Origin of the sequence: Streptomyces sp. NPDC014882 (assembly GCF_043081325.1) — a bacterium.
In the GTDB taxonomy this organism is placed as follows: Bacteria; Actinomycetota; Actinomycetes; order Streptomycetales; family Streptomycetaceae; genus Streptomyces.
On the sequence record NZ_JBIBWL010000013.1, the window covers coordinates 171,026 to 279,157 of the forward strand.

Sequence of the window (108,132 nt, forward strand, 5' to 3'; positions counted from 1 at the left end):
CCAGTCCGGGTTCACCCGCACCGACGTCGTGGTGGGCGTCGGCGGCGGCGCGACCACCGACCTCGCCGGGTTCGTGGCCGCCACCTGGCTGCGCGGGGTGCGCTGGATCGCCGTCCCGACCACCGTGCTCGCCATGGTGGACGCGGCCGTCGGCGGCAAGACCGGCATCAACACCGCCGAGGGCAAGAACCTCGTCGGCGCCTTCCACCCGCCGGCCGGTGTGCTCTGCGACCTGGCCGCGCTGGACTCCCTCCCGGTCCACGACTACGTCTCCGGGCTCGCCGAGATCATCAAGGCCGGCTTCATCGCCGACCCGGTCATCCTCGACCTCATCGAGGCCGACCCCGAGGCCGCCCGCACCCCGGCCGGCCCGCACACCGCCGAGCTGATCGAGCGCTCCATCCGGGTCAAGGCGGACGTCGTCTCCTCCGACCTCAAGGAGTCGGGCCTGCGGGAGATCCTCAACTACGGCCACACGCTCGCCCACGCCATCGAGAAGAACGAGCGCTACAAGTGGCGGCACGGCGCCGCCGTCTCGGTCGGCCTGCACTTCGCCGCCGAGCTGGGCCGCCTGGCCGGCCGGCTGGACGACGCCACGGCCGACCGCCACCGCACCGTGCTGGAGTCGGTGGGGCTGCCGCTGCACTACCGCCACGACCAGTGGCCCAAGCTGCTGGAGAACATGAAGGTCGACAAGAAGTCCCGCGGCGACCGCCTGCGCTTCATCGTCCTCGACGGCCTGGCCAAGCCCACCGTCCTGGAAAGCCCCGACCCGGCCGTGCTGCTCGCCGCGTACGGCGAGGTGGGCGAGTAGGTCCGCAGGATCCCCGTCCGTCCGATCCGCTTGGCGCACCGGGCACTTCACGCCGCCCCCGGCCGTTCACCAAAGGACGGCCGGGGGCGGTACCGTTCGGGGGGAAGTGAGGGCCCGCACCCTCGCGGCCAGGGTCAATCGCCTGTACGAGACGGAGTGGCACCGGATGCAGCACGCAGTGGGTTCTCCGCTGCCGCCGCCCCATCAGCCGGGGCACGGACCGGCCGTCGGCTGGTCGCCGGCCGCGCAACACCCGGGTCCGCACCAGCCCGCCGGCATCCCCGGACGGCCCGTGCCCCCGCCGCCCCCGGGCTTCACCGCCCCGCCGCCGGGCCCGCACCGGCCCGCGCCGCCGGCCCCGCCCGCCGCGCACCCGCCGGCCCCGCAGCACGCTCCTCCTCCGCGGCACGCCCCGCCCCCGCGGCACGCCCCGCCGGCCGGCGAAACCACCGGGCACGTGCCGCTGCCCCCCGGTGGCCCCGTCGGCATGCCCAGCGCGCCGCCGGCCCCGGCGGCCCCCGATCCGGCGGCCACGACGCTCGCGGTGCTGCTCATCGGACCGGCCGGCGCCGGGAAGACCAGCGTCGCCAAGTTCTGGGCCGGCCACCGCCGGGTGCCCACCGCCCACATCAGCCTCGACGACGTCCGCGAATGGGTCCGCTCCGGCTTCGCCGACCCCCAGTCGGGCTGGAACGACCACTCCGAGGCGCAGTACCGCCTGGCCCGCCGCACCTGCGGCTTCGCCGCGCGCAACTTCCTGGCCAATGGCATCTCGTGCATCCTCGACGACGCGATCTTCCCCGACCGTCCGGCCGTCGGGCTCGGCGGCTGGAAGCGGCACGTGGGGCCCGGCCTGCTCCCGGTCGTCCTGCTCCCCGGCCTCGAAGTCGTCCTGGAACGCAACGCGGAGCGCTCCGGCAACCGCCGTCTCGCGGACGAGGAGGTCGCCCGCATCCACGGCCGCATGGCCGGCTGGTACGGCTCCGGACTCCCGATCATCGACAACTCCCAGCTGGACGTCCCCGCGACGGCGAGGATCCTGGACGACGTGCTGGCGCGGGCGATAGCCAGCCCGCCGAGCTGGTGAGCACACGGTGACCGCCACCGTGCGGTAGCCGCGGCACGGGGGCCCGTCTCGCGGCCGACCCCACTCGGCGCAGCCCAACCGGCACAATCCGGACAATCCTCCTACGCTCGACACATGTCAGAGGTGTACGCGGCTCGCCGCAAACGGCTCAGGGAACGGTGCAGTGCCGGCGGCAGCGCGAGCGCACTGATCTCCCGTCCCGCCAATGTGAGATACCTCGCGGGTGCGGCCCCCCGGGGCGCCGTCCTGCTGCTGAGTGCGCACGAGGAGCTCCTCGTGTGCACGGACCCGCCCGACGAGCGGCCCCACGAGGGCAGGCCCGACGAGGCCCTGAAGGTCCAGGTGCTGTCCCGCTCCGGAGGTGATCCCGCGGTGACCGCCGCGGGCATCCTCACGGACCGAGGCGCCGAGTCCCTGGCGGTCGAGGAACACCACCTCACGGTGGCCCGGCACCGGGCCCTGCGGTCGGTCGCGCCCCGGCTGCGCCTCGCCGACCTCGGCGGCGCCGTCGAGCAGTTGAGGGTCGTCAAGGACGAGGAGGAGATCTCCTGCCTCCGCATCGGCGCCGAGATCGCCGACCAGGCCCTCGGAGAGCTGCTGGAGTCCATCCTCGTCGGCCGTACCGAACGCCACCTCGCCCTGGAGCTGGAGCGGCGCCTCGTCGACCACGGAGCCGACGGCCCCGCCTTCACCCCGTCCGTGGGAACCGGCCCGAACTCGGGGCGGCGGGGCCACCGGCCCACCGACCGGCGGGTGGAGGAGGGCGATTTCCTGTCGGTCTGCCTCGGGGCGACCTACCGCGGCTACCGCTGCGAGATCGGGCGCACGTTCGTCATCGGCACCTCTCCCGCGGAGTGGCAGATCGAGCTGTACGACCTCGTCTTCGCCGCTCAGCGGGCCGGACGCGAAAGCCTGGTGCCCGGTGCCGCGTACCGCGACGTGGACCGCGCGGCACGGCAGGTGCTGGACTCCGCGGGGTACGCCGAGGGCCTCACGGCACTCACCGGACACGGTGTGGGACTCGAAATCGAGGAGGACCCGCAGTTGGCCCCCGCGGCCATGGGTAAACTGGACGCTTGCGTGCCGGTCACCGTCGAACCGGGGGTCCACCTCCCGGGCCGGGGCGGTGTCCGGATCGATGACACGCTCGTCGTGCGCCCCGAGGCGGACGGCGGACCCGAGCTACTCACCATCACGACCAAGGAGCTGCTCGCACTATAGCTACAGGCAGGTGCGTGCCCCCGGGGTCGTCCACGTCAGTCCAGGAGATTCCGCAACCGTGGCTTCCACGAACGACCTCAAGAACGGCCTGGTGCTCAAGCTCGAAGGCGGCCAGCTCTGGTCCGTCGTCGAGTTCCAGCACGTCAAGCCCGGCAAGGGCCCGGCCTTCGTGCGCACCAAGCTCAAGAACGTGCTGTCCGGCAAGGTGGTCGACAAGACCTTCAACGCCGGCGTCAAGGTCGAGACGGCCACTGTCGACAAGCGCGACATGCAGTTCTCCTACATGGACGGCGAGTACTTCGTCTTCATGGACATGGAGACCTACGACCAGCTCATGGTCGACCGCAAGGCCGTCGGCGACGCCGCCAACTTCCTGATCGAGGGCTTCACGGCCACCGTCGCGCAGCACGAGGGCGAGGTGCTCTTCGTCGAGCTGCCGGCCGCCGTCGAGCTCGTCGTCCAGGAGACCGAGCCCGGCCTGCAGGGCGACCGCTCCACCGGTGGCACCAAGCCCGCCACCCTGGAGACCGGTCACCAGATCCAGGTCCCGCTCTTCATCACCACCGGTGAGAAGATCAAGGTCGACACCCGTACGAGCGACTACCTCGGCCGGGTGAACAGCTAACCGTGGCTGCCCGCAACACGGCCCGCAAGCGCGCCTTCCAGATCCTCTTCGAGAGCGACCAGCGCGGCGCCGACGTCCTGACGGTCCTCGCGGACTGGATCCGGCTCTCCCGGGCCGACACCCGGCAGCCGCCGGTGAGCGAGTACACGATGCAGCTGGTCGAGGGCTTCGCGGAGCACGCGCGGCGCATCGACGAGCTGATCTCCCAGTACTCGGTCGGCTGGACGCTCGACCGGATGCCGGTCGTCGACCGCAACATCCTGCGGCTCGGGGCGTACGAGCTGATCTGGGTCGACGAGACCCCGGACGCCGTCGTCCTCGACGAGATGGTGCAGATCGCGAAGGAGTTCTCCACGGACGAGTCGCCCTCGTTCGTGAACGGCCTGCTCGGCCGGCTGAAGGAGCTCAAGCCGTCGCTGCGCCGGGAGGCGTGAGCGGTACCGGCGACGCCGGAGGGCCCGCGGACGTGCTGTCCGCGGGCCCTCCGGCATGCTCCGGCCCGTGGGTGTTCCCCCGGCGTGTGGCTGCCGGGGCTGCAGGGGCCTCCTGAGGCTCCTGAGGGCATCCTGGGACCGGGCTCCACCGGCCACCGGCTCCACGGGCCGGACAACGGCGCCGGGGCGGCCGGAACCTTTCGGTCCGGCCGCCCCGGCGGCACGTTTCTGCTGGTCGCCGCGGCGGCTCAGCCCTCCTCGTGGGAAACGGCGCGACGCGCGTCCGCGTCCAGCACGCCCCAGCTGATCAGCTGCTCGGTCAGCACCGAGGGCGACTGGTCGTAGATGACGGCGAGCGTGCGCAGGTCGTCCTGGCGGATCGACAGCACCTTGCCGTTGTAGTCGCCGCGCTGCGACTGGATCGTGGCCGCGTACCGCTGGAGGGGACCGGCCTTCTCGACCGGCACGTGGGCCAGTCGCTCCAGGTCCAGGACCAGCTTCGGCGGCGGCTCGGCGGCACCGCCCGGCGTGGTGCCCGGGAGCAGCTCCTGTACGGGGACACCGTAGAAATCGGCCAGCTCCGCAAGGCGCTGCACGGTCACGGCGCGGTCGCCGCGCTCGTACGAACCGACCACGACCGCCTTCCACCGTCCCTGGGACTTCTCCTCGACACCGTGGAGGGAAAGGCCCTGCTGGGTGCGGATGGCCCGGAGCTTGGCCCCGAGCTGTTTGGCGTATTCGCTGGACATATAGCTCCCCGGCACTGGGTCGACGCGACTGGGTGAGGTTCCATGCCGCGCGGCTGGTAACTCACTGTGAGGTTACGCAGCGTGATTCTTCTGCGTCAAGCCGAATGGTCCACACCGACTCTTCCGTGGTATCCGCTGACCACTGGGCCGATGGGGTGAACGGAGGCGCCCCTGCGGCCTGCTACCGTGGATGGCGCAAATCCGACGTCCTTTAAGGTCCGTCCCGTGAGGCGGAGAAGGAGGTCCGTTTCCCATGGACACGTACGACCGTCACGACCACCAGGACGGGCACGACCACCAGGACGGGCGAGACCCGCAGGTCCCGCACGCCGGCCAGGACGCGCGGCAGGAACCGCGCTCCGAGGCGCGGCCCGTCCTCGAAGGCCCCGACATCGCACGGGTGCTGACACGCATCGCCCACGAGATCGTCGAGCGCGCCAAGGGCGCCGACGACGTGGTCCTCCTCGGCATCCCGACCCGGGGCGTCTTCCTCGGCCGCCGGCTCGCCGCCAAGCTCGAGCAGATCACCGACCGCGCGATCCCGGTCGGCTCCCTCGACATCACCATGTACCGCGACGACCTGCGCATGCACCCGCCGCGGGCGCTCGCCCGCACGGAGATCCCCGGCGACGGGATCGACGGCAAGCTGGTCGTCCTCGTCGACGACGTGCTCTTCTCCGGCCGTACCATCCGCGCCGCCCTCGACGCCCTGAACGACATCGGGCGCCCCCGCGCGGTGCAGCTCGCGGTCCTCGTCGACCGCGGTCACCGCGAACTGCCCATCCGCGCCGACTACGTCGGCAAGAACCTCCCCACGTCGCTGCGGGAGACGGTCAAGGTCCAGCTGGCCGAGGAGGACGGTCGCGACACCGTGCTGCTCGGCGTCAAGCGGACCGCCCCGGGCGCACAGCACTAGCACTCCGGCGTACGCCCCCGAGTGCGTGCCTCCACGCGCCCGCATGCCCGAAAACTCCCCATGCCTTACGGAGCCTGACAGATGCAGCGTCATCTCATCTCGGCCGCCGACCTCACCCGCGACGACGCCGTCCATGTCCTCGACACCGCCGAGGAGATGGCCCGGGTGGCGGACCGGCCCATCAAGAAGCTGCCGACCCTGCGCGGCCGCACGATCGTCAACCTCTTCTTCGAGGACTCCACCCGGACCCGGATCTCCTTCGAGGCCGCCGAGAAGCGCCTGTCCGCGGACGTCATCAACTTCTCCGCCAAGGGCTCCAGCGTCTCCAAGGGCGAGTCGCTCAAGGACACCGCCCAGACCCTGGAGGCCATGGGCGTCGACGCCGTCGTCATCCGGCACGGCGCCTCCGGAGCCCCGTACCGCCTCGCGACCTCCGGATGGATCGACGCCGTCGTCGTCAACGCCGGCGACGGGACCCACCAGCACCCCACCCAGGCGCTGCTGGACGCCTTCACCATGCGCCGCAGGCTCGTCGGCCGCGACGCCGGACTCGGCCGGGACCTGTCCGGCAGGCGCATCACCATCGTCGGGGACGTCCTGCACAGCCGGGTCGCCCGCTCCAACGTCGACCTGCTGCACACCCTCGGCGCCGAGGTCACCCTCGTCGCCCCGCCCACCCTGGTGCCGGTCGGCGTCGAGACCTGGCCCTGCGAGGTGTCGTACGACCTCGACAGCACGCTGCCCAAGTCCGACGCCGTGATGATGCTGCGCGTCCAGCGCGAGCGGATGAACGCCGCGTTCTTCCCGACCGAGCGCGAGTACTCGCGGCGCTACGGCCTCGACGGCGACCGGATGGCGCGGATGCCCGGGCACGCCATCGTGATGCACCCCGGCCCGATGGTCCGCGGCATGGAGATCACCGCCGAGGTCGCCGACTCCGACCGCTGCACCGTCGTCGAACAGGTCGCCAACGGGGTGTCCATCCGGATGGCCGTGCTCTACCTGCTCCTGGGCGGGAACGAACCCGCCGTCAGCCACACCCGTACCACCGAGGAGAAGTAAGAACCATGAGCAAGATCCTTATCCGTGGTGCGCGGGTCCTCGGCGGCGAGCCGCAGGACGTCCTGATCGACGGCGAGGCCGTCGAGGCCGTCGGCAGCGGGCTGTCCGCCGAGGGCGCCGAGGTCGTCGAGGCCGACGGCAAGGTGCTGCTGCCGGGCCTCGTCGACCTGCACACCCACCTGCGCGAGCCGGGCCGCGAGGACTCCGAGACCGTCCTGACCGGCACCCGCGCCGCCGCGAGCGGCGGTTTCACGGCCGTCTTCGCCATGGCCAACACCTTCCCCGTCGCGGACACCGCCGGCGTCGTCGAGCAGGTCTGGCGACTGGGCCGGGAGCACGGCTACTGCGACGTGCAGCCCATCGGCGCCGTCACCGTCGGCCTGGAGGGCAGGAAGCTCGCCGAGCTGGGCGCGATGCACGAGTCCGCCGCCGGCGTCACCGTCTTCTCCGACGACGGCAAGTGCGTCGACGACGCCGTGATCATGCGCCGCGCGCTGGAGTACGTGAAGGCCTTCGGCGGCGTCGTCGCCCAGCACGCGCAGGAGCCGCGGCTGACCGAGGGCGCCCAGATGAACGAGGGCGTCGTCTCCGCCGAGCTGGGGCTCGGGGGCTGGCCGGCCGTCGCCGAGGAGTCGGTCATCGCGCGGGACGTGCTGCTCGCCGAGCACGTCGGCTCCCGCGTCCACATCTGCCACCTGTCCACCGCCGGCTCCGTCGAGATCGTCCGCTGGGCCAAGTCCCGCGGCATCGACGTCACCGCCGAGGTCACCCCGCACCACCTCCTCCTCACCGACGAGCTGGTGCGCTCCTACAACCCGGTCTACAAGGTGAACCCGCCGCTGCGCACCGAGCGTGACGTGCACGCCCTGCGCGAGGCGCTCGCCGACGGCACCATCGACATCGTCGCCACCGACCACGCCCCGCACCCGCACGAGGACAAGGACTGCGAGTGGGCCGCGGCCGCCATGGGCATGGTCGGCCTGGAGACCGCGCTGTCGGTGGTCCAGGAGACGATGGTGGAGACGGGCCTGCTGGACTGGGCCGGCGTCGCGGACCGCATGTCCTTCACGCCGGCCCGCATCGGGCGGGCCCGGGGACACGGCCGTCCCGTCTCGGCTGGTGAGCCCGCCAACCTCACGCTCGTCGACACGGCATACCGTGGTCAGGTGGACCCCGCGGGCTTCGCCTCGCGCAGCCGGAACACCCCGTACGAGGGGCGTGAGCTGCCGGGCCGTGTGACGCACACCTGGCTCCGGGGCAAGGCCACGCTCGTCGACGGGAAGCTCACGTGACATCTGCAGCACTACTGCTCGCGGCCGAGAAGGAATCGGCCCAAGTGACCGACTGGGCCGCCCGGATCGGCTGGGTGGTCGGCCTCGGCCTCTTCGTCGCGCTCGTCTACTGGCTGATGCGCGAGGGCTGGAAGTGGCGCGGCACGCTCCAGGGCGACCTGCCGGAGCTGCCCACCGCGCCCGACGAGGCGAAACCGGCCGTGCTGTCGATGAGCGGCCGCTACCACGGCTCCACCACCGCCGGACAGTGGCTCGACCGCATCGTGGCGCACGGACTGGGCACCCGCAGCCGGGCCGAGCTCACCCTGACGGACGCGGGACTGGACGTCGTACGCCCCGGAGCGGACGACTTCTTCATCCCGGCCGGCGCGCTGCGCGAGGCGGTGCTCGGCAAGGGCATCGCCGGCAAGGTCCTCACCGAGGGCGGACTGCTCCTGGTGACCTGGGAACACGGCGGCACACTGATCGACTCCGGTTTCCGCTCGGACCACGCGGCCGAGCACACCGCGTGGGTCGAGGCCATCAACTCCATGATCGACAAGAGGGAAACGGAAGGCGCACGATGACGACCTCCAGCCAGGGGATCGCCTCGCAGAGGCACAAGGCGGCTCCCGCCGTACTCGTCCTGGAGGACGGCCGCACCTTCCGCGGCCGTGCCTACGGTGCCGTGGGGGAGACCTTCGGCGAAGCGGTGTTCTCCACCGGCATGACCGGCTACCAGGAGACCCTGACCGACCCGTCCTACGACCGCCAGATCGTCGTGGCGACCGCGCCGCAGATCGGCAACACCGGATGGAACGACGAGGACGACGAGTCGGGCCGCATCTGGGTCTCCGGCTACGTCGTCCGCGACCCCGCGCGCGTGCCGTCCAACTGGCGCTCCCGGCGCTCCCTGGACGACGAGCTGGTCGCGCAGGGCGTCGTCGGCATCTCCGGCATCGACACCCGCGCCCTCACCCGCCACCTGCGCGAGCGCGGCTCCATGCGCGCCGGCGTCTTCTCCGGCGACGCGATCGGCCCGGACGACGAGCTCCTCGCACGCGTGCAGGCCCAGCCGCACATGAAGGGCGCGAGCCTCTACGAGGAGGTCGCCACCAAGGAGGCGTACGTCGTCCCCGCGGTCGGCGAGAAGCGGTTCACCGTCGCCGCGATCGACCTCGGCATCAAGGGCATGACCCCGCACCGCATGGCCGAGCGCGGCATCGAGGTGCACGTGCTGCCCGCGACGGCCACGGCCGACGAGGTGTACGCCGTCGACCCCGACGGCGTGTTCTTCTCCAACGGCCCGGGCGACCCGGCCACCGCCGACGGCCCCGTGGAACTGATGACCGAGGTGCTCCGGCGCCGCACGCCCCTGTTCGGCATCTGCTTCGGCAACCAGATCCTCGGCCGCGCCCTCGGCTTCGGCACCTACAAGCTGAAGTACGGCCACCGCGGCATCAACCAGCCGGTCCAGGACCGTACGACCGGCAAGGTCGAGGTCACCGCGCACAACCACGGATTCGCCGTGGACGCGCCGCTCGACAAGGTCAGCGAGACCAGGTTCGGGCGCGTCGAGGTCTCGCACGTCTGCCTGAACGACAACGTCGTGGAGGGGCTCCGGCTGCTCGACCAGCCGGCCTTCTCCGTCCAGTACCACCCCGAAGCGGCAGCCGGACCGCACGACGCCGCCTACCTGTTCGACCGCTTCACGTCGTTGATGAACACCGTCCTGATGGAGGGCCAGCGTGCCTAAGCGCACCGATATCCAGTCCGTCCTGGTCATCGGCTCCGGCCCGATCGTCATCGGACAGGCAGCCGAGTTCGACTACTCCGGCACCCAGGCGTGCCGCGTCCTGCGCGCCGAGGGCCTGCGCGTGATCCTCGTCAACTCCAACCCGGCGACGATCATGACCGACCCGGAGATCGCCGACGCCACCTACGTCGAGCCGATCACCCCGGAGTTCGTCGAGAAGATCATCGCCAAGGAGCGGCCCGACGCCCTGCTGCCCACCCTGGGCGGCCAGACGGCCCTCAACACCGCCATCGCGCTCTCCGAGAACGGCGTCCTGGACGAGTACGGCGTCGAGCTGATCGGCGCCAACGTGGCGGCCATCCACAAGGGCGAGGACCGCGACCAGTTCAAGGACGTCGTGGAGGAGGTCCGCCGCAAGATCGGCCACGGCGAGTCCGCCCGCTCCGTCATCTGCCACACGATGGACGAGGTCCTCGCCGGCGTCGACGAACTGGGCGGCTACCCCGTCGTCGTCCGCCCCTCCTTCACCATGGGCGGCGCCGGCTCCGGCTTCGCCCACGACGAGGAGGAGCTGCGCCGCATCGCCGGCCAGGGCCTCACGCTCTCGCCGACCACCGAGGTGCTCCTGGAGGAGTCCATCCTCGGCTGGAAGGAGTACGAGCTGGAGCTGATGCGCGACAAGCACGACAACGTCGTGGTCGTCTGCTCCATCGAGAACTTCGACCCCATGGGCGTGCACACCGGCGACTCGATCACCGTCGCGCCCGCCATGACGCTGACCGACCGCGAGTACCAGATCCTGCGCGACGTCGGCATCGCCGTGATCCGCGAGGTCGGCGTGGACACCGGCGGCTGCAACATCCAGTTCGCGGTGAACCCCGAGGACGGCCGGGTCATCGTCATCGAGATGAACCCGCGCGTGTCCCGCTCCTCGGCGCTGGCCTCCAAGGCGACCGGCTTCCCGATCGCCAAGATCGCGGCCAAGCTCGCCGTCGGCTACACCCTCGACGAGATCCCGAACGACATCACCCGGGAGACCCCGGCCTCCTTCGAGCCCACGCTCGACTACGTGGTCGTCAAGGCCCCCCGCTTCGCCTTCGAGAAGTTCCCGAGCGCGGACTCGACGCTGACGACCACCATGAAGTCCGTCGGCGAGGCCATGGCCATCGGCCGCAACTTCACCGAGGCCTTCCAGAAGGCGCTGCGCTCGCTGGAGAAGAAGGGCAGCCAGTTCACGTTCGTCGGCGACCCCGGCGACAAGCAGCAGCTTTTGACGGAGGCCGTCCGTCCCACCGACGGCCGGATCAACACCGTCATGCAGGCCATCCGCGCGGGCGCCACCCCGGAGGAGGTCTTCGCCTTCACGAAGATCGACCCCTGGTTCGTCGACCAGCTGTTCCTGATCAAGGAGGTCGCGGACGAGCTGGCCGCCGCCGAACGCCTCGACGGCGACCTGCTCGCCGAGGCCAAGCGGCACGGCTTCTCCGACCAGCAGATCGCCGAGATCCGCGGCCTGCGCGAGGACGTCGTCCGCGAGGTCCGGCACGCGCTGGGCGTCCGCCCCGTCTACAAGACGGTCGACACCTGCGCCGCCGAGTTCGCGGCGAAGACGCCGTACTTCTACTCCTCCTACGACGAGGAGAGCGAGGTCGCGACCCGCGAGAAGCCGGCCGTCATCATCCTGGGCTCCGGCCCGAACCGCATCGGCCAGGGCATCGAGTTCGACTACTCCTGCGTGCACGCCTCCTTCGCGCTGTCCGACGCCGGGTACGAGACCGTCATGGTCAACTGCAACCCGGAGACCGTCTCCACCGACTACGACACCTCCGACCGCCTGTACTTCGAGCCGCTGACGCTCGAGGACGTGCTGGAGGTCGTCCACGCGGAGGCGCAGGCCGGCCCGATCGCCGGGGTCGTCGTCCAGCTCGGCGGCCAGACCCCGCTGGGTCTGGCGCAGGCGCTCAAGGACAACGGCGTGCCGATCGTCGGCACCCCTCCCGAGGCGATCCACGCGGCCGAGGACCGGGGCGCCTTCGGACGCGTCCTCGCCGAGGCCGGCCTGCCGGCCCCGAAGCACGGCACCGCCACCACCTTCGCCGGCGCCAAGGCCATCGCCGACGAGATCGGCTACCCGGTCCTCGTCCGCCCCTCGTACGTCCTCGGCGGCCGCGGCATGGAGATCGTCTACGACGAGACCCGGCTGTCCTCCTACATCGCGGAGTCGACCGAGATCAGCCCCACCCGGCCGGTCCTCGTCGACCGCTTCCTCGACGACGCCATCGAGATCGACGTCGACGCGCTCTACGACGGCGAGGAGCTGTACCTCGGCGGCGTCATGGAGCACATCGAGGAGGCCGGCATCCACTCCGGCGACTCGGCGTGCGCCCTGCCCCCGATCACCCTCGGCGGCTTCGACATCAAGCGCCTGCGGGCCTCCACGGAGGCCATCGCGCGCGGGGTGGGCGTCCGCGGCCTGATCAACATCCAGTTCGCGATGGCCGGGGACATCCTCTACGTCCTGGAGGCCAACCCGCGCGCGTCCCGCACCGTCCCCTTCACCTCGAAGGCGACCGCGGTGCCGCTGGCCAAGGCCGCCGCCCGGATCTCCCTGGGCGCGACCATCGCCGAACTGCGCGCCGAGGGGCTGCTCCCGGCGACCGGCGACGGCGGCGAGCTGCCGCTGGACGCGCCGATCTCCGTCAAGGAGGCGGTGATGCCGTGGACCCGCTTCCGCGACACCTCCGGCCGCGGCGTCGACACCATCCTGGGCCCGGAGATGCGCTCCACCGGCGAGGTCATGGGCATCGACTCCGTCTTCGGCACGGCGTACGCCAAGTCGCAGGCGGGCGCCTACGGCCCGCTGCCCACCAAGGGCCGCGCGTTCATCTCGGTCGCCAACCGCGACAAGCGGTCGATGATCTTCCCGGCGCGTGAGCTGGTCGCCCACGGCTTCGAGCTGCTCGCCACCTCCGGCACCGCCGAGGTCCTCAGGCGCAACGGCCTCAACGCCACGGTCGTGCGCAAGCAGTCCGAGGGCGTGGGCCCGAACGGCGAGAAGACCATCGTCCAGCTCATCCACGACGGCCAGGTCGACCTCATCGTCAACACCCCGTACGGCACCGGCGGCCGTCTCGACGGCTACGACATCCGTACGGCGGCGGTGGCGCGCTCGGTGCCCTGCCTGACGACGGTTCAGGCGCTCGCCGCCGCCGTCCAGGGCATCGACGCCCTCAACCACGGGGACGTGGGCGTCCGCTCGCTCCAGGAACACGCCGAACAACTGACCGCGGCCCGCGACTAGCAGCCCTGAGGGGGACACCGGAAACGGTGTCCCCCTCTTCATGAGGGAACCATGTACAAGATCTTCTTCAAGCTCGTCTTCACCCGGATGGACCCCGAGCAGGCCCACTACCTGGCCTTCCGCTGGATCCGCCTCGCCGTGCGCGTCCCCGTGCTGCGCACCTTCGTGGCCGCGGCGCTCGCGCCCCGCCACAAGGAGCTGCGCACGGAGGCCTTCGGGCTGCGCATGCACGGCCCCTTCGGACTCGCGGCCGGCTTCGACAAGAACGCGATCGCGATCGACGGCATGGCGATGCTGGGCTTCGACCACGTCGAGATCGGTACGGTCACCGGGGAGGCGCAGCCCGGCAACCCCAGGAAGCGGCTGTTCCGCCTGGTCGCCGACCGGGCGCTGATCAACCGCATGGGCTTCAACAACGACGGCTCGCTGGCCGTCGCCGCGCGCCTGGCCTCCCGCGAGCCGGTCTTCAGGACCGTCGTCGGCGTCAACATCGGCAAGACCAAGGTCGTCCCCGAGGAGGAGGCGGTCGCCGACTACGTGAAGTCGGCCGAGCGGCTCGCCCCGTACGCCGACTACCTGGTCGTCAACGTCTCCTCCCCGAACACCCCGGGGCTGCGCGACCTCCAGGCCACCGAGGCGCTGCGGCCGCTGCTGGGCGCCGTGCGGGAGGCCGCCGACCGCACGGTCGCCCACCGCCGGGTGCCGCTGCTGGTGAAGATCGCCCCCGACCTCGCCGACGAGGACGTGGACGCCGTCGCCGACCTCGCCGTGGAACTGGGCCTGGACGGGATCATCGCCACGAACACCACCATCGCGCGCGAGGGCCTCGGCCTGACCTCCCCGCCCGCCGTGGTGCAGGAGACCGGTGGTCTGTCGGGGGCGCCGCTCAAGGCGCGCTCCCTGGAGGTGCTGCGGCGCCTCTACGCGCGCGTGGGGGACCGCGTCACCCTCGTGGGCGTCGGCGGCGTGGAGACCGCAGAGGACGCCTGGGAGCGCATCCTGGCGGGCGCCACCCTCGTCCAGGGCTACAGCGCCTTCGTCTACGAGGGGCCCTTCTGGGCCCGCGCGATCCACAAGGGACTCGCCGCACGCCTGCGCACCAGCCCGTACGCCACCCTCGCCGACGCCGTCGGCGCCGACGTGAGGAAGACGGCATGACCCTGGAACCCTTCGGCGCCCGCCTGCGCCGCGCCATGGACGAGCGCGGCCCGCTGTGCGTCGGCATCGACCCGCACGCCTCGCTGCTCGCCGAGTGGGGCCTGGACGACACCGTCGCGGGCCTGGAGCGGTTCAGCCGGACGGTCGTCGAGGCCACGGCCGACCGCGTCGCCGTCCTGAAGCCGCAGAGCGCCTTCTTCGAACGGTTCGGCTCGCGCGGGGTCGCCGTCCTGGAGCGGTCGGTCGAGGAGGCGCGGGCGGCCGGCGCCCTGGTCGTGATGGACGCCAAGCGCGGCGACATCGGTTCGACCATGGCGGCCTACGCGGAGTCCTTCCTGCGCAAGGACGCCCCGCTCTTCTCGGACGCCCTGACCGTGTCGCCGTACCTCGGCTACGGGTCGCTCTCGCCGGCCGTGGCCCTCGCGCGCGAGAGCGGCGCCGGACTCTTCGTGCTGGCGCTCACCTCCAACCCGGAGGGCGGCGAGGTCCAGCACGCGGTGCGCGCGGACGGCCGTACCGTCGGCGCGACCATGCTGGCGCACCTGGCGGCCGAGAACGCCGGGGAGGAGCCGCTGGGCTCCTTCGGGGCGGTCGTCGGCGCGACGCTCGGTGACCTGTCGACGTACGACCTCGACATCAACGGCCCGATCCTCGCGCCCGGCATCGGCGCCCAGGGGGCCACTCCGGCGGACCTGCCGCACGTCTTCGGGGCCGCGGTGCGCAACGTCGTGCCGAACGTCAGCCGCGCCGTGCTGCGCCACGGCCCCGACGTGGTCGCGCTGCGTGACGCGGCGGAGCGGTTCGCGCAACAGGTCAGGGCCGCGGTCGAGGCCGCCTGACCGCCCGCGGCCGTCCGGCCGGGACCCCCGCCGGACGGCCGCGGGCCCGCGTGAGCCCGAATACATCCTCAAATCCAGGGCAATTTGTCTTAAATGTCCCTCCCCGTAGAGGCTGACCAGGACTTTTCCGCTGTTCTCGCTGACTCAGGCGGCGTTGGCCGCTAGTCTCCGAGCGGAGGGTCGACGGGCGAGCGTGTTGCCCGCGGCTCTCCAGGTGAGGAACGACCAGGTTCCTCACCGGTCCGTATCCGACAGTTCGACATCCGAGGTGACGTAGGCGTGGCTCTTCCGCCCCTTACCCCCGAACAGCGCGCAGCCGCGCTCGAAAAGGCCGCCGCGGCTCGCCGGGAGCGGGCCGAGGTCAAGAATCGACTCAAGCACTCCGGCGCCTCCCTTCACGAGGTCATCAAGCAGGGCCAGGAGAACGACGTCGTCGGCAAGATGAAGGTCTCCGCGCTCCTGGAGTCCCTGCCGGGCGTGGGTAAGGTCCGCGCCAAGCAGATCATGGAGCGGCTCGGCATCTCCGAGAGCCGCCGGGTGCGCGGTCTCGGCTCCAACCAGATCGCCTCCCTGGAGCGTGAGTTCGGCGACACGGCCAAGTGAGTCCGACGTGCTCCGGGCGCAGCGTCCCGGGCACGGCGAGACAACTGGAATAATCGCCGCATGGCTGTAACACCCCGGGGGACGACCCCCGCACCCCCGGACGCACGTCCGCGGCTGACCGTGCTCTCCGGCCCCTCCGGGGTCGGCAAGAGCACGGTCGTCGCTCATATGCGCAAAGAACACCCCGAGGTCTGGCTCTCGGTCTCGGCGACGACCCGCAGGCCCCGGCCCGGCGAGAAGCACGGTGTCCACTACTTCTTCGTCACCGACGACGAGATGGACAAGCTGATCGCCAACGGCGAGCTGCTGGAGTGGGCCGAGTTCGCCGGCAACCGCTACGGCACGCCGCGGGCGGCCGTGCTGGAGCGGCTGGAGGCGGGCGAGCCCGTCCTCCTCGAGATCGACCTCCAGGGCGCGCGCCAGGTCCGCGGCTCCATGGCCGAGGCCCAGCTGGTGTTCCTGGCTCCGCCCTCCTGGGAGGAGCTGGTGCGCAGGCTCACCGGCCGCGGCACCGAGTCGCCCGAGGTCGTCGCCCGCCGCCTGGACGCGGCCAAGGTCGAACTCGCGGCCGAGCCGGAGTTCGACGAGACCCTGGTCAACACCTCCGTCGAGGACGTGGCGCGTGAGCTGCTAGCCTTGATGGGTGTTGTGTGATCACGACTGTGTGATCATGCCTCCTTTTTTCCCACCTATCGGAAGGTAGAGCGTGTCCTCTTCCATCTCCGCTCCCGAGGGCATCATCAACCCGCCGATCGACGAGCTCCTCGAGGCCACCGACTCGAAGTACAGCCTCGTGATCTACGCGGCCAAGCGGGCCCGCCAGATCAACGCGTACTACTCGCAGCTCGGCGAGGGCCTCCTCGAGTACGTCGGTCCGCTCGTCGACACCCACGTCCACGAGAAGCCGCTCTCGATCGCGCTCCGCGAGATCAACGCGGGCCTGCTGACGTCCGAGGCCATCGAGGGTCCGGTTCAGTAGTATTTTCAGCTCGCAGTAGGTTTTTCCACAGGCCCGGCGGCGCGACCGCCGGGCCTGTGGTGTGTGATGGACTCACGCGCCGGGAGTCGCGGCGCACGGTTTCCGAGGTCCGGGGAGAGACGGTGGACAAACCCAAGGTCGTGCTCGGGGTCAGCGGTGGCATCGCCGCCTACAAGGCCTGCGAGCTGCTGCGCAGGCTCACCGAGTCGGGGCACGACGTGCGCGTCGTCCCCACCGCCTCCGCCCTGCACTTCGTCGGCGCGGCCACCTGGTCCGCCCTCTCCGGCCACCCGGTCTCCACCGAGGTCTGGGACGACGTCCACGAGGTCCCGCACGTCCGCATCGGCCAGCACGCCGACCTCGTGGTCGTCGCCCCCGCCACGGCCGACATGCTCGCCAAGGCCGCCCACGGACTGGCCGACGACCTGCTCACCAACACCCTGCTCACCGCCCGGTGCCCGGTCGTCCTCGCCCCGGCGATGCACACCGAGATGTGGGAGCACCCGGCCACCCAGGAGAACGTGGCGACGCTGCGCCGCCGCGGTGCCGTCGTCGTCGAACCGGCCGTCGGCCGGCTCACCGGCGCCGACACCGGCAAGGGCCGGCTGCCCGACCCCGCCGAGATCTTCGAGGTCTGCCGACGCGTCCTGGCCCGCGGGTCGCGGGAGCCCGACCTGGCCGGGCGGCACGTCGTCGTCAGCGCGGGCGGCACCCGCGAACCCCTCGACCCCGTCCGCTTCCTCGGCAACCGCTCCTCCGGCAAACAGGGTTACGCCCTCGCCCGTACGGCCGCCGCCCGCGGCGCCCGCGTCACGCTCGTCGCGGCCAACACCGAGCTGCCCGACCCCGCCGGCGTCGACGTCGTCCGGGTCGGCACCGCCGTACAGCTGCGCGAGGCGGTGCTGAAGGCGGCGGCCGACGCCGACGCGGTGGTCATGGCGGCCGCGGTCGCCGATTTCCGGCCCGCCGCCTACGCGTCCGGCAAGATCAAGAAGAAGGACGGGCAAGAACCGGACCCCATCGTCCTGCTGCGGAATCCGGACATCCTCGCGGAGATCTCCGCCGAGCGCGCCCGTCCCGGCCAGGTGGTCGTCGGCTTCGCCGCCGAGACCGACGACGTGCTGGCCAACGGCCGGACGAAACTGCGCCGCAAGGGGTGCGATCTGCTGGTCGTCAACGAGGTGGGGGAGCGCAGGACCTTCGGCTCGGAGGAGAACGAGGCGGTCGTCCTGGGCGCCGACGGCAGCGAGACCCCCGTCCCGCACGGCCCCAAGGAAGCGCTGGCCGAAATCGTGTGGGACCTGGTGACGCGGCGGCTGGGGTGATTGTTTGATGCGCACGGTCCCCCGGCCCTCGCCCGTTCGGCGTGGCACCTCTGGCCAACAGCGGTCGGCATTCGGCAGAATGCCTGTGCCGCAGGTCACAGGGCTCCCGAGAGGCGAGACAGGTGGGCCGGTGGTGAAGCGCGACCGATAAACTGTTGTCGGACGACGCCGGGCGCAGCTCCCGTCGCGTCCGCCCATGATCAGCCAGCAGCCGCTGCAACCCCAGGGAGCGTTGTGTCCCGTCGCCTGTTCACCTCGGAGTCCGTGACCGAGGGTCACCCCGACAAGATCGCTGACCAGATCAGCGACACCATTCTCGACGCGCTCCTGCGCGAGGACCCGGCGTCCCGGGTCGCCGTAGAGACCCTGATCACGACCGGCCTGGTGCACGTGGCCGGTGAGGTCACCACCAAGGCGTACGCGCCGATCCCGCAGCTGGTCCGGGACAAGATCCTGGAGATCGGCTACGACTCCTCGAAGAAGGGCTTCGACGGCGCCTCCTGCGGCGTCTCGGTGTCCATCGGCGCGCAGTCCCCCGACATCGCCCAGGGTGTCGACACGGCGTACGAGACGCGGGTCGAGGGCGACGACGACGAGCTGGACCGGCAGGGCGCGGGCGACCAGGGCCTGATGTTCGGCTACGCCTCCGACGAGACGCCGACGCTGATGCCGCTCCCGATCTTCCTGGCCCACCGCCTGTCGAAGCGCCTCTCGGACGTCCGCAAGAACGGCACCATCCCCTACCTGCGCCCCGACGGCAAGACCCAGGTCACCATCGAGTACGACGGCGACAAGGCGGTCCGTCTGGACACCGTCGTCGTCTCCTCGCAGCACGCCTCCGACATCGACCTGGAGTCGCTGCTCGCCCCCGACATCCGCGAGTTCGTCGTGGAGCCGGAGCTGAAGGCCCTGCTGGACGAGGGCATCAAGATCGACACCGAGAACTACCGCCTGCTGGTCAACCCCACCGGCCGCTTCGAGATCGGCGGCCCCATGGGCGACGCCGGCCTGACCGGCCGCAAGATCATCATCGACACCTACGGCGGCTTCGCCCGTCACGGCGGCGGTGCCTTCTCCGGCAAGGACCCGTCCAAGGTCGACCGCTCCGCCGCCTACGCGATGCGCTGGGTCGCCAAGAACGTCGTCGCCGCCGGCCTGGCCGCGCGCTGCGAGGTCCAGGTCGCGTACGCCATCGGCAAGGCCGAGCCGGTCGGTCTCTTCGTCGAGACCTTCGGCACGCACAAGATCGACCCCGAGAAGATCGAGAAGGCCATCGACGAGGTCTTCGACCTCCGCCCGGCCGCGATCATCCGCGACCTCGACCTGCTGCGCCCGATCTACGCCCAGACCGCCGCGTACGGCCACTTCGGCCGCGAGCTGCCCGACTTCACGTGGGAGCGCACGGACCGCGTGGACGCGCTGAAGGAGGCGGCGGGCCTCTGAGGCCACCGCCACCGCGACGCACCGGGCCCGGCTTCCCCAGGGAGGCCGGGCCTCGGCGTTGTGCGGCGCCGCCCCGCGGCCGGCGGGCCCGGGGCGCGGGCGCGTGGGGGCGGGGGCGCGGGCGCTCGGGGGGCGGCCGTTGTCAGCGGCGTTTGGTATGAATGCAGGCGTGAGCAGCGACGACGGGCAGCGGGAGGGCGGTGGCGGCGGGGACGGGGCGCCGCCGGAACAGCTCGCGCTTCTCCGCGAGAGCGTGCGGCAGGCCAAGGCGCCGCGGGCGAAGCCGCGGACCTGGCGGGGGGCGGCGCTCGCCGAGAGGCTGCCGGTCGCGCGGGTCCTCGTCGACAAGGGCGTCCTGCACCTCGACCGGTACTTCGACTACGCGGTGCCGGCCGAGCTGGACGCGGACGCCCAGCCGGGCGTGCGGGTGCGGGTGCGGTTCGGGGCCGGTCGCGGGCGGGTGCGCGAGGGGCGCCGGGAGGGGGGCGGGCTGATCGACGGGTTCCTCGTCGAGCGGCTCGCCGAGTCGGACTACGCCGGGCCGCTGGCCGCTCTCGCCCAGGTCGTGTCGCCCGAGCCCGTGCTGAGTCCGGAGCTGCTGGGGCTGGCGCGCTCCGTCGCCGACCGGTATGCGGGGAGTCTGGCGGACGTGCTCCAGCTGGCCGTGCCGCCGCGCAGCGCCCGGGCCGAGCAGCGGCCCTCGCCCGCGCCCCTCGCCCCGCCGCAGGCGCCGCCGCCGGGCTCGTGGGGGCGGTACGAGCACGGGGCCGCGTTCCTCGACGCGCTGGCCAGGGGAGGATCCCCGAGGGCGGTGTGGAACGCGCTGCCCGGTCCCGAGTGGAGCGAGGAGCTGGCGCGGGCCGTCGCCGCGACGCTGGCCTCGGGGCGCGGCGCCCTCGTCGTCGTACCGGACGGGCGGGCCGCCGCGCGCGTGGACGGCGCCCTGACGGCCCTGCTGGGGGAGGGGCGGCACGCCCTGCTCACCGCCGACGCCGGGCCGGAGAAGCGGTACCGGGAGTGGCTCGCGGTGCGGCGTGCGAGCGTGCGGGCGGTCGTCGGGACGCGGGCCGCCATGTTCGCGCCGGTGCGCGACCTGGGACTGGTCGCCGTGTGGGACGACGGCGACGACAGCCACAGCGAGCAGCACGCCCCGCAGCCGCACGCGCGCGATGTGCTGCTGCTGCGCGCGGCGCAGGACGGGTGCGGCTTCCTGATGGGGGGGTGGAGCTCCACCGTCGAGGGGGCGCAGCTCGTCGGGAGCGGGTGGGCGCGGCCCCTGGCCGCGGGCCGGGAGCAGGTGCGCCGGGCCGCGCCGCTGGTGCGGACCGTGGGGGACCAGGATCTCGCCCGGGACGAGGCCGCCCGGGCCGCCCGGCTGCCCAGCCTCGCCTGGCAGGCCGTCCGTGAGGGCCTGCGGCACGGGCCCGTGCTCGTGCAGGTGCCGCGGCGCGGCTACGTGCCGCGCATGGCGTGCGCCGCCTGCCGGGCCCCCGCCCGGTGCCGGCACTGTTCCGGGCCCCTGGAGGCGCGGGACGGCGGGGCGCTGTGGTGCGGCTGGTGCGGGCGCGAGGAAGGGGCCTGGCACTGCCCGGAGTGCGGTGGCTTCCGGCTGCGCGCGCAGGTCGTGGGGGCGCGGCGGACCGCCGAGGAACTGGGCCGGGCGTTCCCGGCCGTACCCGTGCGCACCTCCGGGCGGGAGCAGGTGCTGGACACCGTGCCCGGCACGCCCGCGCTCGTCGTGAGCACACCGGGTGCCGAGCCCGTCGCCGAGGGCGGGTACGCGGCGGCCCTGCTGCTGGACGGCTGGGCCATGGTCGGGCGGCCCGACCTGCGGGCCGGGGAGGACGCGCTGCGCCGCTGGATCGCGGCCGCCTCCCTGGTACGGCCCCAGGGCGACGGGGGGACCGTGGTCGTGGTCGCCGAGCCGACCCTGCGTCCGGTGCAGGCGCTGGTGCGGTGGGACCCCGTCGGACACGCCGTGCGCGAACTGTCGGAACGGGCCGAGCTGGGCTTCCCCCCGGTGTCGCGGATGGCGGCCGTCACCGGGACGGGGGAGGCGGTGGCCGCTTTCCTCGGCTCCGTGGAGCTGCCCCCGGAGGCCGAGGTGCTGGGACCCGTCCCGCTGCCGGTCACTCCCGCGGGGCGGCCCCGACGGCCGGGGGCGCCGCCGCCCGGCGAGCAGTGGGAGCGGGCACTGGTCCGGGTGCCGCCGGGGAGGGGGGCCGCCCTGGCCGCCGCGCTCAAGGCGGCGCAGGCCGCGCGGATGGCGCGGGGCGGTGCGGCCTCGCGGGGCGGTGCGACTTCGCGGGGTGAGGGGGCCTCGGGGGCGGTGTGGGTGCGGATGGATCCGCTGGACATCGGGTGACGAGCGGCCGGGGCGGGGAGTGGGCCGCGGCGGTGGGCGATCCGCGATCTGCGGTTGATGGCCGGCTTCCGCCGTGCCGGTCCCGACATGCGTCCGCCCCCTCGGGGTGCCGAGGGGGCGGGGGAGGGGTCAGCCGTTCCGCGGGCCGTGGAAGACCGTGGGCCTGACGTCCTCGCGCAGGGACGAGCTGCCCGCCGTCGGCTGGGTCGGCATCGAGCGGGCCGCGGGCACCGTGGGGACCGCGGAGATGCCGGTGCCCACGGTGACCGTGCGGGGAGCCGCCGTCTCGGCCGTCGTCCGGTCGGCCTCCGCGGCCGTCTGGGCGGCGGCACGGCGGGCGCCGTAGCGGCGGTGGACCGCCTGCTTGGTCACGCCGAGCGCGGAGCCCACCGCGTCCCACGAGAAGCCGAGCGAACGGTCGAAGTCCACCGCGGCGGTGACCAGGGTCTCGACACTGTCCCGCAGTTCCTGGGCGAGGCGGACCGTCGGGGCGGGGGCCCGCCCGTAGACGACGAAGCCCGTGGACGGGCCGGAGCGGCGCGGACGGTAGACGTTGCCCAGCTGGGCCGTCAGGGTGCGCAGCGCGTCCACCTGCCGGCGGACCCGCTCGATGTCCCGTACCAGCAATTGCAGGCTGGCGCGGGCCTGGGCGTCGTGGGTTGCGTGGTCGGCCATGAACAAGCCTCTCGAACCGGCGTTGAAGAGATAAGGGGCGGTCCGCGGTGAGGCGCGGTCCGGTGTGGTCAACTCTGTCTTGACCAACGCGGATGCGCTCCGCTGGTCACGGTGTGGGGGCGTATGGGCATATGCGTACGCCCCCGGCGAGGGGCGCCGGCCCGCCGCGGGCGTTCCGTGCCGTCGGCGGCTTCTCCCGGTGGCGCAATAAACTGGTGCGTCGCCCGTCGTCCGTTCCCTCCGAGAGGCCCGTGCCCACTCATGAAGCTCGTCTTCGCCGGTACCCCCGAGGTCGCCGTTCCCGCTCTGGACGCCCTGCTCGCCTCCGGGCGGCACGAGGTGGCCGCCGTCGTCACGCGGCCCGACGCGCAGGCGGGACGGGGGCGCAGGCTGGTCGCCTCCCCCGTGGCACAGCGGGCCGAGGAGGCCGGGATCGAGGTGCTGAAGCCGGCCCGGCCGCGCGAGCCGGAGTTCCTGGCGCGGCTCGCGGAGATCGCCCCGGACTGCTGTCCCGTCGTCGCCTACGGCGCCCTGCTGCCCAAGGCGGCCCTCGACATCCCGGCCCGCGGCTGGGTCAACCTGCACTTCTCGCTGCTGCCCGCCTGGCGCGGGGCCGCGCCCGTGCAGCACGCCGTCATGGCGGGGGACGAGATCACCGGCGCCTCCACCTTCCTCATCGAGGAGGGGCTCGACTCCGGGCCCGTCTACGGCACGGTGACGGAGGAGGTCCGGCCCACCGACACCAGCGGCGACCTGCTCACCCGGCTGGCGTTCGCCGGCGCCGGACTGCTCGCCGCCACCATGGACGGGATCGAGGACGGTTCGCTCCAGGCCGTACCGCAGCCGCAGGACGGCATCACCCTCGCGCCGAAGATCACCGTCGAGGACGCGCGGGTCGACTGGGCCGCTCCGGCGCTGCGCGTCGACCGGGTCGTGCGCGGCTGCACTCCCGCGCCGGGCGCCTGGACGACGTTCCGCGGGGAGCGGCTCAAGCTCGTCCAGGTGCGGACCGCGCCGGAGCGTGACGACCTCGCGCCGGGCGCCCTGGCCGTCGGCAAGAACAGCGTGCACGTCGGCACCGGATCGCACGCCGTCGAGCTGCTGTGGGTGCAGGCGCAGGGCAAGAAGCCGATGCGGGCGGCCGACTGGGCCCGCGGGGTGCGCATCACGGACGGCGAGCGGGTCGGGGAGCCCGCCGGGGAGCGGGCGGGCGAGTAGCCGACGCCGCGGCCGGGGCGGCGGCCGCGGGGAGCGGGCGGAGGAGCGGGCGGGACGGAGGCCGGCCCGCCCGTCGTAGGCTGGGCGTACCGTCGTCCTGCAATCCGGAGCACCTTTTTCGTGAGCGAGCAGCCCCCCCGTCCCCGCACCACCGGCAAGCCCCACCGTCGGCCCAAGAAGGACCCCGTCCGCTTCCTCGCGTTCGAGGTGCTGCGGGCCGTGGACGAGCGGGACGCCTACGCCAACCTCGTGCTGCCGCCGCTGCTGCGCAAGGCGCGGGCGAGCGGGGACTTCGACGGACGGGACGCCGCCCTCGCCACCGAGCTGGTGTACGGCACGCTGCGCCGGCAGGGGACGTACGACGCGATCGTCGCCGCGTGCGTCGACCGGCCGCTGCGGGAGGTCGACCCGCCCGTGCTCGACGTGCTCGGCCTCGGTGTGCACCAGCTGCTCGGGACCCGGATCCCGACGCACGCCGCCGTGTCCGCCTCCGTCGAGCTGGCGCGGGTGGTGCTCGGCGACGGGCGGGCCAAGTTCGTCAACGCGGTCCTGCGCAAGGTCGCCCGGCACGACCTCGACACCTGGATCGAGAAGGTCGCGCCGCCCTACGACGACGACCCCGAGGACCACCTGGCCGTCGTCCACTCCCACCCGCGCTGGGTCGTCTCCGCGCTGTGGGACTCCCTCGGCGGCGGCCGGGCCGGCATCGAGGAACTCCTGGCGGCCGACAACGAGCGGCCCGAGGTGACCCTGGTCGCCCGGCCCGGACGGGCCACGACGGACGAGCTGCTGCGCGAGGAGGCCGCCGTCCCCGGACGCTGGTCGCCCTACGCCGTGCGGCTCACCGAGGGCGGCGAACCCGGCGCGATCGAGGCCGTGCGGTCCGGGCGCGCGGGCGTGCAGGACGAGGGGAGCCAGCTGGTGGCGCTCGCGCTCGCCCACGCGCCGCTGGAGGGGTCCGACACGCGCTGGCTCGACGGCTGCGCCGGGCCCGGCGGCAAGGCCGCGCTGCTGGCGGCGCTCGCCGCCGAGCGCGGCGCCGTGCTGCTCGCCTCGGAGAAGCAGCCGCACCGGGCCGGGCTCGTGGCCAAGGCGCTCGCCGGGAACCCCGGGCCGTACCAGGTCCTCGCCGCCGACGGGACGCGGCCGCCGTGGCGGCCCGGTTCCTTCGACCGGGTGCTGATGGACGTCCCCTGCACCGGACTCGGCGCCCTGCGGCGCCGGCCCGAGGCGCGCTGGCGGCGCCGGCCCGAGGACCTGGACGGCTTCGCCCCCCTCCAGCGCGGCCTGCTGCGGACCGCGCTGGAATCCGTACGGGTCGGGGGCGTCGTCGGGTATGCCACCTGCTCCCCGCACCTCGCGGAGACCCGGGCCGTCGTCGCCGACCTGCTCAAGCAGTTCCCGGAGGCCGAACTCCTCGACGCGCGGCCCCTGCTCCCGGGCGTGCCCGACCTCGGCGACGGGCCCGACGTCCAGCTGTGGCCGCACGTGCACGGGACCGACGCGATGTACCTGGCGCTCATTCGGAGGACCGGCTGACCGGCGCTCCCGGCCGGGGCGCCCGCGCCGCCGCGTCGTCCCGGCGGGCCAGCGGGTGCGGCCACCACACCTTCTCGCCCACGTCCAGGAAGAGCGCGGTGACCAGGACGGACCGGACGACGAAGGTGTCCAGCAGGACGCCCAGCGCGACCGCGAAGCCGATCTCGGCGAAGCCCAGGACGGGAAGCGTGCCGAGCACGGCGAAGGTGCCGGCCAGGACCAGGCCGGCCGAGGTGATCACCGCCCCGGTCGTGGCCAGACCCGTGACCACGCCGGGCCGGGTGCCCTGCCGGACCGCCTCCTCGCGGATGCGTGTCGTCAGGAAGATGTTGTAGTCGATGCCCAGCGCCACCAGGAACACGAACACGAACAGCGGGAAGGCCACGTCCTCGCCCGCGTAGTCGAAGACGTGCCGGAAGGCGAGGGCGCTCAGCCCGAGCGCGGTGGCCAGGGACAGCACCACCGTCCCGACCAGCAGCAGCGGCGCCACCAGGGCGCGCAGCAGCACACCGAGCACGAGCAGCACCACGACCAGGACGAGGGGGATGACCAGGTAGTTGTCGCGGGTCTGGGCCTCGTCCATGTCCAGCAGGGCCGCGGTGCCGCCGCCCACCCGCGCGTCGGCGCCGGGCACGGCGTGCACCGCGTCGCGCACGCGCTCCACGGTCGCCTTCGCCCCGGAACTGTCGGCGGGGGCGCGCATCGTCGCCTCCAGCAGCACCTTCCCGTCGTGCTCGGGCGCGGTCCCGGGCGGTACGCCGACGCTCGCCGGGACGACCCCCGGGTCCGCGGCGACCGCGCGGCCCACCCGCTCCGCCCGGTCCGTGTTCGCCACGATCACCAGCGGATCGCCGGCGCCGGCCGGGAAGTAGCGCGCCGACACCTTCTGCCCGGCGATCGAGTCCGGTTCGCCGGTGAGGGCGTCCGCGTTGGCGATGCCCGCCGCGCGCAGCTGCAGCAGGCCGAGCGACAGGGCCGCCAGCACCGCGGCCGTGACGCCCCACACCAGGCGGGGGCGGCGGGCGATACGGCGGCCGGTACGGGCCCACACGCCGCCCGTGGTGGGATCGGCGGACCCCTCGTGCGGAACGGCCGGCCAGAAGATCCAGCGGCCGAAGACGAGCAGCAGGGCCGGGAAGAGCGTGAGCATCGCCAGCAGGGCGACCGCGACCCCGATGGCGGCGACCGGGCCCAGGCCCCGGGTCGAGTTCATCTCGGCGACCAGCAGCACCAGCATGCTCAGCACGACCGTGGCGCCGGAGGCGACGACCGCCGGACCGGCCCGGTTGAGGGCCAGCTCCATCGCCTCGTGCCGGTCGTGGTGGCGACGCAGTTCCTCCCGGTAACGGGCGACCAGCAGCAGCGCGTAGTCGGTGCCCGCGCCGAAGACGAGCACCGTCAGGATGCCCGCGCTCTGGCCGTTGACCGTCAGGCCGGCGTGCGTGGCGAGGACGTAGATCAGCGCCTGGGCCGTGAACAGCGCGGCCACCACCCCGAGCAGCGGCACGAACAGCAGGACCGGGCTGCGGAAGGTGACCAGGAGCATCACGACCACGACGGCCATCGCGGAGAACAGCAGTGTCGTGTCGATGCCCTCGAAGGCCTTGGAGAAGTCGGCCGACGTGCCGCCGGGGCCCGTGATGTGCACGGTGAGCCCGTCCCCGCCCCGGCCCACGTCGTCGCGGATGGAGTCGACCGCGGGGGCGATGCGCTGCCAGCCCTGCGCGTTCATGGTGACGGGCACGTAGATCTGGGCGGCCCGCGGCGCGGTCGGCCGGTCGAAGACGGGACCCTTGACCTCCGCGCCGCGGATGCCGTGCGCGCGCAGCACGCTCACCTCGCGGACGTCCTCGGCGATCCGCTGCAGGTCCTGACCGGTCAGCCCGCCGGCGCGCGCGTAGACGACGACCGCGGGGATCTGCTCCGGCCGGAACTCCTCGGAGAGGCTGAGGACCCGGGTGGACTCGGCGGAGCCCGGCAGCCAGGACTGGGCGTCGTTGTCCTGCGCGTCGTTCAGCTTCGCGCCGAAGGGCGCCGCGATCACCAGGACGACCAGCCAGAGGACCAGGACCAGCCACTTGGACCGCCGTCCGCAGACGAGCCGGACGGCGCCCCTCTTCCAGACGTCGAGCCGCCTCACACCTGCCCCCGTTCCCGGATCCGGTAACGGGGGGGAGTCCAAAACGGCACGTCCGGCCCCCGCGGAACACCCGGCGGACGTCCCGGATACGGACCGGGGCGAACGAACGTGCCCGGACATGGCAGTCTTGGGTCATGGCCGCGCAGATCAACCCCAGCATCCTGTCCGCCGACTTCGCCCGCCTCGCGGACGAGGCGAAGGCGGTCGAGGGAGCCGACTGGCTTCACGTCGACGTCATGGACAACCATTTCGTCCCGAACCTCACGCTCGGTGTGCCGGTCGTGGAGTCCCTGGCCCGTGCGACGGACACGCCGCTGGACTGCCATCTGATGATCCAGGCCCCCGATCGCTGGGCGCCCCAGTACGTCGAGGCGGGGGCCGGTTCCGTCACCTTCCACGTCGAGGCGGCCGCCGCGCCGGTCCGGCTCGCCCGCGAGATCCGCGCCAAGGGTGCGCGCGCGTCCATGGCGCTGAAGCCGGCGACGCCCGTCGAACCGTACGAGGATCTGCTCCCCGAACTCGACATGTTGCTGATCATGACGGTCGAGCCGGGCTTCGGGGGCCAGGCGTTCCTCGACATCATGCTGCCCAAGATTCGCCGCACCCGCGAGTTGATCAGCAAGCACGGCCTCGAGCTCTGGCTCCAGGTGGACGGCGGGGTCTCGGCCACCACCATCGAGCGGTGCGCCGAGGCGGGCGCCGACGTCTTCGTCGCCGGCTCCGCGGTCTACGGGGCGTCGGACCCGGTCGAGGCGGTACGGGCACTGCGCGCGCAGGCGGAGGGGGCGACCGCCGGGGCGTCCTGGGCGTGCTCCCACTGACGGACCGGTGGGCGACGGCGGGACCAAGGGAAGGTGAACGGCCGCGATCAGGGCCGATCGAGTGCGCCGCATCTGCAAGGATGAACGGCGAATCCAGAGTGTGAACAGCAGTGAGGAGATCGCCGTGTCGGGTATGTCGGCGGGCCGGTCAGCCATGCGGATGGGACCCGCTGAGCTGGTGCAGGCGGCGGCCATGGCCCGCCGCTTCTACCTCGAGGGCAAATCCAAGATCCAGATCGCCGAGGAGTTCGGCGTCAGCCGCTTCAAGGTGGCCCGGGTCCTGGAGACCGCTCTCGAACGGGATCTCGTACGGATCGAGATCCGCGTCCCGGCCGAACTGGACGCCGAGCGCTCCGACGCGCTCCGCGCCAGGTACGGCCTCAGGCACGCCGTGGTGGTCGAGTCCCCGGCCGACGCCGAGGAGTCGCCCGACCCCGAGAACCTCGGGGAGGTGGCCGCCGACCTGCTCGGCGAACTGGTCGACGAGGGGGACGTCCTGGGCCTGGCCTGGGGCCGGTCCACCATCCACATGGCGGCGGCGCTGGACCGGCTGCCGCCCTGCACGGTGGTGCAGCTGACGGGCGTGTACGACGCCGGGACCGCCGAGCGCGGTTCGGTCGAGGCCGTCCGCCGCGCCGCCCAGGTGTCCGGCGGCGACGCCCACCCCATCTACGCGCCGATGCTGCTGCCGGACGCGGCCACCGCGATCGCGCTGCGCCACCAGACCGGGATCGCCCGGGCCTTCGAGTACTTCGACAAGGTCACGGTCGCCTGCGTCTCCATCGGTTCCTGGGAGCCGGGCATCTCGACGGTGCACGACATGCTCAGCGACGAGGAGCGGGCGCACTACGCCTCGCTCGGGGTCGCCGCCGAGATGTCCGCGCACCTCTTCGACTCCGAGGGGCGCCGGGTCGGCCGGGACCTCGGCGAGCGGTGCATCACCGTCAAGGCGGACCAGCTCCGCAGCATCCCCGAGGTCGTCGCGATCGCGGGCGGGCAGCGCAAGGCGGCCGCGATCGACGCGGTGCTGCGCTCGGGGCTCGTCACCAGCCTGGTGACCGACACCTCGGCCGCGGACTACCTGATGACGGCGGGCCCGCCGCCCAGGCCCGCCCTGAACCGGGCGGACCCCGACGGGGCCTGACGGTTCCCGACGACAGGTCACGAGGGGACGCACCGCGACGGCGTCGACGCACGCCGGCGCGGCGCGTCCCCTCGTGTGCTTCCCCGCCCGCCCGTCTCCCCCCTCGCGGCACCGACGATCACTACTCCGCACCGCCGGTCACCCGACCCGTTCAGGACGGTACCGAGACGACGCAGCACGTGGTCACGCCGGACCTCGACGGGATCACGGACAAGGCGGGTCTGATGGACCGCGCCGCCCGTGCCCTGGACCTCCGGAGCGGTTCGGGCGCAACGGGGACGCGCTCGCCGACTCCCTCGCCGACCCCGGCGTCCGGCCCGCCGGGTGCGCCGGCCGGGGGCTGCTGGTCCTCGTACGGGGCCGGCCGCCGTACGCGCGCGAGAACGCGCGCGAGTGGGCGATCGCCGAGGAGGTGTTCGCCCAGGCCGCGGACCGGACGCCGGAGCTGTCCGTGGCGCTCGCCCTCGGGGGCGCCCCGGGCGCTTGACCGGCGGGCCCCGGGGTGTCCCTCGGACGATCCTCCCAACCCCCTCCCGACCGGCCTGGACGATTCTCCCGGGCCGGGCATCGCGGCTCCCATGGGACAATGAAGTACGTGCTCTTCCCCCTGGCCGGCCGGTCCGGGGGTCACCTCTGATCGACTGGGATGTGCGGCACGTGCGTTTCCTCAACGACATCCAGCCCGCGTACGACCTCACGTACGACGACGTCTTCATGGTCCCGAGCCGCAGCGCGGTCGGGTCGCGTCTGGGCGTGGACCTCAGCTCCCCGGACGGGACGGGGACCACGATCCCGCTGGTCGTGGCCAACATGACCGCCGTCGCCGGGCGCCGGATGGCCGAGACCGTGGCGCGGCGCGGCGGCCTCGTCGTGATCCCCCAGGACATCCCGATCGACGTCGTCACCGACGTCATCTCCTGGGTCAAGAGCCGCCACCTCGTGCTGGACACCCCGATCGTGCTCGCCCCGCACCAGACCGTCGCCGACGCGCTGGCCCTGCTGCCCAAGCGCGCGCACAACGCGGGCGTCGTCGTCGACGGGGACGCCCGCCCCGTCGGCGTCGTCACGGACGCGGACCTCAGCGGCGTCGACCGCTTCACCCAGCTCGCCGAGGTGATGTCCAAGGACCTGCTGCTCCTGGACGCGGACATCGACCCCCGCGAGGCCTTCAACACCCTCGACGCGGCCAACCGGCGCTACGCCCCCGCGGTCGACGCGGACGGCAGGCTGGCCGGCATCCTCACCCGCAAGGGCGCCCTGCGCGCCACCCTGTACACGCCCGCCACCGACGCGCGGGGCAGGCTGCGGATCGCCGCCGCCGTCGGCATCAACGGCGACTTCGCCGAGAAGGCCAAGCTGCTGCTGGACGCGGGCGTCGACACCCTCGTCATCGACACGGCCCACGGCCACCAGGAGTCGATGATCAACGCGATCCGGCTGGTGCGCGACCTCGACCCGCAGGTCCCGATCGTCGCCGGCAACATCGTCTCCGCCGAGGGCGTCAAGGACCTGGTCGAGGCGGGCGCCGACATCATCAAGGTCGGCGTCGGACCCGGCGCCATGTGCACCACCCGCATGATGACCGGCGTGGGCCGGCCGCAGTTCTCCGCGGTCCTGGAGTGCGCGGCCGAGGCGAGGAAGTACGGCAAGCACGTGTGGGCCGACGGCGGCGTCCGCCACCCGCGCGACGTGGCGATGGCCCTCGCGGCCGGCGCGTCCAACGTGATGATCGGCTCCTGGTTCGCGGGCACCTACGAGTCCCCGGGCGACCTCCAGCAGGACGCCGGCGGACGGCTCTACAAGGAGTCGTTCGGCATGGCCTCCGCGCGCGCCGTGCGCAACCGCACCTCCGAGGAGTCGGCGTACGACCGGGCCCGCAAGGCGCTGTTCGAGGAGGGCATCTCCACCTCGCGCATGTTCCTCGACCCGGGCCGTCCGGGCGTCGAGGACCTGATCGACTCGGTCGTCGCGGGCGTCCGCTCCTCCTGCACCTACGCCGGTGCCGCCTCCCTGGAGGAGTTCGCCGAGAAGGCCGTCGTCGGCCTCCAGAGCGCGGCCGGCTACGCGGAGGGCCAGCCCTTGCACGCCAGCTGGAACTGAGCGCCCCGCGGGGCGCCGCCGTGCGGACACCGCGGGTCCGGCCGTCGCCGGGCCCGCGTCCTTCCGCCTCTCCCCGTTGCCTCCGCCCGTTCCCTCCCCCTGTTCTCTTCGCCTGTTCCCTCCGCGCCGCCGACGGGCTCCGCTTCCGCCTCCGGGCGATGCGCGGTCTCTCCGCCGTCACCCGGGTGGTCTCCGGTGTCCGGACGGCGGTCGGGCTCGTGTTCTACTTCCTCTACGGCCACCGCCGCTCCCGCCTCGCGTCATCCGAAGTGAAGTGAACGACCCGCAGTGCTGAACGATCTCGACGAACGCATCGTGCACGCCCTCGCCGAGGACGCCCGCCGCTCCTACGCGGACATCGGGCAGCTCGTCGGGCTCTCCGCGCCCGCCGTGAAACGGCGCGTGGACCGGCTGCGCGCCACCGGGGCCATCACCGGGTTCACGGTGCGCGTCGATCCGGCGGCCCTGGGCTGGAAGACCGAGGGGTACGTCGAGATCCACTGCCGGCGCAACACCTCGCCGGAGACCATCCAGCGGGGCCTGGAGCGCTACCAGGAAGTCGTGGCCGCCTCCACCGTCACCGGGGAGGCGGACGCGATCGCCCAGGTCTTCGCCGCCGACATGCGCCACTTCGAGCGGGTCCTGGAGCGGATCGCGGGGGAGCCCTTCGTGGAGCGCACGAAGTCGGTGCTGGTGCTCTCCCCGCTGCTGCGCCGCTTCTCCTCCGGCTCGCCGACCTGAGAGCCGCCTGCCGGAGAGCCGCCTGCCCGGGAGCCGCCGATCCGGAAGCCGCCGATCCGGGAGCCGCCTGCCCGGGAGCCGCCGGTTCCGAGGCCGGCGGCTCCGCAAAGTGCTGGTGAGCCGCCCGGGCCCGGGTCTACCCTCGGTCCCATGACCTGGCGACATTGATCCGGCAGCCGTGCCTCCCGAGGGCCGCCTCGGACGCCGTACCCCCGGTGTCCGAAACGTCCCTGCGGGAAGGCCCCATGACTCACTCACCTGTCCGTGCGCCCGTCGGCGCACCGGGCGTACGGCGGCTCACCACCACGCTGTACGGCTACGCGTTCCTGGACGAGTTCGTCCTGCTCTACCCGGTGTACGCGCTGCTGTTCGCCGACACCGGGCTGTCCGTCGGACAGACGTCCTCGCTGTTCGTCATCTGGTCGGCGACCGGCGTCCTGCTGGAGGTCCCCTCCGGTGCCTGGGCGGACGCCGTCTCGCGCCGGCTGCCGCTGTGGCTGGGCCCGCTGCTGGGTGCGGCCGGCTTCGCGCTGTGGGTGCTGTTCCCGTCGTACGGGGCCTTCGCCGCCGGCTTCGTGCTGTGGGGCGCGCGCGGGGCGCTCGGCTCGGGCGCCCTGGAGGCCCTGGTCTACGAGGAGCTGGAGCGGCTCGGCGCGGCGGACCGGTACGCCCGCCTCATGGGCCGGGCCCACGCGGCCGGACAGGCCGCCGCGATGACGGCGATGGCCCTGGCCGGTCCGGTGTTCGCGGCGTACGGCTACCCGGCGGTCGGCGCGGCCAGCGTGCTGGCCTGCCTGCTGTGCGCCGCGACGGCGACCCGCTTCCCCGAACACCGCGCCCCCGCTCCCGCCGGCGCAGGCGCAGGCGCAGGCGCAGACAGCGACGGGGGAGGGGAAGGGGACGGTGACGGTGACGGCGGTGAGGGCTGGGCGGCGACCCTGCGGGCCGGCCTCGCCGAGGCCCGCCGCGACCGCTCCGTGCGCGGCGCCCTCCTGCTCGTCCCGGCCGTCGCCGCCGTCTGGGGCGCCCTCGACGAGTACACCCCGCTGCTGGCGCGGGACACCGGCGCCCCCGACGCGGCGATCCCCCACCTGCTGATGGTGATCTGGGCCGGCGTCACCGCCGGAAGCCTGCTGGCCGGACCCGCCGAGCGTCTGGGCCGCAGGGGGTTCGCCGCGCTGCTCGCGGCCTCCGCGCTCGCCCTCGCCGCCGGGGCGGGCGCCGGCACACCGGCCGGCCTGGCCCTGGTGGCCCTGGCCTTCGGCGGCTTCCAGCTGGCGACCGTACTGGCCGACGCCCGCCTCCAGCGGCGCATCGAGGGCACCGGCCGGGCCACTCTCACCTCCGTAGCGGGCCTGGGCACCGAACTCGCCACGATCGCGGTGTACCTCACCTACGCCCCGCTCGCCTCGGCGAGCGCGCACGGCACCGCCTTCGCGCTGCTCGCGGTGCCCTGTCTGGTGACCGCGCTGCTGGTGGCGGTGCGACGGCGGCCTCGCGCCGGTGATTCCGTGGCGGCGGTCTCGCGGCGGTGATTCCACGATGGTGATTCCGTGGGGGCGGTCTCGCGGCGGTGATCCCACGGCGGTGGCTCCGCGGCCGTGATCCCACGGCGGTGTTCCCGGGCGCGGGGCCGCGCAACGAATCGCCGCCCCGCGCCCCCCGCACGCAACGAACAGCTCACCAGCGCGCAACGGCTCCTCCTTGTCCGCCCTGGTCAGCGGACCGTACCGTCTAGACGTCCCCCACACCTTCCGCCTCCGGTGAGGAACACGCATGCGCATCGCCCTGCTCCAGAGCTCCGGCCGCCCCGGCCGCGTCGCCGAGAACCTCGAGGTCCTCGACGAGGCCGCCGGCCGCGCCGCCGCCGCGGGAGCCGGACTGCTGGTCGCGCCGGAGCTGTTCCTGACCGGGTACGCGATCGGCGACGACGTCGCCCGTCTCGCCGAGCCCGCCGACGGCGACTCCGCGGACGCGGTCGCCGGACTCGCCGGGCGGCACGGTCTCGCGGTCGCCTACGGATACCCCGAGCGCGACGGCGAGAGGGTGTACAACGCCGCGCAGCTGATCTCCGCCGACGGCGTCCGCCTCGCGAACTACCGCAAGACCCACCTCTTCGGCTGCTTCGAGCGCGACCACTTCACGCCCGGCGACCAGCCCGTCGTCCAGGCCGGACTGGGCGGCCTGACCGTCGGCCTCATGATCTGCTACGACGTCGAGTTCCCGGAGAACGTCCGCGCCCACGCGCTGGCCGGCACCGGCCTGCTGGTGGTGCCGACGGCGCAGATGCACCCCTTCCAGTTCGTCGCCGAGTCGATGATCCCGGTGCGCGCCTTCGAGAACCAGATGTACGTCGCCTACGTCAACCGGGTCGGCAGGGAAGGGGAGTTCGAGTTCGTCGGACTCTCCACCCTGGCCGGCCCCGACGGCGTCGCCCGCGCCCGCGCCGGACGCGGGGAGGAACTCGTGTTCGCCGACGCCGACCCCGCCTTCGTGGCCGCCTCCCGCGAGGCCAACCCGTACCTGCGGGACCGCCGGCCCGGCCTCTACGGGTCCCTGGTCTGAGCCCCCTGCCCCGCCCCCGCCCCCGTCCTCCCTTCCTCGTTGCCGCAAGGAGTCCGCACCCCATGACGTCCACCGTGCCCAACGCCGTCGAGCACGCAGACGAGCAGCAGCCGCCGATCACGATGTTCGGCCCGGACTTCCCGTACGCCTACGACGACTTCCTCGCCCACCCGGCGGGCCTCGGCCAGATACCGGCCACCGAGCACGGCACCGAGGTCGCCGTGATCGGCGGCGGGCTGTCCGGGATCGTCGCCGCCTACGAGCTGATGAAGATGGGCCTCAAGCCCGTCGTGTACGAGGCCGACCGGATCGGCGGGCGGCTGCGCACGGTGGGCTTCGACGGCTGCGACCCCTCGCTGACCGCCGAGATGGGCGCGATGCGCTTCCCGCCGTCCTCCACGGCCCTGCAGCACTACATCGACCTGGTGGGCCTCGAGACCCGCCCGTTCCCCAACCCGCTCGCCGAGGCCACGCCCTCGACCGTCGTCGACCTCAAGGGCGAGTCCCACTACGCCGAGACGATCGACGACCTGCCGCAGGTCTACCGGGACGTCGCCGCCGCCTGGAACAAGTGCCTGGAGGAGGGCGCCGACTTCTCCGACATGAACCGGGCCATGCGCGAGCGCGACGTGCCGCGCATCCGCGAGATCTGGGCGAAGCTCGTCGAGAAGCTCGACAACCAGACCTTCTACGGCTTCCTCTGCGACTCCGAGGCCTTCCGGTCCTTCCGGCACCGCGAGATCTTCGGCCAGGTCGGCTTCGGCACCGGCGGCTGGGACACCGACTTCCCCAACTCCATCCTGGAGATCCTGCGGGTCGTCTACACCGAGGCCGACGACCACCACCGCGGCATCGTCGGCGGCTCCCAGCAGCTGCCGCTGCGGCTGTGGGAGCGCGAGCCGGAGAAGATCGTCCACTGGCCCTACGGCACCTCGCTCGCGGGCCTGCACGAGGGCGGTGAGCCCCGCCCGGCGGTGACCCGCCTCCACCGCACGGCGGGCAACCGCATCACCGTCACCGACGCGAACGGGGACATCCGCACCTACCGGGCCGCCGTCTTCACCGCGCAGTCCTGGATGCTGCTGTCGAAGATCGCCTGCGACGACTCGCTCTTCCCGATCGACCACTGGACGGCGATCGAGCGCACCCACTACATGGAGAGCTCCAAACTCTTCGTCCCCGTCGACCGCCCCTTCTGGCTGGACAAGGCCGTCGACGACAGGGGGAACCCGACGGGCCGGGACGTCATGTCGATGACGCTCACCGACCGCATGACCCGCGGCACCTACCTCCTCGACGACGGCCCGGACAAGCCCGCCGTGATCTGCCTGTCCTACACCTGGTGCGACGACAGCCTGAAGTGGCTGCCGCTGTCCGCGAACGAGCGGATGGAGGTCATGCTCAAGTCGCTCGGCGAGATCTACCCGAACGTCGACATCAGGAAGCACGTCATCGGCAACCCGGTCACCGTCTCCTGGGAGAACGAGCCCTACTTCATGGGCGCGTTCAAGGCCAACCTGCCCGGCCACTACCGCTACCAGCGGCGCCTGTTCACCCACTTCGTGCAGGACCGGCTGCCCGAGGACAAGCGGGGCATCTTCCTCGCCGGCGACGACATCTCCTGGACCGCGGGCTGGGCCGAGGGCGCCGTCCAGACCGCCCTCAACGCGGTGTGGGGCGTGATGCACCACCTCGGCGGGGCGACGGACGCGACCAATCCGGGCCCGGGCGATGTGTACGACGAGATCGCCCCCGTCGAACTGCCGGAGGACTAGGCGGACTTGAGGGAGCGGTGCCGTCCGCCCGACGGGCGGCCGGGACTTTCGCGGTCCGCCCCGGGCCGGCCGGACCCCGCCTTCAGGGCCGGGGCGGGCCGGCGTCGTCCTGCCGGTCCGGCAGGGGGGTCAGGAGCATGCGGCCCGCGAAGCCGACCGCCGCGTCGAGGCGGTCGGTGAACTCCCCCGCGAGGTCCGGGAGACGGCGCAGGGCCCACAGGGCGCGGGCCGCGGACCAGGTGGCCTCGCGGGCCCGCTCCAGGCTCCAGGAGCCGAGCAGGTGGGTGAGCGGATCGGTGATCCGGAGCAGGTCGGGGCCGGGCACCAGGTCCTCGCGCACCCGCTCCTCCAGCGCCGCGAGGAGATCGCCCACCCGGTCGAACTCGTCCTCCAGATCGGCGGGTTCGCAGCCGAGGCTTCGGCAGGCGTCCACGACGGCGAGCGCCAGGTCGTGCCCGACGTGGGCGTTGACGCCCGCGAGCGCGAACTGCAGCGGCCGTACGCCCGGATGGCGGCGGAGCTGGAACAGCGGGCGCCAGCAGGCGGGTGGGCGACGGTCGGCCGTGGCGGCGTCGACGGCCGAGAGGTAGCGCTCCGCGAACCGCACGTCCAGCGTGAGCGCGGCTCGCCGGTCGCTGAACCGGCCCGTGCCGAGGTGACGGTCCGCCTCCTCCGCCACGGCGAGATAGACGCGGTTGAAGACGGCGATCCCGTCCCCCGGCGGGAGGGCCGCGTCGAGGGCGCGCATGCGGGAGAGCACCCCGCCGACGGACGCGCCGGGAGGAGGGACGAACTGTTCCGGGTGCGGCATGCAGGAAGAATCGCAGTCCGGGCCGCGCCCGCGGGCCCGTAGGACCGGTGCTTCCCCGGAACGGGCGAACGGGTCCGTCCGGGGAAGTGGGGACAGGACGAGTGAGCCCCCCCGTGAGCGGTGGGGCGTACGGCAGGGCGTCGCGCCCGCCGTCGCCCGGCCGCTGCCCCCGTCGCCCGGCTGCCGCCGCCCGGCCGCGGGTGCGACCGGGCGGCATCCGCCGTACGCCTACGAGCCGGCGTCGTCGTAGGAACTGGTGCCCTCGTCGAGGAGCGGGGGCTGGGTCTTGAGGTGGGCGGGGGCGAAGGCGCGCAGGGCGTGGTAGCCGGTGATGACGACCAGGGTGCCGAGGGCGATGCCGCTGAGCGAGAAGGTGTCGGTGAACTCCATGGTGACGTTGCCGACGCCGATGATGATGCCCGCGGCGGCCGGGACCAGGTTCAGCGGGTTGCGCAGGTCGACCCCGGCGTTCAGCCAGATCTGGGCGCCGAGCAGGCCGATCATGCCGTACAGGATGACGGTGATGCCGCCGAGGACGCCGCCCGGGATCGCGGCCACCACCGCGCCGAACTTGGGGCACAGGCCGAACAGGAGCGCGAAGCCCGCCGCGGCCCAGTAGGCGGCCGTGGAGTAGACGCGGGTCGCGGCCATCACGCCGATGTTCTCGGAGTACGTGGTGTTGGGCGGGCCGCCGACCGCCGTGGACAGCACGGAGCCGATGCCGTCGGCCGAGATCGCCGTGCCCAGCTTGTCGTCCAGCGGGTCGCCGGTCATCTCGCCGACCGCCTTGACGTGCCCGGCGTTCTCCGCGACCAGTGCGATGACGACGGGCAGGGCCACCAGGATCGCCGACCACTCGAAGCTCGGGCCGTGGAAGGACGGCAGGCCGATCCAGTCGGCCCGGCCCACGGCGGACAGGTCCAGCCGCCAGTGGTCGACGACCTTGCCGCTCGCGTCCGCCGAGTGGATCCGGCCGAAGATCCGGTCGAACGCCCAGGAGATCCCGTAGCCGAAGACCAGGCCGAGGAAGATCGCGATGCGGGACCAGAAGCCGCGCAGGCAGACCACGGCCAGACCGGTGAACAGCATGACCAGCAGGGCCGTCCACTGGTCCTGCGGCCAGTAGGTGGAGGCGGTGACGGGGGCGAGGTTGAAGCCGATCAGCATCACGACCGCGCCCGTCACGACCGGCGGCATCGCGGCGTGGATGATCCGGGCGCCGAACCGCTGCACGGCGACGCCCACCAGGAAGAGCGCGACCCCCACGACGAGGACCGCGCCGGTGACGGTGGCGCTCGTGCCGCCCTGGGCGCGGATGACCGCCGCGACGCCCACGAACGACAGCGAGCAGCCGAGGTAGCTGGGCACCCGGCCGCGGGTCGCGAGCAGGAAGATCACGGTCGCGACGCCCGACATCATGATGGCCAGGTTGGGGTCCAGGCCCATCAGGACGGGGGCCACGAAGGACGCCCCGAACATGGCCACCACGTGCTGGGCGCCGAGGCCGGCCGTGCGGGGCCAGGAGAGCCGCTCGTCGGGGCGGACCACCGCTCCCGGCTCCGGCGTGCGCCCGTCGCCGTGCAGTTTCCAGCGGACGCCAAGATCCATGGTGGGTTTCGCTTTCGTTCGTGCGGCGCGGAAGCCGTTCCGGCGCGGTGCGGAAGCCGTTCGGCGCGGTGCGGTTGTCCGGCCCATTCTCCCGCGGATCCGGAGGGTGAGCGACCGCTTAGGATAGGGGTGATTGTCTCGTACATCTTCCTCGTACGTCCCCTTCGCCTCCAGGAGCCCCGCCCGTGACCGCCGAAGCCCCGGCCGCCCCCGCCCTGTCCCACGGCCGGCTGATGCCCGTCACCGTCCACTTCGACGACCTCGACGCGCTCGGACTGCTGCACAACGCCCGCTATCCGCTGATGGTCGAGCGGGCCTGGACCGAGCTGTGGCAGGAGCACGGCGTGCGCTTCGAGGGCGACTGGACCGCGGCCGGCGACGCCTGCAACGCCGTGAAGGAACTGCGCATCGGCTACGAGGCGCCCGTCACCAGGCCGGGTGCCTACGCCGTCCACCTGTGGCTGGAGCGGCTCGGCAACACCGGCCTGACCTACGGCTTCCGGTTCTGCTCGGCCGACGGGGCGTTCACCTACGCGCACGGCACCCGCGTCCTGGTCCGCCTCGATCCCGCGACCATGCGCCCGGCGCCGTGGAGCGAGACGTTCAGGAGCGCGGGCCGGGCACTGCTGCGTCCCGAGGGCTGACCTTCACGGACGTGCGCTCGCCGCCGCGCAGCACGCCCGCGAACACCACGAGCCCGAACGCCAGCACCGTCACCACGCCGAACGACACCATCAGGCTGGTCGCCTGCGCCACCCCGCCGATCAGGCTCGGCGCGATCAGCCCCGAGGTGTAGGTGATGGTCGCGACGCCCGCGATGGCCTGACTGGGGTTCGGCCCGCTGTGCCCGGCCGCCGCGAAGCACAGCGGGACGACGACGGCGATGCCGAGTCCCATCATCCCGAACCCGCCGATGGCCGTCGCCGGACGGTCCGCCACCACGATCAGCAGTCCGCCCGCGGCGGCCAGCACCCCGCCCGCACGGACCGTGCGGACCGCGCCGAACCGGTTCACCACCGCGTCCCCCACGATCCGGGCCACCGCCATGGTCAGCATGAAACCGGTCGTGCAGGCCGCCGCGAGACCGGCCGAGGCGCCGAGGTGGTCGTCCAGGTAGACCGCCGACCAGTCCAGGCTCGCGCCCTCCGCGAACACCGCGCAGAACCCGACCGCGCCGATCAGCAGCGCCGAGCGGGGCGGCAGGGTGAAGCGCGGCGGGGGCTCCTCGTCCTCGGCGGGCCGCAGGTCGAGCACCCACCGGCAGGCCAGCAGGCCGAGCGCGGTGAGCACGGCCGCCGCCAGGGCGTGGTGCAGGCGCGCGTCCGTGCCCAGGTGCGCGGCGAGGGTGCCGGCCGCCGAGCCGAGCAGCGCGCCCGCGCTCCACATGCCGTGCAGCCCCGACATGATCGACTTGCCGAGCCGCTGCTCGACCTCGACGCCGAGGGCGTTCATCGCCACGTCGGCCATGCCCGCGGTGGCGCCGTAGACGAACATCGCCAGGCACAGGGCGACCATGTCCGGCGCGAGGGAGGGCAGGACCAGCGCCAGCGTCCACAGCGCGAGCAGTCCGCGCAGGGCGGCCCGGCTGCCGAGGCGGTGGGTGATCCGGCCGGCCAGCGGCATGGCGCAGGCCGCGCCGAACGCGGTGAAGGCCAGGGCGAAGCCGAGCTGCCCGGCGCCCACGGACGCGTGGTCCTGGATCCACGGCACCCGCGTGGCGAAGGAGCCGGTGACCGCGCCGTGCACGGTGAACACGGCGGCCACCGCGTACCGGGCCCGCCGCGCCTCCGACGGTGCACAGGTCGCTTCGCTCATCTCCGGGGCCCCTCCTCGCCAGTCCGCCGCCCGGCGCGGTGCCGTGCGCGGGCCGCATCCGTGCGGCGCCCGCGTAAACTATCAGGAACCCTGCCTGATAAATAGAGGCCGGTCCGGGGTGACGCTCCGGCGCCCATGGGAGGATTCCGCGCATGCCCGCATCCCCGAGCACCGCCCGGGCCATCAACGACCGGCTCGCCCTACGGCTCCTGCAGGACGAAGGCCCGCTGACGGCCGGGCAGTTGAAACAGCTCACCGGCCTGTCCCGGCCCACCGTCGCCGACCTCGTCGAACGTCTCACCGCCTCCGGCCTGATCGAGGTCGTGGGGGAGGCGGGGGAGCAGCGGCGCGGCCCGAACGCCCGGCTCCACGGCATCGTCGCGGACCGGGCCCACCTGGCGGCCCTGGACGTCCGCACCGAGGGCGTCGCCGTGCTGGTCTCCGACCTGGTGGGGCGGGTGCTCGCCGAGGCGTCCGTGCCCATCGGCGGCGACCTCGGCACGGGGCCCGCCGTGGAACAGGCGGTGACCCTGGTCGAACGGGCCGTGAAGGAGGCCGGGGCCGGCCGGCTGCACACCGTCGGCATCGGCGCGCCCGGCCTGATCGACCCCGCCAGCGGCGAACTGCGCGACTCCTCCGGCCTGCCCGCCTGGCACCGCCGCCTGGTGGCCGCCCTCCAGGAACGGCTGCCCGCGGCCCGCGTCACCGTCGAGAACGAGACCAACCTCGCCGCCCTGGCCGAACAGCGCGAGGGCGTGGCGCGGGACCGCGACACCTTCGTACTGCTGTGGCTCGGTCACGGCACGGGCGCGGCCGTCGTCCTGGACGGCGCCCTGCGCCGGGGGGCCTCCGGCGGCACCGGCGAGATCGGCTTCCTCCCGGTCCCCGGCACCACCGGCCTGCCCTCGGCCACGGACTGCGCGGGCGGCTTCCACTCCCTGGCCGGCTCGGCGGCGGTCGCGGCGCTGGCGCGCGAGCACGGGCTGGGCCCGGCCCCGGACCCGGTGCCCGGCGAACCGGAGGCGGCCGGCCTGGTGCGGACGGCGGTGGCACGGGTGACCCGGACGGGGGCGGACGCCGGCGCGGGCGACGGCCCCGACACCGCCGGCAGCGCCCCGGGCAGTGGCTCGGGCGGCGACCCCGGTGACGACCTCGGCAGTGGCTCCGGCGGCGCGTCCGCGCGCTTCCTCGACGCCCTCGCCGACCGGCTGGCCATCGGCGCCGCCTCCGTCGTCGCCGTCCTCGACCCCGGATGCGTGGTCCTCGGCGGGGAGGTCGGCCTGGCCGGCGGCGAGACCCTCGCGGCCCGGGTGGCGCAGCGGCTGCGTCGGATGGCGCCGCTCCCCACCCAGGTGCGCCCGAGCCCCCTGGGCGGTGCGGCGGTACTGCGCGGCGCCCTGCTGACGGCACGGGAGTCCGCCCAGGAGGAGTTGTTCGGGGGCCGCGACAGCTGACTTCCGCGGCAGTCGGGTCGCGGGCCCCGCTGACCGGGTCGTGGAGAGACCCGGCGGGTCGCAGGGCCGTCGTCGCCGTCACCGCCCCCGCCGCAGCGGCGAGCGGCGCGGGGCTCGCCCGGTGTCGCGAGGGGGACGGCACGGCCGGTCCCTCTGCGCGGAAGCCGCGCGGCTCCGAAGGAGACCGGAGCGTTGCGTCAGCGGGTATGGACCGAACCCGGAGGGGGGTGTGCCCAGGCCCCGGGCCGGGGCGCCGGACGGCCCGACCGGGATGTCCCGCGCGTCCCCTGTGAGCCACCCCACAGACGTCACCCGCATGGACGCTTACCGGGCGTGGCACACTGGCCCTGTACCTAAAGCAGCGCACTCCGGGGTCGGTGAAATTCCGAACCGGCGGTTACAGTCCGCGACCCGGCCGCCTCCAGCGGCCGGTTGACCAGGTGAAATTCCTGGACCGACGGTTAAAGTCCGGATGGGAGGCAGTGCGCGGCGGGCGGGCATTCGTGCGCGCCGCCGTATCCGTACCCGTCCGCGGACGGGTCTGTCCGGCGTCGCCCCCCGGTGTCCTCACCCGTTTCACTCTGTCGTCATCGACAGGCCCCGGAGTCCGTGCCCCACGAGGCAGGAGGACCCGGGAAGTGTTCACCGGAATCGTCGAAGAACTGGGCGAGATCACCGCCGTCGAGAACCTCGACGACGCCTGTCGCTTCCGCGTCCGCGGCCCCGTCGTCACCGACGGCGCCAAGCACGGTGACTCCATCGCCGTCAACGGCGTCTGCCTCACCGTCGTCGAGCACGAGGGTGACGAGTTCACCGCCGACGTCATGGCCGAGACCCTGAAGCGGTCCAGCCTCGGCGCCCTCGCCGTCGGCTCCCGCGTCAACCTCGAACGCCCCACCGCCGTCGGCGCGCGCCTCGGCGGCCACATCGTGCAGGGCCACGTCGACGGCACCGGACAGGTCCTGGAGCGCACGCCCTCCGCGCACTGGGAGATCGTCAGGATCTCCCTCCCCGCCGACCTCGCCCGGTACGTCGTGGAGAAGGGGTCCATCACCGTCGACGGCATCAGCCTCACGGTCGTGGAGGCCGGCTCCGACCACTTCACCGTCAGCCTCATCCCCACCACCCTCGCCCTGACCACCCTCGGTCTCAAGCAGCCCGGCGACCCGGTCAACCTCGAGGTGGACATCGTCGCCAAGTACGTGGAGCGGCTGATGGCCACCACCGGTGGGGCGGCGAAGTGAACACCCTGAACTCCGAGGCCTTCGTCCTCCTCGACCAGCACATCCTCTGGTCGGACATGATCGGCAACATCTTCGGACTGGCCGCACTCGCACTCGGCTGGCGCCGGTCCCTGTGGAGCTGGCCGGTGCAGTTCCTCTCCGGCCTCATCCTCTTCGGCGCCTTCTTCGGCCACCTCACCGGCAGCGCCGGCAAGCAGGCCGTCGTCATGGCCGTCGCCCTCTACGGCTGGTGGCGGTGGAACCGCGACCGGAGCGGATCCGCCGACGGCCACATCGCCCCGCGCTTCGCCACCTGGCGCGAGCGCGCCGCCATGACCGGCGCCGCCGCCGCCGGCACGGTCGCCGTGGCGCTCCTGTTCACGGCCTACCCCACCCTGTCCTGGGACCCCTGGCCCGACGCCTACATCTTCGTCGGAACCGTCGTCGCCATGTACGCCCAGGCCAAGGGAATGGTCGAGTTCTGGTTCGCCTGGCTCCTCGTCGACATCGTCGGCGTCCCCCTGAACTTCGCCAACGGCTACGCCTTCTCCGGCTTCGTCTACGTCATCTACGGCGCGCTCGTCCTGTGGGGCATGCGCGACTGGTGGCTGCGCTCCCGCAGGGGTACCCGGCCCGCTCTGGAAGGAGCGCCCGCATGAGCACGGCACCCGTCCTCCACACCCCCGACGACATCGAGGAGTTCGCCCTCGACCCCGTCGAGCGGGCCGTCGCCGACATCGCCGCCGGTCGCCCGGTCGTGGTCGTCGACGACGAGAACCGCGAGAACGAGGGCGACCTCGTCATCGCCGCCGAGAAGGCCACCCCCGAGATCGTCGCCTTCATGATGAGCGAGTGCCGCGGGCTGATCTGCGCCCCCATGGAGGGCGACGAACTCGACCGGCTCGAGCTCCCGCAGATGGTCGCGGACAACACCGAGTCGATGAAGACCGCGTTCACCGTCTCCGTCGACGCCTCCGCCGCGCACGGCGTGACCACCGGCATCTCCGCCGCCGACCGCGCCACCACCCTGCGGCTCCTGGCCGACGGCACCGCCGGACCCGCCGACCTCGTCCGCCCCGGCCACGTCTTCCCGCTGCGCGCCAGGCCCGGCGGCGTCCTCGTGCGCAACGGGCACACCGAGGCCGCCGTCGACCTCGCCCGGCTCGCGGGACTGCGGTCGGCCGGCGCCATCGTCGAGATCGCCGGCGAGGACGGCCGCATGCTCCGCCTGCCCGAGCTGATCCCCTTCGCCCGCAAGCACGGCCTGACGATCATCTCCATCGAGGACCTGATCGCCTACCGCCGCACCGCCGAGCCCACCGTCCGCCGCGAGGCCGAGACCCGCCTGCCCACCGTCCACGGCACCTTCACCGCGTACGGCTACCGCTCCACCGTCGACGGCGTCGAGCACGTCGCCCTCGTGCACGGCGAGATCGGCGACGGCAGGGACGTCCTCGTCCGCGTCCACTCCGAGTGCCTCACCGGGGACGTCTTCGGCTCCGCGCGCTGCGACTGCGGCCCCCAGCTCGACGCCTCCCTGGAGCGCATCCAGACCGAGGGCCGGGGCGTCGTGGTCTACCTGCGCGGACACGAGGGCCGCGGCATCGGCCTGCTGTCCAAGCTCCGGGCGTACGAGCTCCAGGAGCGCGGCCGCGACACCCTCGACGCCAACCTGGAACTGGGCCTGCCCGCCGACGCCCGGGACTACGCGGCCGGCGCGCGGATCCTCGACGACCTGGGCGTGCGCAGCGTACGGCTGATGACCAACAACCCCGAGAAGACCGACGCGCTCACCCGGCACGGCATCGAGGTCGCCGCCCGCGAACCGATGCCCGTCCAGGCGGGCGAGCACAACATCCGCTACCTGCGCACCAAGCGGGACCGGATGGGACACGACCTGCCCTGGCTGGACGCGGCTCCCGTGTCCCCCTGCGGCAACCAGTAAGCACAAGTACGTAAGCACGGCACGAGGGAGAGACGTGAGCGGCAAGGGCGCACCGGAGTTGTCCGTACGCAATGTGGGTGACCTCAGGGTCGCCGTCATCGCGGCGCAGTGGCACGAGAAGGTGATGGACGGTCTGGTCGACGGCGCCCTGCGCGCCCTGCACGACCTCGGCATCGACGAGCCGACCCTGCTCCGGGTCCCCGGCAGCTGGGAACTGCCGGTGGTCGCCAAGGTCCTCGCGGGCCGCGGCTACGACGCGATCGTCGCCCTCGGCGTCGTCATCCGCGGCGGGACCCCGCACTTCGAATACGTGTGCCAGGGCGTCGCCCAGGGCCTGACCCAGGTCTCGGTCGACACCGGCGTGCCCGTCGGCTTCGGGGTCCTCACCTGCGACACCGAGGAGCAGGCCCTGGACCGGGCTGGCATCGAGGGCTCCACCGAGGACAAGGGCCACGAGGCGGTGACGGCGGCGGTGGCGACCGCGGCCACCCTGCGCTCAGTATCCGAACCCTGGCGGTAGGCGGCCCCGGACAACGGCTAGGGTGGGACCACCATGTCCAAGAAGACGTTCGAGGAGCTGTTCACCGAGCTCCAGCAGAAGGCCGCCGACGGCGACCCCGCCACTTCCCGCACCGCAGAACTGGTCGGGAAGGGGGTCCACGCCATCGGCAAGAAGGTCGTCGAAGAGGCCGCCGAGGTCTGGATGGCCGCCGAGTACGAGGGCAAGGAAGCCGCAGCCGAGGAGATCTCGCAGCTGCTCTACCACGTCCAGGTGATGATGGTCGCCCGCGGCATCTCGCTGGACGACGTCTACGCCCACCTGTAAGCCCGCCCGCCCCCTCCCGAACAACACCACGCGAAGGAAGCCGACCTCATGCTGCGCATCGCCATCCCCAACAAGGGTTCCCTGTCCGGACCTGCGGGGGAGATGCTGCATGAGGCCGGCTACCAGCAGCGCCGCGAGGCCAAGGAACTGCGGATCGTCGACCCGGAGAACGAGGTCGAGTTCTTCTACCTCCGCCCCCGCGACATCGCGATCTACGTCTCCTCCGGCCGCCTCGACATCGGCATCACCGGCCGCGACCTGCTCGTCGACTCCGGCGCCGACGCCGAGGAGATCCTCCCGCTCGGCTTCGCCCGCTCCACCTTCCGCTTCGCCACCAAGCCCGGCACCGCCGGCGGCGTCGAGGACCTCAAGGGCATGACGGTCGCCACCTCCTACGAGGGGATCGTGGCCAAGCACCTCGCCGACCACGGCATCGACGCCTCCGTCGTCCACCTGGACGGCGCCGTCGAGACCGCCATCGAGCTGGGCGTCGCCGAGGTCATCGCCGACGTCGTCGAGACCGGCACCTCCCTGCGCAACGCGGGCCTGGAGGTCATCGGCGAGCCCATCATGAAGTCCGAGGCCGTCGTCATCCGCCGCACCGGCGCGGACGGCGAGGAGCCCAAGGTCCAGCAGTTCCTGCGCCGCCTCCAGGGCGTCCTGGTCGCCCGCACGTACGTGATGATGGACTACGACTGCCGCGTCGAGCAGCTCGAGAAGGCCGTCGCGCTCACCCCCGGCCTGGAGTCGCCGACCGTCTCCCCGCTGCACAACGAGGGCTGGGTCGCCGTCCGTGCCATGGTCCCCGCCAAGGAGGCGCAGCGGATCATGGACGACCTGTACGACATCGGCGCCCGCGCCATCCTCACCACGGCCATCCACGCCTGCCGACTCTGAGAACCCCGGGAAGATGTCCGACCAGCCCACGCTCCCCGTCACCTTCCGGCCGAGCCGCACCCGCGCGGTGCTCCTCTCGGCCGGAGCGGTGCTCTTCCTCGTCATCTCCGCCGTCGCCCTGCTGCTGGACCTCGGGCCGGGGGAGCGGCTCAGCTTCGTCCTCACCGGCGCCCTCTGCTTCTGGGTCCCGGCCCAGCTGGCCCGGGTCAGGGTCGTCGCCGACGACACCGGTGTCACCGTGGTCAACATCGCGAGCAGGCGGCACCTGGAGTGGGCCGAGATCCTCCAGGTGAACCTCCGGCAGGGCGACCCCTGGGTGTTCCTCGACCTCAGCGACGGCACCAGCCTGCCCGCGCTCGGCATCCAGCCGGGCATCGACAAGCAGCAGGCCATCGCCCACGCACGCGCCCTGCGCGGCCTCGTGGAGGCCCGCTCCGTGCACCGCTCCGACCGGGACCAGGGCTGACGCGGAGCAGGATCAGGGCTGACTCGGGGGCGGCCACCCTGCCGCTGGAGCCCCTGTCTTGATTAATCTGGTGACGGAGGCGTCCCCTTTGCGCCTCCGCCCCCGTCGCGCCCTGCCCGGCGCGCGGGGGGCCCTGCTACCCGAGGAGTGACCCTCTCCGGCGATGGACGGTTCGTCCTGTAGTACCTGCGCCGCCCCCTCCGAAACGGAGGCGGCGGTTTCATGACCATCCCCCTGCTGCTCCTGGCAGCCGCGTTCCTGCTCATCCTCGCCAACGGCTTCTTCGTGGCCGCCGAGTTCGGGCTCGTCACCGTCGAGCGCCAGGAGGCCGAGAAGGCCGCCGCCGAGGGCGACCGACGGGCCCGTACGGTCGTCGAGTCGCTCAAGGAGCTGTCCTTCCAGCTCTCCGGCACCCAGCTCGGCATCACCATCACCTCCCTCGTCGTCGGCATGCTGGCCGAACCGGCACTCGCCGAGCTGCTCGGCGGCCCCCTCACCGCGATCCGCGTCCCCGAGGGCGCCGTCTCCGGGGCGGCCGTCGTCATCGGCATGCTGCTGGCCTCCGCCGTGCAGATGGTGATCGGTGAACTCGTACCGAAGAACTGGGCGGTCTCCAAGCCCCTCCAGGTCGCGCGCTTCGTCGCCGGCCCGCAGCACGCGTTCGCCCGCCTGTTCCGGCCGGTCATCGCCGGCCTCAATGCCGTCGCCAACCGGCTCGTGCGCGCCCTGGGCGTCGAGCCCACCGAGGAGCTGGCCTCCGCCCGCACCCCCGGCGAACTGGTCTCCCTGGCCCGGCACTCCGCCCGGGCCGGCACGCTCGAACAGGACACGGCCGACCTCTTCGTACGGACCCTGTCCCTGGCCGGGCTGACCGCCCAGCACGTGATGACCCCGCGGGTGAAGGTCAGCGCCCTGCAGGCGTCGGCCACCGCCGAGGACGTGGTCAACCTGACCCGCGCCACCGGCCTGTCCCGCTTCCCCGTCTACCGCGAGAAGATCGACGAGATCGTCGGCATGGTCCACCTCAAGGACGCCCTGGCCGTCCCCGTCCACGACCGGCTGCGCACCCCGCTCGGCCGGATCGCCCGCCCGGCCCTGCTGGTCCCCGAGACCCTGCCCGTGCGGCCCCTGCTGGCCCGGCTGCGCAGCGAGCAGCCCATCGCCGTCGTCGTGGACGAGTACGGCGGCACGGCCGGCGTGGTGACCCTGGAGGACATCGTCGAGGAGATCGTCGGCGAGGTCCGCGACGAGCACGACGGCCTGGACACCCCCGAACTGGCCGCCGCCCCGCCCGAGGACGGCAGGCCCGCCTGGGACGTCGACGGCAGCTGCCGGGTCGACACGCTCCGGCGCATCGGCCTCGACGCGCCCGAGGGGCCGTACGAGACGGTCGCCGGGCTCGTCGCCGACCTGCTCGGCCGCATCCCGGCCGTCGGCGACCGGGCCGAGCTGCCCGGCTGGCGGCTGTCGGTCCGCCGCGTCGGCCACTACCGGGCCGAGCGGGTCCGCGTCGTCCGCACCGCCGTGGTCGCGGAGGTCGCCCGATGAGCGTGCTCCAACTCGTCTTCGCGGGCCTGCTCGTGCTCGCGAACGGCTTCTTCGTCGGCGCCGAGTTCGCCCTCGTCTCCGTCCGCCGCAGCCAGATCGAGCCGCTGGGCACCACGCGGGCCCGCCAGGTCCTCCACGGCCTGGAGCACCTGCCGCAGATGATGGCAGCCGCCCAGTTCGGCATCACCGTGTGCTCGCTGACCCTGGGCGCCGTCGCCGAGCCGACGGTGGCCCACCTGCTGGAGCCGGTCTTCGAGGGCATCCACCTGCCGCACGGCATGATCCACCCGCTCGGTTACGTCATCGCCCTGGCGGCCGTGGTCTTCTTCCACCTCGTCGTCGGCGAGATGGTCCCGAAGAACCTCGCCATGGCGGCCCCGGAGAAGGCCGCACTGTGGCTCAGCCCCGGCCTGGTCGCCTTCGCCCGCCTGTGCCGGCCGATCACCGTCGCCCTCGGCGCCTGCGCCCAGGGCATCCTGCGCCTCTTCAGCGTCGAGCCCAAGGACGAGGTCGAGGCCGTCTTCACGAGCGAGCAGCTCAACCGGCTGGTGGAGGACTCCGGCCAGGCCGGCCTGCTCGATCCCGAGGAGCAGGAGCGGCTGGAGGACGCGCTGGAACTGGGCTCCCGCCCGGTCACCGACGTCCTGCTCAAGCGCGAGTCGCTGGTGACGGTCCCGCCGTCGGTCACGCCCGGGCAGATCGTCGCCCTCACCGCCCGCACCGGCTACTCCCGCTTCCCCGTCGCCGCGGAGAACGGCGCCTTCATGGGCTACCTCCACGTGAAGGACGTCCTCGACCTCGAGGAGTCCGACCGGGCGGTCCCCCAGCAGGTGTGGCGTCCGATGACCAAGCTCCGTTCCGAACTGCCGCTCGACGACGCGCTGACGGTGATGCGCCGGGCGGCGACGCACCTGGCGCAGGTCGCGGACGCCTCGGGCAGGGTGCTCGGGCTGGTCGCCCTGGAGGACGTCCTGGAGCTGCTGGTGGGCGAGGTGACGGACCCCGCCCACCGGGGCTATCCCGAGGTGGTGATGGCGACCTAGGGTCCGGCCGGCCGGGTCGCCGGGGCGGGGCGGTCGCACGGGCCCGCCCCGCCCGCGGGAACCGGGGGAGGGCCCGGACGGCTCCGGCCGGGAGCCCGATCGATCCCGTGTGCACCCCGTCGGGGGAACACGCTGGATCGTCGGGCTCCTCCCCTCCTACGGTGGCGCCATGAGCGATCATCCGGAAGCGCCGGTCACGCCCGTCGAGGCCTACGAACCCCCCTACTACGTGGCGGTGTTCACCACCGTGCGAACCCAGGAGCAGAGCGGCTACAGCGAGACCGTCGCACGTATGGAGGACCTGGTGAAGGAGATCCCCGGATACCTGGGGATGGACCACGCGCAGACTCCCGGCGGCCTGGGCATCACCGTCGGGTACTTCCGCGACGGCGACGCCCTCACGAAGTGGCGGGGCGACACCGAGCACCGCGCGGCGCAAAGGCGCGGGCGAGCGGAGTGGTACCGGAGCTACACGCTGCACGTGGCGAAGGTGGAACGCAGCCACGCGTTCACGCGGGGACGGAGCCCGGCAACAGACTGACCGGCACCGCCCCGCGACCGCCCCGCCACCGGCGCACCCCGCACGTCCACGTCCAGCCGCCCCCCTCGGCCCGGCGCACCCGGGCGGCACGCACCCGACGCCCCGGTGCCCGGGCCCGTCCCCCGGGCGGACGACGGTAAGGCGACGACGGATCTAGGCCGGGTCCTGCGGCCCGCGTCCCGACAGCACCTCTCCGTACGCCTGCATCAGGTCCGGCAGCCGCAGGGTCGACAGGTCGTCGCGGGTCAGGGTCCCCGGGTACGTCGACAGCCGCAGGTCCCGGTAGGCGCAGCTCTTCTCGTACAGGGTCCGCAGGAACCGTCCGTTGCCCAGTTCGTCGATCCACCCCTGGTCCACCACGTGCCCGGCGATCGACCGCAGCTCGTCCAGCGTCTCCTCGTCCCACACGTCCCCGTTGTCCGCCGCGAGCACCTCGCCGATCGAGGTGAGCTCGAGGGGCCGGTACGACGGGAAGTCGACGCGGGTCGTGAAGCGGGACGACAGGCCGGGGTTCGCCGCGAGCAGCCGGTCCATGCCCTCGGGATAGCCGGCCAGGATCACCACCAGGTGGTCCCGGTTGTCCTCGGCCCGCTTCAGGAGCACCTGCAGGGCCTCGTCCCCGTACGCGTCCCCCTTGCCGTAGCCGGAGTTGGACAGGGAGTACGCCTCGTCCACGAAGAGGACGCCGCCCAGCGCGGAGTCGATCAGCTCGTTGGCCTTCACGGCGGTCTGGCCCAGGTACTCGCCGACGAGGTCGGCCCGCTGGGCCTCCACGAGGTGGTCGCCGCCGAGCAGCCCGAGGGCGTAGAAGACGCGGCCGAGGATGCGGGCCACCGTGGTCTTGCCGGTTCCGGAGGGGCCGGAGAAGACGAAGTGCCGCTTCGGCGGCTGGACCGGCAGCCCCTGCCCGGCCCGCAGCCGGGCCATGTTCAGCTGCGCGGACAGGGCCTTGACCTGCCGTTTCACCGGCTCCAGACCCACCATGCGCTCCAGTTCGGTGAGCGCCTCCTCCAGTAACGCCGGGTCGGTGGGGCCGGGCGGCAGGACCGGGGGAACGACGGTCTTCTCCCGCACGGCCGGGTCGGCCACCGTAGGGAGGGGACCGGCGGGCGGCAGGTCGGAGGGGTCGCCGAGCCTCAGGTCCCGGCCCTCGGTGCCGAACAGCGGGTCCAGGACGTCCGCCCCGTCCCCGACGTCCTGACCGACTCCGGCCAGGGTGACGGAGGCCAGGTCGCCCGTGTCGTCGTAGCCGTCGCCCTCGGCGATCGCGGCGAGCCGGGCCGAGGTGTCCATGAAGGCGGGATCGACCCGGTGCACGGCCCGGTACAGGGGGAGCGCGGCGGCGGAACGGCCGGTGCCCTCGTGCGCGCGGGCCAGCCAGTACCGCAACTCCTTGCGCTGCGGCTGTTCGCTGCGGCAGCGCATGAGCGCCGTCGACAGCAGCGGCTCGGCCTGTCCGTACATCTCCAGCCGGACCCGGGCCATGCCGCCGAAGAGGCCGGCCTCGATACCGAGGAGGGGGTCGTCGAGGAGCGGGTCGGTGTGCCGGACGAGCTGCTCCCAGTCCTTGACCAGGTAGGCGCGGCAGGCGTGCAGGAAGCGGACGTGGTGGTCGGCGTCGACGGGCGGGAGGCCCGCCAGCGCCCGGTCCAGCTCGGGCACGTGCCGGCCGTCCAGCCAGTGCGAGGCGTGCGCGAGGAGCAGGTCGCGGGGGCTCTCCAGCACGGGCTGCACCCACCAGCCCAGCCAGTACCAGGAGTTGAGGGTGCGGCGGTGCCGGGTGCGCTGTTCGCCGAAGCGGTCGCGGTGCCGGAACATCCTGAGCAGCGCGGTCGTCGTGTCGACGCGCAGCGCATGCAGGCCGAGCCAGCCGTCGGCCATGCCGGGATCGATCCGCACCGCGTCGCGGAACTCCTCCTCCGCCTGCGGATACGCGCCCATGGTGTAGGCGTCCACGCCTCGTAGCCAGGCGAGGTCGGCCGGGGCCTCGGGGCCCCGCGTGCCGAAGTCCATCACGTCCCCCACGAACCGTGCCCCCGTCGGTATGCCACCGGGCCGGAGCCCATCGGCTGCGATGGTCGAACCGCTGTGCCGCGGACCGGAGTTGCCAGGTGCGCGCAGCAGTCGCCGGCAGGTCGCACCGAGGGCATCGTACCTGCGGGGGAGCACCCCGCCGAAGGGTGCCGCACAGCCCGTTCGGCGAGGTGGGAGCAGAAGGGGCGCACCGTCGCACGGTGACCCTGGGTGAGCGAACGGCGCCACGGCGCGTCGGTGAAACGGGCCGGAAGGGGAGTGCGCGGGCAGAACGAAGCCCCCGGTCACGGGGGAACAACCGGGGGCTTCGCGACTGCGGGCGGCTCTCCTGCCGCACATTGAGAACGTAAGTCCTGTACGGGGCGCCGGTCAAGCCGAGTTGAAGCACTTGGCGGAGTTCGAACGCAAGGCCCTTCACGCTTTCACCACATCGCGGACGATCCCTCACCCTGTGTGACGACGTGGTGTGCTCAGCGCGTTCCCACGGGCCCCGGCAGCACCTCGTACCCCTCCGGCAACTGCCGTACCACACTGTGCGCGTACGGCCTCGACGGATCCCCGGCGAAATGTCGCGCCTCCGCCTCGACCCATCCGTCCCAGAACTCCCGCTGGTCCTCCCCGTCCCGGGCCCGCCCGCGGGCCCAGGCCTCCTCGCGCGGCAGCTCCATCCACAGCAGGTGGGCCAGGTGCGGCCGCAGGGCGCGACGGCCGGCGCCGACCCCCTCGACCAGGACCACCGGGGCCGGGGGGAGCGGGCGGGGCGGGCCGAACCCGCGGGCGCGCCAGTCGTAGGGGGCGTAGTGCGCCGTCTCGCCGCGGCCGAGCGGCTCGATCACCTGGGCCAGCAACCGCCCGGTCCACGCGAACAGTTCGTCGTGGGTCGCGAGGTCGTCCAGGTGCAGCACGGGCACCCCGCCCGACGCCTCGGCCAGCCGCTCCGCGAACGTGGACTTGCCCGAGCCGGCGTGCCCGTCGACGCCGATCAGGCGGACCGGGCCGCAGGACGGCGGCAGGCTGCGGAGCCGGGAGGCGAGCTGGCGGATGGCGGTTCCTGGCGGAGGTGGAGGTGAGGGGGCGAGGGGGCGGGCCGGACAAGTCTAGCGGTGCGGCTCCGCCCTCCCGCAGGTCACGCCAGTGGACCAGACCGATATTGCCGGGCGCGGCGCGGGCGGAAGTGCTGGCGGGCCCGCCCGCCTCCCGCCATAGTTGGCGCACACCGCACACCGCACACCGCACACCGCACACCGCACACCGCACACCGCACACCGGATCCGCTCCGACTCGGACACCCTGGGAGTCTTTCGCTCATGAGCAGAGCCGAACAGCCGTCCAGGAGGGCCGAACGGCTCTCCGACCGAATCGACCAGCCGTCCCGCCGGACACTCCTCGCCGCCGCGGTCGTCGCCGCCGTGGCGGGCGGCGCGGCCCCCGCGGTGGCCGAGGCCGCCGTCCCCGCCGTCCCCGCCGGGCCCGCGGGCCCGGCCACGATGCCGGGCGCGGCACCGGGCGCGGTGCCGGAAGGGGGGCCGGGTGCGGCCCCGCGCCGCCCCGTCGAGTACCACTCCTGGACCACGTACACCGACTGGCGCTCCGGCGCCGCGGCGGGCACCCGCGCCGTCGCCGGCGTCCGGCCCGGGCTGGTCCTCGCGACCCCGGCCGGGACCACCGACTACACCGACCCGCACACCGGCACCACCGCCGCCTGGGAGTACGCGACCTGGACCTCTCCCGTCCACCGGTTCGCCGTCCCCGCCACCGAGGCGATCGCCTCCTGGAACGCCGCCGCACCGGCCGGCACCTGGCTCCAGATCGAGCTGAAGGCCGGCTACTCCGACGGCACGGACACCCCCTGGTACGTGATGGGCCGGTGGGCCGCCGGCGACCAGGACGTCAAGCGGACCTCCGTCGACGGACAGACCGACGGCAGGAGCACCGTGTGGACGGACACCCTCGCGGTCGACGACGCGGCCACGGGCCTGCGCCTCACGTCGTACCGGCTGCGCCTGACCCTGCACCGCAGGCCCGGCACGAAGCTCACCCCGACCGTGTGGCGGGCGGGCGCGATGGGCTCCGACGTCCCGGACCGCTTCACCGTCCCGGCCTCGGTGCCGGGTCTCGCGCGGGAACTGGTCGTCCCGCGCTACTCGCAGGAGATCCACGCCGGCCAGTACCCCGAGTACGACAACGGCGGCGAGGCCTGGTGCAGCCCCACCTCCTCGCAGATGATCATCGAGTACTGGGGCGGCCGCCTCACCCCGGAGCAACTGGCCTGGGTCGACCCCGCGTACGCCGACCCGCAGGTGTGCCACGCGGCCCGCCACACCTTCGACCACCAGTACGAGGGCTGCGGCAACTGGCCGTTCAACGCGGCCTACGCCGCCACGTTCGATGACCTCCAGGGCGTGGTGACCCGGCTCGGCTCCCTCACCGACCTGGAGACGCTGATCGCGGCCGGCATCCCGGCCATCACCTCGCAGTCCTTCCTGAAGGAGGAGCTGACGGGCGCGGGGTACGGGACCGCCGGCCACCTGATGACCGTGATCGGCTTCACCGCGGACGGCGACGTGATCGCCAACGACCCGGCCTCGCCGAGCGATCCGGCGGTGCGGCGCGTCTACCGGCGGCGGGAGTTCGAGAACATCTGGCTGCGGACCAAGCGGTACAACGCCGGCGGCAAGGTCGCGTCGGGCACCGGAGGCGTCTGCTACCTCTACTTCCCGGCACGTCCGAGCGCCCTCCAGCGCAGGGCGCTCGCGGCGGTCGGGGTGCGCTGAGCCCCGCTCCGCCCGGGGGCGGCCCTCGTCGCGGTGCCCGCCGCGACGAGGCCCGCCCCCGTGTGAGCAAGCTCTCGGCCGCAAAAGCCCCGCACGGTGGCAAGGTGGACGGCCCGGGGGAAGACCGCCGTCCACCGCACGCACGACCGTCAGTGAGAGACCATGACCGCGCACACCGCCGCCGCCACTGCCACCCGCACCCGTACCGGCGGGCCCGTGGACGACGGTCCGAAGATCTTCGAGCACGTCATGGGATGGGTCCTGGTCGTCGTGGTGGCGATGCTCGTGACCCGGCTGGGCCTGGTCTGACGCCGGCGCGGGAGCACTGCCCGCGGGGCCGGGACCGCCGCGCCCGGACCCGATTCGACCTGACATACTGACGTCGTCCCGCCGAGCGTTGTGGAGCCAGGGTCGACATTGAACATCAGCCAGCAGCGTGACGCGTCCCGTCCCCGACCGCGCGGCACCGAACGCTCACTGGCGCGTCGCGCCGAACTCATCGCCATCGGGCGGAGGTTGTTCGCCGACACGTCCTACGACGCGCTCTCCATGGACGACATCGCCCGGCAGGCGCACGTCGCCAAGGGGCTGATCTACTACTACTTCCGGTCCAAGCGCGGCTACTACCTGGCGATCATCCAGGACTCCGTCGCCGACCTGGTCTCCTTCGCGGCGAGCGGCGCGGAACTGCCCCAGGTGGACCGGGTCCACCGCACGATCGACGGCTACCTGCGCTTCGCCGAGCACCACCAGGCCGCCTACCGCACCATCGTCAGCGGAGGCGTCGGCTTCGACGCCGAGGTGCACGCCATCCGCGACGGGGTGCGCGAGGCGATCGTGGCCACCATCGCCGAGGGCGCCTACGGCCGCAGCGACATCCCGGCGCTGCCCCGCATGAGCCTGCTGTCCTGGGTGTGCAGCGTGGAGGGCGCCACCCTCGACTGGATCCACCGCCCCGAGCTCTCCCGCGAGACCATGCGCGACCTCCTCGTGAGGACCCTGGGCGGCGCCCTGCGCGCCGTCGAGGAACTCGACGGCGCCTTCCCGGCCCCGAAGCCGGCCCGGCGCGAGTCCTGAACCGCCCCCGGGGCGAAGGCTCCTGGTCCTCCGCCCCGAGTGCCCCTCCGGGACCGGCCGGCTGACGGCCTCGATCAGCTCATCGCCCGCGGTGTCCCCGCTCGCCTCCCGGAAGAGGGCCCCGCCCGGACCCTGCCGCTTCTCGTGCGCCGCCTTCGCCACGAGGGCCGCCGGGACGCCGCGACCCGACCGGCCGTCAACGCACTCCGGCGCACCCCGGGCCTGTCGCGGGGCGCCTGGTCCCGAGCGGCCCGCGGTCCTCGATCCTCGGAACCCTGCTCGTACGTCCCCGTGGCCCCGGACCGGTCGCGGTGCCGCCCGGGGCCGCGGGCGTTCGGGCACCCCCCGTCGATGCCGCCGGAGGAGCACGGGACCTCGAGACAGGGGTGCCCTTCTGGGCATGAACGCGATAACGCGGCGTCGAAAGCGTGAGAGACCCGGAGCGGTTCGATCGCCGGTGCGGACCGATCGCCTCCGCTCGGACCGTGCGACCGCCGCCTCCCGCGGGCATACTCACCGCGCCGGGCCGCAGGCCGGCCCGAGGAGGAGAGTGGGGTCATGCCCGACCGCGCAGCACCGCCCCTGGACCGTCTCCTGCCCACGGAGGAGGCCCGCGACCTGCTCGCCCTCGTCCAGGACATCGCCCGCCGCGAGATCGCCCCGGGCGCCGCCGCGGAGGAGGAGGCCGGACACTTCCCGCGCGAGCTGTTCACCCTCCTGTCCGGAGCGGGCCTCCTCGGCCTGCCCTACCCGGCCGCGTACGGCGGCGGAGACCAGCCGTACGAGGTCTACCTCCAGGTCCTCGAGGAACTCGCCGCCGCCCGCCTCACCGTCGGCCTCGGCGTCAGCGTGCACACCCTGGCCGGCTACGCCCTCGCCACCCACGGCACCGAGGAGCAGCGGGCCGCACGCCTGCCCGCGATGCTGGGCGGGGGACAACTGGGCGCCTACTGCCTCTCCGAGCCCGCCTCCGGCTCCGACGCGGCCGCGCTGCGCACCCGGGCCGTCCGGGAGGGCGACGGCTGGGTCGTCGACGGGACCAAGGCCTGGATCACCCACGGGGGCATCGCCGATTTCTACACCGTCCTGGCGCGCACCGGCGGCGAGGGTGCCCGCGGCATCACCGCGTTCCTGGTGCCCGGCGACGCCGAGGGGCTGAGCGCCGCGCCGCCGGAGAGGAAGATGGGACTCAGGGGCTCACCGACCGCCCAGGTCCACTTCGACGGGGTGCGGATCCCCGACGCGCTGCGCATCGGCGCCGAGGGGCAGGGCTTCGCGATCGCCCTCGCCGCCCTGGACTCCGGACGGCTCGGCATCGCCGCCTGCGCCGTCGGTGTCGCCCGGGCGGCCCTGGACGAGGCGGTCGCCCACGCCACCGGGCGCCGGCAGTTCGGGCGGCCGATCGCCGACTTCCAGGGGCTGCGCTTCCTGCTCGCCGACATGGCGACCCGGGTCGAGTCGGGCCGGGCCCTGTATCTCGCGGCGGCGCGACTGCGTGACGCCGGCCGGCCGTTCGTGCGCCAGGCGGCCATGGCCAAGCTGCACTGCACCGACGCGGCGATGCAGGTCACCACGGACGCCGTCCAGGTGCTCGGCGGCTACGGCTGCACCGCGGACTTCCCCGTCGAGCGCTACCTGCGCGAGGCCAAGGCCCTGCAGATCGTCGAGGGCACGAACCAGATCCAGCGCATGGTCATCGCCCGTCAGCTGCTGGGTCCGGAGACCCGCTGAACTGACCCGGCCGCACCAGCGGTGCCGCCAGCCGCACCCACTCCGGGTCCTGCCGGCCGGGCAGGGTGCGTCCCCGGTCGGCCCAGGTGCGCATCATGTCGCGGTAGATCGGCGGGTCCTGCGGGGGCGGCGACGGAGCCGTCTTCGCCGGTACGGGGACGGGGACGAACAGGTGGCGGTGACGCCCGGACGCCTGATAGGTGGGGGTCATACCAGGACAACGCGAGCGCGCGACGCGAGGTCACGGCCCGCACCCCCGCGCGTGAGTTCGGGACGTGCCCCCGGTAGGGCCCGCGGGAACGCGACCATTTCCTGACACCTCGTCATCCACCCCTGCCCGCCCGGCACTCGCACGCCGGGCCGTGTCGAGCGCGGCCCGCGGCCGGGCCGCGGAGCAGGACACGGGACACGGCGCGGACCGGCATGACGCGGGCCGTGTCACGGTTCGGCCGGGGGAGTCGGGCGGGAGCGCTCAGGCGGCGTGTCGGCGCAGCGCCGGCACCCGGATCGGACGCGAGGCCGGTCCGCCGACGTGCGAGAAGGGCTGCATGCGCCAGTCCAGTCCCTGAGGGAGCGTCAACAGCAGTGCCGTCTCCTGCTCCTGGGGCTGCGGCGACTCGTCCGCGGAACGGGCCTCGGCCGCCGCCCGGCCCGTACCGGCGCAGACCGTGAGCCCGAACGGGTTCCACGGCGAGGCGCACAGCGCGTGCTCCGGCAGGACCTCCTCGTCCGCCAGCAGGGCGATGGGCTGCGCGCAGTCCGGGCAGATCACCCGGTACATCTCGAACGTGTCGTAGGCGTCGAACTCGTAGGAGTGGTCGCCGCTCTCGTCGTCGAGGCCGTCGTAGCCGTCGGGTTCGACGCCCTCCGGCTCGGACTCGACGACGGTGGGCTGGAACCGCTTGGGCGCGGTGCGACCAGGACGCTTAAGGCTCTGCATGGGATTCTCCCCCTCGGGCTGGGCCGTTCAGGCACTGCGGCCTCGACCACAGCAAGCACTTCCCAGCGCTCGGCGGTGGTAATCACGGGACCATCACGAAGAGTTCGCATGTGCTGTGGTGTTGGTCACATGCCATGCGCAGATGCCGATCGGCTCGCGCCGTCCGTCACATCACGAGCCGGTATGACCTGAGCTGTATACGTATACGAAGAGATCGCGCGCCCTGTAAGTTCTTGCGCCATGGAGGAGCTGGACCGACAGATCGTGCAGCTGCTCGTCAAGGACGGGCGGATGAGTTACACCGACCTGGGCAAGGCCACGGGCCTGTCCACGTCGGCCGTGCACCAGCGGGTGCGCCGGCTGGAACAGCGCGGCGTGATCCGGGGGTACGCGGCCGTCGTCGACGCCGAGGCCGTCGGGCTGCCCCTGACCGCCTTCATCTCGGTGAAACCCTTCGATCCCAGCGCGCCCGACGACATCGCCGACCGGCTCGCCGGAGTGCCCGAGATCGAGGCCTGCCACAGCGTCGCCGGCGACGAGAACTACATCCTCAAGGTGCGGGTGGCCACCCCGCACGAACTGGAGGAGCTGCTGAGCCGGCTGCGGGCCCTCGCGGGCGTCTCCACCCGCACCACGGTCGTGCTGTCCACCCCGTACGAGGCCCGCCCGCCCCGGATCTGAGGACCGCCGCCCCGGACGGACCCCCGGCACCCGGTACCGGCACCCCGGTACGAGGGTCCCCCGTGCCGGCCGGCCGGAGCGAGGTACGAGACTGGTGCCATGAGCGAGCGCACCCCCGACCCGAAGACCGTCCTGCTCCGCCGAGGAGAGGTCCACAGTCCCGCCGACCCGTTCGCGACCGCGATGGTCGTCGAGCACGGTCAGGTGGCCTGGGTCGGCTCCGAGGGCGCCGCCGACGCCTTCGCGGACGGCGTCGACGAGGTGGTCGACCTGGACGGCGCCCTGGTCACCCCCGCCTTCACCGACGCCCACGTCCACACCACCTCCACCGGCCTGGCCCTGACCGGCCTCGACCTGTCGGCCGCGCCCTCCCTGGAGGCGGCCCTCGTCCGGGTGCGGGAGTTCGCCGCGGCCCGGCCGCGGGACACGGTTCTCCTCGGCCACGGCTGGGACGCCGCACGCTGGCCCGGCGGCCGCCCCCCGACGCGCGCCGAACTGGACGAGGCCACCGGCGGGCGGCCCCTCTACCTGTCCCGCATCGACGTCCACTCCGCGGTCGTCACCACGGCCCTGCTGGACATGGTCCCCGGTCTCGGTGCGACGGACCGGCCGGGCGACGCCCCGCTCACCGCCGACGCCCACCACGCCGTCCGCGCCGCGGCGTTCGCGGCCGTGACGCCGGACCGGCGCGCCGAGGCTCAGCGGGCCGCCCTCGCGCACGCCGCCTCGCTCGGCATCGGTTCGGTCCACGAGTGCGCCGGCCCCGAGATCTCCTCCGAGGACGACTTCACCGCCCTGCTGCGGCTGGCCGCCGAGGAACCGGGTCCGCGGGTCGTCGGCTACTGGGCGGAGCGCGACGTCGACAAGGCGCGCGCGCTGGGTGCACGCGGCGCGGCCGGGGACCTCTTCGTCGACGGCGCCCTCGGCTCCCACACCGCCTGCCTGCACGACCCGTACCGCGACGCCGCCCACACCGGCACCGCCTACCTGGACGCCGCCGCGGTCGCCGCGCACGTCGCGGCGTGCACCGAGGCCGGCCTCCAGGCGGGCTTCCACGCCATCGGCGACGCCGCCGTCACCGCCGTCGTCGAGGGCGTGCGCGCGGCGGCGGACAAGGTCGGCCCGGCCCGCGTGCGCGCCGCCCGCCACCGCGTCGAGCACGCCGAGATGCTCACCCCCGAGACGATCGCCGCCTTCGCCGAACTCGGCCTGACCGCCTCCGTCCAGCCCGCCTTCGACGCCCTGTGGGGAGGCGAGGACGGCATGTACGCCCAGCGCCTGGGCGCCGAGCGGGCCCGCTCCCTCAACCCGTTCGCCGCCCTGCTGCGCTCCGGCGTCCCCCTCGCCTTCGGCTCCGACAGCCCGGTGACCCCCCTCGACCCGTGGGGCACGGTCCGCGCCGCCGCCTTCCACCGCACGCCCGAGCACCGGATCTCCGTGCGCGCCGCCTTCACCGCCCACACGCGGGGCGGCTGGCGGGCCGTCGGACGCGACGACGCGGGCGTCCTGGTACCGGGCGCGCCCGCCGACTACGCCGTCTGGCGCACCGGCGCCCTGGTCGTGCAGGCCCCGGACGACCGCGTCGCCCGCTGGTCCACCGATCCCCGTTCGGGCACACCCGGCCTGCCCGACCTCACCCCCGGCACGGACCTGCCCGAGTGCCTGCGCACGGTGGTCGGCGGACGCACGGTGTTCGTACGTCCGGGCGAGTGATCCGCCGGGGCGCGGCGCGGAAGATCACCCGTCCGCACCGCGCCCCGCGAGAGTCGCCATCTGCCCGCTGACCAGCGCGTTACCCGAAGAGCCGCAGGTCGAACGGCTGTTGACAGCCGACCGCGGGGGGCCGGTAGGTTCGGCCGGGTCCACCACCGGACGCCCCACCGGGGAACGTCCGCGCACTCGCCGGTGCGCCGCTGGGTCAGGGACGGCATGCCGCACGGGCGCGCCGCCGCTGGGAGCCAGGCGCAGCGCCGCACCAGGACGAGGGAGCGTTCCGGCCGGCCGGGGCGGTGCGACCCGGGTGGGGCCCGGACGCTCAGTAGACAACGGCTTCAGGTCGATCCGCAGCCGGCGGGTCCCAGGTCGGCCCGAAGGGTGCCGGGCCCCCTCCGCAGGACCGCACGGGCGCCGCCCCCGGCGGCACGCCCCGGTCATACGAGCGCAAAAGCACATGCATACCCTGCTTTTGCGGAAACGACACCACCGTACGAACGTCCTGTCGCGTCACCCCAGGCGGTGGCCACTATGGTGGACCCCTGCGTACGGACACGAAGGGGCAGCAGTGAACGACGGCGACGCGACCCGCGCGGCACAGGACCGGGGGAGGAAGTTCGGTCCGCTCGGCACGGCGCTGGTGATCATTCCGACCTTCAACGAGGCGGAGAACATCAAGAGCATCGTCGGCCGGGTGCGCGAGGCCGTCCCCGAGGCGCACGTCCTCGTGGCCGACGACAACAGCCCCGACGGCACCGGCAAACTCGCCGACGAGCTGGCCGCCGCGGACGACCACGTCCGGGTGCTGCACCGCAAGGGCAAGGAGGGCCTCGGCGCCGCCTACCTCGCGGGCTTCCGCTGGGGCCTGGACAACGGCTACGGCGTCCTGGTCGAGATGGACGCCGACGGCTCCCACCAGCCCGAGGAACTGCCCCGCCTCCTCACCGCCCTCAAGGGCGCCGACCTCGTGCTGGGCTCCCGCTGGGTGCCGGGCGGCCGGGTCGTGAACTGGCCCCGGTCCCGCGAGATCATCTCCCGCGGCGGCAGCCTCTACTCGCGCCTGGCGCTCGACCTGCCGCTGCGCGACGTCACCGGCGGATACCGCGCCTTCCGGCGCGAGACCCTCGAAGGCCTGGGCCTCGAAGAGGTCGCCTCGCAGGGGTACTGCTTCCAGGTCGACCTCGCCCGCCGGGCCGTCAAGGCCGGCTACCACGTCGTCGAGGTGCCCATCACCTTCGTCGAGCGCGAGCTGGGCGACTCCAAGATGAGCCGCGACATCCTCGTGGAGGCGCTGTGGCGGGTCACGGCCTGGGGCGTGGGGGAGCGCGTCGGCAAGATCGCCGGCCGGACGGGCGGCCAGGAACAGGCCCGGACCACGGCGCAGCCGCCCCCGGCGTCGTCCGACCGATCCGCCGAGTCCGACCGGTCCGCCGAGTCCGACCGGTCCACCTCGTCCGCCCCGTCACCGCAGCAGCCCCCGCACCCGCGGCCTTGACCGCATGCGCATCGAGCCACAGCGCCGTTCACGCCGCTGATCGGCCCCTTACGCCGCTCTGAGACGGGGCCAGGCACACTGGGGACATGACGACCGGCGCTCAGACTCCCCCGCCCCTCGACACCCGGCCCCGGCGCTCGCGTCTGCGGACGTTCCTGCCGCTGGGGCTGGCCGCGTGGCTGGTGCTGGAGATCTGGCTGCTGACCGTGGTCGCGGACGCGGCCGGCGGGTTCGCGGTCTTCCTGCTGCTGCTCGCCGGGTTCCTGCTCGGCTCCGTGGTCATCAAGCGGGCGGGCCGACGCGCCTTCCGGAACCTCGACGAGGCGCTCCGGCGCGGCACACCCCCCTCCTCGGGCGGGGGCAGCGGCCTGATGATGCTGGGCGGCCTCCTCCTCATGATCCCCGGCCCGGCCTCCGACGCGCTGGGGCTGCTCCTGCTCCTCCCGCCGGTCCAGAAGGCGGTCGGCCGCCGTGCGGAACGCACGGTCGACCGCAAACTCCGCACGGCCGGCCCCGGGAGCCTCGGCGACGCCTTCCAGCAGGCCCGCATGCACCGCCCGGACGGAAAGGTGGTCCAGGGCGAGGTGATCAGGAGGGACGGGCACGAAGAGGGACGCCAGGACCAGCGCCCCCCGCTGACGCGGTGAGCCCGGCCCGTCGGCCGGTGCCCACGAGCCGGCGCCCGTGAGCCGGTGCCCGTGAGGCACGGGGCAGTGGGGCAAGGAAAGACCGCGGGCGCCGTACGCGATATCGCGTACGGCGCCCGCGGTCATTTCTCGTGCGCTGTAAACCAGCCCCAGCTCCGCGGAACTACGCGGACTTACGGCTGTCCCGAGGATGCACCGCGAGGTTCATCGCTCCGGAACGCAGAACGGCCAGCCGTTCTTCGAGGACCTCTTCGAGTTCCTCACGGGTCCGCCGCTCCATCAGCATGTCCCAGTGCGTACGCGCGGGCTTGGCCTTCTTCTCCTCAGGGCCGTCGCCGTCCACGAGGAGCGCAGGTGCTCCGCAGACCTTGCACTCCCACTCCGGCGGGATCTCCGCCTCCACCGAGAAGGGCATCTCGAAGCGGTGCCCCTTCTCGCATGCGTACTCCACGGCCTGGCGCGGGGCCAAGTCGATGCCGCGGTCCGTCTCGTAGCTGGTCACCACGAGGCGCGTGCCGCGAAGAGCTCGCTCACTCATGAATCGTGCCTCCCGGGCTTGTCGCCCACAGGACAGGTGTCGCTGTCGTCGTCATCCGGTCAACGTCCGGTCGGCGGTAAAGATTCCCGTTCGGAGTCCCGTTCCGGGTCGTGCGTCGCCGTCGTAGCCGCAGCCTTGTCAACCAGTGCAGTACCCACCGGCGCCCGGTTTGTCACATCTGAAAGGAGATGTCACCCAGCGTTTCGGCATCTTTGACGCGCAGTAACGGTACGCCTGGCAGGCCAAACGCGTACACTACCGCCCTTTGGTCTCCAGCGCTAAATCCTTTCGGGAGCGGGATTGCCCGCCTCGGTGATGGCCCGCCGTACCGGAACCCGCGCCAGCAACAGGAAACCGAGGACGAAGAAGACCACCAGCGAGATGATCGCGTCCCGGTAGCTGCCGGTCACCTGGTAGGTGATCCCGAACAGCAGCGGGCCGAGCCAGCTCGTCCCGCGGTCGCTCACCTCGTAGGCCGAGAAGTACTCGGCCTCCTTGCCGGGCGGGACGAGGTGGGAGTAGAGGGAGCGTGACAGGGCCTGGCTGCCGCCGAGGACCAGGCCGATCGCGGCCGCCAGCAGGAAGAAGCCCACCGGCGCGCCGGACGGCAGGAAGTAGCCGGCGGTCAGGGTGAGCGTCCAGGCCACCAGTGAGCCCAGGATCGTGCGCTTCGCACCGTAGATCCGGGACAGCCGGCCCATCGTCAGGGCACCGGCGACGGCCAGGACCTGCACCAGGAGGATGGCGCCGATGAGGGTGGACTGGCCGAGGCCGAGTTCCTCGGAGCCGTAGACCGAGGCCTGGGAGATCACCGTCTGAATGCCGTCGTTGTAGACGAGGTAGGCCAGCAGGAAGGCGAGGGTCAGCGGGTGGCGGCGCATGTCCCGGAAGGTCGCCACCAGCCGGCGCGGGCCCGGGATGCTCGCCGTGCCCGTGGCGGCGGCCGCCGGCGGGCGGTCGCGCAGCCGGAGCAGCGGGATCAGGGTGAAGCCGCCCCACCACAGGCCCGCCGAGGCCAGACAGATCCGCACGGCGGTGGACTCCGAGACGCCGAAGGTGTCGTGGGCGAGGTAGAGGACCAGGTTGACGACCAGGACCAGGGAGCCCGCCGCGTACCCGAAGGCCCAGCCGCGCGAGGACACCGCGTCGCGTTCCTCGGGCGGGGCGATCTGGGACAGATAGGAGTTGTAGAGCATCATTGCGACCGACTGGGCGGCGTTGGCCACCACCAGCAGCACGCCGCCCAGCAGGTAGCGGTCGCCGGAGAGGAAGAACATGCCCGTCGTGGCCGCGGCCCCGGTGTAGGCGGCGGCCCCCAGGAAGGGCTTCTTGCGGCCGGTGCGGTCGGCGGCCGCGCCCACCAGCGGCATCACCAGGACGGCCGCGATCACCGACAGCGACACCGAGTACGCGAAGAAGGAGCCCGCGCGGACCGGGATGCCCAGCGGATGCACATAGCCGTCCGGGTCGGCGGCGTTCTTGGCGACCGACGTCAGGTACGGGCCCAGGAACACGGTCAGCACGCTCGTCGAGTAGACGGAGCACGCCCAGTCGTAGAAGTACCAGCCGCGCTGTTCGCGCCGCCGCCCGGCCGCCTCGTCGGACGCCTCCGTCCGCACGGTGTCGGTGCCCACCAGCGCCCCCGTCTCCCCGCCCAAGATGCCGCGCACGGCCGCGGAACGGGAGGGGACCGGGATCAGACCCAGACGCCCCGGTCCACCATGACCTGGCGCAACGTGTCGATGTGATCGGTCATGATGCCATCCACCCCCAGGTCCAGGAGCCGGTGCATCCGATCCGCCTCGTTGACCGTCCACACGTGCACCTGGAGCCCGCGCGCGTGGGCGGAACGCACGAAGCGCCGGTCCACCACCTGTATGCCCGACTGCTCCTCCGGCACCTGGGCGGCGACCGCCGACCGGCGCACCGTCGCGGGCACGCCCCAGGACCGCAGCCGCAGGTTCAGCACCCCGCGGGTGCCGTACGACGTGGCCAGGCGGGGGCCCGCCAGCCGCTGGGCGCGCACGACACGGGCCTCGGAGAAGGAGCCGACGCAGACGCGGTCCCAGGCGCCGGTGCGGGCGATCAGGTTGAGCAGGGGGTGGAGGGCCGGTTCGGCCTTCATGTCGACGTTCCAGCGGACCTCGGGGAAGGTCTCCAGCAGTTCCTCGAACAGCGGGACCGCCTCGCTGCCCCCCACGCGCGCGCGGCGCACCTCCGTCCACGGCAGGTCGGCGATGCGGCCCGTGCCGTCGGTCAGCCGGTCCAGCGTCGTGTCGTGGAAGGCGACGAGCCTGCCGTCCCGGGTGGTGTGGACGTCGGTCTCGATGTAGCGGTAGCCCGCCTCGACCGCGCGGCGGAACTGCGCCACGGTGTTCTCCAGGCCGTCGGCGGCCCCGCCGCGGTGCGCGAACGGGATGGGACCCGGGTGGTCGAGGTACGGGTGGCGTACGGGGGTGCTCACGGACGCAGTATCGCTCCCCGGGGTGACCCGCCGGCAACCACCGTGCTGCCGGCGGGTGCCGCGGACAGGGCGAAGACGCGCAGGAACAGCTGGGCGAGCGGTCCGATCGAGACGGCGTACAGCAGGGTCCCGACGCCGATGGTGCCTCCGAGGGCGAAGCCGGTCGCCACCACCGCGATCTCCACGGCCGTCCGCATCAGGCGGATCGACCGGCCGGTGCGCCGGTGCAGCCCCGTCATCAGCCCGTCGCGCGGCCCCGGGCCGAAGGCCGCCGCGATGTAGAGGCCGGTGGCCGCGCCGTTCAGGACGATGCCGGCGACCAGCAGCGGCACCCGCACGGCCAGGCCGTGCGCCTCGGGGACCAGGGCGAGCGTGCCGTCCATCGCGAGACCGACCACGAAGACGTTGGAGACGGTGCCGAGCCCCGGGCGCTGGCGCAGCGGGATCCACAACAGCAGTACGGCGGCGCCCACGACGATCGACACGACGCCGATGGACAGGCCGCTCCGCTCGGCGAGCCCCTGGTGGAGCACGTTCCAGGGTTCCAGACCGAGGCCCGCCCGCACGAGGAGCGCGGAGCTGGCGCCGTAGAGCGCGAGACCGGCGTAGAGCTGGGTGAGCCGGCGGGTGAGTGGGCCGACGGGAGGAAGCGGCTCGGACAAGTGGACCCCTGGTGGTGACGGTGGACTGACGCGTGTCACTCTGTGGCAGGGAAGCAAAGGTCATCCATGGCCAATTCCGGGAAGGTGGACTGATATCCATGGCGCAGTGGACCTCCGCGGTGGGCGCCGCACAACTCGCGCGGCTTCTCACGTCCCAGCAGGACCGGCCCGCCGGCCCCGGGACGCGCCGTCCGCCCGCCTATCGCGCCCTCGCCGACGGCGTCCGGCTGCTCGTCCTGGAGGGACGGGTCCCCGTCGCCGCGCGCCTGCCCGCCGAACGCGAACTGGCCCTCGCCCTGTCCGTCAGCCGCACGACCGTCGCGGCCGCCTACGAGGCCCTGCGCGCGGAGGGATTCCTGGAGTCCCGGCGCGGTGCCGGAAGCTGGACCTCCGTCCCCGCGGGCAACCCGGTGCCCGCGCGCGGTCTGGAACCCCTGCCGCCCGAGGCCCTCGGCTCGGTGATCGACCTCGGCTGCGCCGCCCTCCCCGCCCCCGAACCGTGGCTCACCCGGGCCGTCCAGGGCGCACTGGAGGAACTGCCCCCCTACGCCCACACGCACGGCGACTACCCGGCGGGGCTGCCCGCCCTGCGCGCGATGATCGCCGAGCGGTACACCCGGCGCGGGATCCCGACGATGCCCGAGCAGATCATGGTGACCACGGGCGCGATGGGCGCCATCGACGCCATCTGCCACCTCTTCGGAGGCCGCGGCGAGCGCATCGCCGTCGAGTCGCCCTCGTACGCCAACATCCTCCAGCTGATGCGGGAGGCGGGCGCCCGGCTGGTGCCCGTGGCGATGGCGGAGGGGCTCGCCGGGTGGGACATGGACCGCTGGCGGCAGGTCCTGCGTGAAGCCGCGCCGCGCATCGCCTACGTGGTCGCCGACTTCCACAACCCCACCGGCGCGCTCGCCGACGAGGACCAGCGGCGCCGGCTCGTCGAGGCGGCCCGGTCGGCGGGGACCGTGCTGGTCGCCGACGAGACGATGACCGAGCTGTGGCTCGACGACGACGTCGAGATGCCCCGCCCGGTGTGCGGCTTCGACCCGGCCGGGTCGACGGTCATCACCGTGGGCTCGGCGAGCAAGGCCTTCTGGGCCGGCATGCGCATCGGCTGGGTCCGCGCCGCCCCCGACGTCATCCGCAGCCTGGTCGCCGCCCGCGCCTACGCCGACCTCGGGACGCCGGTCCTGGAGCAGCTGGCCGTGAACTGGCTGTTCGGCACCGGCGGCTGGGAGCAGGCCGTGGAGCTGCGCCGCGCGCAGGCCCGGGACAACCGGGACGCGCTGATCGCGGCCGTCCGCCGCCGGCTGCCCGACTGGGAGTTCGCCGTGCCGAGGGGCGGACTGACCCTGTGGGTGCGGGCCGGGGGACTCTCCGGGTCCCGGCTGGCCGAGGCGGGGGAGCAGGTCGGGGTGCGGGTGCCGTCCGGTCCCCGGTTCGGGGTCGACGGCGCCTTCGAGGGCTTCGTGCGGCTGCCGTTCACCGTGGGCGGCGCGGTGGCGGAGGAGGCGGCGGCGCGACTTGCCGCGGCCGCCCGGATCGTGGAGAGCGGGGGGGCCGCGGGCGGCGAGGGCCCCCGCACGTTCGTGGCGTGAGGTGCCGCGGCCGGGTGCGTGACCACCCGGCCGCGGCCCGCCGGCGCGTGCGCCGGCTCCGGTCAGGAACTCTCCGCCGCCACGGCCTCGGCGGGCACCGGCAGCTTCTCGCCGTCCGCGGGCGTCGTCCGCGGCGGCAGCAGCTCCAGCACCGCCTGCCGGTGCGCGTCGCTGGTGGCGTCGTCGTAGGGGTCGGGAGTCGCCGGCACCTGGAGGCGGTGGGCCGGGCCGCTGCCCAGCCGGGCGTAACCGCGCCCCGGCGGGACGTGTTCGGCGGGGGAGGTGTGCGGCCGCACGCCCAGGACCGTCTCCAGCAGTGCTGCGGGGGCGGGCCCGAGGACGACCCGCGCGCGTGTGTGCTGCCGGACGGGGTCGCTCAGGGCGTCCAGGCTGTCGAACTGCTCGGCCACCACCACCGTGACCTGGGCCGCGCGGCCGTGCCGGAGGGGAACCTGGAGGAGGGACTGCGGGTCCTTGCGGCCGTCGGCGTCGGCGAGGTGGGTGAAGGCCGTCGGCCGGTCGAGCAGGATCCACAGCGGCCGCCTGGTGTCGTCCGGAGGCGGGTGGCCCTCCTGGCGGGCGCGGTTGGCGGCGATCAGCCGACGCTCGGTCTCGTGCGCCGCCCACTCCAGACTCGCCAGGGCCCCGGCGAGCCCGACCTCGACCCCCAGGACACCGTCCCGGCCGGTCAGACAGGCGTACTCGCCGGTGCCGCCGCCGTCGATGACCAGGACGTCGCCGTGCTGGAGGGCCTGGAGGGCGACGGAGCGCAGCAGGGTCGAGGTGCCGCTGCCGGGCTGGCCGACCGCCAGCAGGTGGGGCTCGGTGGAGCGGATGCCGGTGCGCCAGACGACCGGCGGGACGTCGCGCCGCTCCTCGCCGTGGGTGAGCGGGAGCGTGCGCGGGACCTGGGAGGGGTCGGTGAAGCCCAGGACGGTTTCGCCGGGCGCGGTCACGAAGCGCTGGGCGGCGAGGTCGGTGGGGAGCGGCGCGAGCACCGACACGGTGAGCGTGTTGCCCTCCTCGTCCCAGCCGAAGTGGTACTCCCGCCCCCGGCCGGACTTGGCCGTGAGCAGGTGCTCGACACGCGCGCGTGCCCCGGCCTCGCCGTCCGGGAAGTACGCGGGGTAGCGGATCTCCAGCCGGGTGATCCGTCCCGAGCCGTCGAACTCGTACGCCGGGAAGGCCTTCTCCCACTCACCGCCGTGCGCGTAGAGGGGAGAAGGGTCCTCCGCCGTGGAGAAGTACGGCACCAGGGCTTCGTACAGCGCCCGGAGCCGCTGGATCTGCGACTCGTCCGGGCCCTCGGGAACCGGTGGGGTGCGGTCCCGGCCCTGCCAGGCGGCTGCCGCCATCACGGTGATGACGGCGAGCAGCGGTCCGTACGGTACGAGCGCCACGACGAGGATCACCGAGGCCACCAGGAACAGCAGCGGCCCGCGCCTGTCCTTGGGGGTCTCGGCCCACCTGCGCCGCCCGGCCGAGGCCAGCCGGCGCAGACCGCGGGTCACCGTGATCAGCGGGTGGAGGATGTCGGTGGCGCTGTCCGCCGCCGTCCGGGCCAGTTCCCGGCTCCGGGCGATCTGCGCGCTGCCTGTGCTCAGGATCCGGGGGAGAGGACGCCGGGCCACTGCTGTCTCCTGGAGGTGCGTACGGAAGGGACGGACGGCGGGGGGACGGGCTGCGGGGGCCGGGCGGCCTCAGAACTTGATGCCGCCCAGGATGCTGGCCAGGCTCTCGCCGCCGGCCTTGATGCTCGGGGCGATGGCCGTACTGGCCAGGTAGAAGCCGAACAGGGCGCAGACGAAGCAGTGCGACGCCTTCAGCCCGTCCTTGCGGCAGAAGAGGAAGACGATGACGCCGAGCAGGACCACGCCTGAGATGGACAGGATCATTTCAGTTCTCCTGGTTCACGGGGGACAGTCACCATGAGTACTTCCAGGGTCACAGCATGTATCCATACGATAAAAGGTGCAACTGGGTGAAATTCGGAGAATTTCCTCCGTGTGGCCGAGGCCCGGGCGGGCCGCGTGAGCAGGGGAGTTGCGGCGAACGGGTCCCGCCGTGATGGTTGCCTCCGGCAGGTCGCGCCATGTGTCCGGGGAGCCAGTACCCTGGCGATTCACCTGAACGGTTGCAACGAGAGGCGGTCCGGCCGATGACCGAAGTCCCCGACCCCGAGGTCGTGGAACTGGCGACCAAGATCTTCGATCTTGCCCGCCGGGGACGGACCGAGGAGCTCGTGGCCTACGTCGACGCGGGCGTTCCGGCCGACCTCACCAACGACCGGGGCGACTCGCTGGTGATGCTCGCCGCCTACCACGGCCACGCCGAGGCGGTCCGGGCGCTGCTGGCCCGGGGGGCCGAGGCGGACCGGGTCAACGACCGGGGCCAGACCCCCCTCGCCGGTGCCGTCTTCAAGGGGGAGACGGACGTCATCCACGTCCTTCTGGAGGCCGGCGCCGACCCTGCCGCGGGCACCCCCTCGGCGGTCGACACGGCCCGCATGTTCGGCAGGACGGAGCTGCTGGAGCTGTTCGGCGCGGGGTGAGCCGGGCTTCCCGAGCGGGCGGGAAAGGGCTCCTGACCAGGTGAATCGACGACCACGGGGGAGGCGGTACGGGGCCGCCGGAAATTTCGGTCGCGGCGGGCTGAGCTGCCGAGTCATCATGACGACGTGATTCACGGACGCGATGGCCGGGCAGGTGTTGCCGCACCGCGCGGACCGTGACACGGTCCGCATGGGCCACCGACGAGAGGCAGAGGAAGATGGCTTACAGCAAGCAGGAAACGGCGGGCGCCCCGACGCGTTGTCACGCGGCCAGGTAATGCACGTCCCCGGTTGCGTCGACGCTTGATGTGAGGCTGTTTCCCATGTTCGATCCGTTCATAGCGCCCAGCGGTACGCTGCTCGGCCTGCTCCAGCGGGGCCGCGGCGACGGCACACTGCACGCCCTCACCGCCCCCCGCGCCGAGGCGCTCGCGGCACTCGACCACTGCGTGCTGCGTGATCCGCGCCATGACTGGCAGGTGGAGAACCGCTCCCTCTACTACGCCCGTCTCTACCTCGACCTGGACGGCGCCCTCGACGAGATCGAGGCGCACCTCTTCGACGTCGAGGACGCCTTCGACGCCGAGGAGAGCCGTACCGGCCTGAGTCTGGCCGTCCTCGGCCACCTCGCCTCCTACGGCCGGCGGGACGCCCTCGACCTGCTGCGCAGGTACGCCGCCTCGGGCTCCAACTGGGCCTGGGCGCTGGACGAACTCGCCCTGCGCGACGACGACGCCGGCCTGCGCGCCCTCGCCGCCCCCGTGCTCGCGCGGTTCGCCACCGACCCCGAGGGGGAGGCCCGGCTGGCCGCCGTCGTACGGGACGCGTTCGAGCCGCGGCCCTGGCGGCTGTGGGCCGACGACCCCCGCGAGCACGTCTCCGCACGCGTGCGTGCCGCCCAGGAGGCCGGCTGCTTCGACCGCTGGCAGCGGCAGCTGAACTCCACCGGCCCCCGCCCCGGCTGGAGCGTGCGGGCCGTGTTCGAGTGGGCCCAGCAAGGCATCGAACGGGGCGCCGCGCTCCACGTCCCCGCCGCCCGCTGCCTCACCGCCGTGGCCGGGCCCGAGGACCGCGCGGAGATCGTGCGGGCGGCCGAGGATGGCACCGAGGGAGCCCGGTGCACCGCCCTGCGCTACCTCGCCGATCACGACGACCCCGAGGCCCCCGACCTGATCGAACGGGCCGTGGCGACGGGCAGCGGGCTCGTCGTGGAGGCCGCCGTCGACGCCTTCGAACGCATGCGCGGTGACGCCGCGGTCGACCGGGCCCGCGGCTGGGCCCACCGGCCCGACGCCCTCGGTGCCGCGGCCGGCCGGGTGCTCGCCTGCCGGGGCACCGCCCGTGACAGCGACCTGGTCCTCGGCGCCCTGCGCGAGGCCGTGCGCGGCGAGGGCTGCGACGCGCCGACCCTGTGGACCCTGGTCGACGGCGCCGGACGGCTGGGCATCGCCTGCGCGGCCCCGGTCCTGCGCCACATCTACCGCGAGACCGCCTCGTCCCATCTGCGCGGGCGCTGCGCCCGCGCACTCGCCGCCACCGACCCCTCCTTCGCCACGGGCTTCGCCGTCGAGTGCCTGTGGGACTGTGAGGAGACCACCCGTGAGATCGCCGCCCGGCACGCCGAGACCGGCGACGCCCGGGTCGTGGAGCGGCTCCGCCGCCTCGCCGCCGACCCCGCCGAGGAGGCGGAGGTCCAGACGGCCGTACGCAGCCGGATCGGGCCGGACGCCGCCTCCGCCATGTGACCGACGGCAGCGCACCCGCCGGGTGAACGGCGGACGACCCGCGGGTCGGACGGGCGTGGACGCCGTCCGACCCGCTCGGGCCTGCGGCGCAACGCTCACGGGACGTTCGTCGTCAGGAAAGATCCACTTTGACGCGTACACGTCCTGCATGGCGACAACACCCCCATGCGTGTCGTCATCGTGACCGAATCCTTTCCCCCCGACGTCAACGGCGTGGCCCACTGCGCGCTCCAGACCGCCCGGCACCTCGTGGACCGCGGCCACCACCCGCTCGTCGTCGCGCCGGCCACCGCCGCCGGTCCCGGGCCGGACGCCGAAGCGCCCTGCCCCGTCGTCCGCGTCCCCTCCCTCCCGCTTCCGGGCTACCCCCAGGTCCGCGTCGCCCTCCCCAGCCGCCGCGTCGCCGCGGCCCTCGCCGACCACCGGGCCGACATGGTCCACCTGGCCGGCCCCTTCGTCCTCGGCGTGCGCGGCATGGCCGCCGCCACCCGGCTCGGCATTCCCGCCGTGGCCGTCTACCAGACGGACCTGGCCGGATACGCCCGCACCTATGTGCACGCCGGCGAGGCGGCCGCCTGGCGTCGCATCCGCTCCGTGCACGCCGCCGCCGACCTCACCCTCGCCCCCTCCCGCGCGGCCCTGCACGACCTGGCCGCGCACGGCGTGCCCCGGGTCAGGCTGTGGCCACGCGGCGTCGACGCCGTCCGCTTCCGCCCCGCCCTCCGCGACGACGCGCTGCGCCGGGAACTCGCCCCGAACGGCGAGGTGATCGTCGGCTACGTCGGGCGGCTCGCCCCCGAGAAACAGGTCGAACTCCTCGCCGGCGTCTGCGGCCTGGACGGCGTGCGGGTCGTGGTGGTGGGCGACGGGCCCGCCCGGCCGGGGCTCGCCGAGGCACTGCCCGGCGCCGTCTTCCTCGGCCGCCGCACCGGCGACGAACTCGCCCGCGTCTTCGCCTCGCTGGACGTCTTCGCGCACACCGGGCCCTTCGAGACGTTCTGCCAGACCGTGCAGGAGGCCATGGCGAGCGGCGTCCCGGTCGTCGCGCCCGCCGCCGGCGGACCGCTGGACCTGGTCGACCACGGGCGCACCGGCCTGCTCGTCCCGCCGCGCGACGCCGGCGCCGTACGCGACGCGGTCGCCGCCCTGGCCGCCGACCCGGCGCGCCGGAGGGCCTACGGGGCCGCCGGACGGGCCATGGTCGAGGGCCGCACCTGGGCCGCCGTCGGCGACCGGCTGATCGGCCACTACGGCGACGTCCTCGCCGCGCGCCGGCCGGCGGTGGCCGCATGAGCGCCGGACCGCTGCGGATCGTCCGTCTCGCCAACTTCGTCGCCCCCGCCTCGGGCGGACTGCGCACGGCGCTGCGCGAACTGGGCAGGGGCTACCGCGCCGCCGGACACGAACCGGTCCTGGTCGTGCCGGGTGACCGGGAGAGCGACCGCGACACCGAACAGGGCAGGGTGATCACCCTGCCCGGACCGCTGCTGCCCGGCACCGGCGGCTACCGCGTCCTCACCGACAAGCGGCATGTCGCCCGCCTGCTCGAACACCTGGAACCGGACCGCCTCGAGGTCTGCGACCGTACGACGCTGCGCTGGACCGGCAGGTGGGCGCGCCGGGCCCGGGTCCCCGCCGTCATGGTCTCCCACGAGACCGCCGACGGCGTGCTGCGCACGTGGGGGCTGCCGGAGGGCGCCGCCCGGCGAGCCGCCGACTCGCTCAACGTCCGTACGGCGCACAGCTACGCGCGCGTGGTCTGCACGACCGAGTTCGCCGAGCGGGAGTTCGTGCGGATCGGCGCCCGGAACGTGATGCGGGCGCCGCTCGGCGTCGACCTGCTGGAACGGCACCCCGCGCTGGCCGACGCGCGGCTGCGGGCCCGGTACGCGCGCGACGACCAGGCACTGCTGGTGACGTGCACCCGGCTGTCCGTGGAGAAGCGCCCCGGCACGGCGCTGGACGCGCTCGAGTCCCTGGTGCGCCGTGGCACGCGCGCGGTGCTGGTGGTGGCCGGCGACGGGCCGCTGCGGGGCCGGCTCGAACGGCGGGCCCGGGAACGCGGGTTGCCGGTCACCTTCCTGGGACACGTCTCCGACCGCGGCCTGCTCGGCGCCCTCCAGGCCTGCGCCGACGTGTGTCTCGCACCGGGACCCGCGGAGACGTTCGGGCTCGCCGCGCTGGAGGCCATGGCCTGCGGCACGCCCGTGGTCGCCAGCGCCTCCTCGGCGCTGCCCGAGGTGATCGGGGCCGCCGGGGCGACCGCGGCGGACCGCGGGGACGCGTTCGCGGACGCCGTGGAGCAGCTGCTGGCGCGGCCCCCGGCGGAGCGGCGCGGGGCGGCACGCGCGCGTGCGGAGGGCTTCGGATGGGCGACGGCGGTGGAGGCCTTCCTGGCGGCCCACGACGCGACGGTGCTCACCCGGCCGGGAGCGGGAGCGGGGGCGGCAGAAGGAGCGGGGAACGACATGGCGGGAGTGCCGCGCTCCGACGGAGCCGGCGTCAGCGCGGGGACGGCACCGTCCCCGCGCTGACACCGGCCGCGGCGCGTCAACGGCCGCGGCGCGTCAACGGCCGCGTACCGCCACGAAGCGGACCGGGGTGCCCGGTGCCGCCTGGGCGGCGTACGGGAGGTCGGCGGGGCGGACCACCCCGATCACCGGGTAGCCCCCGGTGGTCGGGTGGTCCGCCAGGAAGACCACCGGCCTGCCGTCGGGGGGGACCTGCACGGCGCCCAGGACCATTCCCTCGCTCGGGAGTTCACCCGTCACCGCGCGCTCCAGCGCGGGTCCCCCGGTGCGCAGCCCGATGCGGTTGCTCGCCGCGGACACGCGGTACGCGCGCGAGGTGAGCACCCGGACCGCGCCGGGGGTGAACCAGTCGTCGCGCGGGCCCAGGGTGATCCGGAGGACCAGTTCGGCCGGGGGCGCGGGCTGCGGGGCGACGTCCACATGCGCGCACGGCGTGCCCGCCCGTCCCAGGGGCAGGACGGTGCCGTCGCCGAGGGGAGCCGGACCGAGGCCCGACAGGAGGTCCGTCGAGCGGCTGCCGAGGACGGGGTCGACGGCCATGCCGCCCCCCACGGCGACGTAGCTCCGTACGCCGGAGACGGCGCGGCCGACGTCCAGGACGGCTCCCGCCGGCACCCGCACGGGCGTTCCCCAGGCGGCGGGCCGGCCGTCCACGACGACCCGGCACGGAGCGCCGGTGACGGCCACGGTGACCGCGCACCGGGGGCGCACGGCACAGCCGTCGAGGGTCGTCTCCAGAACGGCCGCCCCCGGCGGGTTCCCGACGAGGCGGTTGCCGAGCGCCGCCGCGGGCGCGTCCAGGGCTCCGGAGCGCGGCACGCCGAGATGGGCGTGGCCGGGACGGCCCCGGTCCTGCACGGTGGTGAGCGCCCCGGCGCGCACGACGACGAGCGCACGGTCCGTCATACGGCGCCCCCGCGCGCATGGGTGGCGCGGGGGCCCCCGGCGGCGCGGCCGGTGCCCACGCGGCCCGGGCAGCCCGCCGTGACGGGGGCACTCCCGTCGCGGCCACGGGGCATCGGCACCCGGCCGGCGGCGCCGCGGCGCCGTGGTGCCGGCAGGAGGACGTTCATGCCGCCCCCGCCCGGTCCACGGGGACGAAACGCACGCGCGTGCCCGGGGTCAGCAGCGCGGCCGGCACGCGCGCGTGGTCCCACAGCACGGCGGACGTGGTTCCGATCAGCTGCCAGCCGCCCGGTGAGGAGCGCGGATAGACCCCCGTGTACGGGCCCGCCAGCGCCACCGACCCGGCCGGCACGGCGGTGCGCGGGGTCGCCCGGCGCGGGACGTCGCAGCGCGACGGCAGGCCCGTGAGGTAGCCGAATCCGGGGGCGAAGCCGCAGAACGCGACGCGGAACTCGGTGGCCGCGTGGATGCGGGCCACCTCCCGCGCGCGGACACCCCAGTGGGCGGCGACATCGGCCAGGTCGGGGCCGTCGTACCGCACCGGCAGCTCGATCACCTCACCCGTGCGCGGGGGAGCGGGCGGCACGGCGGCCCTGGTCAGTTCGGCGGCCCAGCGGGCCGGGTCGGCCAGACCGTCGAGGAGGACCGTACGGGCCGCCGGGACGATCTCCCGCACGGTCAGCGAGCCCTCGGCGCGCCGCCGCAGCAGATCGGCGTGCAGAGCCTGGGCCTCCGCACCGGAGGCCACCTCCAGGAGCAGGGCGTCCCGGCCCACGGGAAGCGCCCTCACGCGAACGCCGCCACGCGCACACCGGACTCCTCCAGCCGCCGCCGGACCCGGCGGGCCAGCTCCACCGCGCCGGGCGTGTCGCCGTGCAGGCAGAGGGAACGCGCGCGTACCTCGATGCGCGTCCCCGAGCGGGAGGTGACCTCTCCGAGCCCGGCCAGGCTCACCGACCGCTCGACGACGGCGTCCGCATCGGTGATCACGGCCCCGTCCCGGCCCCGGGGCACCAGCGTGCCCTCCTCGGTGTAGGCGCGGTCCGCGAACGCCTCCGTGACGGCGGACAGCCCCGCCTTCCCGGCCAGCTCCAGCAACCGCGAGCCCGGCAGCCCCAGCACGGGCAGCGTGGCGTCGGCCAGGAGCACCCCGTCGACCACCGCCGCCGCCTGCTCCTCGTCGTGCACGACCCGGTTGTAGAGCGCGCCGTGCGGCTTGACGTACGCCACGCGGGCGCCCGCCGCGCGGGCGAAGACCTCCAGGGCGCCGATCTGGTAGGCCACCTCGGCGGCCAGCTCGGCGGGCGGCACGTCCATCGCGCGCCGCCCGAACCCGGCGAGGTCGCGGTAGGAGACCTGCGCGCCGATCGTCACGCCCCGCCCGGCCGCCAGCTCGCACACCCGCCGCATGGTGGACGCGTCCCCGGCATGGAAGCCGCAGGCCACGTTGGCGCTGGTCACGACGGACAGCAGTTGCTCGTCGTCGGTCAGCTGCCAGCGTCCGAAGCCCTCGCCGAGATCGGCGTTGAGATCGATCATGCTGTCTCCTGGTCAGGCCACGCGGTACTGCTCGTCGCGGGCATCGGTGAGGAACATCTGTCCCGGTGCGTGGGTGAGGGCGAACGGCGGGCGCGAGGCCGTCACCGCGGCCTGCGGGGTCACACCGCAGGCCCAGAACACCGGGATGTCGTCCGGTCCGGCGTCCACGGGTTCCCCGAAATCGGGGCGGCCGAGGTCGTCGATGCCCAGCCCCGACGGATCGCCGCAGTGTACGGGGCCGCCGTGCACCGCCGGGAGCAGGCTGCTCTCCCGGATGGCCGCCGCCAGGTGCTCCGGCGGCACCGGCCGCATGGACACCACCAGCGGACCGCGCAGCCGCCCCGCCGGACGGCACCGGCGGTCCGTCACGTACATCGGGACGTTGCGTCCCTGCTCGACGTGGCGGATCGGCACGCCCGCCCCGGTCAGCGCCCACTCGAAGGTGAAGCTGCACCCGATGAGGAACGACACCAGGTCGTCCCGCCAGTACCCGCGCACCTCCGTCGGCTCGTCCACCAGCTCGCCGTCCCGCCACACCCGGTAACGCGGCAGGTCGGTGCGCAGGTCCGCGCCCTCGGCCAGGACGGTCGTCCAGGAGCCGGCGTCGGTGACGTCAAGGACCGGACAGGGCTTGGGGTTGCGCTGGCAGAACAGGAGCATGTCGTACGCCCAGTCCGCGGGCACCGAGATCAGATTGGCCTGGGTGCGGCCCGCGGCGACGCCCGCCGTGGGACCGGTCAGGCCGTCCCGGAAGCGGGACCGGGCGGTTGCCGGGCTCCACGCGTGCGCGTGCTCGTCCACGAGGGCCACCGGGCGGTCCCGCCCGATGGCCGGACGCTTCACTCCGGTCACTCCAGCTCCCTTCCGCGCGTCTCCGGCAGCCCCAGCAGCGCCAGCGCCGCGAGGCCGTAACCGATCGCGCCGAAGACGAGGGCCCCGCCCACGCCCCAGCTGTCGGCGAGGAAGCCGACCGTGGTGGGGAAGACGGCGCCGACGGCGCGCCCGGTGTTGTAGGTGAAGCCCTGTCCCGTCCCGCGCACGGCCGTCGGGTACAGCTCGCTCAGGAAGGACCCGAACCCGCTGAAGATGGCCGACATGCAGAACCCGAGCGGGAACCCGAGGACCAGCAGCAGGGTGTCCGCACCGCTCGGGATGTCGGCGTACGCCAGGACGCAGACCGCCGACAGCAGGGCGAACAGCCAGATGTTGCGGCGCCGGCCCAGCCGGTCGGTGAGATGCCCGCCGGTCAGGTAGCCGAGGAAGGCGCCGGAGATCAGGAACGTCAGGTAGCCGCCCGTGCCGACCACCGACAGCCCGCGCTCGTTCTTGAGATACGTCGGCACCCAGGTCGCCAGCGTGTAGTAGCCGCCCTGGACGCCCGTGGAGAGCAGGACCGCGAAGACCGTCGTGCGCAGCAGGGGGCCACGGAAGATCGCGGTGAAGGAGCCCTTGCCGGCGTCGCGCTCGCGTGCGGCGACCGCCGTGGGCGCGTCCTGCACGCGCCGCCGCATCCACACCACGAGCAGGGCGGGCAGGGCGCCCGTCCAGAACATCACGCGCCAGGCCACGTCGTCGCCGAGCAGGGAGAAGACCAGCGTGTACACGATCGCCGCCAGGCCCCAGCCGACGGCCCACGAGCTCTGGACCGCGCCCAGGGTGCGGCCCCGGTGCTTCGCGCTCGCGTACTCGGCGACCAGGATCGCGCCGACGGCCCACTCACCGCCGAAACCGAGGCCCTGGAGCGAACGGAAGAGCAGCAGCGTCTCGTAGGTGGGCGCGAAGCCGCAGGCCACGGTGAAGACGGCGTAGGTGACGACCGTGATCATCAGGGCCCTGACCCGGCCGATCCGGTCCGCGAGGACGCCCGCGAAGGCGCCGCCCACCGCCGAGGCGACCAGCGTCACGGTGGTGAACAGGCCGGTCTGGCCGCTGTCCAGACCGAAGTACGCGGCCAGCGCGACCATGCTGAGCGGCAGCGTGAAGTAGTCGTAGGAGTCCAGGGCGTAGCCGCCGAACGCGCCCGCGAAGGCGCGGCGGCCCCGCGGTCCCAGGGCGCGCAACCAGCCCGGCGAGCCGTCGTCGTCGGCGCCGGCGTGTTCGGCCGCCGGGAGGAGGACGTCGGTGTACGGAGCCCCGGCGGGTGGGGCGTCGGTGTGCGGGGCCTGCGGTGGAGGGGGCGTGCTCATGGGGCACCTCGCAGAGGGATGACGGAGGGTGCTGAGGGCTGAGCCGTGCCGTGCGGGGTGGTGCCGTGCGGGGGCGTGCCGCGCGGGTGGTGCCGTGCGGGGGGCGCGCCGTGCGGAGCAAGGTGTCCAGCAAAGTAGAGGATCGTTGAACGATCCCTCAATACCCCTGTTGTCTCGTCCTGGTGTCTGCGGTTGAATTCCGGGCATGGCGGAGCAGTTGGCGGGACTGGCGGACGACCGTGCCCTCCTGGGCCGCACCAGCACGGCCGAACGCGTCTCGGACATCCTCAGGAGCCGTATCGCCGAGGGCTTTTTCCCGCCGGGGACACGCCTGTCGGAGGACGGCATCGGCGGCGCCCTCGGCGTCTCCCGCAACACCCTGCGCGAGGCGTTCCGGCTGCTCACCCACGAACGCCTGCTCGTCCACGAGCTGAACCGGGGCGTCTTCGTCAGGGTCCTGACCGTCGAGGACGTCGAGGACATCTACCGCACGCGCGCCCTCGTGGAGTGCGCCGTCGTACGAGGTCTGGGAGAGCCGCCGTACGTCCTCGACCACCTCGCCGAGGCCGTCGGGCAGGGACAGCGGGCGGCGCGCGAAGGTGACTGGAAAGCGCTGGGTACGGCCAACATCCACTTCCACCGGGAACTGGTCGCCCTCGCGGGCAGCGAACGCACCGACGAACTGATGCGCAGCGTCTTCGCCGAACTGCGGCTGGCCTTCCACGTCGTCGACGACCCCCGCCGGCTGCACGAGCCCTACCTCACCCGCAACCGGCAGATCCTCCGGGCGCTCGAGGCCGGCGGCAGGGACGAGGCGGAGGAACTGCTCGCCGTGTATCTCGCCGATTCACTGGAGCGGATCGTCGAGGTGTACCGGCGGAGGGTGGGCGACGCCCCCGCCGGCGTCTGAAGGCTCTCCACGGCGACTGGGGCTCTCGGCGGCGGCCGGGCTCCCGGCGGTGATCGATGCTCCGCACAGCGGCTCGGGCGGAGTGCGGCCGGGCTTTCCGGCGTTCGCGGCGGACGGTCTCGCGCCGCTGTGACGGGGGTCGCTTCTGCGTCGTTTGGGTCGATGTCAGACCGAGGACCTAGTCTGTGCACCGTGACTTCGCCTGCATCGACGGACCGTGTTCCGCCCCAGCTCGGCGCGGGGCCGCGCCCGGCGCCGGGCCCGGCCGCCGACGAGGGGCTGGCGCGGCGGCTGCGCGCGCTCGCCTGCACCGCGCCGATCCACGACCTCGACGCGCGCAAGGCCAACCTCGCCGGCGAGTACTCGGTCTACGGCATGGCGGAGATCGCCCTCTCCGCGATCGACCTGGTCACCCTGAACATGGACTTCGACACCGGCGCCGACCACGATCAGATAGTCGTCCGGCTGATCCCGCGCATCGCCGCGCAGGCCCCCCGCCGCCCGGCCGAGGAACACGAGCGCGTCGCCCGCTGGGTCCTGGAGAACCTGATCAACGTCGGCAGCGTCGACCGCGGGTTCCGCGCCGTGTACGGCACCTTCACGCAGGACGGCACCTACGTCCGCCGCGACTACGACTTCAAGCTCGTCGAGGAGGTCCCCGGCCACGGCGGCACGGTCTACCTCCGCACCACGGACGAGGCGGTCAACGTCCTGGTGGGCGCCCTCGACACCGATGTCACCAGCGCGCAGATCGCCGCCGAGGTCAAGCTCGAGGTCCTCGTCCGCCGCGGCCGCCTGGCCGACGCCCAACTCGCCGCCGAACAGGCCCGCTACCGGACCGTGCAGTACTCGGAGACGCTGCGCCGGGCCCTGGAGGCGACCCGGCGCAACGTCCGCGCGGTGGACTGGCTCAACGCCGTGCCCGACATGATCGCCGAGGCCCTCGACCACGTGGCCGACCGCTACCGCCACGAGAACGCGATCCTCACCAACATCCGCAAGGCCCGCGACGAGATCGAGGACGCGGAGAACAAGCGCCGGGCCGCCGAACTCGTCGACATCGTCAAGGACTGCATCCGCCGCCACACTCAGCTGCAGTCCCGGCTGCTGGAGGCCGGACCGCTGTTCCGGGCCGAGCAGGACCGGCAGGCCTTCGCCACCCCCATGACGTCGTCGGGGACAGACCTCTACGGGCATCTCGTCGCGCCCGTACTGCCGTTGCCGCTGGAGGAGGCGGTCCGGGTCACCGACGCGTTCTTCGCGTACGGGACGGGACTGCGGACACCGGTGTCCGTCCGGGTGGGCGACCTCGTCGACCTGCTGCTGACGCCACCGGTGGAGCGGGAGCACCTCGGCGCCGAGATGCCGGAGCCGGACCTCATCGCGACACCCGACGACAGCCGGTTCAGCGAGGAGCAGCTGGCCGCCGCGACGGAACTGCTGGACCTGCCCGCCGACGCGCCGCGGCGGCTGTCGGGCCTCCTCGCGGAAGCGCGCGGGCGGGATCCCGAACTGCCCTACCTGGTGGCCCTGCTGGCGGTGCACGCGGCCAGCCCGGCGGTCGGCACGGCCTATCGGCAGGGCGAGCAGAAGCTGTTGTTCGCCGTCGACGACGGGACCGAACTGGACGATCCGGAGTTCGGCGGGGCCGACCTGATCGTGGGCACCGCACTGCTGGACGCGGCGGGGATGGCCGCGGACCGGACGGAAGCGGCATGAGGCGGTCCCCGGAGCGAAGCGGCGCGAACCGGATCCGGAAGCCGGCCGGCACGCGCCGGGCCCCGGAGCGAAGCGGCGCGAACCGGCCGCCGAAGCCCAGGAGCGGGCGCCCCCGCAGCACCCCCGCGAGAACGAACACCCCCGCAGCAACGCGCACCCCCGCAGCAAGGAGCCGAAACCGTGACCGAGTACGTCGACCGGAGTGAGCCCGAGGCCGCCGCGCCGGCCTCCGCCGTCGTCACTCCCGCCGACGCCGCCGACGCGGCGCGGCTCGTCGCCTTCGGGCTCCAGCCCCGACTCCAGCCCTCGCGCGACCAGGAGTACGCCGACCTGCTGCGGCGCTACCGCGAGGACCCGCCGTTCGCGCGGCTCGCGGACGCCGTGGCCACCGGGCTGGGGCTGATCGTGCTGGAGGTGTCCCCGCGCGCGGGGATGGCCGTCACCGCCGCCGAGGACTCGGTGTTCGCCGTCCGCATGGGCGACTACGCGCGGCGCACGTCCGCCGACTCCGGCGACCGGTTCCTGCACGGTCTGGCCCACCTCGCCGTCGCGGCGATGGCCTTCCCCCGGCCCGAGGACCTGGCCGACGACGGCTACATCGGCCGGGTCAGCGTCAACGGCGTCGACGCCTTCGTGCGCCAGGCCTGCCGCCGCCTGGAGGAGCGGGCGGAACAGCAGGGCGAGAACACCGACCCCGCGACCGACGCCCCGGGCCTGGAGGCCGCCTGGCGCGTCTGGGCCAGACGCAGCGCCGCCGGCGCCACCAAGGACGCCCGCCGGCTCGCCGGTTCGACGACCGGCATCGTCGGCAAGGCCGTCGCGTTCCTCACCGAATCCGGATTCCTCCAGCGCACCGGCGACGACAACGGCGGCACGTACCGGACCACCGCCCGCTACCAGCTCCAGGTCCGCGACATGGCGGGGAGCGCGGCCCTGGCCGAGCTGCTGGAACTGGGTGTCGTCCTGGTCACCGACGGCACACCGACGCTGCTGCCCCCCGAGGAGTCCGACGACCTTGACCTCGTCGCCGACGCGGGGCTGCCGTTCCACTCCTGAAGCCGCCCGAGCCCCTCGAGGCCCCGCCGCCGGGACCTCCCGCGGCTCCCGCGGCTCCCGCGGCTCCCGGGAACTCCACGAACCCCACGGAGTCCCGGAGCCCGGGCAGTCCCCCGAAGCACCGATCCACCGCACCTTTCCGAAGACTTACGAGAGTCCGCCATGTACGAGCTGTCCCGGGTCCGCCTCTACTCGATCGGGCCCGCCGGTGCGCGCTATGCCGACACCGTGCTTGACCTGCGAGGCGTGGGCGACGTCGTGCCCGATCCCGCGCCCATGCAGGCGGAGTTCTTCCAGGACGAGCCCGTCGGCCCGCCGCGCCGGCCCGCGCCCGCGGGCGTGCTCTTCCTGGAGAACGGCGGCGGGAAGTCCGTCCTGCTCAAGCTGATCTTCTCCGTGATGCTGCCGGGCCACCGCAACACCCTCGGCGGTGCCAGCTCCGGCGTCCTGCGCAAGTTCCTGCTCGCCGACGACTGCGGTCATGTCGCACTGGAGTGGCAGCACGTGCTGACCGGCGAGTGCGTCGTCGTCGGCAAGGTCAGCGAGTGGCGCGGCCGGCAGGTCTCCAACGACCCGCGGAAGTTCGCCGAGGCCTGGTACTCCTTCCGGCCCGGCCCCGGCCTCACCCTCGACAACCTCCCCGTCGCCGAGTCCACCGCCGTACGGCCGTCCGTCGAGGGCCAGTCGGGAGCGCGGGGCCGCCGGCGCACCATGAAGGGCTTCCGGGACGCGCTCACCGACGCGGGCAAGGCGTACCCGCATCTCGAGGTGCACTGGGAGGAGATCCACGACCGGTGGATCGAGCACCTGGGCGAGCTGGGCCTCGACCCCGAGCTCTTCCGCTACCAGCGGGAGATGAACGCCGACGAGGGCGAGGCCGCCGGCCTCTTCGCGGTCAAGAAGGACTCCGACTTCACCGACCTGCTGCTGCGCGCCGTGACGGACACACGGGACACCGACGGTCTCGCCGACCTCGTCGGCGGCTTCGGCAGCAAACTGGGCCGGCGCGCCGAACTGATCGCCGAACGCGACTTCACCGCGGGCTCGGTGGACCTGCTCGGACGCATCGTCGAGGCCGCGGAGGCGCGGGCACGCGCGCGTGACGTCCACACCGGTGCCGAGCGCCGCACCCGCACCCTCGCACGCCGGCTCACCGCCCGTGGCCTGCGGGAACGCACCCGCGCCGCGGACCTGGCCCAGCGCGTCACGGCCGCCGCCTACGCCGTCACGCACTCCGAGGGCGCCCGCGAGCGCAGCGCGCTCATCGCCGCCGAACTCGCCTTCCGGCACGCCTCCCTGGCGCTCGCCGCCGCGGAGAAGTCCGCCGCCGCGCAGAAGCGGGAGCTCGCCGAGGGCCGCACCCTGCACGCCGCCTGGCAGGCCGCCGAGGTCTCCCTGCGGCAGCGCGCCGCCGCCGACCGCGTCGCGCGCGTGTCCGCCGCCATCCAGGAGGCCGAGCGGGACGCCGCCCCGGCGCTGGCCGCCCGCGCCAAGGCCGCCGCCGACCTCGTCCGCGCCCTGCACACCGCCGCCGCGGGCGCCGAGGCCCTCGCCAATGAGGAGGAGGAACGCTCCGCGGCGCTCCAGGACGTCGGCGAGGCCGCCCACCGGGACGCCACCTCCGCCGCCACCGAGGCGCAACGCGCCCGCAGCGAGGCCGGCCACCTGCGCCAGCGCCTCACCGAGGTCGAGCAGGAGACCGCCGAAGCGGTCCGCGCCGGCTGGCTGGACGACAGCGCACCCGACGCCGACCCCGCACGTGCGGCCCTCGCCGCCAGCGACGCCGAGAAGAGCGCCGTGGCAGCCTGGGACACCGCCCGCGAGGCCTCGCGGACAGCCGCCGAGCACGCCCGTGAGGCCGCCTCGGCCGAGTCCCGCGCCGAGCTGACCGCGGCCCGGGCCGCGGACGCGGCGACGGCCGCGCAACGGTCGTACGAGGCCGAGCGCCGGCTCGCCGAGGGCCTCGCGAGCGAGGAGCGCCTGGCCGAGCTGCTCGGTCTGACGGATGGCGCGGCCGCGCGGATCATTCCTCAGCCACGCCAGGAGGACGAGGCCGAGAGCACCGGGCTCACGCCCGAGGACCTCGACCGCTACGCCGAAGAGCTGCGCGAACTCCTCGACGACACCGTCTCCTCCGCCGAACGGCAGCTGTTCGAGCTGCGGACCGCCGCCGCCGACGACTCCCGCATCCTCGGCGCACTCGGCGACGGCGGACTCCTGCCGCCCGGCCCGGACGTGCTCGCGACGGTCGAGTTCCTCGGCGAGCACGGCATCCCCGCCCTGCCCGGCTGGCGCTACCTCGCCCAGGCCGTCGACCCCGTCGACCACGCGCGCGTCCTCGCCGCCCGGCCGGAACTGGTCGACGGCGTGGTCATCACCGACCCGGACTCGCACGCCCGCGCCCGCGAAGTGCTCAGCGAGGCCGCGCTGCTGCCCCGGTCCGCCGTGGCCGTCGGCACCGCCGCCGCCCTCCTCGCGCCCACCCCGGCGCCCGACGCCGACCCCCGTGACGTCTTCCTCGTCCCGCCGAACCCGGCCATGCACGACGAACACGCCGCCGACGAGGAACGGCAGGCGCTGCGCGCGCGGGCCACGGAGCGGGACGGGGAGATCCGCCGGCTCGCGGCGCGGCTCGGCAAGGACCGCGAGCTGGCGGCCCGGCTCGCCTCCTGGCGCACCGGCTGCCCCGCCGGGCGGCTCACCGAACTGGCGCGGACCGCCGAGGAGGCGCGCGCCTTCGCCGAGGAGACCGAGGCCGAGCTGGCCGAGGCGCGGGCCGTGCGCGCGGAGGCCGACGAGGCGGCCGCCGAAGTCGCACAACTGCGCGACGAGCGGCAGGAGAGCGCCCAGAAGGCCCGGCGCGCCGCCGACGCCCTCGCCGGCCTCGCCTTCCGGCTGCGTGAACGCGCCGGCTGGCAGGTCAAGCTGCGTGAACTCGCCGACGAGGCGGCGGAGTCCGAGGCCCGCGCCCAGTCCTGCCTGGAGCGCGCCCGCGCCGCCGACGAGGACCGCCGTGCCGCCCAGCGCGCCGCCGACGACGCCCGCCGCACCGCGCGTGCGCTGCGCGCCGAGCGCTCCGAGATCGCCGGCGCCCCCGACGACGTACCGGAGGACGAGCCGGGCGCGCCCAAGGCGTCCCTGCCCGCCCTGCGCGAGGCCTACCGGGCCGCCTCCCAGGTGTACGAGAAGGTGGGCGTCGGCGCCGACCTGCGAGCCGAACAGGCCCGTGCGGAGAGCGACGAGAGTGCGGCCCTGGCCGAGCTGGACCGGCTGAGCAACAAGGTCCGCACCCGTGCGGAGCAGTTGCTCCAGTCCCCCGACGGCTCCGACGGGCCGTCCCGGCAGGCGGCCGCCGCGCGCGCGGAGGAGCTGGTCCAGCTCCTGGAGACCCGCGTGTCCAGCACGAGCGAACAGCTCGGCAGGCTCCGCGGCGAGGCCGAACGGCACGCGCCCGAGGACGGCGACGCGCACACCCGGCTGCCCGAGGAGCTCGAGCCGCGCGACGCCGAGCACGCGCAGGCCCTGCTGCGCACCGCCTCCGCCGAGCTGGCCTCCCGCACGGAGGCGCTGACCCAGGCTCGGGAGGCGCACGCCGAACTGCTGGACGCCCACCGTGCCGCCGAGGACGCGGCCGGCGGCTTCGACGAGATCGCCGCCATGCTCCGCGACCTGTTGCGCGAGCACACCTCCGAGGAGGAACAGGAGGCGCCGGAGCCCTACCCGGGCACCCTGGAGGAGGCCCGCCAGTCCGCGGCCGAGGCCCGCCGGTCCCTGCGCGGCTGCGCCGCCGACCTGTCCGCCGCCGAGGCCGCGGTCCGTGAGGCGAGCGACGTCCTCGTCCGGCACGCCAACTCCACCCGCTACGAACAGGTGCGCACCCCCGCCCGGCAGCAGATCCGCGAACTGCCCGCCGCCGCGCTGCCCGAGCACGCCCAGAAATGGGCGGACGCCTTCGCGCCCCGGCTCCGCGTCCTCACGGACGAGCTGGAGCAGCTGGAGCGCAACCGCGACTCGATCGTGGACCGGCTGCGCGGTCTCGTGGAGTCGGCGCTCGCCACCCTGCGGTCCGCCCAGCGGCTGTCCCGGCTGCCCGAGGGACTCGGCGAGTGGTCCGGGCAGGAGTTCCTGCGCATCCGCTTCGAGGAACCCGACCAGGCCACTCTCACCGAGCGGCTCGGTGAAGTCGTCGACGAGGCCACCCGCGCCGCCGTCAAGAAGAACTCCGACCTGCGGCGCGACGGCATGTCCCTGCTGCTGCGGGGCGTCGGGGCGGCGCTTGAGCCCAAGGGCGTCGCCGTCGAGATCCTCAAGCCGGACGCCGTGCTGCGCGCCGAGCGGGTACCCGTCGGCCAGATGGGCGACGTCTTCTCCGGTGGCCAGCTGCTCACCGCCGCCATCGCCCTGTACTGCACGATGGCGGCCCTCCGGAGCAACGACCGGGGCCGCGACAAACACCGGCACGCCGGCACGCTCTTCCTCGACAACCCCATCGGCCGCGCCAACGCGACCTATCTGCTGGAGCTCCAGCGCGCGGTCTCGGACGCCCTCGGTGTGCAGCTCCTCTACACCACCGGCCTGTTCGACACGACGGCGCTGGCGGAGTTTCCCCTGGTCATCCGCCTGCGCAACGATGCCGACCTCCGCGCCGGCCTGAAGTACATCAGTGTGGAGGAGCACCTCCGCCCGGGACTGCCGCAGGCGTCCCCCGGCGAGGCGGGGCACAGCGAGATCACGGCGACGAGGATGTTCAAGCGCCCGGCACCGACCACCCCGTAACGCGGCGGCGGCGGGAGACCGTCGTCGTCACGGGCGTCTGCTCGAGAGCGAGGAAGGACGGGTGCCGCTCCGGGACCGGCATGATGCAGCGGCGTGATGCACCAGTCGGCCGGCGCGATCGGCCGGCCGCGGGTCGGAGCGGCCGGCCGATCGTTGCGCCCCCTGAGACCGGTCTCGAGTGCCAGGGGACGTGCCGTGCGATCGGTCGCAGGTGTCAGGGGTGGGACAGCTGTCCGGCACCGCTCCGGCGACGTATCCGTTCCTGCGTGCGCTCGGCGGCCCGCTCCTGTCGGCGCGCCCGGCGACGCTCACGGCGCAGTGCTCGCGCGGTGCTGCTCGGCGTCGACACGACACCGTTGCGCTGGCTCCACACCTGGCGGGTCACCCAGACGTCCAGCGCGCCCCAGGTGGCCACCACGGTGCTGACCACGCTGCTGATGACCATGGGGAACGCCAGCCAGGATCCTGCCAGCGTGCACAGGAAGGCGACCATGGCCTGAAGCAGGGTCACGGCGATGAACAGCACCGCCCGCACCGCCGACCTGCGAACCGGGTCGGGAAGCCGGCGCCGACGGGCGGGCTCTTCCACCCACAGCGGCCGGTAGAGCGGTCGCTCCCGCTCCGCACGGGACGCGTCGCCCATCCGGGCCGTCCCCGGGAGACGGACGTCCTCGGTCCCGTCACCGACGGCCGCCGCGGTTACGGGAAGGTCATCTCGCTCCGTCACTCTGCGCCCCTTCACCGGAATGTCGCGATCCGGTGCCTCGGGGTCCCGCAGCGCCGTACCGCGCGCCGCCGTGCCGTCCTCGGGCGCCCCGCGCCGCTCCGCCGTGCCCATCAACGTGTCACTCCCCACCGCCGGCAGACCGCTTGCCTCCGGCTCCAAGAACCGGCTCCCCATTGGCTGCCCGGCTTGCGCTCTTTTACGCCGCCCGGGTGCGGCATGCGGCTCCTGCGGCCGATTCCGTCCCCAATTCCCAATGAGTAGGACGCGCAACCCGCCCCGAAGATTCCCGAACTGCGAAAAAATCTGGCCAACTCCGCCACGAAGTCGGTCGGATCCCGTCCCGGTCGAAGACGCTGGTTCCGGGAGGCAATCTCCCGCAATGAACGGACAACTCACCCTGCTGGGGCGCCTATACGGACGTTCGGATTCCGGACGCGTCTTCGAGTTAACGGCGCGTCGGTAGTAGGCTCGCGCCGTTTGTTGACGCACATGCGCACCCCCTGCCGGTGGGGGTTCGAGCTGGGGGAGTCCATGCGCTTTCGCGGGAAGTCGATCCGCCGGAAGATCGTGGCACTGCTGCTCGTGCCGCTGGTGTCCCTGACCGCCCTGTGGGGCTTCGCCACGGTGCTCACGGGCCGTGAGGCGAACCGCCTGTTCACGGTGTCGAACCTCGTGGAGAAGGTCGGCTACCCCATCGAGGACACCGTCCGCATCGTCCAGCAGGAACGCCGCCAGACCCTGGTCTACCTCGCCGACCCCCGCGCCTCCGACGCGCTGTCCGCCCTGCGCCGTACCCGTACCGCCACCGACGAGGCGCTCGCGGAGATCCGCGCGAACGCCGGGGACTCCGACGTGCGCGAGATGCTGGACGATGACGACGGCGAGGGGCTGACGGCGGTCCTCGACGCCTTCGACGGGGTCGACACCCTGCGCCGCGGTGTCGAGGAGGGGACCGTGACCCGCGCACAGGCGCTGGACCTCTACAACCGTCTGATCGACCCCTGTTACACGCTGCTGGCCAAGCTCGACGTCGTCGACAGCGTGGAGATGGACAAGCAGTACCGGGCGCTCGTCAGCGTCGCCCGCGCCCGTGAGCTGCTCTCCCGGGAGGACGCCCTGCTCGGCTCCGCCCTGGTCGTGGGCCGGATCACCCGGGAAGAGATCCGCGACGTCTCCGACCTCGAGGCCCAGCGCAACGTCGTCTACGACATCAGCCTCGCCCAACTGCCCGTCGCGGAGCGTGAACGCTACGAGCGCTTCTGGAAGAACGCCACCACCGCCCCCGTGCGCACGGCGGAGCAGGCGGTCGCGTCCACCGAGCCCGGCGAGATGCCCCGCGGGGTCACCGCCAAGACCTGGGACACCGCGGTCGCGAACGTCCTCGACGAACTCGGCACCCTCGACGAGCAGGCGAACGACCGTTACCAGGACCGTGTCCGCCCCGTCGCCGTCGAGGTGATCGTCAAGGCGGTCGTCGCCGGGGTCTTCGGCCTGATCGCCCTGCTCGTCTCCCTCGTCCTGTCCGTGCGCATCGGCCGCGGACTCATCCGCGACCTGCGTCAACTGCGCCTGGAGGCGCACGAGGCGTCCGGCGTACGGCTGCCCGGCGTCATGCGCCGCCTCTCCGCCGGCGAACAGATCGACATCGAGACGGAAGCCCCGCGCCTGGAGTACGACAAGAACGAGATCGGCGAGGTCGGCCAGGCCCTCAACACCCTTCAGCGCGCCGCGGTCGAGGCCGCCGTCAAACAGGCCGAGCTGCGCTCCGGCGTCTCCGAGGTCTTCGTCAACCTCGCCCGCCGGAGCCAGGTCCTGCTGCACAAGCAGCTCACCCTGCTCGACACCATGGAGCGCCGCACCGAGGACACCGAGGAGCTCGCCGACCTCTTCCGCCTCGACCACCTCACCACCCGCATGCGGCGGCACGCCGAGGGCCTGGTGATCCTCTCCGGCGCCGCCCCCTCGAGGCAGTGGCGCAAGCCCATCCAGCTCATGGACATCGTGCGTGCCGCCGTCGCCGAGGTCGAGGACTACGAGCGCATCGAGGTCCGCCGCCTCCCGCGGGTCGCCGTCACCGGTCCCGCCGTCGCCGACCTCACACACCTCGTGGCCGAGCTCCTGGAGAACGCCACCGTGTTCTCCCCGCCGCACACCGCCGTCCAGGTCCTCGGCGACCGGGTCGCCAACGGCTTCACGCTGGAGATCCACGACCGCGGCCTCGGTATGGCGCCCGAGGCGCTCCTGGACGCCAACCTCCGGCTCGCCGAGACGCCGGAGTTCGAACTGTCCGACACCGACCGGCTGGGCCTGTTCGTGGTCAGCAGGCTCGCCCAGCGCCAGAACGTCCGCGTCTCCCTGCAGCCCTCTCCGTACGGCGGCACGACCGCGGTCGTCTTCATCCCCGACGCCCTGCTCACCGACGACGTCCCCGACACCAACGGCATCGGCTTCCGGCTCGACCGCCCCCGGCCTCCGAAGGAGGGTGGGCCCGCCAGGAGCCGCAGGTCCGCGCCGGCCCGGATGCCGGTGCAGCTTCCCGGCACGCCCGCGCTGCTGGACGGGCCGGTCGAACTGGAGGCTCCGGTCGACCTGGACGCCTTCGGTGGTTTCCCGGCCCCCCTGGACGACGACAGCGGCGAGCGGGGCGGCCTGTTCCGCCCCGGCCGCGCCCTCACCCGCACCCCGGACGGCCCGGTGCCCGACGCCGTCGAGCAGCGCCGTCGGCTGACCGACGTCCGGAGCGACCCGGACCGTCCCGCGACGGGCGACCCGGTCGCCCCCGTGTCCCTGCCGAGCCGGAGAACCCCGAAGCTGGTCAGCTCGCACGGCCGTCCGGTCACCGACCAGCGGTCCCGACGCGCGGGTGCGGAGACGGGCGCGGACGAAGAACCCCCGTCGAGGCCGACCGGAGGGAGGCCGGAGCAGGACGGCCCGGCCCCGCTGCCCTCCCGCCGTCGCGGCGCGACGCCACAGATCCCGCGGAGCGCCGGCGCCTCCGAGCGCTCCGGCGACGGCACCGGCCGGCCGCGGCAGCCACCCGCCCTGCCGAGCCGCAGCCGAAGGAGCGCCGGCCCGGACGAGACGCTTGACCTCACGCGCAACCCGTCCCACCAGGCCGAGGAACCGGTGTCGGGCAGTCCCGAGGAGCTCACCGGCCCTCCTGACGGCACGGCTCACGACTCCGGCTCCGGTACGGGTGCGCTGCCCCGGCGCGTGCGGCAGGCGAACCTGGCCCCGCAACTGAGGCAGGGCCCGGAGCGGCCCGCCCAGGACCGCTCCGACCCCGCCGACCGCGACGCGGACGAGGTCCGCAGCCGCATGGCCTCGCTCCAGCGCGGCTGGCAGCGCGGCCGCGCGGAGAACGCCGCGGACGACGACGCCCGCGGCGGCACAGCATCACGACGAACGACAAAGGGGGACGGTCGATGACCGCACCGAAGGCCACCGGCCACACCACGACCGACAACGGCGAACTGAACTGGCTCCTCGACGACCTCGTCGACCGCGTCGGCAGCATCCGCAAGGCCGTCGTGCTCTCCGGCGACGGCCTCGCGACGGGGGCCTCCCAGGACCTCAGCCGGGAGGACAGCGAACACCTGGCCGCCGTGGCCTCCGGATTCCACAGTCTCGCCAAGGGCGTCGGCCGCCACTTCGAGGCCGGCAGCGTCCGCCAGACCGTCGTGGAACTCGACGAGGCCTTCCTGTTCGTCACCGCCGCGGGCGACGGCAGCTGCCTCGCCGTCCTCGCGGACGCCGACTCGGACGTCGGCCTGGTGGCGTACGAGATGACGCTGCTGGTCAAGCGGGTCGGCGCACATCTGGGCACCGCCCCGCGCACCGATCTGCCCGCCGGCGGGTAGTGGGACGGTATGAGGACAGACGGACAGGGAAGCAGCCACTGGTTCGACGACGAGGCCGGACCGGTCGTCCGTCCGTACGCCATGACACGCGGCCGGACCACCAGCGCGGTCCAGCACCGTCTCGACCTGATCGCGGTCGTCGTGGCCGAACCGCACGCCGACGACCCGGACGCGGACCTCGCGCTGTCCCCGGAACACGTCGACATCGTGGACCTGTGCCGGGACGCCCCCCAGTCGGTCGCCGAACTCGCCGCCGGACTCGACCTGCCCATCGGGGTGGTACGCGTCCTCGTCGGGGATCTCGTGGACGCGGAATTCGTCCATGTGAACCGGCCCGTACCCCCGGCCGAACTGCCGGACGAGAGTATCCTGCGCGACGTGATCAACGGCCTCCGAGCGCTGTGAGCAGTACGGAAGCGAGGTGAGGACGTGGCAGGCTGGCAGTTCTGGGTGGACCGGGGCGGCACCTTCACGGACGTCGTCGCGCGCCGCCCGGACGGCCGGCTGCTCACCCACAAGCTGCTGTCCGACAACCCGGCGCGGTACGCCGACGCGGCCGTCGCCGGCGTCCGCGCCCTGCTCGGCGACGCGCGCGAGCCCGTCGAGGCGGTGCGCATGGGCACCACCGTCGCCACCAACGCCCTCCTGGAACGCGCGGGAGAACGCACCCTCCTCGTCGTCACCCGCGGCTTCCGCGACGCCCTGCGCATCGCCTACCAGAACCGCCCCCACATCTTCGCCCGCCGCATCGACCTGCCGGAACTCCTCTACGAACGGGTCGTCGAGGTCGACGAGCGCATCGCGGCCGACGGCACCGTCCTGCGCGCCCCCGATCTGGACGCCCTCACCGCACCGCTGAGGCAGGCCTACGACCACGGCGTGCGTGCCGTCGCCGTGGTCTGCATGCACAGCCACCGCCACCCCGCCCACGAGCAGGCCGTGGGACGACTCGCCGCCCGCATCGGATTCCCGCAGATCTCGCTGTCCAGCGAGGTCAGCCCTCTCATGAAGCTCGTCCCGCGCGGGGACACGGCCGTGGTGGACGCCTACCTCTCGCCGGTGCTGCGCCGCTACGTCCGGCACGTCGCCGACGAACTGCGCGATGTGCGTCTGATGTTCATGCAGTCCAACGGAGGCCTGGCCGAGGCGAGTCAGTTCCGCGGCAAGGACGCCGTCCTGTCCGGCCCCGCGGGGGGCATCGTGGGCATGGCCCGCATGTCCCAGCTCGCCGGATTCGACCGCGTCATCGGCTTCGACATGGGCGGCACCTCCACCGACGTCTCCCATTTCGCGGGCGCGTACGAACGCGTCTTCACCACGCGGCTCGCGGGCGTCCGCCTGCGCGCGCCCATGCTGGACATCCACACCGTCGCCGCCGGCGGCGGCTCCGTCCTCCACTTCGACGGTTCCCGCTACCGGGTGGGGCCCGAATCGGCCGGCGCGAACCCCGGACCCGCCTCCTACCGCGGCGGCGGCCCCCTCACCGTCACCGACGCCAACGTGATGCTCGGCCGTATCCACCCCGCCCACTTCCCGCACGTGTTCGGCCCCGAGGGCGACCAGCCCCTCGACGACGTACTCGTCCGCGACCGCTTCACCGCACTCGCGCGCGAGATCCGCGAGACGGCCGGCGACGACCGCACACCCGAACAGGTCGCCGAGGGGTTCCTCCAGATCGCCGTCGCCAACATCGCCAACGCGGTGAAGCGGATCTCCGTCCAGAAGGGCCACGACGTCACCCGTTACGCCCTCACCACCTTCGGCGGTGCGGGCGGCCAGCACGCCTGCGCGGTGGCCGACTCCCTCGGCATCCGCACCGTGCTCGTGCCGCCCATGGCCGGTGTCCTGTCCGCGCTCGGCATCGGCCTCGCCGACACCACGGCGATGCGCGAACGATCCGTGGAGGCGCCGCTGGAGGCCGCCTCCCTGCCCCGGATCCTCAGGGCGGCCGACGACCTGGAGGCGGCGGCCCGCGCCGAACTCCGAGCCGAGGACGTCCCCGACGACCGCGTCCGGGTCACCCGCCGTGCCCAGCTGCGCTACGACGGCACCGACACCACCCTCACCGTCGACCTGACCGAGCCCGCCGCCATGCGGGCCGCCTTCGAAGAACGTCATCGCGCCACGTACTCCTTCGTGCTCGACCGCCCGGTCGTCGTGGAAGCACTCTCCGTGGAATGCACCGGCATCACCGAACCCCCCGATCTCTCCGCCCTCGCCCCGTACGAAGGCCGCACCGCACCACCGCGCACCGTCCGCCTCCACACCGGCGGCGCCTGGCGCGACGTCCCTCTCCACCGCCGCGAGGACCTGCCTCCCGGGCGGACCGTCACCGGACCGGCGATCATCACCGAGAACAGCGCGACGACCGTCGTGGACGACGGCTGGCGGGCCGCGACCACACACGACGGGCATCTGCTCCTGGAACGGGCGACGGTCACGCAGAGTTCCGATCTGGACACGGAAGCGGACCCCGTCCTCCTCGAGGTGTTCAACAACCTGTTCATGTCCATCGCCGAACAGATGGGCGCCCGCCTGGAGTCGACGGCCCAGTCCGTCAACATCAAGGAACGCCTCGACTTCTCCTGCGCGCTCTTCGACCCCGACGGAAACCTGGTGGCCAACGCCCCCCACATCCCCGTCCACCTGGGATCGATGGGAACCAGCGTCAAGGAGGTCATCAGCCGCCGCGGCCCCGCCATGCGCCCCGGCGACACCTACGCCGTCAACGACCCCTACCACGGCGGCACCCATCTGCCCGACGTCACCGTGATCACCCCGGTCTTCGACACGAGGGGCGACCACGCCACCGGGAGCGACCCGCGGGTCCTCTTCCACGTCGCCTCCCGCGGCCACCACGCCGAGATGGGCGGCATCGCCCCGGGCTCCATGCCGGCCGACAGCCGCACCATCGACGAAGAGGGCGTCCTCCTCGACAACTGGCTGCTCGCGGAGAACGGCCGCCTCCGCGAGAGGGAGACCCTCCGCCTGCTCACGGAGGCCCGCCACCCCTCCCGCAATCCCGCGACCAACCTCGCAGACCTGCGCGCGCAGATCGCCGCCAACCAGAAAGGCGTCGACGAAGTCACCCGCATGATCGAGGACTTCGGGCTCGACGTCGTCCAGGCGTACATGCGGCACGTCCAGGACAACGCCGAGGAGGCCGTGCGCCGCGTCATCGACGCCCTCGACGACGGTGAGTACGCCTACGAGACCGACGCCGGCGCCGTCATCCGGGTACGCGTGCGCGTGGACCACCGGAACCGCTCGGCGACCATCGACTTCACGGGCACGTCGGCGCAACAGGCGACCAACTTCAACGCCCCCTATGCCGTCGTCAACGCGGCCGTCCTGTACGTCTTCCGCACCCTGGTCGCGGACGACATCCCCCTCAACGACGGCTGTCTGCGCCCCCTCAGGATCATCGTGCCGCGCGGCTCCCTGCTGGCGCCCGAACCTCCCGCCGCCGTCGTCGCGGGCAACGTCGAGACCTCCCAGGCGATCACCGGCGCCCTCTACGCCGCCCTCGGCGTCCAGGCCGAAGGCTCCGGCACCATGAACAACGTCACCTTCGGCAACGCCCGCCACCAGTACTACGAGACCGTCGCCTCCGGATCCGGCGCGGGCGACGGTTTCCCCGGCGCGAGCGTCGTCCAGACCCACATGACCAACTCCCGCCTGACCGACCCCGAAATCCTGGAGTGGCGGCTCCCCGTGCGGATCGACGAGTTCGCCGTCCGGCAGGGGAGCGGCGGTGCGGGAGAATGGCGCGGCGGGGACGGCGCCGTACGCCGCATCCGGTTCCTGGAACCGATGACCGTCTCCACCCTCTCCCAGCACCGCAGGGTCCCTCCCTACGGCATGGCGGGCGGCGCCCCCGGAGCACTGGGCGTCAACCGTGTGGAGCGCGCGGACGGCACCGTCGCCGAACTCGGCGGCAGCGACTCCGTGGACGTCGGCCCCGGCGACGTGCTCGTCATCGAGACCCCCGGCGGCGGAGGCTACGGTCCGCCGCCCACCACCCCCATCGAGCAGGAGAAGTAACCGATGATCTTCGGGCGTTCTGAGCGCGGCAAGCCCCCGGTGGAGCCCGTCACGCTCAAGATCCTGGTGGCGGGCGGCTTCGGCGTGGGCAAGACCACCCTCGTCGGCGCCGTCAGCGAGATCAGGCCGCTGCGCACCGAGGAGTTCCTCACGGAGGCGGGCCGGCCGGTCGACGACACCACCGGCGTCGAACGCAAGCACACCACCACGGTCGCCATGGACTTCGGGCGCATCACCCTGCGCGAGGACCTGGTGCTGTACCTGTTCGGCACGCCCGGCCAGGAACGGTTCTGGTTCATGTGGGACGAGCTCTCCGAGGGCGCGCTCGGCGCCGTCGTGCTGGCCGACACCCGCCGCCTGGAGGACTGCTTCGCCGCCGTCGACTACTTCGAGCGCCGCTCCATCCCCTTCCTCGTCGGCGTCAACTGCTTCGAGGGCGCGGCCCGGTACCCCGTGGAGGACGTACGCCGCGCCCTCGACCTCGACGACGCCGTACCCGTGCTGTTGTGCGACGCCCGCGACCGCGGCTCGGTGAAGGACGTGCTGGTCGGCGTCGTCCAGCACGCCATGGACTACGACGCCGACCGCCGCCGGACCGTCACCACCTGAGGCGTGCGCACGGCCCGTACCCCGCCGGCCGGCGTACGGGCCGCGCCGCCGGACGGCGCACACGCGCGTGGCGGGCTCGTCCCGGCACGGAGCAGGGTGGTCCGGCTCCCCGGGCGGACCGTGTGCGGCCGCCTTCCCGCGCGGGACCGGGACCTGATAGACGCAGGGGCATGACACGACTCTCCAGCGCCGTACGCGGTGCCGTCACCACGCTCGCCACCCTGCTGGCACTGACCACCGCGTCCGCCCCGACCCGCGCGGACACCGACCCCGAAGCCCCGGCGGACTTCGTCGCCCTGCGGACCGTGGACCGGACGATCCTCCAGGACATGCGCTACGTCACCCCGCACAACTTCGTCGGCGAACGCATCGACGGCTACCGCCGGCCGCTGTGCATCCTCACCCGGCCGGCCGCCCAGGCCCTGCACAGGGCCCAGACGAAGCTCCTGCGCCAGGGCTACACGCTCAAGGTCTACGACTGCTACCGCCCCCAGCGCGCCGTGAACCACTTCGTCCGCTGGGCCCAGGACCTCGACGACCAGGCCATGAAGGGGGAGTTCTACCCGAACGTCGACAAGGCCCGCCTCTTCGAGGACGGTTACATCGCCGAGAAATCCGGCCACAGCCGCGGCTCGACCCTCGACGTCACACTCGTCAGGCTCCCGGCCCGACCGACCAGGCCGTACGTGCCCGGTGCACCCCTCGTGCCCTGCTTCGCCCCACAGCGCGACCGCTTCCCGGACAACTCCGTCGACATGGGCACCGGTTTCGACTGCTTCGACACCCTCAGCCACACCCTCGACCCGCGCGTCCAGGGCGAACAGCGAGCCAACCGACTGCTCCTGAAGAGCACCCTCGAGGAGCAGGGCTTCGTCAACCTCGCCGAGGAGTGGTGGCACTACACCTTCAAGCCCGAACCCCATCCGGACACCTACTTCGACTTCCCCGTCTCCGCCAGGTCCCTCACCTGGACCCCCTGAGCCACCCGCGCACGACGCCCACCGATGATCGGATACAGTCCGCGCGTGTCCGAAACTCAGCACTCCACTTCCAACTCCGTGCCCGACTCGCACTGTTCGGGCTGCGGAGCGCCTTATGGAGAGGGCGTCACCGGCTGGCCCCGCACCTGCCCGTCCTGCGCCGCCGTCGCCTACCGCAACCCCCTGCCGGTGGCGATCGCCCTCCAGCCCGTGTACGACACGAAGGGCACCGCCCTCGTCGTCATCACCCGGACCATCGCCCCCGCGCGCGGGGGCATCGCCCTGCCCGGCGGCTACGTTGACCACCAGGAGGACTGGAAACAGGCCGTCGTCCGGGAACTCGACGAGGAGACCGGCATCGACGCCGCGAGCCGCGACGTACGCCTCGCCGACGCGATGAGCTCGACCGACGGCCACCTCCTGCTGTTCGGGCTCCTGCCGGAACGCCCCGCGGACCGGCTGCCGACGTCCGCCGCCACCGACGAGACGGAGGGCTGGCACCTCCTGCGCAGGCCGGAGGAACTGGCCTTCCCGCTGCACACGGCCGCCGTGCGGGCGTTCTTCGAGGGCTGCTACATCTGAGCCGACCGGTCGAGCCCGCGTACGCGCACGGGGTGGGACGGCTCACGCACACCGTCCTCACCCTCCCGCTCCACGACGACCTCCCGGCCGACGCCCCGGCGGGCGACGTACCGCTCGATCTCGGGCTCGTTCCATCCGTCGCCCGCGTCCCGCACCACCAGCCCGCCCCCCGTCCCGCCAAGGGCCGGCGCCCACACCTCCAGTTCCAGCCCGCCGTCCTCCCCGCGCACGGGCATGACCGCACCCGCGCGCGCGAACACCGGTATACGCCCCAGGGGCGCGTCGACGAGAACCTGCCCCGGCCCCGTGTACCGCTCTCCCGTCGCCGTGTCGTACCAAAGACCCCGCGGCAACCGCACGGCCCGCCGGTCCGCGCCCGGGTCCAGCACCGGCGCCACGAGCAGGCAGTCACCGAGCAGGAAGGCGTCCTCGCAGTCGCGCAACGCCCGGTCCTCCGGGGCACCCCACCACAGCGGCCGCACAGGAGGAGCCCCCGTCCGCCGGGCCAGATGCGCCAGCGTCACGAAGTACGGCAGCAGCCGCCGGCGCTCGACGAGCGCCGCGCGCGCGTGCTCCAGCACCTCCGGGCCGAACTCCCACGGCTCCGCGCGCCCCGCCCGGAGAGCAGCACGCGTACGGAACAGCGGCAGGTAGGAACCCAGCTGCAACCACCGCAGATACAACTCCGGGGACGAGCCGCCGTCGGACCCGCCGACGTCCGGCCCCGAGTACGGCACCCCGCACAACCCGAGCCCCAGCACCAGCGACAGCGACGCCCGCAGCCCCGGCCAGCCCCCGGCGACGTCCCCGGACCAGGTACCGCCGTAGCGCTGGAGCCCCGCCCAGCCGGAACGCGAGAACACGAACGGGCGCTCCTCGGGAAGCAGCTCCCGCAGTCCCTCGTAGGCCGCCTGCGCCATGCACAACCCGTACACGTTGTGCGCTTCGCGATGATCCCCGCCCCGGCCCTCCAGGGCGTGCCGTGCCGACCTGGGGAGCGTCGGCTCCCCGAAGGCGGTGAACGACGTGGGCTCGTCCATGTCGTGCGAGAAACCCGAGAACCCCTGCGCGACCCCCTCCGCGTACAGCCCACCCCACCAGCGCCGCACACGCGCGTGCGTGAAGTCCGGGTACACCGCACCGCCGGTCCGCGCCACGCCCTCGACGATCCGCCCCGAGGCGTCCCGCACGAACGCGTCCTCGGCGGCCCCGCCGTCGTGGACCGCGTCGCCCGGCACGGTCCGCACGGCGGGCTCCACGACCGACACCAGGCGGACCCCGCCCTGCCGCAGCTCCTCGGCGAGCACCGCCGGCTTCGGGAAACGCTCCTGGTCGACGGCGAACACCTGACCGTCGTCCGAGGGGCCGACGCCGAGGTGGACCACGTCGAGCGGCAGGCCGCGCTCCTGGTGACCGGCCACGACACGCCGCACCTCCTGCTCGTCGCCGAAGCTCCGCGCGTGATGGTGCCCGAGCGCCCAGGCGGGCGGCACCGCCGGCGCGCCGGTGAGCGAGGCCCAGACGAGCAGCACGCGCGCGGGGGTTCCCACCACCACCCAGCAGCGCAACGGGCCGCCGTCCATCCGCAGCTCGGACACCCCGGGCCGGTCGTGCCCGGAGCCGGCCCCCTCCTCGCCCTCCCGCAACCTCACCGAGCCGTCCCAGGACGTGTCGTGGAACGCCAGGTGCGTGGCCGCGTCGGACACCACCAGCTGCACCGGCATCGTCAGGTACAGCGGATCGTCACCGCGGTCGAACGCGCGCCCCGGATCGGTGTTCCACAGCCGGTAGGTCCCCGTACGCAGACGAGGCCCGGACGCCCGGGCGCCCAGCCCGAAGAAGCGGGCGTCCGCCGACACCTCCGACCGCTGCAGCCAGCGCCCCGGCACCCCGTCAGCCGGTTCCCACCACCGCGGCGGCAGATCCCGCCGCAGCGCCACGCCACCCGGGGTCCGCACCTCGACGGCCCCGTGCCGCGAGACCATGACGGTCACCCGCTCCGCCACCACCCGCCAGCCGCCGTCCTTGTCCGGCTCCAGCACCGCCCGCGGATCGGCCTCGGGACGACGTCCGGCCAGCGCGTACGACGGCTCCGGCTCCGCCCCGTCCCAGCCCCAGAAGACGGCACCGTTCACCGCCACCCGGATCTCCAGCTCGGAGCGGCTGAACCGGATCGTGCCGCCACCGGGCCCCGGCTCCACGTCCCGCACCACCCCCGGGACCCGCGCCCGTTCGACGCCCCGCGCGGGCAGCGCCACGGCGTCGGCACGCCGCCGACGCCACGCCGCCCGCACGGTGCGCATCCCCCCTGCGGCCCCCGCGGAACCGACCATCTTCATCGAACGCACCAGGTCACGACCGTCCATGTCGCTCACCCTGTCACTGACGGCACCACGCGCGCGTGTCGTTCAACTGCCGTTCACCTGTGCCGGACCCACATCTTGATGACACGGACTGTGTGGGACACGCCCTGGTGTGGAAGTCGATCACATGGCATCGTCCGTGTCAGCCGCGTCACGCGCACACCCCAGCACGTGCGCGAGCGACGCACACGACGCGCACAGCCCGGGAGCCGCCCCATGTCGACCGTGAACCCCGAGCCGCTCTGGCGGCCCGATCCGCAGCGCACCGCCGAGGCCCAGGTCACCAGATTCCAGACCTGGGCGGCCGAACACCACGGAGCCCCGTCCGACGGCGGCTACCCGGCCCTGCACCGCTGGTCCGTCGACGAACTGGAAACGTTCTGGAAAGCCGTCACGGAGTGGTTCGACGTACGCTTCTCGACCCCCTTCACGCGCGTCCTGGGCGACCGCGCCATGCCCGGCGCCGAATGGTTCCCCGGCGCCACCCTGAACTACGCCGAGCACGCGCTGCGCGCCGCCGCCGGCCGCCCGGACGAACCAGCCCTCCTGCACGTCGACGAGACCCACGAACCCCGGCCGGTGACCTGGTCGGAACTGAGCCGCCAGGTCGGCTCCCTCGCCGCGGAACTGCGTCGCCTCGGCGTCCGCCCCGGAGACCGGGTCAGCGCCTACCTCCCCAACATCCCCCAGGCCGTCGTCGCCCTCCTCGCCACGGCCGCCGTGGGCGGCGTCTGGACCTCCTGCGCCCCCGACTTCGGTGCCCGCAGCGTCCTCGACCGCTTCCAGCAGGTCGAACCGGTCGTCCTCTTCACCGTCGACGGTTACCGCTACGGCGGCAAGGAACACGACCGCCGCGACGTCGCCGCCGAGCTCCGCCGCGAACTGCCCACCCTGCGCGCCGTCGTCCACGTCCCCCTCCTCGGCACCGAGACCCCCGAGGGGGCCCTGGACTGGTCGGCCCTGACCGCCGCCGACCAGGAACCCACCTTCGAACAGGTGCCGTTCGACCACCCCCTGTGGGTGCTCTACTCCTCCGGCACGACCGGTCTGCCCAAGGCCATCGTCCAGTCCCAGGGCGGCATCCTCGTCGAACACCTCAAGCAACTCGGCCTGCACTGCGACCTGGGCCCCGAGGACCGCTTCTTCTGGTACACCTCGACCGGCTGGATGATGTGGAACTTCCTCGTCTCCGGCCTCCTCACCGGAACGACGGTCGTCCTCTACGACGGCAGCCCAGGCCACCCCGACACCGGAGCCCAGTGGCGCATCGCCGAACGCACCGGCGCCACCCTCTACGGCACGTCGGCGGCCTACGTGATGGCCTGCCGCAAGGCCGACGTGCACCCGGCCCGCGACTTCGACCTCTCCAAGCTCCGCTGCGTCGCCACCACCGGCTCGCCGCTGCCGCCCGACGGCTTCCGCTGGCTGCACGAGGAGGTCCGCGACGACCTGTGGATCGCCTCCGTCAGCGGCGGCACGGACGTCTGCTCCTGCTTCGCGGGAGCCGTCCCCACCCTGCCCGTGTACACCGGCGAACTGCAGGCACCCTGCCTCGGCACCGACCTCCAGGCCTGGGACCCGAGCGGCCGGCCCGTCGTCGACGAGGTCGGCGAACTCGTCGTCACCAACCCCATGCCGTCGATGCCGGTGTACTTCTGGAACGACCCCGACGGCAGCCGCTACCACGACAGCTACTTCGGCACCTACCCCGGCGCATGGCGCCACGGCGACTGGATCACCCTCAGCTCGCGGGGCACCGTCGTCATCCACGGGCGATCCGACTCCACCCTCAACCGCCAGGGCGTCCGCATGGGCTCGGCCGACATCTACGAAGCCGTGGAGCGGCTGCCCGAGATCAAGGAATCCCTCGTCATCGGCATCGAACAGCCCGACGGCGGCTACTGGATGCCCCTCTTCGTCCACCTGGCACCGGGAGCCGTACTCGACCAGGCGCTCCTCGACCGCATCAAGCGGACCATCCGCGAGGAACTCTCACCGCGCCACGTCCCCGACGAGGTCATCGAGGTCCCCGGAGTGCCGCACACCCTCACCGGGAAGCGCATCGAGGTCCCCGTCAAGCGCCTCCTCCAGGGAACCCCACTGGACAAAGCGGTCAACCCGGGCTCCATCGACAACCTCGACCTCCTGCACTTCTACGAGAACCTCGCCCGCAAGCGAGCCTGACCGCACCGAAGCCGCAGCTCAGGGCGCGTTGTCAGTGCCGGCGATTACTGTGAGTGAGCATTGATCGACTGCGCACACACAGGGGGAGCCATGGCGGCACACACCGACCACTGGACCATGCGACGCGTCCTGCGCCGCGAGATCGCCGGCACCATCGGCCTGCTCACCGACGAACACGACTTCCGGGCCATGCGGCGCTATCGCACCTTCACCTTCGACGACCACACCACCTATCTCCGACAGGTCGAGGACCTCCTCAAAACGCGCGCCCTCCAGGGCACCCACACCACCATCGCCCTCTTCGACCCCCAGGAGTACGCCGACTTCTGCGCGGCGCGGGGCCTCGACCCCGACAACCCCGCCCACCGCACACGCTTCACGGCCGAACTCGCCACCACCGGTCCCACCCTCCCGTACGAGGGCCAGCCGCTGGCCGACCTGGTACCCGCCCTGGTCGACGAAGCCGTCCGGCAAGCGACCTGGGAATACGCGGCCACCCTCCTGGCCCGTCTGGGAGCATGCGCGACCTGCGGCGAGGACATCGGCCGCGCGGCCTTCAACCAGGCCTCCGACCTGCTCGTACGCATCCTCGACACGGCACCGCCCGGCGACCGCCATCTCGTGTGCAGCGTCACCGGCACACCCGAGACCCTGGTCGCCGTCCTCCACGCGGACGAGGCAGCCGACGGCACCACCCCGCTCGACGAGGCCGAGGCCCTCGAATTCACGACCGTCCTCGCCCTCGGCGTCGCCACCCGGAGTCCCGGCGGACTGGTCATGCGCACCAGCTCCGCCGGCAATCCCGACCGCGTCTACGGCTGGCGGCTGCGCGGAGAGGGACTGCAACCGCTGACCGCCGGTGAGGTCTTCGACGCCTACTGCACCGACGTCGAATCCGGCGACCTCATCGCACCCGAGTCCGACGTCGACTACTGCGCACCGCCGGACCTCGACCAGGACGGACAACGCGGACCCGCCCCGGGCCACCACCACTGACACGCGGAAGGGGCGCTCCGCGACACGAGCGGAGCACCCCTCCTCACCAGCCGGACACGGCTTTGCCGGCTACTCGCCGGACAGCACCGCCCGCGCGGCCACGCGCGCGTCCTCGGCGCTGTCGGTCGCGCGGGCGGCGGCCGCCGCCCGCTCACACTGCGCGAGCGTGTACTTCGCGAGCGTCGCCCGCACGTACGGGATCGACGCCGATCCCATCGACAGGGAGGTGACACCCAGACCCGTCAGCACGCATGCGAGCAGCGGGTCGGCCGCGGCCTCACCACAGACCCCGCAGCTCCTGCCCTCGGCCCGGGCCGCCTCGGCGGACAGCGCGACCAGGTCGAGCAGCGCGGGCTGCCACGGATCCTGGAGCCGAGACACCGCACCCACCTGACGGTCCGCGGCAAAGGTGTACTGCGCGAGGTCGTTCGTCCCCAGCGACAGGAACTCGACCTCCCGCAGGATCGAGCGCGCCCGCAGGGCGGCCGAGGGGATCTCCACCATCGCGCCGAACTTCGCCCGGAGCCCGGCCGCACGGCATGCGTCGGCGAACGCCTTCGCATCGGCACGGTCCGCGACCATCGGGGCCATCACCTCGAGGTGGACCGGCAGGCCTTCGGCGGCCTTCGCGAGCGCCGACAGCTGCGTATGCAGCACCTCGGGGTGGTCGAGGAGCGTCCGCAGACCCCGCACGCCCAGCGCCGGATTCGGCTCGTCCGCCGGGGTCAGGAAGTCCAGGGGCTTGTCGGCGCCGGCATCGAGCACCCGCACCACGACGCGCCCCTCGGGAAACGCCTCCAGCACCTGTCGGTACGCCGTGACCTGCTTCTCCTCCGACGGAGCCTTCTTGCCGTCATCGAGGAAGAGGAACTCGGTGCGGAACAGGCCGATGCCCTCAGCACCGGCCTCGACGGCGGCCGGCACGTCGGCCGGACCACCGACGTTCGCCAGCAGCGGCACCTTGTGTCCGTCCGCGGTGGCGCCCGGTCCCGTCGAGGCGGACAGCGCGGCCCTCCGCTCCGCCGCCGACGCTTCGAGCTGCGCCTTCTTGTCCTCGGTCGGATCCACGAATATCTCGCCGGTGCTGCCGTCGACGGCGATGACCGTTCCCTCGGCAAGCTCACCGGCGCCCGGCAGCGCCACGACGGCCGGCACACCCAGTGCCCGCGCGAGAATCGCGCTGTGGCTGGTGGGCCCGCCTTCCTCGGTCACGAACCCGAGCACCAGCGTCGGATCCAGCAGCGCGGTGTCGGCAGGCGCGAGATCCCGCGCCACCAGCACGTACGGCTCGTCGCTGTCCGGGACACCCGGCATCGGGACCCCCAGCAGACGGGCGACGATACGGTTCCGCACGTCGTCGAGGTCGGCCACGCGACCGGCGAGGTACTCCCCGGCGTTCGCCAACAGCTCGCGGTACGCGGCGAACGCGTCGTACACGGCACGCTCAGCCGTGCTGCCGACGGCGATACGCCGTTCCACGTCCGCCATCAGTTCCGGGTCCTGGGCCATCATGGCCTGGGCTTCGAGCACCGCTTGGGCCTCGCCCCCGGCCAGATTGCCGCGTGCCATCAGATCGGCGGCCACAGCGTCCACGGCCTGGCGGGCGCGCCCCTGTTCACGCTCCGCCTCCTCGGCCGGGATCTGCTTGGCGGGCGGTTCGAGGACCGCCGTTCCCATGTGCCGAACCTCGCCGATCGCCACACCGTGGCTCACGCCGACGCCTCGCAGCGTTGTCTCCATCTCACCCGTCTCCGGTAGTGCGGCGGGTCCTGCCGCCGCGGTGGTTGTCCCTGTGCCGTCACCCATGCGACGGCCGGCCTCGGCTCAGCGCCAGGAAAAGAGAACGTCGCCAGTCTTCACGTCGCTGTCCTCACGGAGATCACCGAGGGCGTCGGCCGTGGCTTCCAGGGCCACCACCGGGCACACCGGGGACTTGCCGGCTTCTTCGACCGCGACGGGATCCCACCGCACGATGCCCTGCCCGCGGGTCACCGTGTCGCCCTTGTTCACGAGCAGCTCGAAGCCCTCGCCGTTCAGCTGCACGGTGTCGATACCGAGATGAGTGAGCACGCCGTGTCCCTCGGCGTCGACCACCACGAAGGCGTGCGGGTGGAGGGAGACGATGACTCCGTCCACGGGTGAGACGGCCTCGGAGGGCTCACGGACCGGGTCGATGGCCGTACCGGGGCCGACCATGGCCCCGGAGAAGACCGGATCGGGCACTGCCGCCAGTCCGATGGTGCGTCCTGCCAACGGGGACGTCACGGTGGTCATGGGAAACCTCCCAGGGGTGGAGATGTATAGGGGCCGTCACTGCCAGTCCCGGACGGCGCACTGTGCAGCAGGGTATGTCATATGAAGTACCGGTTCCGCACGAGTGATCACGATCCATGGTCTAGACCACTACCCTAATCGATTTGCAAGCGCTCTGCGGCCCCGTGTACAGTCGTACTCCTGCTTAAGGGTGAGCGACGCCGACGAGTGCGCTTAACCGAGCAGCATCCAACTTGTCAGACCCTAACTTTTGATCATCTTTCGCGTGCCTGCGAGACGGTGGTCAAGGGGGCGGAAATTCACTGATAGAGTCGGAACCGCCGGAAAGGAAACCGCGAAGAAAAGCGCGGGATTCTGGAAAGCGCCGAGGAGATCGGGCCGGGAAACGGTCTGATAG

General features: G+C 73.3%; 91 protein-coding genes, 1 pseudogene and 1 riboswitch (1 of these 93 running past the window's edge). Of the genes and pseudogenes, 67 read left to right on the forward strand and 25 right to left on the reverse strand.

Annotation, left to right across the window (positions count from 1 at the left end; genetic code table 11):
• From aroB to nusB, 5 genes are all read left to right on the forward strand, one after another.
• On the forward strand, positions 1-814 hold the 3' portion of the coding sequence (gene aroB, locus ACF09K_RS26700) for a 3-dehydroquinate synthase (protein ID WP_392247410.1). 278 nt of this gene lie to the left of the window's left edge; the window shows 814 of its 1,092 coding nt (coding positions 279-1,092); the start codon falls outside the window, past its left edge; its stop codon occupies positions 812-814.
• A 166-nt stretch (positions 815-980) separates the two neighbouring features.
• The gene (locus ACF09K_RS26705; RefSeq protein WP_392247411.1) at positions 981-1,901 is read left to right on the forward strand and encodes a Pro-rich N-terminal domain-containing protein; all 921 of its coding nucleotides are present in this window, start codon (positions 981-983) and stop codon (positions 1,899-1,901) included.
• 114 nt (positions 1,902-2,015) lie between these two features.
• Entirely contained in the window at positions 2,016-3,122 is a 1,107-nt protein-coding gene (locus ACF09K_RS26710) for an aminopeptidase P family protein (protein WP_392247413.1), read from the forward strand.
• A gap of 58 nt (positions 3,123-3,180) precedes the next feature.
• On the forward strand, positions 3,181-3,747 hold the full coding sequence (efp, locus tag ACF09K_RS26715; protein ID WP_020117452.1) for an elongation factor P: 567 nt from the start codon (positions 3,181-3,183) through the stop codon (positions 3,745-3,747).
• A gap of 2 nt (positions 3,748-3,749) precedes the next feature.
• Complete coding sequence (gene nusB / locus ACF09K_RS26720) at positions 3,750-4,181, forward strand: transcription antitermination factor NusB (RefSeq protein WP_392247415.1); 432 nt, start codon at positions 3,750-3,752, stop codon at positions 4,179-4,181.
• A gap of 248 nt (positions 4,182-4,429) precedes the next feature.
• Here the strand turns inward: nusB and bldD are convergent, their stop codons facing one another.
• Complete coding sequence (gene bldD / locus ACF09K_RS26725) at positions 4,430-4,930, reverse strand: transcriptional regulator BldD (RefSeq protein WP_020128858.1); 501 nt, start codon at positions 4,928-4,930, stop codon at positions 4,430-4,432.
• 253 nt (positions 4,931-5,183) lie between these two features.
• Between bldD and pyrR the strand changes: the two genes are divergently transcribed.
• From pyrR to ACF09K_RS26795, 14 genes are all read left to right on the forward strand, one after another.
• Complete coding sequence (pyrR, locus tag ACF09K_RS26730; RefSeq protein ID WP_392247417.1) at positions 5,184-5,846, forward strand: bifunctional pyr operon transcriptional regulator/uracil phosphoribosyltransferase PyrR; 663 nt, start codon at positions 5,184-5,186, stop codon at positions 5,844-5,846.
• Between the two features lie 81 nt (positions 5,847-5,927).
• Positions 5,928-6,908 carry an aspartate carbamoyltransferase catalytic subunit gene (locus ACF09K_RS26735; RefSeq protein WP_392247419.1) on the forward strand — a complete coding sequence of 327 codons (981 nt, stop codon included), beginning with the start codon at positions 5,928-5,930 and terminating at the stop codon, positions 6,906-6,908.
• 5 nt (positions 6,909-6,913) lie between these two features.
• Complete coding sequence (locus tag ACF09K_RS26740; protein WP_392247421.1) at positions 6,914-8,200, forward strand: dihydroorotase; 1,287 nt, start codon at positions 6,914-6,916, stop codon at positions 8,198-8,200.
• Positions 8,197-8,766, forward strand: a complete 570-nt coding sequence (locus ACF09K_RS26745; protein WP_392247423.1) for a hypothetical protein — start codon at positions 8,197-8,199, stop codon at positions 8,764-8,766. Before ACF09K_RS26740 ends, ACF09K_RS26745 begins: the two co-directional genes overlap by 4 nt.
• Entirely contained in the window at positions 8,763-9,935 is a 1,173-nt protein-coding gene (carA, locus tag ACF09K_RS26750) for a glutamine-hydrolyzing carbamoyl-phosphate synthase small subunit (RefSeq protein WP_392247424.1), read from the forward strand. Before ACF09K_RS26745 ends, carA begins: the two co-directional genes overlap by 4 nt.
• Positions 9,928-13,236 (forward strand): carbamoyl-phosphate synthase large subunit, encoded by a 3,309-nt coding sequence (gene carB / locus ACF09K_RS26755; RefSeq protein WP_392247426.1) that lies wholly within the window; start codon positions 9,928-9,930, stop codon positions 13,234-13,236. The genes carA and carB overlap by 8 nt, the downstream gene beginning before the upstream one ends.
• A gap of 51 nt (positions 13,237-13,287) precedes the next feature.
• Positions 13,288-14,394 (forward strand): quinone-dependent dihydroorotate dehydrogenase, encoded by a 1,107-nt coding sequence (locus ACF09K_RS26760; RefSeq protein ID WP_392247429.1) that lies wholly within the window; start codon positions 13,288-13,290, stop codon positions 14,392-14,394.
• Positions 14,391-15,233, forward strand: a complete 843-nt coding sequence (gene pyrF / locus ACF09K_RS26765; RefSeq protein WP_392247431.1) for an orotidine-5'-phosphate decarboxylase — start codon at positions 14,391-14,393, stop codon at positions 15,231-15,233. Before ACF09K_RS26760 ends, pyrF begins: the two co-directional genes overlap by 4 nt.
• A gap of 279 nt (positions 15,234-15,512) precedes the next feature.
• Entirely contained in the window at positions 15,513-15,836 is a 324-nt protein-coding gene (locus ACF09K_RS26770) for an integration host factor (RefSeq protein WP_073493500.1), read from the forward strand.
• Between the two features lie 60 nt (positions 15,837-15,896).
• Entirely contained in the window at positions 15,897-16,490 is a 594-nt protein-coding gene (gene gmk / locus ACF09K_RS26775; RefSeq protein WP_392247432.1) for a guanylate kinase, read from the forward strand.
• Positions 16,491-16,542: 52 nt separating this feature from the next.
• Positions 16,543-16,815 carry a DNA-directed RNA polymerase subunit omega gene (gene rpoZ, locus ACF09K_RS26780; RefSeq protein WP_009187588.1) on the forward strand — a complete coding sequence of 91 codons (273 nt, stop codon included), beginning with the start codon at positions 16,543-16,545 and terminating at the stop codon, positions 16,813-16,815.
• 122 nt (positions 16,816-16,937) lie between these two features.
• Entirely contained in the window at positions 16,938-18,140 is a 1,203-nt protein-coding gene (coaBC, locus tag ACF09K_RS26785) for a bifunctional phosphopantothenoylcysteine decarboxylase/phosphopantothenate--cysteine ligase CoaBC (RefSeq protein ID WP_392247434.1), read from the forward strand.
• Between the two features lie 234 nt (positions 18,141-18,374).
• On the forward strand, positions 18,375-19,583 hold the full coding sequence (gene metK, locus ACF09K_RS26790; RefSeq protein WP_392247436.1) for a methionine adenosyltransferase: 1,209 nt from the start codon (positions 18,375-18,377) through the stop codon (positions 19,581-19,583).
• 157 nt (positions 19,584-19,740) lie between these two features.
• A complete protein-coding gene (locus ACF09K_RS26795) occupies positions 19,741-21,948 on the forward strand; it encodes a primosomal protein N' (RefSeq protein ID WP_392247438.1) in 2,208 nt (735 codons plus the stop codon).
• A 129-nt stretch (positions 21,949-22,077) separates the two neighbouring features.
• Here the strand turns inward: ACF09K_RS26795 and ACF09K_RS26800 are convergent, their stop codons facing one another.
• Positions 22,078-22,623 carry a hypothetical protein gene (locus ACF09K_RS26800; RefSeq protein WP_392247440.1) on the reverse strand — a complete coding sequence of 182 codons (546 nt, stop codon included), beginning with the start codon at positions 22,621-22,623 and terminating at the stop codon, positions 22,078-22,080.
• Between the two features lie 261 nt (positions 22,624-22,884).
• Here ACF09K_RS26800 and fmt point away from each other — a divergent pair, with 261 nt between their 5' ends.
• Together fmt and ACF09K_RS26810 are read left to right on the forward strand one after the other, a co-directional pair.
• The gene (gene fmt, locus ACF09K_RS26805; protein ID WP_392247442.1) at positions 22,885-23,841 is read left to right on the forward strand and encodes a methionyl-tRNA formyltransferase; all 957 of its coding nucleotides are present in this window, start codon (positions 22,885-22,887) and stop codon (positions 23,839-23,841) included.
• A 120-nt stretch (positions 23,842-23,961) separates the two neighbouring features.
• A complete protein-coding gene (locus ACF09K_RS26810; RefSeq protein WP_392247445.1) occupies positions 23,962-25,380 on the forward strand; it encodes an RsmB/NOP family class I SAM-dependent RNA methyltransferase in 1,419 nt (472 codons plus the stop codon).
• Here the strand turns inward: ACF09K_RS26810 and ACF09K_RS26815 are convergent.
• Entirely contained in the window at positions 25,361-27,640 is a 2,280-nt protein-coding gene (locus ACF09K_RS26815) for an MMPL family transporter (protein ID WP_392247446.1), read from the reverse strand. The two genes, ACF09K_RS26810 and ACF09K_RS26815, sit on opposite strands and share 20 nt — an antisense overlap.
• A gap of 14 nt (positions 27,641-27,654) precedes the next feature.
• On the opposite strand from ACF09K_RS26815, the gene rpe reads away from it, so the two are divergent.
• From rpe to ACF09K_RS26855, 8 genes are all read left to right on the forward strand, one after another.
• Positions 27,655-28,341 (forward strand): ribulose-phosphate 3-epimerase, encoded by a 687-nt coding sequence (rpe, locus tag ACF09K_RS26820; RefSeq protein ID WP_392247448.1) that lies wholly within the window; start codon positions 27,655-27,657, stop codon positions 28,339-28,341.
• 100 nt (positions 28,342-28,441) lie between these two features.
• Positions 28,442-29,485: a sugar-binding transcriptional regulator gene (locus ACF09K_RS26825; protein WP_392247450.1), complete on the forward strand. Its 1,044-nt coding sequence runs from the start codon at positions 28,442-28,444 to the stop codon at positions 29,483-29,485.
• A gap of 73 nt (positions 29,486-29,558) precedes the next feature.
• On the forward strand, positions 29,559-29,972 hold the full coding sequence (locus ACF09K_RS26830; RefSeq protein WP_392247451.1) for a barstar family protein: 414 nt from the start codon (positions 29,559-29,561) through the stop codon (positions 29,970-29,972).
• Positions 29,973-30,142: 170 nt separating this feature from the next.
• The gene (locus tag ACF09K_RS26835) at positions 30,143-31,585 is read left to right on the forward strand and encodes a GuaB1 family IMP dehydrogenase-related protein (protein WP_392247453.1); all 1,443 of its coding nucleotides are present in this window, start codon (positions 30,143-30,145) and stop codon (positions 31,583-31,585) included.
• Positions 31,586-31,873: 288 nt separating this feature from the next.
• Positions 31,874-32,326, forward strand: a complete 453-nt coding sequence (locus ACF09K_RS26840; RefSeq protein WP_392247454.1) for an Lrp/AsnC family transcriptional regulator — start codon at positions 31,874-31,876, stop codon at positions 32,324-32,326.
• A gap of 245 nt (positions 32,327-32,571) precedes the next feature.
• Entirely contained in the window at positions 32,572-33,861 is a 1,290-nt protein-coding gene (locus tag ACF09K_RS26845) for an MFS transporter (RefSeq protein WP_392247455.1), read from the forward strand.
• A gap of 241 nt (positions 33,862-34,102) precedes the next feature.
• Entirely contained in the window at positions 34,103-34,891 is a 789-nt protein-coding gene (locus ACF09K_RS26850; protein ID WP_392247457.1) for a carbon-nitrogen hydrolase family protein, read from the forward strand.
• Between the two features lie 62 nt (positions 34,892-34,953).
• A complete protein-coding gene (locus tag ACF09K_RS26855; protein WP_392247458.1) occupies positions 34,954-36,666 on the forward strand; it encodes a flavin monoamine oxidase family protein in 1,713 nt (570 codons plus the stop codon).
• 82 nt (positions 36,667-36,748) lie between these two features.
• Here the strand turns inward: ACF09K_RS26855 and ACF09K_RS26860 are convergent, their stop codons facing one another.
• Positions 36,749-37,477, reverse strand: a complete 729-nt coding sequence (locus tag ACF09K_RS26860; RefSeq protein WP_392247460.1) for a DUF5995 family protein — start codon at positions 37,475-37,477, stop codon at positions 36,749-36,751.
• Positions 37,478-37,705: 228 nt separating this feature from the next.
• A complete protein-coding gene (locus tag ACF09K_RS26865; RefSeq protein ID WP_392247461.1) occupies positions 37,706-39,085 on the reverse strand; it encodes a uracil-xanthine permease family protein in 1,380 nt (459 codons plus the stop codon).
• A gap of 185 nt (positions 39,086-39,270) precedes the next feature.
• Here ACF09K_RS26865 and ACF09K_RS26870 point away from each other — a divergent pair, with 185 nt between their 5' ends.
• Entirely contained in the window at positions 39,271-39,729 is a 459-nt protein-coding gene (locus ACF09K_RS26870) for an acyl-CoA thioesterase (RefSeq protein WP_392247463.1), read from the forward strand.
• Here ACF09K_RS26870 and ACF09K_RS26875 read toward each other — a convergent pair.
• The gene (locus ACF09K_RS26875) at positions 39,689-40,900 is read right to left on the reverse strand and encodes an MFS transporter (RefSeq protein WP_392247464.1); all 1,212 of its coding nucleotides are present in this window, start codon (positions 40,898-40,900) and stop codon (positions 39,689-39,691) included. The two genes, ACF09K_RS26870 and ACF09K_RS26875, sit on opposite strands and share 41 nt — an antisense overlap.
• A 152-nt stretch (positions 40,901-41,052) precedes the next feature.
• Here ACF09K_RS26875 and ACF09K_RS26880 point away from each other — a divergent pair, with 152 nt between their 5' ends.
• The 11 genes from ACF09K_RS26880 to ACF09K_RS26930 all read left to right on the forward strand — a co-directional run bounded on the left by ACF09K_RS26880 (position 41,053) and on the right by ACF09K_RS26930 (position 50,843).
• Positions 41,053-42,354 (forward strand): ROK family transcriptional regulator, encoded by a 1,302-nt coding sequence (locus ACF09K_RS26880; protein ID WP_392247465.1) that lies wholly within the window; start codon positions 41,053-41,055, stop codon positions 42,352-42,354.
• Between the two features lie 359 nt (positions 42,355-42,713).
• Positions 42,714-42,844, forward strand: a riboswitch (FMN riboswitch).
• A gap of 148 nt (positions 42,845-42,992) precedes the next feature.
• Positions 42,993-43,598, forward strand: a complete 606-nt coding sequence (locus ACF09K_RS26885; RefSeq protein ID WP_392247466.1) for a riboflavin synthase — start codon at positions 42,993-42,995, stop codon at positions 43,596-43,598.
• Positions 43,595-44,236, forward strand: a complete 642-nt coding sequence (locus ACF09K_RS26890; protein WP_392247467.1) for a nicotinamide riboside transporter PnuC — start codon at positions 43,595-43,597, stop codon at positions 44,234-44,236. The genes ACF09K_RS26885 and ACF09K_RS26890 overlap by 4 nt, the downstream gene beginning before the upstream one ends.
• Positions 44,233-45,522 (forward strand): bifunctional 3,4-dihydroxy-2-butanone-4-phosphate synthase/GTP cyclohydrolase II, encoded by a 1,290-nt coding sequence (locus ACF09K_RS26895; RefSeq protein ID WP_392247469.1) that lies wholly within the window; start codon positions 44,233-44,235, stop codon positions 45,520-45,522. Before ACF09K_RS26890 ends, ACF09K_RS26895 begins: the two co-directional genes overlap by 4 nt.
• A gap of 34 nt (positions 45,523-45,556) precedes the next feature.
• A complete protein-coding gene (gene ribH, locus ACF09K_RS26900; RefSeq protein WP_392247471.1) occupies positions 45,557-46,042 on the forward strand; it encodes a 6,7-dimethyl-8-ribityllumazine synthase in 486 nt (161 codons plus the stop codon).
• A gap of 33 nt (positions 46,043-46,075) precedes the next feature.
• Positions 46,076-46,348 (forward strand): phosphoribosyl-ATP diphosphatase, encoded by a 273-nt coding sequence (locus ACF09K_RS26905; RefSeq protein ID WP_062704494.1) that lies wholly within the window; start codon positions 46,076-46,078, stop codon positions 46,346-46,348.
• 48 nt (positions 46,349-46,396) lie between these two features.
• The gene (hisG, locus tag ACF09K_RS26910) at positions 46,397-47,245 is read left to right on the forward strand and encodes an ATP phosphoribosyltransferase (protein ID WP_392247473.1); all 849 of its coding nucleotides are present in this window, start codon (positions 46,397-46,399) and stop codon (positions 47,243-47,245) included.
• Between the two features lie 13 nt (positions 47,246-47,258).
• Positions 47,259-47,711 (forward strand): PH domain-containing protein, encoded by a 453-nt coding sequence (locus ACF09K_RS26915; protein WP_392247475.1) that lies wholly within the window; start codon positions 47,259-47,261, stop codon positions 47,709-47,711.
• A gap of 222 nt (positions 47,712-47,933) precedes the next feature.
• Positions 47,934-49,259, forward strand: a complete 1,326-nt coding sequence (locus tag ACF09K_RS26920) for a hemolysin family protein (RefSeq protein WP_392247477.1) — start codon at positions 47,934-47,936, stop codon at positions 49,257-49,259.
• Positions 49,256-50,302, forward strand: coding sequence for a hemolysin family protein (locus ACF09K_RS26925; protein WP_392247478.1), 1,047 nt, complete (start codon positions 49,256-49,258; stop codon positions 50,300-50,302). The genes ACF09K_RS26920 and ACF09K_RS26925 overlap by 4 nt, the downstream gene beginning before the upstream one ends.
• Before the next feature lie 169 nt (positions 50,303-50,471).
• Positions 50,472-50,843 carry an antibiotic biosynthesis monooxygenase family protein gene (locus ACF09K_RS26930; protein ID WP_392247480.1) on the forward strand — a complete coding sequence of 124 codons (372 nt, stop codon included), beginning with the start codon at positions 50,472-50,474 and terminating at the stop codon, positions 50,841-50,843.
• Positions 50,844-50,996: 153 nt separating this feature from the next.
• On the opposite strand, the gene ACF09K_RS26935 is transcribed toward ACF09K_RS26930, so the two are convergent.
• Positions 50,997-52,856 (reverse strand): AAA family ATPase, encoded by a 1,860-nt coding sequence (locus tag ACF09K_RS26935; RefSeq protein WP_392247481.1) that lies wholly within the window; start codon positions 52,854-52,856, stop codon positions 50,997-50,999.
• Positions 52,857-53,347: 491 nt separating this feature from the next.
• Positions 53,348-53,920, reverse strand: coding sequence for a uridine kinase (locus tag ACF09K_RS26940; RefSeq protein ID WP_392247558.1), 573 nt, complete (start codon positions 53,918-53,920; stop codon positions 53,348-53,350).
• Positions 53,921-54,184: 264 nt separating this feature from the next.
• Here ACF09K_RS26940 and ACF09K_RS26945 point away from each other — a divergent pair, with 264 nt between their 5' ends.
• The 4 genes from ACF09K_RS26945 (at position 54,185) to ACF09K_RS26960 (ending at position 58,459) form a co-directional block, all read left to right on the forward strand.
• Complete coding sequence (locus ACF09K_RS26945) at positions 54,185-55,651, forward strand: peptidase C39 family protein (RefSeq protein ID WP_392247483.1); 1,467 nt, start codon at positions 54,185-54,187, stop codon at positions 55,649-55,651.
• 162 nt (positions 55,652-55,813) lie between these two features.
• Complete coding sequence (locus tag ACF09K_RS26950; RefSeq protein ID WP_392247485.1) at positions 55,814-55,960, forward strand: SCO1431 family membrane protein; 147 nt, start codon at positions 55,814-55,816, stop codon at positions 55,958-55,960.
• Between the two features lie 108 nt (positions 55,961-56,068).
• Positions 56,069-56,728 (forward strand): TetR/AcrR family transcriptional regulator, encoded by a 660-nt coding sequence (locus tag ACF09K_RS26955; protein ID WP_392247486.1) that lies wholly within the window; start codon positions 56,069-56,071, stop codon positions 56,726-56,728.
• Between the two features lie 558 nt (positions 56,729-57,286).
• Positions 57,287-58,459: an acyl-CoA dehydrogenase family protein gene (locus ACF09K_RS26960; RefSeq protein ID WP_392247488.1), complete on the forward strand. Its 1,173-nt coding sequence runs from the start codon at positions 57,287-57,289 to the stop codon at positions 58,457-58,459.
• On the opposite strand, the gene ACF09K_RS26965 is transcribed toward ACF09K_RS26960, so the two are convergent.
• Together ACF09K_RS26965 and ACF09K_RS26970 are read right to left on the reverse strand one after the other, a co-directional pair.
• Positions 58,422-58,670: a hypothetical protein gene (locus ACF09K_RS26965; RefSeq protein ID WP_392247490.1), complete on the reverse strand. Its 249-nt coding sequence runs from the start codon at positions 58,668-58,670 to the stop codon at positions 58,422-58,424. The genes ACF09K_RS26960 and ACF09K_RS26965 overlap by 38 nt on opposite strands.
• Before the next feature lie 261 nt (positions 58,671-58,931).
• Positions 58,932-59,399 (reverse strand): hypothetical protein, encoded by a 468-nt coding sequence (locus ACF09K_RS26970; protein WP_392247491.1) that lies wholly within the window; start codon positions 59,397-59,399, stop codon positions 58,932-58,934.
• 240 nt (positions 59,400-59,639) lie between these two features.
• On the opposite strand from ACF09K_RS26970, the gene ACF09K_RS26975 reads away from it, so the two are divergent.
• From ACF09K_RS26975 to fxsA, 4 genes are all read left to right on the forward strand, one after another.
• Positions 59,640-60,080 (forward strand): Lrp/AsnC family transcriptional regulator, encoded by a 441-nt coding sequence (locus tag ACF09K_RS26975; protein ID WP_392247493.1) that lies wholly within the window; start codon positions 59,640-59,642, stop codon positions 60,078-60,080.
• 99 nt (positions 60,081-60,179) lie between these two features.
• On the forward strand, positions 60,180-61,793 hold the full coding sequence (locus ACF09K_RS26980) for an amidohydrolase (protein WP_392247494.1): 1,614 nt from the start codon (positions 60,180-60,182) through the stop codon (positions 61,791-61,793).
• A gap of 568 nt (positions 61,794-62,361) precedes the next feature.
• Positions 62,362-63,288: a polyprenol monophosphomannose synthase gene (locus ACF09K_RS26985; protein WP_392247496.1), complete on the forward strand. Its 927-nt coding sequence runs from the start codon at positions 62,362-62,364 to the stop codon at positions 63,286-63,288.
• 86 nt (positions 63,289-63,374) lie between these two features.
• The gene (gene fxsA / locus ACF09K_RS26990) at positions 63,375-63,935 is read left to right on the forward strand and encodes an FxsA family membrane protein (RefSeq protein WP_392247498.1); all 561 of its coding nucleotides are present in this window, start codon (positions 63,375-63,377) and stop codon (positions 63,933-63,935) included.
• 163 nt (positions 63,936-64,098) lie between these two features.
• Here fxsA and ACF09K_RS26995 read toward each other — a convergent pair whose 3' ends face one another.
• The 4 genes from ACF09K_RS26995 to ACF09K_RS27010 form a co-directional block, all read right to left on the reverse strand.
• A complete protein-coding gene (locus ACF09K_RS26995; protein ID WP_020128921.1) occupies positions 64,099-64,473 on the reverse strand; it encodes an RNA polymerase-binding protein RbpA in 375 nt (124 codons plus the stop codon).
• 278 nt (positions 64,474-64,751) lie between these two features.
• Entirely contained in the window at positions 64,752-66,107 is a 1,356-nt protein-coding gene (locus ACF09K_RS27000) for an MFS transporter (RefSeq protein ID WP_392247560.1), read from the reverse strand.
• 62 nt (positions 66,108-66,169) lie between these two features.
• Positions 66,170-66,937: a glycerophosphodiester phosphodiesterase gene (locus tag ACF09K_RS27005; RefSeq protein ID WP_392247500.1), complete on the reverse strand. Its 768-nt coding sequence runs from the start codon at positions 66,935-66,937 to the stop codon at positions 66,170-66,172.
• Positions 66,934-67,599: a YitT family protein gene (locus ACF09K_RS27010; RefSeq protein WP_392247502.1), complete on the reverse strand. Its 666-nt coding sequence runs from the start codon at positions 67,597-67,599 to the stop codon at positions 66,934-66,936. Before ACF09K_RS27010 ends, ACF09K_RS27005 begins: the two co-directional genes overlap by 4 nt.
• A 98-nt stretch (positions 67,600-67,697) precedes the next feature.
• Here ACF09K_RS27010 and ACF09K_RS27015 point away from each other — a divergent pair, with 98 nt between their 5' ends.
• Complete coding sequence (locus tag ACF09K_RS27015) at positions 67,698-69,197, forward strand: PLP-dependent aminotransferase family protein (protein ID WP_392247504.1); 1,500 nt, start codon at positions 67,698-67,700, stop codon at positions 69,195-69,197.
• 62 nt (positions 69,198-69,259) lie between these two features.
• On the opposite strand, the gene ACF09K_RS27020 is transcribed toward ACF09K_RS27015, so the two are convergent.
• The gene (locus tag ACF09K_RS27020) at positions 69,260-70,828 is read right to left on the reverse strand and encodes a hypothetical protein (protein ID WP_392247506.1); all 1,569 of its coding nucleotides are present in this window, start codon (positions 70,826-70,828) and stop codon (positions 69,260-69,262) included.
• A 69-nt stretch (positions 70,829-70,897) separates the two neighbouring features.
• The gene (locus ACF09K_RS27025; protein WP_363091434.1) at positions 70,898-71,092 is read right to left on the reverse strand and encodes a hypothetical protein; all 195 of its coding nucleotides are present in this window, start codon (positions 71,090-71,092) and stop codon (positions 70,898-70,900) included.
• Between the two features lie 263 nt (positions 71,093-71,355).
• On the opposite strand from ACF09K_RS27025, the gene ACF09K_RS27030 reads away from it, so the two are divergent.
• The 4 genes from ACF09K_RS27030 (at position 71,356) to ACF09K_RS27045 (ending at position 76,027) form a co-directional block, all read left to right on the forward strand.
• Entirely contained in the window at positions 71,356-71,748 is a 393-nt protein-coding gene (locus ACF09K_RS27030; protein WP_392247509.1) for an ankyrin repeat domain-containing protein, read from the forward strand.
• Between the two features lie 323 nt (positions 71,749-72,071).
• On the forward strand, positions 72,072-73,493 hold the full coding sequence (locus ACF09K_RS27035; protein ID WP_392247510.1) for a HEAT repeat domain-containing protein: 1,422 nt from the start codon (positions 72,072-72,074) through the stop codon (positions 73,491-73,493).
• Positions 73,494-73,658: 165 nt separating this feature from the next.
• Positions 73,659-74,786 carry a glycosyltransferase family 4 protein gene (locus ACF09K_RS27040; RefSeq protein ID WP_392247512.1) on the forward strand — a complete coding sequence of 376 codons (1,128 nt, stop codon included), beginning with the start codon at positions 73,659-73,661 and terminating at the stop codon, positions 74,784-74,786.
• Positions 74,783-76,027: a glycosyltransferase gene (locus ACF09K_RS27045; protein WP_392247514.1), complete on the forward strand. Its 1,245-nt coding sequence runs from the start codon at positions 74,783-74,785 to the stop codon at positions 76,025-76,027. The genes ACF09K_RS27040 and ACF09K_RS27045 overlap by 4 nt, the downstream gene beginning before the upstream one ends.
• A gap of 33 nt (positions 76,028-76,060) precedes the next feature.
• On the opposite strand, the gene ACF09K_RS27050 is transcribed toward ACF09K_RS27045, so the two are convergent.
• The 5 genes from ACF09K_RS27050 to ACF09K_RS27070 form a co-directional block, all read right to left on the reverse strand.
• A complete protein-coding gene (locus ACF09K_RS27050; protein WP_392247516.1) occupies positions 76,061-76,930 on the reverse strand; it encodes a biotin-dependent carboxyltransferase family protein in 870 nt (289 codons plus the stop codon).
• 163 nt (positions 76,931-77,093) lie between these two features.
• Positions 77,094-77,720, reverse strand: coding sequence for an allophanate hydrolase subunit 1 (locus tag ACF09K_RS27055; protein WP_392247518.1), 627 nt, complete (start codon positions 77,718-77,720; stop codon positions 77,094-77,096).
• Entirely contained in the window at positions 77,717-78,469 is a 753-nt protein-coding gene (locus tag ACF09K_RS27060) for a LamB/YcsF family protein (RefSeq protein ID WP_392247519.1), read from the reverse strand. Before ACF09K_RS27060 ends, ACF09K_RS27055 begins: the two co-directional genes overlap by 4 nt.
• 12 nt (positions 78,470-78,481) lie before the next feature.
• A complete protein-coding gene (locus ACF09K_RS27065) occupies positions 78,482-79,312 on the reverse strand; it encodes a putative hydro-lyase (RefSeq protein ID WP_392247561.1) in 831 nt (276 codons plus the stop codon).
• A 5-nt stretch (positions 79,313-79,317) separates the two neighbouring features.
• A complete protein-coding gene (locus tag ACF09K_RS27070; RefSeq protein ID WP_392247521.1) occupies positions 79,318-80,655 on the reverse strand; it encodes an MFS transporter in 1,338 nt (445 codons plus the stop codon).
• Between the two features lie 205 nt (positions 80,656-80,860).
• Here ACF09K_RS27070 and ACF09K_RS27075 point away from each other — a divergent pair, with 205 nt between their 5' ends.
• From ACF09K_RS27075 to ACF09K_RS27090, 4 genes are all read left to right on the forward strand, one after another.
• Complete coding sequence (locus ACF09K_RS27075; RefSeq protein ID WP_392247522.1) at positions 80,861-81,565, forward strand: GntR family transcriptional regulator; 705 nt, start codon at positions 80,861-80,863, stop codon at positions 81,563-81,565.
• 192 nt (positions 81,566-81,757) lie between these two features.
• Positions 81,758-83,284: a hypothetical protein gene (locus ACF09K_RS27080; protein ID WP_392247524.1), complete on the forward strand. Its 1,527-nt coding sequence runs from the start codon at positions 81,758-81,760 to the stop codon at positions 83,282-83,284.
• A 180-nt stretch (positions 83,285-83,464) separates the two neighbouring features.
• Positions 83,465-84,340, forward strand: coding sequence for a hypothetical protein (locus ACF09K_RS27085; protein ID WP_392247525.1), 876 nt, complete (start codon positions 83,465-83,467; stop codon positions 84,338-84,340).
• Positions 84,341-84,502: 162 nt separating this feature from the next.
• Positions 84,503-89,116 (forward strand): hypothetical protein, encoded by a 4,614-nt coding sequence (locus ACF09K_RS27090; protein ID WP_392247527.1) that lies wholly within the window; start codon positions 84,503-84,505, stop codon positions 89,114-89,116.
• Between the two features lie 214 nt (positions 89,117-89,330).
• Here ACF09K_RS27090 and ACF09K_RS27095 read toward each other — a convergent pair whose 3' ends face one another.
• Positions 89,331-89,954 (reverse strand): hypothetical protein, encoded by a 624-nt coding sequence (locus tag ACF09K_RS27095; protein WP_392247529.1) that lies wholly within the window; start codon positions 89,952-89,954, stop codon positions 89,331-89,333.
• A 420-nt stretch (positions 89,955-90,374) separates the two neighbouring features.
• On the opposite strand from ACF09K_RS27095, the gene ACF09K_RS27100 reads away from it, so the two are divergent.
• The 7 genes and pseudogenes from ACF09K_RS27100 (at position 90,375) to ACF09K_RS27130 (ending at position 99,918) form a co-directional block, all read left to right on the forward strand.
• Complete coding sequence (locus ACF09K_RS27100) at positions 90,375-93,272, forward strand: nitrate- and nitrite sensing domain-containing protein (RefSeq protein ID WP_392247563.1); 2,898 nt, start codon at positions 90,375-90,377, stop codon at positions 93,270-93,272.
• On the forward strand, positions 93,269-93,703 hold the full coding sequence (locus tag ACF09K_RS27105) for a roadblock/LC7 domain-containing protein (protein WP_392247530.1): 435 nt from the start codon (positions 93,269-93,271) through the stop codon (positions 93,701-93,703). The genes ACF09K_RS27100 and ACF09K_RS27105 overlap by 4 nt, the downstream gene beginning before the upstream one ends.
• A gap of 9 nt (positions 93,704-93,712) precedes the next feature.
• Positions 93,713-94,108 (forward strand): DUF742 domain-containing protein, encoded by a 396-nt coding sequence (locus tag ACF09K_RS27110; RefSeq protein WP_392247532.1) that lies wholly within the window; start codon positions 93,713-93,715, stop codon positions 94,106-94,108.
• 24 nt (positions 94,109-94,132) lie between these two features.
• Positions 94,133-97,770: pseudogene (locus ACF09K_RS27115) on the forward strand (hydantoinase B/oxoprolinase family protein).
• A complete protein-coding gene (locus ACF09K_RS27120; protein ID WP_392247534.1) occupies positions 97,751-98,356 on the forward strand; it encodes an ATP/GTP-binding protein in 606 nt (201 codons plus the stop codon). Before ACF09K_RS27115 ends, ACF09K_RS27120 begins: the two are co-directional and overlap by 20 nt.
• A 170-nt stretch (positions 98,357-98,526) precedes the next feature.
• On the forward strand, positions 98,527-99,336 hold the full coding sequence (locus tag ACF09K_RS27125; protein WP_392247536.1) for a M15 family metallopeptidase: 810 nt from the start codon (positions 98,527-98,529) through the stop codon (positions 99,334-99,336).
• Between the two features lie 45 nt (positions 99,337-99,381).
• Complete coding sequence (locus ACF09K_RS27130) at positions 99,382-99,918, forward strand: NUDIX domain-containing protein (RefSeq protein ID WP_392247537.1); 537 nt, start codon at positions 99,382-99,384, stop codon at positions 99,916-99,918.
• On the opposite strand, the gene ACF09K_RS27135 is transcribed toward ACF09K_RS27130, so the two are convergent.
• On the reverse strand, positions 99,909-102,284 hold the full coding sequence (locus tag ACF09K_RS27135) for a glycoside hydrolase family 31 protein (RefSeq protein ID WP_392247539.1): 2,376 nt from the start codon (positions 102,282-102,284) through the stop codon (positions 99,909-99,911). The two genes, ACF09K_RS27130 and ACF09K_RS27135, sit on opposite strands and share 10 nt — an antisense overlap.
• A gap of 213 nt (positions 102,285-102,497) precedes the next feature.
• Here ACF09K_RS27135 and ACF09K_RS27140 point away from each other — a divergent pair, with 213 nt between their 5' ends.
• Entirely contained in the window at positions 102,498-104,465 is a 1,968-nt protein-coding gene (locus ACF09K_RS27140) for an acetoacetate--CoA ligase (RefSeq protein WP_392247541.1), read from the forward strand.
• A gap of 90 nt (positions 104,466-104,555) precedes the next feature.
• A complete protein-coding gene (locus ACF09K_RS27145; protein WP_392247542.1) occupies positions 104,556-105,461 on the forward strand; it encodes a hypothetical protein in 906 nt (301 codons plus the stop codon).
• 69 nt (positions 105,462-105,530) lie between these two features.
• Here ACF09K_RS27145 and ptsP read toward each other — a convergent pair whose 3' ends face one another.
• Entirely contained in the window at positions 105,531-107,201 is a 1,671-nt protein-coding gene (ptsP, locus tag ACF09K_RS27150) for a phosphoenolpyruvate--protein phosphotransferase (protein ID WP_392247544.1), read from the reverse strand.
• A gap of 84 nt (positions 107,202-107,285) precedes the next feature.
• Positions 107,286-107,735, reverse strand: a complete 450-nt coding sequence (locus ACF09K_RS27155) for a PTS glucose transporter subunit IIA (RefSeq protein WP_392247545.1) — start codon at positions 107,733-107,735, stop codon at positions 107,286-107,288.
• Positions 107,736-108,132 lie beyond the last annotated feature (397 nt).

Bases quoted from the DNA above. Each gene is read 5' to 3' on its own strand.
- ACF09K_RS26705 (WP_392247411.1), top strand. From the start codon at position 981: ATGCAGCACGCAGTGGGTTCTCCGCTGCCGCCGCCCCATCAGCCGGGG.
- ACF09K_RS26710 (WP_392247413.1), top strand. From the start codon at position 2,016: ATGTCAGAGGTGTACGCGGCTCGCCGCAAACGGCTCAGGGAACGGTGC.
- bldD (WP_020128858.1), bottom strand. From the start codon at position 4,930: ATGTCCAGCGAATACGCCAAACAGCTCGGGGCCAAGCTCCGGGCCATC.
- pyrR (WP_392247417.1), top strand. From the start codon at position 5,184: ATGGACACGTACGACCGTCACGACCACCAGGACGGGCACGACCACCAG.
- ACF09K_RS26735 (WP_392247419.1), top strand. From the start codon at position 5,928: ATGCAGCGTCATCTCATCTCGGCCGCCGACCTCACCCGCGACGACGCC.
- ACF09K_RS26740 (WP_392247421.1), top strand. From the start codon at position 6,914: ATGAGCAAGATCCTTATCCGTGGTGCGCGGGTCCTCGGCGGCGAGCCG.
- carA (WP_392247424.1), top strand. From the start codon at position 8,763: ATGACGACCTCCAGCCAGGGGATCGCCTCGCAGAGGCACAAGGCGGCT.
- ACF09K_RS26760 (WP_392247429.1), top strand. From the start codon at position 13,288: ATGTACAAGATCTTCTTCAAGCTCGTCTTCACCCGGATGGACCCCGAG.
- pyrF (WP_392247431.1), top strand. From the start codon at position 14,391: ATGACCCTGGAACCCTTCGGCGCCCGCCTGCGCCGCGCCATGGACGAG.
- gmk (WP_392247432.1), top strand. From the start codon at position 15,897: ATGGCTGTAACACCCCGGGGGACGACCCCCGCACCCCCGGACGCACGT.
- ACF09K_RS26795 (WP_392247438.1), top strand. From the start codon at position 19,741: ATGAATGCAGGCGTGAGCAGCGACGACGGGCAGCGGGAGGGCGGTGGC.
- ACF09K_RS26800 (WP_392247440.1), bottom strand. From the start codon at position 22,623: ATGGCCGACCACGCAACCCACGACGCCCAGGCCCGCGCCAGCCTGCAA.
- fmt (WP_392247442.1), top strand. From the start codon at position 22,885: ATGAAGCTCGTCTTCGCCGGTACCCCCGAGGTCGCCGTTCCCGCTCTG.
- ACF09K_RS26815 (WP_392247446.1), bottom strand. From the start codon at position 27,640: ATGTCCGGGCACGTTCGTTCGCCCCGGTCCGTATCCGGGACGTCCGCC.
- rpe (WP_392247448.1), top strand. From the start codon at position 27,655: ATGGCCGCGCAGATCAACCCCAGCATCCTGTCCGCCGACTTCGCCCGC.
- ACF09K_RS26845 (WP_392247455.1), top strand. From the start codon at position 32,572: ATGACTCACTCACCTGTCCGTGCGCCCGTCGGCGCACCGGGCGTACGG.
- ACF09K_RS26850 (WP_392247457.1), top strand. From the start codon at position 34,103: ATGCGCATCGCCCTGCTCCAGAGCTCCGGCCGCCCCGGCCGCGTCGCC.
- ACF09K_RS26855 (WP_392247458.1), top strand. From the start codon at position 34,954: ATGACGTCCACCGTGCCCAACGCCGTCGAGCACGCAGACGAGCAGCAG.
- ACF09K_RS26860 (WP_392247460.1), bottom strand. From the start codon at position 37,477: ATGCCGCACCCGGAACAGTTCGTCCCTCCTCCCGGCGCGTCCGTCGGC.
- ACF09K_RS26865 (WP_392247461.1), bottom strand. From the start codon at position 39,085: ATGGATCTTGGCGTCCGCTGGAAACTGCACGGCGACGGGCGCACGCCG.
- ACF09K_RS26875 (WP_392247464.1), bottom strand. From the start codon at position 40,900: ATGAGCGAAGCGACCTGTGCACCGTCGGAGGCGCGGCGGGCCCGGTAC.
- ACF09K_RS26880 (WP_392247465.1), top strand. From the start codon at position 41,053: ATGCCCGCATCCCCGAGCACCGCCCGGGCCATCAACGACCGGCTCGCC.
- ACF09K_RS26895 (WP_392247469.1), top strand. From the start codon at position 44,233: ATGAGCACGGCACCCGTCCTCCACACCCCCGACGACATCGAGGAGTTC.
- ACF09K_RS26905 (WP_062704494.1), top strand. From the start codon at position 46,076: ATGTCCAAGAAGACGTTCGAGGAGCTGTTCACCGAGCTCCAGCAGAAG.
- hisG (WP_392247473.1), top strand. From the start codon at position 46,397: ATGCTGCGCATCGCCATCCCCAACAAGGGTTCCCTGTCCGGACCTGCG.
- ACF09K_RS26915 (WP_392247475.1), top strand. From the start codon at position 47,259: ATGTCCGACCAGCCCACGCTCCCCGTCACCTTCCGGCCGAGCCGCACC.
- ACF09K_RS26920 (WP_392247477.1), top strand. From the start codon at position 47,934: ATGACCATCCCCCTGCTGCTCCTGGCAGCCGCGTTCCTGCTCATCCTC.
- ACF09K_RS26925 (WP_392247478.1), top strand. From the start codon at position 49,256: ATGAGCGTGCTCCAACTCGTCTTCGCGGGCCTGCTCGTGCTCGCGAAC.
- ACF09K_RS26930 (WP_392247480.1), top strand. From the start codon at position 50,472: ATGAGCGATCATCCGGAAGCGCCGGTCACGCCCGTCGAGGCCTACGAA.
- ACF09K_RS26935 (WP_392247481.1), bottom strand. From the start codon at position 52,856: ATGGACTTCGGCACGCGGGGCCCCGAGGCCCCGGCCGACCTCGCCTGG.
- ACF09K_RS26945 (WP_392247483.1), top strand. From the start codon at position 54,185: ATGAGCAGAGCCGAACAGCCGTCCAGGAGGGCCGAACGGCTCTCCGAC.
- ACF09K_RS26950 (WP_392247485.1), top strand. From the start codon at position 55,814: ATGACCGCGCACACCGCCGCCGCCACTGCCACCCGCACCCGTACCGGC.
- ACF09K_RS26960 (WP_392247488.1), top strand. From the start codon at position 57,287: ATGCCCGACCGCGCAGCACCGCCCCTGGACCGTCTCCTGCCCACGGAG.
- ACF09K_RS26965 (WP_392247490.1), bottom strand. From the start codon at position 58,670: ATGACCCCCACCTATCAGGCGTCCGGGCGTCACCGCCACCTGTTCGTC.
- ACF09K_RS26970 (WP_392247491.1), bottom strand. From the start codon at position 59,399: ATGCAGAGCCTTAAGCGTCCTGGTCGCACCGCGCCCAAGCGGTTCCAG.
- ACF09K_RS26975 (WP_392247493.1), top strand. From the start codon at position 59,640: ATGGAGGAGCTGGACCGACAGATCGTGCAGCTGCTCGTCAAGGACGGG.
- ACF09K_RS26980 (WP_392247494.1), top strand. From the start codon at position 60,180: ATGAGCGAGCGCACCCCCGACCCGAAGACCGTCCTGCTCCGCCGAGGA.
- fxsA (WP_392247498.1), top strand. From the start codon at position 63,375: ATGACGACCGGCGCTCAGACTCCCCCGCCCCTCGACACCCGGCCCCGG.
- ACF09K_RS26995 (WP_020128921.1), bottom strand. From the start codon at position 64,473: ATGAGTGAGCGAGCTCTTCGCGGCACGCGCCTCGTGGTGACCAGCTAC.
- ACF09K_RS27015 (WP_392247504.1), top strand. From the start codon at position 67,698: ATGGCGCAGTGGACCTCCGCGGTGGGCGCCGCACAACTCGCGCGGCTT.
- ACF09K_RS27025 (WP_363091434.1), bottom strand. From the start codon at position 71,092: ATGATCCTGTCCATCTCAGGCGTGGTCCTGCTCGGCGTCATCGTCTTC.
- ACF09K_RS27030 (WP_392247509.1), top strand. From the start codon at position 71,356: ATGACCGAAGTCCCCGACCCCGAGGTCGTGGAACTGGCGACCAAGATC.
- ACF09K_RS27035 (WP_392247510.1), top strand. From the start codon at position 72,072: ATGTTCGATCCGTTCATAGCGCCCAGCGGTACGCTGCTCGGCCTGCTC.
- ACF09K_RS27040 (WP_392247512.1), top strand. From the start codon at position 73,659: ATGCGTGTCGTCATCGTGACCGAATCCTTTCCCCCCGACGTCAACGGC.
- ACF09K_RS27045 (WP_392247514.1), top strand. From the start codon at position 74,783: ATGAGCGCCGGACCGCTGCGGATCGTCCGTCTCGCCAACTTCGTCGCC.
- ACF09K_RS27050 (WP_392247516.1), bottom strand. From the start codon at position 76,930: ATGACGGACCGTGCGCTCGTCGTCGTGCGCGCCGGGGCGCTCACCACC.
- ACF09K_RS27060 (WP_392247519.1), bottom strand. From the start codon at position 78,469: ATGATCGATCTCAACGCCGATCTCGGCGAGGGCTTCGGACGCTGGCAG.
- ACF09K_RS27070 (WP_392247521.1), bottom strand. From the start codon at position 80,655: ATGAGCACGCCCCCTCCACCGCAGGCCCCGCACACCGACGCCCCACCC.
- ACF09K_RS27075 (WP_392247522.1), top strand. From the start codon at position 80,861: ATGGCGGAGCAGTTGGCGGGACTGGCGGACGACCGTGCCCTCCTGGGC.
- ACF09K_RS27090 (WP_392247527.1), top strand. From the start codon at position 84,503: ATGTACGAGCTGTCCCGGGTCCGCCTCTACTCGATCGGGCCCGCCGGT.
- ACF09K_RS27095 (WP_392247529.1), bottom strand. From the start codon at position 89,954: ATGGGCACGGCGGAGCGGCGCGGGGCGCCCGAGGACGGCACGGCGGCG.
- ACF09K_RS27100 (WP_392247563.1), top strand. From the start codon at position 90,375: ATGCGCTTTCGCGGGAAGTCGATCCGCCGGAAGATCGTGGCACTGCTG.
- ACF09K_RS27105 (WP_392247530.1), top strand. From the start codon at position 93,269: ATGACCGCACCGAAGGCCACCGGCCACACCACGACCGACAACGGCGAA.
- ACF09K_RS27110 (WP_392247532.1), top strand. From the start codon at position 93,713: ATGAGGACAGACGGACAGGGAAGCAGCCACTGGTTCGACGACGAGGCC.
- ACF09K_RS27120 (WP_392247534.1), top strand. From the start codon at position 97,751: ATGATCTTCGGGCGTTCTGAGCGCGGCAAGCCCCCGGTGGAGCCCGTC.
- ACF09K_RS27125 (WP_392247536.1), top strand. From the start codon at position 98,527: ATGACACGACTCTCCAGCGCCGTACGCGGTGCCGTCACCACGCTCGCC.
- ACF09K_RS27135 (WP_392247539.1), bottom strand. From the start codon at position 102,284: ATGGACGGTCGTGACCTGGTGCGTTCGATGAAGATGGTCGGTTCCGCG.
- ACF09K_RS27140 (WP_392247541.1), top strand. From the start codon at position 102,498: ATGTCGACCGTGAACCCCGAGCCGCTCTGGCGGCCCGATCCGCAGCGC.
- ACF09K_RS27145 (WP_392247542.1), top strand. From the start codon at position 104,556: ATGGCGGCACACACCGACCACTGGACCATGCGACGCGTCCTGCGCCGC.
- ptsP (WP_392247544.1), bottom strand. From the start codon at position 107,201: ATGGAGACAACGCTGCGAGGCGTCGGCGTGAGCCACGGTGTGGCGATC.
- ACF09K_RS27155 (WP_392247545.1), bottom strand. From the start codon at position 107,735: ATGACCACCGTGACGTCCCCGTTGGCAGGACGCACCATCGGACTGGCG.